Raw genomic sequence first — 114,674 nt, 5'->3', positions numbered from 1 at the left:
TGACCGCGCTGCCGGGCACCCCGGCGATCCAGAACGCCATCCCCAGCCCCTTCTTCGGCACCGACGCCTTCGCAGCGCCCATCCTCGGCCTGATCGGCGGATCGATCATGCTGGTCCTCGGCAGCTGGTGGCTGAGCGCCCAGGCCCGCAAGCTGATCGCCTCCGGCGAAGGCTACGGCGTCCACAAGGACGACCCGGCGGAACAGTCCGACGCCCCGGCCATCGGCTTCTGGCTGGCCCTGGCGCCGATCCTGCTGGTGATCGTCCTGAACTACCTGATGGCCAAGCAGGTGCTGCCGAACCTCGACACCAGCTACCTGGCCAAGCCGGAATTCGGCGGCCTGCAGGACGCCAAGTCGGTGATCGGCATCTGGTCCATCATCGTCGCCCTCGGCGCCGCCGTGCTGCTGCTCGTCGGCCTGCACTGGAAGCGCTGGACCGACCTCAGGCAGAGCCTCAACGACGGCACCTTCGGTTCCATGCTGCCGATCCTCAACACCGCCTCCGAAGTGGGCTACGGCACCGTGATCGCGTCCCTGGCCGGCTTCGTGGTGATCCGCGACCTGGTGCTGAGCGTGCCGGGCAACCCGCTGGTGTCGGAGGCGGTGGCGGTGAACATCCTCGCCGGCATCACCGGCTCGGCCTCGGGGGGCATGTCCATCGCCCTCAAGACCCTGGGCGCCCAGTACCTGGAAATGGCCAACGCCGCCGGCATCAGCCCCGAGCTGCTGCACCGGGTCGCCGCCATGGCCTCCGGCTGCATGGACACCCTGCCCCACAACGGCGCGGTGATCTCGCTCCTGGCCATCTGCAAGCTGACCCACCGCGACTCCTACAAATTCATCTTCATGAACACCGTGGTCTTCCCGCTGATGGCCCTGGCGGTGGTGATCACCCTGGGCAGCCTGTTCGGCAGTTTCTGACGGGTTCCCTACAGGTTTCGACAGCGCTCGAGGTATGACATGAGCAAAGTGATGAGCGCCGCCGCTGCGGTGGCGCGTATCCCCGACAACGCCAACCTGGCCACCGGCGGTTTCGTCGGCATCGGCTTCGCCGAGGAGATCGCCATCGCCCTGGAGCAGCGCTTCCAGGCCGAGCGGGCCCCGCGCGACCTGACCCTGGTCTACGCCGCCGGGCAAGGCGACGGCAAGGGCCGGGGCCTGAACCACCTGGCCCACGAAGGGCTGGTGCGGCGGGTGATCGGCGGCCATTGGGGACTGGTGCCCGGCCTGCAGAAGCTCGCGGTGGAAAACCGCATCGAGGCCTACAACCTGCCCCAGGGGGTGATCTCCCAGCTGTTCCGCGACATCGCCGCCGGCAAGCCGGGCCAGTTGTCCCGGGTGGGCCTGGGCACCTTCGTCGACCCGGCCCACGGCGGTGGCAAGCTCAACGCCCGCACCACCGAGGAGCTGGTCCGGCGCATGCCGCTGGATGGCGAGGACTACCTCTTCTACAAGGCCTTTCCCATCCATGTCGGGGTGATCCGCGCCACCAGCGCCGACGAGGACGGCAACCTTTCCATGGAGCGTGAGGCGCTGACCATCGAGAGCCTGGCCATCGCCATGGCCGCGCGCAATTCCGGTGGCCTGGTGATCGCCCAGGTGGAGCGGGTGGTGGCCCGTGGCTCGCTGAATCCCCGCGAGGTGAAGGTGCCCGGCATCCTCGTCGACTGCGTGGTGGTGGCCGCCCCGGAGAACCACCAGCAGACCTTCGCCACCGCCTACAACCCGGCCTTCGCCGCCGAGGTGAAGGTGCCGGAAGGCAGCCTGGCGCCGATGCCGCTGGACCTGCGCAAGCTCATCGCCCGTCGCGCCACCCTGGAGCTGAAACCGGGCGCGGTGGTGAACCTGGGCATCGGCATGCCCGAAGGGGTGGCGGCGGTGGCGGCCGAGGAAGGGGTGATCGATCTCCTGACCCTGACCGCCGAGCCCGGCGTGATCGGTGGCGTGCCCGCCTCCGGCCTGGACTTCGGCGCCGCCAGCAACCACGCCGCCCTGCTCGACCAGCCCTACCAGTTCGACTTCTACGACGGCGGCGGCCTGGACATCGCCTTCCTCGGACTCGCCCAGGCGGACGCCGAGGGCAACCTCAACGTGTCGAAGTTCGGCACGCGGCTGGCCGGCGCCGGCGGCTTCATCAACATCAGCCAGAACGCCAAGGCGGTGGTCTTCGTCGGCACCTTCAGCGCCGGCCCCCAGGACATCCGCATCGAGGACGGCGCGCTGCGCATCGTCCGGGACGGCGAGCTGCGCAAGTTCGTCGCGAAGGTCGAGCACCGCACCTTCGCCGGCCGCCTGGCCGCCGAAGCGGGCAAGCCGGTGCTCTACGTCACCGAACGCTGCGTGTTCCGCCTGACCCGGGACGGCCTGGAGCTGGTGGAGATCGCCCCCGGCGTCGACCTGGAGCGAGACATCCTCGCCCGCATGGACTTCCGCCCCATCGTCCACGCGCCACGCCTGATGGATGCGTGCCTGTTCCGCGAGGCCCGCCTGGGGCTGCGCGGGCTGATCCGCCCGAACTGAGTTCGCTTGCGTGAAAACGCGGGCCCGCCCCTGGGTCCGCGTCTTTTTACACCCCCCTCCGCCTTCGGCGTCGTGCGCCGGAGCGGGAATCGCTGTGCCCGTACAACAACAAGAAGAGGACTACACATGGATCGCAACACCCTTTGCCTCACCCTCTGCGGCGCCGCTTCCCTGGCCTTCGCCGGCCCCGCCAGCGCCGACTTCATCCAGGACTCCAAGGCCAGCCTGGAGCTGCGCAACTTCTACTTCAACCGCGACTTCCGCCAGGACGGCGCCCCCCAGAACAAGGCCGAGGAATGGGCCCAGGGATTTCTCCTGCGCTACGAATCCGGCTACACCGAGGGGACCGTCGGCGTGGGCGTGGACGCCCTCGGACTGCTGGGCGTGAAGCTGGATTCCAGCCCGGACCGCACCGGCACCGGCCTGCTGAAATCCGACCGCGAGCGGCCCAACCGCGCCCAGGACGAATACGGCGAACTGGGCCTGACCGCCAAGCTGCGGGCCTCGCAAAGCACCCTCAAGGTGGGCACCCTGATGCCCAAGCTGCCGGTGGCCCTGCACAACGACAGCCGCCTGCTGCCACAGACCTTCCGGGGCGCCTGGGCGAACTCGGCGGAGCTGGAGAACCTGACCCTGGACCTTGGCCGCTTCGACCGCATCAACCAGCGCAACTCCTCCGATAACGAGGAGATGACCGTGTTCAACGGCGGCAACCGCAACATCGTGCTGGGCCGGGCCAGGACCAGCGACCGCTTCGACTTCGCCGGCGCCACCTGGAAGTGGACCCCCAGCCTCAGCACCGCCTACCACTACGGCGCCCTGGATGGCCTCTACCAGCAGCACTACCTGACCCTGAACCACCTGCTGCCCATCGCCGAAGGCCAGTCGCTCAAGAGCGACGTCCGCTGGGCGCGCAGCACCGACGACGGCGGCAGCAACGTGGACAACGACGCCTTCGGTGCGATGTTCACCTACAGCCTGGGCGGCCACGCCTTCGGCCTGGGCTACCAGCGCATGAGCGGCGACACCGGCTTCGCCTACATCAGCGGCGCCGACGCCTACCTGGTGAACCTGGTGCAGATCAACGACTTCGGCAACGAGGACGAGCGCTCCTGGCAGGCGCGCTACGACTACAACTTCGCCGCCCTGGGCATTCCCGGCCTGACCTTCATGACCCGCTACCTGTCGGGCGACAACGTCGACCTGCGGGGCGCGGCCGGCGAAGGCAAGGAATGGGAGCGCAACACCGATATCGCCTACGTGGTGCAGAGCGGCCCGCTGAAAAACCTCGGCATCAAGTGGCGCAATGCGAGCACCCGCAGCAACTTCGGCAGCGACCTCGACGAGAACCGGCTGATCCTCAGCTACACCCTGCCCTTGTGGTAAGTGCGGCACGCCGCCTTGCAGATCGGGTGGGCCGCGCACCATCGGTCCACCTTTCGCGGCCCTGCCTGGCCACGCGTGGATGCAGAAAGCGGCATCCACCCTACTGCCGGGGGCTCGATCCTAGGGTGGACCACGCTTCATCGGTCCACCTTTCGCGGCCCCGCCTGGCCACGGCGTGGATGCAGAAAGCGGCATCCACCCTGCCGGGGGCTCGATCCTAGGGTGGACCACGCTTCATCGGTCCACCTTTCGCGACCCCGCCTGGCCACGGCGTGGATGCAGAAAGCGGCATCCACCCTTGCCGGGGTCTTGATCGTAGGGTGGACCACGCTTCACCGGTCCACCTTTCGCGGCCCCGCCTGGCCACGGCGTGGATGCAGAAAGCGGCATCCACCCTTGCCGGGGTCTTGATCGTAGGGTGGACCACGCTTCATCGGTCCACCTTTCGCGACCCCGCCTGGCCACGGCGTGGATGCAGAAAGCGGCATCCACCCTACCGCCGGGGGCTCGATCCTAGGGTGGACCACGCTTCATCGGTCCACCTTTCGCGGCCCTGCCTGGCCACGGCGTGGATGCAGAAAGCGGCATCCACCCTTGCCGGGGTCTTGATCGTAGGGTGGACCACGCTTCACCGGTCCACCTTTCGCGGCCCCGTCTGGCCACGCGTGGATGCGAACGGCGGCATCCACCCTACCGGGGGCTCGATCGTAGGGTGGACCACGCTTCATCGGTCCACCTTTCGCGGCCCCGCCTGGCCACGGCGTGGATGCAGAAAGCGGCATCCACCCTGCCGGGGTCTCGATCCTAGGGTGGACCACGCTTCATCGGTCCACCTTTCGCGACCCTGCCCTAGCGCGCGCCCAGCTTGTGCCGCGCGGCATAGAGGCAAACCATCTCCATCGCCAGGGTCGCGCCGGCCAGGGCGGTGACTTCGGCGTTGTCGTAGGGCGGCGCCACTTCCACCACGTCCATGCCCACCAGGTTGATGCCGCGCAGGCCCCGGAGGATTTCCAGCGCCTGGTGGCTGGAGAGTCCGCCGCACACCGGCGTGCCGGTGCCGGGGGCGAAGGCCGGGTCGAGGCAGTCGATGTCGAAGGTCAGGTACACCGGGTGGTCGCCCACCCGTGCGCGGATGCGTTCGGCGATCCGTTCCGGGCTGTGGCGGTGCACCTCGCGGGCGTCCAGCACCTGGAAGCCCATCACGTCGTCATTGGTGGTGCGCAGGCCGACCTGCACCGAGCGCGCCGGGTCCACCAGTCCCTCGCGGGCGGCGTGGTAGAACATGGTGCCGTGGTCGATGCGCTTCACCTCTTCATCCGGCCAGGTGTCGCTGTGGGCGTCGAAGTGGATCAGCGACAGCGGCCCATGCCTGTCCGCATGGGCCTTGAGCAGCGGGTAGCTGATGAAGTGGTCGCCCCCCAGGGTGAGCATGGCGGCGCCGGATTCGAGGATGCGCGCGGCGTGGGCCTGGATGAGTTCCGGGGTGTGCTGCGGCGTGCCGTGGTCGAAGGCGCAGTCGCCGTAGTCGATCACCGCCAGGTGGTCGAAGGGATCGAACTCCCAGGGGTAGTGGCGGGCCCAGGCCATCTGCACCGAGGCGGCGCGGATGGCGCGCGGCCCGAAGCGGCTGCCGGGGCGGTTGGTGGTGGCGGTGTCGAAGGGCACCCCGCTCACCACCAGGTCGACGCCGGCGAGGTCGCGGCTGTAGCGGCGGCGCATGAAGCTGGTGATGCCGCCGTAGGTGGATTCGGCCGCCGTGCCGTAGAGGCTGTCGCGGGTCATGGCCTGGTCATTGTCGAAAGCGTGGTCCATCTCGGGCTCCAATGGCTCCCCTCGCCCTCCGGGAGAGGGGCTGGGGGTGAGGGTGGTTGAGGTCAGTACTGCGTGCGGAAGCGGGTCCAGAGTCGGGTGCGGGTCCGTTGCTCCCTGAGGCTGAGGATCTGCTCGCCGAACAGGCGCCCGCGCACCTCGGCACTGGGGTAGATGTCCGGGTCGTTGGCGACGCCCGGGTCCAGCAGCGGCGTGGCGGCCTGGTTGGCGTTGGCGAAGAACTGGGTGTTGGTCAGCTCGGCGATGGACTCGGGCCGCAGCATGTAGTCGATGAAGGCGTGGGCGGCCTCGGGGTGCGGCGCATCCGCCGGGATCACCAGGGTGTCGAACCAGATCAGGGTGCCTTCGCGGGGAATGCGGTAGATCACCTCGAAGGGCATCTTCGCCTGGCGTGCCTGGTCGGCGGCGATGGCGGCATCGCCGTTGTAGGTCAGCGCCAGGCAGACCTCGCCCTTGGCCAGGTCGTTGATGTGCCTGCCGGCCCCCACGTAGCGGATATTGGGCTGCAACCGGCCGAGCAGGGCCTGGACGGCCTCGAGGTCGGCCTTGTCGGTGCTGTAGGGGTCCTTGCCGAGGTAGTGCAGGGCGACGCTGATGACCTCCTGGGGAGAGTCGATCACGGCGATACCGCAATCCTTGAGGCGGCTGGCGTACTCGGGCTTGAACAGGAGATCGAGGCTGTTCAGGGGGGCATCGGGAATGCGCCGGGTCACCGCCTCCCTGTTCATGCCCAGGCCCACGGTGCCCCAGGTGTAGGGCACGCCGTAGCGGTTGTCCGGGTCCACCGTGGCCAGCTTGGCCAGCAGCTCGGGGTCGAGGTTGGCGAAGTGCCGCAGCCGCTCGCGCTGCACCGGCTGCACGGCGCCCGCCTGGATGGCGCGGGCCAGCCCGCTGCTGGCCGGGGTGACGACGTCGTAGCCGCTGCCGCCGGTGAGCAGCTTGGCGTCGAGGGCCTCGCTGCTGTCGAAGATGTCGTATTTGACGAGGATGCCGGTTTCCTTCCGGAAGCCTTCCAGGGCCTGCTCGGGAATGTAGGCGGACCAGCTGTAGAGGTTCAGCGCCTTTTCCTCGGCCTGGACCGGCAGCGCAGCGGCGAGAAGGGCGGCGAGCAACAGGGGAATTCGCATGACGGGCTCCTGGAAGGGGTGGCGAATGGGGCCATGCTGCGCCGGCCTTTGCTTCCGATAAATATGAAGTGTTCTACTTTGGCATCTACTCCCATCAATGTTTGGTGCCACCATGCTGACCCAGCTCCAGGACCTCGACCTGCACCTGTTGCGCCTGTTCGTCACCGTGGTGGAAAGCGGCGGCTTCAGCGCCGCCCAGGGCGAGCTGGGCATCGGCCAGTCCACCATCAGCACGCAGATGGCCAAGCTGGAGACCCGCCTGGGCTTCCGCCTCTGCGAGCGGGGCAAGGCGGGCTTCCGCCTGACGCCCAAGGGCGAGCAGGTGCTGGCGGCCACCCGCAAGCTGTTCGGCGCCATCGAGACCTTCAAGGGCGAGGCCCGGGGCATGGCCGACCTGCTGCTGGGGGAGCTGCGAATCGGCCTGTCGGAAGCCCTGGACGACCAGGTGCTGGAGCGCCTGGGCCAGGCCATCGGGCGCTTCCGCCGGCGCAACCAGGCGGTGCATTTCGAGCTGATCAGCGCCATGCCGGCGGAGTTGGAGCGGCGCCTCTTGCAGGACCAGCTGCACCTGGCCATCGGCTACTTCTCCGGCACCCAGGCGGCGCTGGACTACCGGCCGCTGTTCAGCGAGCAGCAACGCCTGTTCTGCGGAGCGGGGCATCCGCTGTTCGAGCGTGCGGAGATCGGCCTCGACGACCTTGCCAGCGGCGACCTGGTGCAGCACCCCTATCGCTTCGAGGAGGCCCGGCAGCCCTTCCCCACCGGCCCCAGCAGCGCCCGCACCGAGCAGGTGGAATGCAGCCTGGCGTTCGTCCTTTCGGGGGCGCACATCGGCTACCTGCCGGAACACATCGCCGCGCCCTGGGTGGCGGCGGGCAAGCTACGCGCCTTGCTGCCGGACGCCACCGGCTACCGGGTGCAGTTCCACCTCACCCGGCACCGCGCCCGGCAGCCGGGGGAAGTGGAAGCGGCCTTCGCCGAGGACCTGTCGGCGGCCTTCGAGGCGGCGAGCCCGTCTTGAAGGTGCGCCGCGCGAGCGCCCGGTGCGCGCAGCGCACCCTACCTGGCATCGTCCCTCGTAGGGTGCGCCCTGCGCACCACGAACCCCGCGCGAGCGCCCGGTGCGCGCAGCGCACCCTACCTGGCGTCGTCCCTCGTAGGGTGCGCCCTGCGCACCATGAACCCCGCGCGAGCGCCCGGTGCGCGCAGCGCACCCTACCTGGCATCGTCCCTCGTAGGGTGCGCCCTGCGCACCATGAACCCCGCGCGAAGGCCCGGTGCGCGCAGCGCACCCTACCTGGCATCGCCCCTCGTGGGGTGCGCCCTGCGCACCACGAACCCCGCGCGAGCGCCCGGTGCGCGCAGCGCACCCTACCTGGCATCGTCCCTCGTAGGGTGCGCCCTGCGCACCACGAATCCCGCGCGAGCGCCCGGTGCGCGCAGCGCACCCTACCTGGCATCGCCCCTCGTGGGGTGCGCCCTGCGCACCACGAACCCCGCGCGAGGGCCCGGTGCGCGCAGCGCACCCTACCTGGCGTCGCCCCTCGTGGGGTGCGCCCTGCGCACCATGAACCCCGCGCGAAGGCCCGGTGCGCGCAGCGCACCCTACCTGGCATCGCCCCTCGTGGGGTGCGCCCTGCGCACCATGAACCCCGCGCGAGCGCCCGGTGCGCGCAGCGCACCCGACCTGGCATCGCCCCTCGTAGGGTGCGCCCTGCGCACCACGAATCCCGCGCGAAGGCCCGGTGCGCGCAGCGCACCCTACCTGGCATCGTCCCTCGTAGGGTGCGCCCTGCGCACCACGAATCCCGCGCGAGGGCCCGGTGCGCGCAGCGCACCCTACCTGGCATCGCCCCTCGTGGGGTGCGCCCTGCGCACCATGAACCCCGCGCGAAGGCAGGGAACCCGGGGCGGTAGCCTCACAGGTACCAGCGGTACTCCCGCGCGCTGACTTCGTTCATGAAGTCCAGGTACTCCTGGCGCTTGTTCTCGCAATAGACCATGACGAACTCGCTGCCCAGGCCCTGGTTGACCACCGGGTGGCTGCCCATGGCGGCGACGGCGGTGAGCATGTCCTTGGGGAAGTCGATGCCACTGGTGCGGTCGTCGTTGAGCGGGGCGATGGGCTCGCGGGCGGCGTCGAGGCCGTGTTCCATGCCGGTGAGGATGGCCGCCAGCACCAGGTAGGGGTTGGCGTCGGCGCCCGCCAGGCGGTGTTCGATGCGCAGGTTGCGGCCGTCGGACTCGGGGATGCGGATGCAGGCGTCGCGATCCTCGAAGCCCCAGCTGGCGCGGCTGGCGGCATTGACCATGGCGCCGTAGCGGCGGAAGGCGTTGTGGTTGGCGGCGAAGATGGGCATGCAGTGGGGCAGCAGTTCGAGGCAGCCGGCCACGGCATGGCGCAGCGGGCGCTGCTCTTCGGCGGCCAGCAGGTTGTTGCCGTCCTGGTCGTAGAGGCTGACGTGGACATGCATGCCGCTGCCGGGCGCCTCCAGGTAGGGCTTGCTCATGAAGCTGGCACGCAGGCCGTGCTTGAGGGCGACGCCCCGGGTGCTGCGGCAGAACAGGGCGGCCCAGTCTGCGGCCTGGAGGCCGTCGTCGCAGTGGCCGAAGTTGATCTCGAACTGGCCGGGGCCGAGTTCGGCGGTGATGACGTTGGCGGCGACGCCCTGTTCGTTGGCCGCGTCGACCATCTCGTGGAGCACGCTGGAGAAGCGCGAGAGGCGCTCGATGTGCATGTTCGGCTGGTCGTCCTCGTCCTCGCACAGCGGGTCGCGGGGGAAGCGCGGCAGGCCCGCGTCGAGCTTGCGGTCGAAGAGGTAGAACTCCAGCTCGAAGGCCACCACCGGGCGGATGCCGCGCCGCTCCAGGCGCTGCAGCACGCGGGCCAGCACCTCGCGGGGCTCGAACTCGATGGGCGCCTCGGTGCCGTCGGAGGTGATCAGCATCTGCCCCAGGGGCTCCTTCTCCCAGCGCACCGGTTTCAGGGTGCCCGGCACCAGGCGGCGCGGCGCGTCCGGGTCGCCGTCGGCGAAGCAGTAGTCGCCGATGGGGTAGAGGCCGCCCTGGGTGCCCAGCAGCACGCAGTTCTGCGGCAGCTTCAAGGGGCTGCCGGCGGCCACCTTCTCCAGCATGTCGATGGGGTAGCGCTTGCCGTAGAAGTGCCCGGGGATATCCAGGCAGATGAGGTCCACATAGCGGACTTCCGGGTACTGGGCGCGGAAGGCGCGGACTTCGCTGAGCAGATCGGGGTATCGCGTCGTTGTTGTCATCACTGCTGTCCTGAGGCGCTCGGGGTGCTCAGTTGAAGACCCAGAGGACTCGCGTGGGCTGGTCGGAAAGGTTGGCGTAGCGGAACTGGGCGTGGGGCGGCAGCTGGAAGCTGTCGTTGGCCCGCAGGGTGACGGGCGGGTCGGCGTCGCCGTACCAGATCGTCAGCTCGCCTTCGAGCACGAAGCCGCCCTGCTCGGAACTGTCGTCCAGATGCCCCTCGCCGCTGGTGGCGCCGGGCTCCAGGTGGCTCTCCAGCATGGAGAAGCCGCCGGACATGGTGGGCGAGGCCAGCACGTCGGTGATGCCGCCGGCGTAGTAGAGGGTGCGGCGCTCGCCGGGGCGGGTCACCCAGGGCGTCTGGCGCGGCTTGCCGGGGTTGTAGAAATAGGTGGTGGGCACCCCCAGCGCCTCGCTGATGGCGGTGAGGTCGGCCACCGTGGGGCGCGACAGCCCCCGCTCCACCTGGGAGAGGAAGCCCACCGAGCGGTCGATGCGGGTGGCCAGGTCGCCCAGGGTCACGTTCTTGTGCTTGCGCAGGTCGCGGATCAGGATCGCGAGGCCTTCGATCTCATCTTGCTTGTCCATGGAAGCTCCTTGAATCAAGGTCCCGGGGCCATCGGCCAGTCCGGGGCGGGCGTTCAGATCACGTCCCGCAGGCGGTAGTAGGCCTTGCCCGCCGCCTCCAGGGGTGCGGCCAGCAACGAGCCCCCCGGGAAGCGCGGGTTGCCGATGGCCTGGTAGAGGTCCAGCAGTTCGCTGTCGCCGAGGATGGCGTCGGCCACCGCCCGGGCGCCGGCCAGGGTCGGCAGCACGCCGTGGCCGGAGAAGCCCTGCAGCCAGTAGCGGTCGCCCTCGCGGCCGATGTCCGGGGTGCGCTTCATGCTGACGTCGATGTGGCCGCCCCAGCCGAACTCGATCTCCACGCCCTTGAGCTGCGGGAAGACGCGCTCAAGGTAAGGCCGGGTGGCGGCCGGCACGTCCTTCGGCAGGCCGCCCAGGTAGGTGCAGCCGCCGCCGAACAGCAGGCGGTGGTCCGGGGTCAGGCGGAAGTAGTCGGGGACGAACTGGTTGTCGATCACGCAGCTGTTCTTCGGCAGCAGCGAGCGGGCCAGTTCCGGCGCCAGGGGCGCGGTGGCCACCTGGTAGGAGCCCACCGGCAGCAGGCGGCTGGAGAGCTGGCGGTCGAGCCCGTCCACATAGGCGTTGCAGGCCAGCACCAGCACCTGCCCGCGCACTTCGCCCCGGGCGGTGCGGGCGACGAAGCCCGAGGGCGTCTGGCGGTATTCCAGCACCTGGCTCTGCTCGTAGAGGCGGCCACCCCGGGCCTCGATGGCGGCGGCCAGCCCCTGGGCCAGTTTCAGCGGGTTGAGGTGGGCGGCTTCGGGGTCGTAGAGCGCGGCCTGGTAGCGCGGGCTGTCGATCCATTCCGGCAGCTCCTCGCGGCCGATCAGGCGCATGCGGTCGTAGCCCCATTTGTGGATGGCGTCGTGCTGGGCTTCTTCCAGCAGCTTCACCCGGCGCGGCATGACCGCGGTCCAGAGGCTGCCCACGCGGTAGTCCACGTCGAAGCCATGGCGCCCCGGCAGTTCGCGCATCTCGTCGGCGGCCCAGCGCATGCTGTCCCAGAGCCGGCGCGTGCGCTCCAGGCCAAGGGCCTTTTCCAGCGGCGGCATGTCGCAGGACCAGCCCAGCAGGGCCTGCCCGCCATTGCGCCCGGAGGCGGCCCAGGCCACGCGGCTGGCTTCCAGCAGGATCACCCGCTTGCCCGCCTCGGCCAGGCGCAGTCCGGTGTGCAGGCCGCTGAAGCCGGCACCGATGATCAGGACATCGGCCTCCTCGCCGCCGGTCTGGATCGGGCGCAGGGGAATGCTGCCGGGGTAGGTGCGGGCGTAGTAGGTGCCGACATGCTGGGCGGACTGCTTGAACATGGGAGCCTCGTGAATTTTATGTGCGTGATTTTCATGAAAATCTACACATAAAAATTCACAAAGCCAAGCGCCTTGTTCGAAATAAACAACGAGAGAGTCAGAAAACCTTAATTAACGGGCCATCCAGCCCCTGAAGTGAGCAGAATCATGGACACCCAGCCGAGCGCCGCACCCAGTCCTCGCGCGCCAGGCATTCGGTCAGGTGGTCGAGGAAACAGGCGATGCGGGATGCCAGGGCGGTGTTGCGGTAGTAGACGGCGTGGATGGGCTGGCGCACCTCGACGGTGTGCTCCGCCAGCAACTGCACCAGGCTGCCGTTGGCCCGGTCGGCCTGGGTCATGAAGTCCGAGAGGCAGGTGATGCCGGCCCCGGCCAGGGCCAGTTGGCGCAGGGTTTCGCCGCTGGAGGCGCGCAGGCTCGGCTCGATCGCCAGGCTGTCGCCCTGGGCATGGCGCAGGGGCCAGGCGTTGAGGCTGTCCGGCTGGGTGAAGCCCAGCAGGCTGTGCCGGGCCAGGTCCTCCACGCTGTCCGGCACGCCGTGGGCGTCCAGGTAGGCGGGACTGGCCAGCACGCGGAGGTGGCTGCAGCCCAGGGAGCGGGCGTGCAGGCTGGAGTCGCGCAGGGTGCCGATGCGGATGGCCAGGTCGGTACGGTGCTCGATGAGGTCGATGATCTGTTCGCTGCTGTGCAGTTCCAGCTCGATCTCCGGGTAGCGCTCGCGGAAGCCGGCCACCAGGGGCACCAGCACATGCAGGATGAAGGGCGAGGCGGAGTTGACCCGCAGGCGCCCGGCGGGCTTCTGCCGGCGCAGGGCCATCTGCTCTTCCGCTTCCTCCACCTGGGCGAGGATGCGCCGGGCCTGGACGAGAAAGGCCTCGCCCTCCTCGGTCAGTTCCAGGCGCCGGGTGGTGCGACGCAGCAGGGTGACGTCGAGCTTGTCTTCCAGCCGGCTGAGGGCGCGGCTGACGCCCGACGCGGTCTGCGCCAGCTGGTCGGCGGCGGCGGTGATGGAGCCGGTATCGACCACTGTGGTGAAGGCCAGCAGTTCGTCCAGGGTGGTTTTCATGGGCGGGTCCGCAATCGGGTTCCCGCGTTTGATAACCGGTTTGCCCCCCGCCGTCGAGTGACGCCGGGGATGGATGCATCTACCCTGCACCCTGTTCCGCCAGGGAGAACCGCCCCATGTCCATTCAACGTACCCTGCCGCGCCTCGTCGGCATCACCGCCCTGTTCCTGCTGGCCGCCTGCGTCCAGCAACAGCATCAGCCGCCCGCCGCCCCGAGCCAGCCCCAGACGCAGGCCCCCGCCGCTACACCGCAGGATCCACAGGCCGCCGAGTTCGAGCGGGTTCGCCAGCTGGCCCAGCGCGGCGACCTCGACGCCCAGTACCAGCTCGGCAGCCTCTACTTCGTCGGCAAGCCGCAGAAGGACCTCAAGCAGGCCGAGTACTGGTGGAAACAGGCCGCCGACAAGGGCCATGCCCAGTCGGCCTTCAGCCTCGCCTTCCTCTACACCGGCCGCACCGACCCGACCTTCGCCAACCAGCCGGCCATGCAGCGGTACCTCAGCCAGGCCTCCGCCGCCGGCAACGCCATGGCCCAGCATGTGCTGGGCAGCATGTACGCCCAGGGTGCCGAAGGCTTCAAGCGCGATCCCTACCAGGCCCGCGCGTTGTTCCAGAGCGCCTGCGACCGGCAGTACCAGCCCAGTTGCGAGGCCTTGAAGAAGCTGCAGGTGAACTGAGGCCCGCCCGCTTCCGCACAGGAATCAGCTGTTGGCGCAGGCGCTGGATTGCTTCAGGTAGGTCACGGACTTCCGCTCGCCCTGGGCGTCGACGTAGGTCATCTTCGCCTGCACGGTCTCGCAGGTCAGGGGGTTGGGTTCGTCGATGGAAATCACGCGGGCGACGTCCAGCGGCATGCCGTACTGGTAGGGAACGGCTTCCGCGGATTTGGCGGCGAATGCGCTACCGCTGGCCAGCAGGGCGAGCAACAGGGCGGACGAGGTGGCGATTGCACGGTTCATGAGGGTGTCTCCTGGGTTCATCAGGGGCCTTGGCGCCGCTCATGCAGCGGCTTTCGGCCCGTGTGTCCATGAGACCCCAGTGGCCCCCGGCGAAAAAGAAGGCTTCCCTCAAAGCGCTTTTCCGTGACACGCAACAATCGGGCGCCGGCCCTTCGGCCAGGTCCTCTCGCCACTCCCGGTCCTAGGGTGTGATCTGGTAGCCCCGCTGCTGCATGCAGTTCATGTAGGCGGACGACGAGGTGCTGCTGGCCTGCTGGTTGGTGCGACGGTCCTGGCGTCGCTCCTGGCGCTGGCGCGAGCCGCCCACCACGGCACCGGCCACGGCGGCATCCTTGGCCTTCTCCTGGCGGTATTCCTGCTGCAGGTCGTCGTCGATGCGGTCGAAATCATTGCTGCGGGACTGGGCGACCGCCGCCCCCGCCACAGCGCCCGTGGCCGCGCCCCGCACGCGGCCGCCACCGGTACTGGAACTGCTGCTGGAGGAGGTGCCGCCGGCCTGGGACTGGCAGGCGGCGATGTCCTGCTGGATCTGTTCCTGGGTCTGGCCCTGCAGGGGGACCAGGGTTTCCGCGACAAGGGGCGGGCAGGCCAGCGCGGTGGCCAGGGCGATCAGGGGGGGAAACAGGGCGTTCATGGCGGCGCGACTCCCGAGGCAGGACGGCGACGGCCGGCATGACGCCGGCCGTTTCTCCTTCAGTCTGGTTCGCCGCCGCTGCGGTGAGGGGCGCGCCGACGGGCGGGGATCACTCGTAGAACAGGGTGAGGACGGCGGGAACCTGCATCGGGCCGGGGGTGATCTTCTCCGCCACCTGGTAGTAGCGCGCCGTGAAGGGCATGCTCAGGTCCCCGGTGACCGGTCCGGAGCGCCCGAACGTCAAGCGTTTCCACTGGGGCACCCGTTCGCCATTCCCATCGAGCAGTTCCACGCCGACGCCGGTGGCCATACCCTTGGCTGGATTGTTCCACAGCGCCGGGGAGTTGCTGCCACCAAAGCCGTAGATCTCGTAGGAAATCCGCATATTCGGATCGCACACCAGGTCGAAACTGAATTCCTGGGGCTTGGCGGTGGAGCCGATGCCGCTGAAGTCATGGAGATAGACATACCCCATGGGCACCGGTTTGCGGTACTCCTTCACGACGCAGCCCCGCCTCTGGTAGTTCAGGGCCGTGGCCGGAAATTCCAGGCGGTTGCTCAGCATGTTCTGGTAGTACACCTCGACCGCGGGGAGCCTGAAGGTGCCGGAGCCGATGTTCCCGATCTTGATCAGCTGGATCCACCACAACTGGGCCGGGGTGTAGTCCGTGGCGGCTATCGGCTTCTCCTCCCGAGGATTCCTCATGAGGGTCCCGCCATCGATGCTGTCGGGCAGGTTATCCCGGCTGTTGTGCCAGGCGACCTTGATCCCCACCCCCGGGACATTGGTTTCATAGACGCCTTTCAGGCCGGACGGGAAGGCGCCGCCCGTGGCGGCAAAGCCATACCTTAAGGTGGGAGTACCGGACCCCGTGCAACTGACGCTGGCGTCGCCGCCGTACTGCCAGCCCTTGGTGTCGTAGAGGATGGTTCCATTCGGCGCATCACGCGGGACGGTGAGGGTTGCCGGAAGCGGGAAGGTGGTGGTGCGGCTGGTGCCGCTGCACTCGACCCCCCAGGCATCGCTGAGTGTGAATGGCGCCAGGCAGGCACCGAGCAGCAGGGACAGCGGGGTGTTGCGCTTGAGGTTGTTCATGGGAATCTCCGGGAGCGGGCAAAGGCACCTAATGTAAGGCGCCGGCCCCGCGTGGCCCGGGCTTCACAACGGATATCCCTGTCGGAAACCCCGCAAAGCGCTGTGGGCAAAAGCGGAGTGCCCCAGCCAACCCCAAAGGCCCGGAAATTTCCCTGCCGCCACCCGGGCGGCCTTCAGCCCGGCGCGGGCATCAGGTAGCCTTGTCCGGTCACTTCCCGGCCGCCCGCCCATGTCCGAACTTTCCGCCGCCTTCCTCGACGAGATCGACCGCCAGTTGATCGCCGCCCTGCAGATCAACGCCCGCGAAAGCGTGGCCACCCTGGCCCGGCGCCTGGGCATCGCACGCACCACGGTGACCTCGCGCCTGGCGCGGCTGGAGAAGGCCCAGGTGATCACCGGCTACGGCGTGCGCCTCGGTCAGCGCGTGGCCGATGGCGGCCTGCAGGCCTACGTGGGCATCACGGTGAAGCCCCGCAGCGGCCGTGAGGTGCTGCGGCGGCTGACGGACATGGCGGAGGTGCAGGTGCTCTGCACGGTCAGCGGCGAGTTCGACTACGTGGCCTGGCTGCGCGCGGATTCCCCCGAGCGCCTCGACGAACTGCTGGACCTGATCGGCGGCGTGGACGGGGTGGAGAAGACCACCACCTCCATCATCCTCAGCTGCAAGATCGATCGCGGACAGCCCCTGGCGCCCGCCTGAGGCGACGGGGCACGGGTGTCTTCCCGCTTGCCCAGGTGCTGGCCTTTCCCCGGATTTCATCCGGGCTACCCGCTGCACATGGCTCCCTCTCCCTCCGGGAGAGGGCAGGGGTGAGGGAAACCGCTCGTTACGCGCATCCATTCGCACAGGACACTGGTCGACTCGATCAGGCCCCGGCCAATGGGCTGACTACCCTCTGGGATGGACTTCTCCAGCACCGTCTGGTCATTACGCATGATTCTCTCGTCACTTTGCATGAATGATCATCCAAACGACGACACTTTTGATCTTATGGACGAAATCCAGGCTCCCTAGAATGGCCCCATAGCCCTTCGGGCCCTCCCTCACACGCCATCAAGGTCCAGCATGAACAACAACAATCGCCACCCCGCCGACGGCAAGAAACCCATCACCATCTTCGGCCCGGACTTTCCCTTTGGCTTCGATGACTGGCTCCAGCACCCCGCCGGCCTGGGCAGCATTCCCGCCGAGCACCACGGCGCCGAAGTGGCCATAGTCGGAGCGGGCATCGCCGGCCTGGTGGCGGCCTACGAGCTGATGAAGATGGGCCTGAAGCCGGTGGTCTACGAGGCCTCAAAAATGGGGGGTCGCCTGCGCTCGCAGACCTTCGAAGGCACCGACGGCATCATCGCCGAGCTGGGCGGCATGCGCTTCCCGGCCTCCTCCACGGCCTTCTACCACTACGTGGACATGCTGGGCCTGGAAACCAGGCCCTTCCCCAACCCGCTGACCCCGGCCTCGGGCAGCACGGTGATCGACATCGAGGGCAAGACCTATTACGCGGAGAAGCTGGAAGACCTGCCGGCGCTGTTCCAGGAGGTGGCCGATGCCTGGGCCGACGCCCTGGAGGACGGCGCGCACTTCGGCGATATCCAGCAGGCCATCCGCGACCGCGACGTGAAGCGCCTGAAGGAGCTGTGGAACACCCTGGTACCGCTGTGGGACGACCGCACCTTCTACGACTTCGTCGCCAGCTCCAAGGCCTTCGCCAAGCTGTCCTTCCACCACCGCGAGGTGTTCGGCCAGGTGGGCTTCGGCACAGGTGGCTGGGACTCGGACTTCCCCAACTCCATGCTGGAGATCTTCCGCGTGGTGATGACCGCCTGCGACGACAACCAGCACCTGATCGTCGGCGGTGTGCAGCAGGTGCCCATGGGCATCTGGCGCCACGCGCCGGATAAGTGCGTGCACTGGCCGGCGGGCACCAGCCTGGCCTCGCTGCACAACGGCGCCGCGCGTCCCGGGGTGAAACGCATCGTCCGTGCCGCCGACGGTCGCCTGGCCGTCACCGACACCTGGGGGGACACCCGCCACTACGCGGCGGTGCTCGCCACCTGCCAGACCTGGCTGCTGACCACCCAGATCGAGTGCGAGGAATCCCTCTTCTCGCAGAAGATGTGGATGGCCCTGGACCGCACCCGCTACATGCAGTCGTCGAAGACCTTCGTGATGGTCGACCGGCCCTTCTGGAAGGACAAGCACCCGCAGACCGGCCGCGACACCCTGAGCATGACCCTGACCGACCGCCTCACCCGCGGCACCTACCTGTTCGACAACGGCGACGACAAGCCGGGGGTGATCTGCCTGTCCTACTCCTGGATGAGCGATGCGCTGAAGATGCTGCCGCACCCGGTGGAGAAGCGCGTGAAGCTGGCGCTGGACGCGCTGAAGAAGATCTACCCGGATGTGGACATCGCCGGCCACATCATCGGCGACCCGATCACCGTCTCCTGGGAGGCCGACCCGCACTTCCTCGGCGCCTTCAAGGGGGCGCTGCCGGGCCACTACCGCTACAACCAGCGCATGTACGCCCACTTCATGCAGGAGGAGATGCCGGCCGAGCAGCGCGGCATCTTCATCGCCGGTGACGACGTGTCCTGGACCCCGGCCTGGGTGGAAGGCGCGGTGCAGACCTCGCTCAACGCGGTATGGGGCATCATGAAGCACTTCGGCGGCAGCACCCCGGCGGACAACCCCGGCCCGGGCGACCTGTTCGCCGAACTCGGCCCCATCGCCCTGCCGGATTGAAACAGGAGAGCCCCATGCGCATCGCCCTCTACCAATGCCCGCCACTGCCGCTGGACCCCGAGGCCAACCTCGAACGCCTGCGCCAGCGGGCGGCCGAGGCGGCGCGGCGCGGCGCCCGGCTGCTGGTGACGCCGGAGATGTTCCTCAGCGGCTACAGCATCGGCCTCGAGGCCGTGCGCGCCCTGGCCCAGCCCCATGACGGGGACTGGGCCGGACGCATCGCCGCCATCGCCCGCGAGCAGGGAATCGCCCTGCTCTACGGCTACCCGGAGCGGGACGCGGGCGGCGCGCTGTTCAACTCGGTGCAGTTGATCGACGCCGGTGGCCAGCGTCTTGGCAACTACCGCAAGACCCACCTGTTCGGCGAGCTGGACCGGGGCATGTTCAGCGCCGGCGACGACCACTTCCCGCTGGTGGAGCTGGAGGGCTGGAAGCTGGGGATGTTGATCTGCTACGACGTCGAGTTTCCGGAGAACGTCCGCCGCCTGGCCCTGGCGGGCGCCGATGCGGTACTGGTGCCCACCGCCAACATGGAGCCCTTCGACTTCGTCTGCGATGTTCTGGTCCGCGCCCGCGCCTTCGAGAACCAGTGCTACCTGGCCTACGCCAACTACTGCGGTGCCGAGGGGGAGATCCGCTACTGCGGCCTGTCCAGCGTCAGCGCGCCGGATGGCAGCCTCGCCGCCGTCTGTGGCCGCGAGGAAACCCTGGCCTTCGCCGACCTCCGGCGGGACCTGCTGGAGCGCTCCCGGGCGAGCATCACCTACCTCGACGACCGGCGTTCGGAGCTATACGGCCCGCTGGCCTGAAGGGCGGATCGGGCCGAATGCAGGTGCGCGCGGCGCACCCTACGAGGGTCGGGGTACGCCCCGTGTTCGGTGCCGGGCGCTGAAAAAGAAAAACCCCGCCGAAGCGAGGTTTTGCAGACTAGTCCCGACATCCTTGATCTGACCGCCGTCCTGGCGGGAATCCGGTGTGTCCCTGTTCTTCAGTGCGCTTCCTGCGCGTCGTCCCATGGTGTGCAGATTAGTCCCAGCCACAAGGCGCCGAAAGGAGCCATAAGCACCAGCTTATGTAAGCCATTGCTTACACAATTTGGCAATTAGTCTGAAGGACGTCATCGCGCCCACAGGCCTGGCGGGCGACCGGCTGACAAAAAGCAAGGCCCCGCAGAGCGGGGCCTTGCAAACACTACGCACTGCTTAGAACTGCTCGGCGTCCAGCAGGAACAGCGACTCGCTGCCGGCCTTGACCGAGGCGGTCAGGGAGTGGATGCGCGGCAGCAGGCGGGCGAAGTAGAAGCGCGCGGTGCCCAGCTTGCTGGCGTAGAACGCGTCCTGGTCTTCCTTGCCGAGTGCGGCCCGGGCCATCAGCGCCCACATGTAGGCGTAGGCGGTGTAGCCGAAGACGTGGAGGTATTCCACGGAGGCGGCGCCGATCTCGTTGGGGTTGGTCTTGGCGCGATCCAGCAGCCAGGCGGTGAGGTCGTCCAGGTTGGCGATGGCGGCCTTCAGCGGTTCGGTGAACTCGGCCAGCTCGGCGGAGGCGCCGTTGGCGAAGGCCTTCATTTCGTCGGCGAAGTGCTTGTAGAAGGCGCCGCCGCTGCCCACTACCTTGCGGCCGGCGAGGTCCAGGGCCTGGATGCCGTTGGTGCCTTCGTAGATCTGGGTGATGCGGCAGTCGCGCACCAGCTGCTCCTGGCCCCATTCGCGGATGAAGCCGTGGCCGCCGAACACCTGCTGGCCATGGACGGTGGTTTCCAGGCCGAGGTCGGTGAGGAAGGCCTTGGCGACGGGGGTGAGCAGGGCGACCATTTCTTCCGCGCGCTTGCGGATGGCACCGTCCTCGCTGAACTTGGCGGTGTCCAGTTGCAGGGCGACGTAGCTGGAGAAGGCGCGACCACCTTCGTTGAAGGCCTTCATGGTCAGCAGCATGCGGCGCACGTCCGGGTGGACGATGATCGGGTCGGCGGCCTTGTCCTTGGCGACCGGGCCGGTGGGCGCGCGGCTCTGGATGCGCTCGCGGGCGTACTCGACGGCGCTCTGGTAGGAACGCTCACCGGTGGCCAGGCCCTGGATGCCGACGCCCAGGCGCTCGTAGTTCATCATGGTGAACATGGCGGCCAGGCCCTTGTTGGGCGCGTCGACGATCCAGCCGGTGGCGCCGTCGAAGTTCATCACGCAGGTCGCGGAGGCCTTGATGCCCATCTTGTGCTCGATGGAGCCGCAGGACAGGCTGTTCTTCTCGCCCAGGGAGCCGTCGTCGTTCACCAGTACCTTGGGCACCAGGAACAGGGAGATGCCCTTGGGACCGGCCGGTGCGTCCGGCAGCTTGGCCAGTACGAGGTGGATGATGTTCTCGCTCAGGTCGTGCTCGCCACCGGTGATGAAGATCTTGGTGCCGGTGATCTTGAAGCTGCCGTCGGCCTGGGGCTCGGCCTTGGTGCGGATGATGCCGAGGTCGGTACCGGCATGGGGCTCGGTCAGGCACATGGAGCCCGCCCAGGTGCCGGCATACATGTTCGGCAGGTACTTCTGCTTCAGCTCTTCGCTGGCATGGGCTTTGATGGAGAGGCAGGCGCCGGCGGTCAGCATCGGATAGAGGCCGAAGGACAGGTTGGCGGAGTTCACCATCTCCTCCACCTGGGCGGAGATCACCTTGGGCATGCCCATGCCGCCGAAGACGGGGTCCCCGCCGACGCCGACCCAGCCACCTTCGGCGTAGGTCCGGTAGGCCTCGGGGAAGCCGGCCGGGGTGCTCACCGCGCCGTCGTTCCACTGGCAGCCCTCTTCGTCGCCGGAGCGGTTCAGCGGGGCGATGACGCCAGCGGTGACCTTGCCGGCCTCTTCCAGGATGGCGGCGGCGGTATCGGTGTCGACGACCTCGGCCAGGGCCGGCATTTCCGCCCAGAGCTTGGCAACCTCGAAGACTTCGTTGAGGACGAAGCGCATATCGCGCAGGGGCGCTTTGTAGTCAGCCATGTGCAAACCTCGCAATCACACTCGGGCGGCCAGGACGGCCGGTTTCACGGGATAGCTCCGGAGTGTACATGAACAACTTTTTAGAGACATAGTGTCATTATGTGACCAATGATTCACACGAAGTCACGCAAATGAAACGGCCCGCGCAAGGCGGGCCGCTGCAACACGCGGGCTGGGATCAGAGATGGAAGTGCTCGGCCGGCAGCGCCATCAGGCAATCGCTGCCCGCCTCCACGGCGGCCCGGTGCGCTTCGGTGCGCGGCAGCAGGCGCTTGAAGTAGAAGTCGCAGGTGGCCAGCTTGGTCTGGTAGTAGGCGCTGTCGCCCTCCCCGGCCTGCACGCGGGCATCGGCCACCAGGGCCATGCGCAGCCAGAGCCAGCCGAGGGTGATGTAGCCGGAATACATGAGGTAATCCAGGGCTGCGGCACCCACCTCGTCTGGGTTCTTCATGGCGGCCAGGCCGACCTTCTGGGTCAACTCCCCCCATTGCTGGTTGAGGCGCTCCAGTTGGGCCACCTGGGCGGCCAGGCGCGGGTGCCCGGCGTGGGCCTGGCAGAACTGGTGCACCAGGCGGGTGAAGCCACGCAGCAGCTTGCCCTGGCTGCCGAGCACCTTGCGTCCCAGCAGGTCGAGGGCCTGGATTCCGTTGGTGCCCTCGTAGATGGGGGCGATGCGGCAATCCCGCACCAGTTGCTCCATGCCCCATTCGCGGATGTAGCCGTGGCCACCGAAGACCTGCATGCCGAGGTTGGTGGCTTCGAGGCCGGTCTCGGTCATGAAGGCCTTGCAGATGGGGGTGAGGAAGGCCAGCAGGTTCTCGGCCTGCTCACGGGCTTCGGCGCTTTCAGCGGCATGGGCGATATCCAGTTGCTGGGCGGTGAAGTAGGCCAGGGCGCGATTGCCCTCGTTGAAGGCCTTCATGGTCAGCAGCATGCGGCGCACGTCGGGATGGACGATGATCGGGTCGGCCGCCTTGTCCGGCGCCTTGGGGCCGGTGAGGGCGCGCATCTGCAGGCGGTCGTTGGCGTAGCGCACCGCGCCCTGGTAGCTGGCTTCGCCCAGGCAGAGCCCCTGCATGCCGGTGCCCAGGCGGGCGTGGTTCATCATGGTGAACATGCAGTTCAGGCCCTTGTTGGCTTCGCCGATGAGGAAGCCGGTGGCGCCGTCGAAGTTCATCACGCAGGTGGCGGAGGCCTTGATGCCCATCTTGTGTTCGATGGAGCCGCAGGAGACGGCGTTGCGCTCGCCGATGCCGTCACCCTGCGGCAGGAACTTGGGCACGATGAACAGGGAGATGCCCTTGGTGCCGGCGGGGGCGTCGGGCAGCTTGGCCAGCACGAGGTGAACGATGTTCTCGCTCATGTCGTGCTCGCCGGCGGAGATGAAGATCTTGGTGCCGGAGATGGCGTAGCTGCCATCGGCCCGGGGCACGGCGCGGGTCTTGATGATGCCGAGGTCGGTGCCGCAGTGGGGTTCGGTCAGGCACATGGTGCCGGTCCAGCGGCCCTCGGTGAGGCGGGTGAGGTAGGTCCGCTTCTGCTCCTCGCTGCCGTGGGCGTGGAGGGCGGACATTGCGCCATGGGTCAGGCCCGGGTACATGGCCCAGGACTGGTTGGCCGAGGCGACCATCTCGCTGACGATCAGCCCGAGGGAGAGCGGCAGGCCCTGGCCACCGTAGGCGGGGTCGGCGGACAGGCCGTTCCAGCCACCTTCGACGTACTGGGCGAAGGCTTCCTTGAAGCCCTTGGGCGTGGTGACCACGCCGTCGTGCCACTGGCACTCCTCCTCGTCGCCGGAACGGTTCAGCGGCGACAGCACCTGTTCGCAGAACTTGGCGCCTTCCTCGAGGATGGCGGCGACCATGTCCGGGCTGGCGTCGCTGGCCCCGAGGGCGGCATAGCTGGCCGGGTAGTCGAAGACTTCGTCGGTGAGGAAGCGGATGTCGCGCAGCGGGGCCTTGTACTCGGGCATGGCAGGATCTCCTTCGTTACGGTCCTGCCGACCCTAGGTCATGGCCGCGCGCCCCACAATGACGCTGACCCGGCTGAATGCAGCGTCATAACCGCCGGGCTCAGCCGGCGACGTCCCTGATCCGCACCGCGCCCCTGCGATTCTCCCCGTGACGGAAAACCCGGTTGCGGCCGGCGCTCTTGGCGCTGTAGAGGGCCTGGTCGGCGGCCTTGATCACCTCGTCCGGCGTGCGCTGCAGGGCGTCGCGTTCGGCGGCGCCGATGCTGATGGTCACCGACACGGCCTGGCCGGCGGAGGCGCCACGGCGGGCCCGGCCGGCATCGTCGTTCCTGGGGCGGTTGTCCGGGTCGCGCAGGCGTATCTGGTAGGCCTCGATGGCCTGGCGCACAGCCTCCAGGTGGGGCAGGCACTCTTCCATGGTCTTGCCGGAGAAGAGGATGGTGAACTCCTCGCCACCATAGCGGTAGGCCTTGCCTCCGCCCCCGACCTTGCGCAGCCGGCTGGCCACCAGGCGCAGGACCTGGTCGCCGACATCGTGGCCGTACGTATCGTTGAACTTCTTGAAGTGGTCCACATCGGTCATGGCCAGCACATAGTTGCGGCCGAGGCGGCGCAGTCGCTCGTTGAGGGCGCGTCGACCGGGCAGGCCGGTGAGTTCGTCGCGGAAGGCCATCTGGTAGGCCTCGTGGGCCACGGACGCGGTGAGGGCGAGCATCACCATGCTGCTCATGACATGCAGCGCATGGGGCAGGATGAAGACCTTCGGCAGCATCCAGGCCAGGCCGCACAGCCCGAGGAGCTGCGCCCCATGCTGGGGGCGCGGATGGCGCAGGTAAGTCACCAGCAGGGCGACCAGCGCCAGCAGGAAGGCCAGGTACGCCAGCTGGACCAGGTTCATCCAGTCACCGTGCAGCAGGGGCCAGTAGACGGAGCCGACGGCGCCCAGCATGCCGTCGGGGAAGCGGCTCCCCAGGGCCAGGACCACGCCGAGCACCGCCACCAGCACGGCGCACCGCGCGACCAGGTCCCGGGCCAGGTGGGTTCGCTCTTCCCAGCAGCCGTGGAGGCCATACAGCAGGGGCAGCAGCAGGCTGCTGAGGTGGAACACCAGGCCGGCATCCTCCCGCACGACACCCTGTACCTGGAAGTGGTCCACCTGGGTGTCCAGCAGGTAGTAGGCCAGGTAGACCACCAGCAGCAACGCCACCTGGCGGACCCGTCCGTAGACGGAACAGAAGGCGCCCCCCAGCAGCAGGAGCAGGGTGGGCAGCACGTTGAACAGGGAGGTGAAGAACTCGTTCAGCACCGACAGCGAGCCGACGACCGCGCCACTGGCCACCAGCAGCGCCGGGGGCAGGAAATGGCTGGGGCGATAGGACGCTCGGGGCCGCAAGGGTCTGTTCCTGGAAGTGGAAAAGTGGGGAAATACCGAGATGGCGACATGATGGCACAGCCTCTCATCGCAATCACCGGGGCGCGCTGCCAACTTCCGCACGATCCGATGTGCTGCGCCAAACGAAAAAGCCCGCCGAGATGGCGGGCTCTTCCTTCAGCGGGGACCTCAGTAACCCAGGGCGAAGTCTTCTTCGGCCAGGTCCATCAGGTTGCCGGCACCGGACAGCATGGTTTCCACATGGGTGCGGGTACGCGGCAGGATGCGCTTGAAGTAGAAACGCGCGGTCTGCAGCTTGGCCTTGTAGAAGGCCGCATCGCCTTCGCCAGCGGCCAGTTTCTCGGCGGCCAGGCGCGCCATGTCGGCCCAGAAGTAGGCCAGGCAGGCGTAGCCGGAGTACATCAGGTAGTCCACCGAAGCGGCACCGACTTCCTCGCGGTCCTTCATGGCGGCCATGCCGACCTTCATGGTGATCTCGCCCCACTCCTTGTTCAGCTTGGCCAGCGGCTCGACGAGTTCCTTCACGGATTCGTTGGCCTCGTTGGCCTGGCAGAACTTGTGGACGATCTTGGTGAAGCCCTTCAGCGCCTCGCCCTGGGTCATCAGGACCTTGCGGCCCAGCAGGTCGAGGGCCTGAACGCCGGTGGTGCCCTCGTACATCATGGAGATGCGGCAGTCACGCAGGTTCTGCTCCATGCCCCACTCGCTGATGAAGCCGTGGCCACCGTAGATCTGCATGCCGTGGGAGGCGGCTTCGAAGCCGACTTCGGTCATGAAGGCCTTGGCGATGGGGGTCAGGAAGGCCAGCAGGGAGTCGGCGGCTTTCTTCTCCTCCTCGTCCTGGCTGTACTTGACGATGTCCACCTGCTTGGCGGTGAAGTACACCATGGCGCGGTTGCCTTCGGCGAAGGCCTTCATGGTCAGCAGCATGCGACGCACGTCCGGGTGGACGATGATCGGGTCAGCGGCCTTTTCCGGCGCCTTCGGGCCGGTCAGGGAACGCATCTGCAGACGCTCGCGGGCGTACTTGATGCCACCCTGGAAACCGATCTCGGCGTGGGCCAGGCCTTGCAGCGCGGTACCCAGACGGGCGGTGTTCATGAAGGTGAACATGCAGTTCAGGCCCTTGTTCGGCGCGCCGATCAGGAAGCCGGTGGCGCCGTCGAAGTTCATCACGCAGGTGGCGTTGCCGTGGATGCCCATCTTGTGCTCGATGGAACCGCAGGACACGGCGTTGCGCTCACCGATGCCGCCTTCGGCGGTCGGCATGAACTTCGGCACGATGAACAGGGAGATGCCCTTGGTGCCGGCGGGGGCGTCGGGCAGGCGGGCCAGCACGATGTGGACGATGTTGTCGGCCATGTCGTGTTCGCCAGCGGAAATGAAGATCTTGGTGCCGGACACCTTGTAGGTACCGTCGGCCTGGGGCTCGGCCTTGGTGCGCAGCATGCCCAGGTCGGTGCCGCAGTGCGGCTCGGTCAGGCACATGGTGCCGGTCCACTCACCGGAGACCAGCTTGGTCAGGTAGGTGTGCTTCTGCTCGTCGGTGCCGTGCTGCTCGATGGTGTTCATCGCGCCGTGGGACAGGCCGGGGTACATGCCCCAGGCCCAGTTGGCCTCGCCGACCATTTCGCTGATGGCCAGGCCCAGGGACTCCGGCAGGCCCTGGCCGCCGTGGTCGACGCTGTGGGCCAGGCTCGGCCAGCCGCCTTCGACGAACTGCTTGTAGGCTTCCTTGAAGCCGGTGGGGGTCTTCACGCCCTCGGCGGACCAGGTGCAGCCCTCGGTGTCACCCACGCGGTTCAGCGGTGCGATCACCTGCTCGCAGAACTTGGCGCCTTCCTCGAGGATGGCGTCGACCATGTCCGGGGTGGCGTCCTGGCAGCCAGGCAGGCTCTGATAGTGCGCTTCGTAGCCCAGCAGTTCGTCACGTACGAAACGGATATCACGCAAGGGGGCCTTGTAATCAGGCATAGCGGTAAACCTCTGCGGTAGGTTCCTGGTTAAGCGGACCGGAGCGTCGGTCGCTTGCGGCATCTGGATGGGTGATTGCCGAGGGCAATCAAACAGGCGTTTGAAACATACGTTTACGCCAATACCCTGTCAAGCGCGTTGTCCGACCGGTCGGTCACGTCCCTGGCGAGCGGAAATGCACCCTGCCTTTAAACAGTAAAGATCAAGAACGAGCGCTGGCATCCGCGCGCAAAAGGGGGAGCCGGAATGCAGAAGGGCCTGCAATGCAGGCCCCTCGGGGAGTCGGGAGAGCGATCAGGCGAAGGTGTCGATCAGGCTGCCGATCATCTGGTCGGTGGCCTTGGCCACCATGCTGCCGGCTTCGGCCTGGACCTTGCCGGCCTCCAGTGCGAGCAGGACGCTGGTGAGGTCGGCGGGCGGCTGCGCCTCCGCACCGGCGACAGTGTTACCGGCTATTTCACTGGCGGCCTTCTCGATGATGCGCTGGCCGGACTGGATGGCGCCGAGACCGGCGCTGAAGCCGCTTCCCTGGATTTCCATGGTGGATACCGAAGCTGAAGGGTGATGCGGAGCATTGAAGCAGCGGAAGTGGCCCTGTGCAATCACTCCCCGACGAGGGCGGCGAGATCGAGATGGTCGGCCACCGCCTCCGGCGTCGCCTCGGCCAGTCGCGGCACGCGGCCCAGACAGGGCGCCGGCAGGCGTTCGGCCAGGGTCGCGAGGTTCTCTTCCAGGCGCGATGTGGCGGGGTCCACCACATTCGCCACCCAGCCGGCGAGCACCAGGCCATCCCGCAGGATGGCTTCCACGGTGAGCAGGGCATGGTTGATGCAGCCCAGGCGAACCCCCACCACCAGAACGACCGGCAGGCCGAGGGCGATCGGCAGGTCCGACAGGGTTTCCGCTCCGGCCAGCGGCACGCGCCAGCCACCGGCCCCTTCCACCAGGGTGAAATCCGCCCCCTTGGCCAGCACCTGGCGCACCGGCGCGGCCAGCGCAGCCACGCTGAGGTCCACACCCGCCTCACGCGCCGCCAGGTGCGGTGCGATGGCCGGGGCGAACGCCAGGGGATTCACCTCCTCGTAGCGGAACGGCAACGAGCACTCCTCGAGCAAGGCCAGGGCATCGCTGTTGCGCAGGCCATCCGGGGTCTGGTCGCAGCCGGACGCCACCGGCTTGGCCGCCGCCGTGGAGAGCCCCTGCCGACGCGCGGCCCGGAGCAGGCCCGCAGCGATGGTGGTCTTGCCGATCTCGGTGTCGGTGCCGGTGACGAAATAGGCCCGGGCCATCTCAGACTTCCTTCTTCAGTACGCCGTAGACCACCTGGTAGGTGGCCGGCAGGCCCTGGGGCTGACGGAAACGCTCGTAGGCCTCCACCAGGGCGAGTATCCGTGCCCGGCCGGTCAGGCCGCCCGGGCGTCCCGGATTGAGGTTGTGGGCCCCCAGGGCCTTGAGTTCATGGGTCAGGGTGCGCAGATCGGGGTAGTACAGCACCTCAGGCCGGGTGGCCAGTTCCAGGGTCGCGAGTCCGCTGTCGGCGCACAGGCGCTGGTAATCCTCCAGGCGGCGGAAGCGATTGACGTGGACGAAGCCATCCACCGCCTGCCAGCTGTCGCGGAGTTCCTGCAGGGTGCCGACGCAGAGGCTGCTGAAGGCGAACACGCCGCCCGGTTTCAGCACCCGGCGAGCTTCGGCGAGCACCGCGGCGAAGTCGGCGCACCACTGCACCGCCAGGCTGGAGAAGATCAGCGAACGGGCGTCGCACACCAGGGGCAGGCGCTCGGCGTCACCCGCGACGAAGCGGCTGGCCCCTCCCAGGGGGCGGGCGTGGCGCAGCATGCCTTCGGCGATGTCCAGGGCCAGCCCGTCGCTGTCGGGGAAACGCTCAGCCAGGGCACGGGAGAAATAGCCGGTGCCGGAGCCCAGGTCGAGCCAGTCCTCCGGTGCGAAGTCGCCCGGCAGGTGGCGCAGCAGCGCGTTGCCCACCGCCCGTTGCAGGGCCGCGACGCTGTCGTAGCTGTCCGCTGCGCGGGAAAAGGACGCCGCCACCTGGCGCTTGTCCGGCAACGAGCCGGTATCCGACACCACCTCAGACATCCTCGCCCTCGCGCATGAAATCAAGGATGACGTCGGCCACGGCCTCGGGGCACTCCAGGGGCAGGCCATGACTGGCCTCGGGGAACAGGCTCGTCTCAAGGTCGGGCAGCCACTCCAGCAGGGCCTCCGCAGTGCCGGCGGGCACCAGCGCATCGCGGCCGGCGAACAGGTAGAGCTGCGGGCCGGCGAAGCCTTCAACCGCCGCGCGGATATCCAGCACATCCAGCAGTCGCAGCCCGGCATCCAGCACACGTGGCTCGGTGGCCAACTGGGTGACCTGCAGCTGCCGCGCCAGGGTGCGGGCATCCCGCGCGCCCTGGGCGACCAGCAGGCTGAAGCGTTTGAGGGTCAAGGCGGGATCCAGCCGGCAGGCTTCATGGAACGCCGTGAAGACCTCCTGGCTCATGGCCTGGGGCCAATCGTCCCGCTGCCGGAAACTCAGGTTGCTGCAGAGCCCGATCAGCCCCCGGCAGGCATCGCCACGACGGGCCGCCAACTGGGCCGCCAGCATGCCGCCCAGGGACCAGCCGGCCAGCCAGCTGTCCCGGGGCAGCCGCGCGTCCAGCTCGTCCAGCCAGGCACCGGACTGCTCCAGCGCCGGCAGGGGTTCGATCTCCACCATCAGGTGCGGCGCACGCTCCAGCAGGGCGTCGCGCAGGGGCTCCAGGGCACCGGGGCCGATGGCCCAGCCCGGCAGCAGGATGAGGCGCTCACGCATCGGGGACTTCCTCCTTGGCCAGGGTCGCCCAGCCGTCGGCCAGGGCATTCAGCAAGGATTCAAGCTGCTCTTCGCTATGGGCGGCGGACAAGGTGACGCGCAGTCGTGCGCTGCCGGCCGGCACGGTGGGCGGACGAATGGCGCCGACCAGCAGGCCGCGCTCGCGCAACAGCGCCGAAAGCTTCAAAGCGCGGGCGCTGTCTCCCACCAGGATCGGCTGGATCGGCGTGGGGCTGTCCATCAGGGTCAGGCCGATCTCGGCGGCGCCCTGGCGGAATCGCTGGATCAGCTTCTCCAGGTGTTCCCGGCGCCAGCGCTCGCGCTGCAGCAGTTCCAGACTCTTCAGGGTGGCGCAGGCCACGGCCGGCGGCTGGCTAGTGGTGTAGATGTAGGGACGGGCGAACTGGATCAGGGTCTCGATCAGCTCCTCGCTGCCGGCGACGAAGGCACCGGCGGTGCCGAAGCCCTTGCCCAGGGTGCCCACCAGAACCGGCACATCCTCCAGGCCCAGGCCGAAATGCTCGACGATTCCGCCACCGTTGGTCCCCAGGGGCCCGAAGCCGTGGGCGTCATCCACCATCACCCAGGCACCCCGGGCGCGAGCGGCGGCGCAGAGGGCGGGCAGGTCGGCGAGGTCGCCGTCCATGCTGAAGACGCCGTCGGTGACCACCAGGGTATCGCCCTCGGCCCTCTCCAGGCGGCTGGCGAGGCTGTCGGCATCGTTGTGCAGGTAGCGGGAAAAACGCGCGCCGGAGAGCAGGCCGGCGTCCAGCAGGGAGGCATGGTTGAGCCGGTCTTCCAGGACCGTGTCGCCCTTGCCCACCAGGGCGGTCACGGCGCCCAGGTTGGCCATGTAGCCGGTGGAGAACAGCAAGGCACGGGGACGCCCGGTGAATTCGGCCAGGGCCAGTTCCAGGTCGTGGTGCGGGCCGCTGTGGCCGATTACCAGGTGCGAGGCACCGCCCCCCGCGCCCCAGCGTTCGACGCCCCGGATGAAGGCGGCCTTCACCTCGGGGTGATTGGCCAGGCCCAGGTAGTCATTGGAGCAGAAGGCCAGCATGGGCCGGCCGTCCACCCTGACCTCGGGTCCTTGGGGGCTTTCCAGCAGCGGTCGCTGGCGATAGAGGTTCTCCTCCTGGCGAGCGGCCAGGCGGGAGGCGAGATCGAAGGGCATGGGCGGACCGGTCTTTCGTAGGAGCCAGGGTGCTGGCGAACCTGCAGGAGCCGCCGACGCTTCGCGAGCGCGCTCGCTCCTGCAGGGGGCGTTGACGTGGCGTCAGGCGGACGCGGCGTCGTAGAACAGCTGCGAATCCCGCTGCTCTACCAGGGCCTGCTCGATGGCGGCCTGGTGCACCTCGTCGGCGTGCTCCTCGCGCTCTTCCGGCTTGATGCCGAGCCGGGCGAACAGCTGCATGTCCTTTTCCGCCTGCGGGTTGGCGGTGGTCAGCAGCTTCTCGCCGTAGAAGATGGAGTTGGCGCCCGCCATGAAGGCCAGGGCCTGCATCTGCTCGTTCATCTGCTCGCGGCCGGCGGACAGGCGCACATGGGATTTCGGCATCATGATGCGGGCGACGGCCAGGGTGCGGATGAAGTCGAAAGGATCGACGTCCTTCTCCTCGGCCAGCGGCGTGCCCTTGACCTTCACCAGCATGTTGATCGGCACCGACTCCGGGTGCTCCGGCAGGTTGGCCAGCTGGATCAGCAGGCCGGCGCGGTCGTCCACCGACTCGCCCATGCCGAGGATGCCGCCCGAGCAGATCTTCATCCCCGCCTCACGCACGTAGGCCAGGGTCTGCAGGCGCTCGGAGTAGGTCCGGGTGGTGATGATGTTGCCGTAGAACTCCGGCGAGGTATCCAGGTTGTGGTTGTAGTAGTCCAGGCCCGCCTCGGCGAGCGCCTGGGTCTGCTCCTGGTCCAGTCGACCGAGGGTCATGCAGGTCTCAAGGCCAAGCTTCTTCACACCCTTCACCATCTCCAGCACATAGGGCATGTCCTTGGCGGACGGGTGTTTCCAGGCGGCGCCCATGCAGAAGCGGGTGGAACCGATGGCCTTGGCCTCGGCGGCCGCCTCCAGCACCTTCTGCACCTCCATGAGCTTTTCCTTGTCCAGGCCGGTGTTGTAATGGCCGGACTGCGGGCAGTACTTGCAATCCTCCGGGCAGGCGCCGGTCTTGATCGACAGCAGGGTGGAAACCTGGACCCGGTTCGGGTCGAAATGGGCGCGGTGGACGGTCTGGGCCTGGAACAGCAGGTCGTTGAACGGCTGTTCGAACAGCGCCTTCACTTCAGCGAGGGACCAGTCGTGGCGGGTTGCGATGGAAGCGGTTGCGCTCATGGAGGTTTCCTTTGACGCTTGCGGGGCGCCTTTTGTTGGGGACACCCGGGGAAATACACCGGGGAATCAGGCTTAGGGCATCATATGTGGGGCTGAGACGCTGTCAACCTGGAAATCGACACAGGTCGACATCTGGTTAATTTATACACAAAAACACCCAACTGAACCTGATTCAAGGCCAAGGCTCAAAGCACAGAGCCCCGCCACCAGAAGGAGTACACCAACGCCATGGGCACCGAAGGAGTTTTCGAGTGGCTCGGCCGCATGATCGGCACCGCCATCCGTTTCGTCGTCGACCTGCTGTCCGGACTGCTCGGCGGCATCAGCCAGGCCATCGACGACTTTCTGAACGGACTGGCACGGGCCATCGGCATGGATGTCTCGATCTTCAGCCTGATTCTCCTGATCATCGGCCTGCTGCTGCTTTACAGCGGCATCCGCGCGTTCCTGCGCAAATCCATCATTGGCGGACTGGTGCTGACCTTTTTCGGCCTGGTGGTGATGAGTTGGCTGATCACCTGAAGGCCGCGCACCGCGTCCCACGGAGGGGACCATGCACACCCTGCTCGCCAGGCTCCGGCCGGCCTGGCTTCGTCACACCCCCGACTGCCTGCTCTGCGGCGCGCCGGGCTCCGAACTGCCCATCTGCACCGGCTGCGAGGCCGACCTGCCCTGGCTCACCGGCCAGTGCAGCCTCTGCGCCCTCCCCTTGCCCAGCCTCGGGCTGCCCTGCGGCGCCTGCCTGAAGCGGCCACCGTCCTTCGATCGGGTCGTGGCGCCCTGGCGCTACGACTTCCCGGTGGACAGCCTGATCACCCGATTCAAGCACCAGGGCCGCTGGCCCCTGGGCCGCCTGCTGGGCGAACTGCTGGCCCGGCACCTTGCCCATGGGTTCGACGACGGCCTGCCCCGCCCCGATGCCCTGTTGCCGGTGCCCCTGGCCGCGCCACGCCTGCGCCAGCGCGGTTTCAACCAGGCCGGGATGCTGGCGGGCTGGCTGGCGCGGGAACTGGATATCCCCGTGGAACCGGATGGCCTGAAGCGCCACCGCGACGGCCCGCCCCAGCAGGGCCTGGACGCCGTCACCCGGCGCCGAAACCTGAGGGATGCCTTCAGCCTGGATACCCGCGCCCGGGTCCACGGCCGCCACCTGGCCCTGGTGGACGACGTGCTGACGACCGGCACCACGGCCCAGGTCCTCGCCCGCCTGTTGAAAGGTGCCGGCGCGACGCGGGTGGACATCTACTGCCTGGCCCGCACGCCCCGGCCCGGCGATGGCTGAACGCTTGACGGGACGACCGCCCGATAGCAGCCTGCGGGCCACAGCCCCAGCCGACATTCGCCCATGAGCCTGACCAGCGCCCTCACCCAGCAACTCTCCCGTCGCCCGCAACGCCTGGCGCTGCTGGAGCAGATCGCCGTGCAAGGCTCCATCACCCGCGCCGCCAAGGCCGCCGGCCTGAGCTACAAGGCCGCCTGGGACGCCATCGACGAGCTGAACAACCTGGCCGAGCGTCCGCTGGTGGAGCGCACCGTGGGCGGCAAGGGTGGTGGCGGGGCCCGACTGTCGGCCGAAGGGGAGAGGATCCTGGCCCTCTACAAGCGTCTGGAAAGCCTCCAGGCGCGCCTGCTGGAATGCGCTGAAAGCGAGCATGACCTGGAGCTGCTGGGGCGCCTGATGCTGCGCACCAGCGCCCGCAACCAGCTGAGCGGCCGCGTGCTGGACATCGTCGCCCAGGGCCGCAACGACCTGGTGAACGTGGAACTCAGCGGCGGCGGCCGGATTCAGGCGCAGATCACCCACGACAGCACCGAGAAGCTGGAACTGGTGCCGGGCCAGGCGGTGGTGGCCCTGATCAAGGCCGGCTGGCTGCGCCTGCAGTCGATCAGCGCAACGCCGGACGAGCAGGTCAACCAGTTGCAGGGCCGCGTCGAGGAAATCCTCGAGGCCGAGGACGGTCCTTGCGAGGTGCGCATCGGCCTGCCCAGCGGCCAGACCCTCTGCGCCCTGGTCGAGGGGGAGCGCCTGGCCCGGCTCGACCTGAAGGTCGGCGAGCCGGTCCGCGCCCAGTTCGCCCCCGGCCAGGTCCTGCTGGGCACCGCGCTCTGACTATCACTCGGCGATTCCGCAAGGCGGCGAAGGCCGGTCATTCCGGCGCGCGCCGAATCGCTGCCGGGGATAGACTGGCCGCCTGACTGCCGGAGCACTTCATGTCCCACCCATTCGATGACCTCACTCCCGACCTCGTGCTGGATGCCGTGGAAAGCCTCGGCTACCTCAGCGACGCCCGCATCCTGGCGCTGAACAGCTACGAGAACCGCGTCTACCAGGTGGGCATCGAGGACAGCGAGCCGCTGATCGCCAAGTTCTACCGCCCCCAGCGCTGGAGCGACGCGGCCATCCGCGAGGAACACGCGTTCAGCGCCGAGCTGGCGGACTGCGAAGTGCCGGTGGTGGCGCCGCTGGTGCGCGGGGGCGAAAGCCTCTTCGAGCACGCCGGCTTCCGCTTCGCGCTCTTCCCCCGTCGCGGTGGCCGCGCCCCGGAACCGGGCAACCTCGACCAGTTGTATCGCCTCGGCCAACTGCTGGGTCGCCTGCACGCCGTGGGCGCCACCCGTCCCTTCCAGCACCGCGAGACGCTGGCGGTGGACAACTTCGGCCACCAGTCGCTCGCCACCCTGCTGGACGGCGGTTTCATTCCCCGCAGCCTGCTGCCGGCCTACGAGTCCGTGGCCCGGGACCTGCTGAAGCGCCTGGACCGCCTCTTCGCCGAGGTGCGCTACCAGCCCATCCGCCTCCATGGCGATTGCCACCCCGGCAACCTGCTGTGCCGTGACGAGGTGTTCCATGTGGTGGACCTGGACGACTGCCGCATGGGGCCCGCCGTGCAGGACCTGTGGATGATGCTGGCCGGCGAGCGCCAGGAGCGGCTGGGCCAGCTCTCGGAAATGATGGATGGCTACCAGGAGTTCCACGACTTCGACCCCCGCGAGCTGCCCCTGATCGAGGGGCTGCGGGCCCTGCGCCTGATGCACCACAGCGCCTGGATCGCCCGTCGCTGGGACGACCCGGCCTTCCCCATGCACTTCTCCTGGTTCGGCAGCGAGCGCTACTGGGGCGATCAGATCCTGACCCTGAGGGAGCAGTTGGCCGCCCTGGACGAAGCGCCGCTGCAGCTGTTCTGAGCGCGGTGAAACCCAGGACGACAGGCGTAACGCAGGCTTTACGCCTTTCGCATCCTCGGGCCTGCGGAAAAAACCTGAGCGCACAGACAAGCCCCGACAGCGCCCACTAGAATGTCGTCCACTCGTTAGCTGCCTAAGCAAGGACATTCCATGGCCACCGCCGACCCGCGCCGCGGGTACATCCTGGGGCTTTCCGCCTACATCATCTGGGGCCTGTTCCCGCTCTACTTCAAGGCCATCCAGAGCGTCCCCGCACTGGAGATCATCGTCCATCGCGCGCTCTGGTCCGCCCTCTTCGGCGCGGCGCTGCTGCTGGTGTGGAAACACCCGGGCTGGTTCCGCGAGCTGCGGGAAAACCCCAGGCGCTTCGGCGTGCTCGCCGCCAGCGGCCTGCTCATCGCCGGCAATTGGCTGGTCTATGTCTGGGCGGTGAACAACGGGCGGATGCTGGAAGCCAGCCTGGGCTACTACATCAACCCACTGGTCAACGTGCTGCTGGGGATGCTGATCCTCGGAGAACGCCTGCGACGCCTGCAGTGGGTGGCCGTGCTACTGGCGACCATCGGCGTGGCCCAGCAGATCTGGCAGGTGGGTGCGCTGCCCTGGGTCTCCCTGACCCTGGCGCTGACCTTCGGCTTCTACGGCCTGATCCGCAAACAGGCGCCGGTCGCGGCGCTGCCCGGCCTGGTGGTGGAAACCTGGCTGCTGCTGCCGCTCGCCATCGGCTGGCTGCTGCTGCATCCGGCCGCCGCCTCCACCCAGGCGGGATTCTGGTCGAGCCCGGAGGCCCTGTGGCTCGCCGCCGCCGGCCCCATCACCCTGGTGCCGCTGGTGTGTTTCAACGCCGCCGCGCGCCACCTGCCCTACACCACCCTGGGTTTCCTCCAGTACCTGGCGCCGACCCTGGTGATGCTGCAGGCCATCTTCCTCTTCGGCGAGCACTTCGACCCGAGCAAGCTGCTGGCCTTCTCCTTCATCTGGGCGGGTCTTGCGGTCTACAGCGTGGATATCTGGCTCCACCTGCGCCGCGCCGCCTGATCCGGCAAAACGGGACGGGGCCGCCAGGGCCCCGTGCCTGATCACTTCTCCTGGTGCAGATCCAGCTCCACCATCAGGTCGTCGGCAAGGGTTTCCAACTTGGCCTGCAAGGTGTCGAGCGACAAGGTCAGCGGTACCGCCAGCACCGCGTCGGCATGGAACAGAGGCTCACTGCTCATCGGCGCCGGCTTCACCTCGGTGACCAGGCTTTCCAGGTTCACGCCCAGCTCCGCCAGCAGGCGGGTGATATCGCGGACGATGCCCGGCCGGTCGTTGCCCACCAGCTCCAGGCGAATCGGCTTCCAGGTGCAGGCCGGATCGATCCCGCTCTGGGCCAGCATCACCCGGATACCCTGGGCGCTGAGCCCTTGCAGGCCTTCCACCAGTTCGTCATAGCCCTCGGCCGGCACCGCCACCCGCAGGATCCCGGCGAACTGCCCGGCCATGCGTGACATGCGGCTCTCCAGCCAGTTGCCGCCATGGGCGGCGATGCATTGCGCGATACGCTCCACCAGCCCGGGCTGGTCCGCCGCGATGACCGTCAATACCAGATGATCCACGCTCGACTCCTTCTATGGGTTGTCCACCCCGCCCTTCAGGCGAGGCTCAGCCAGTAGGTATGGAAAAGCTCGTCCCGCTTGTAGCCCAGCCGTTCGTAAAGCGCCTGGCCGGCCAGGTTGGTCTTCGCGGTTTCCAACTGGATGCCGCAGGCCCCGGTGCGTTCGGCAAGGGCACGTGCGGCGTTCATCAGCTCCTCGCCCACGCCCTGGCGCCGGGCGGCAGGCACCACATAAAGATCGCTCAACAACCAGGCCGGTGCCAGCGCCAGTGACGAGATAAAGGGATACAGCTGGGTGAAGCCCCGGGCCCTGCCCTCGGCGTCACGGGCGATGAACAGCCTGGAGTCACCGCGATCCAGCCGATCCTGGAGGAAACCCCGGATTTCCTGCAGCGGCCGTGGCACCTCGTAGAAATCGAGATAGCCGGCGAAGAGCCGGGTCAGGTCATCAAGGTCCTGGAGCGTGGCGGCATGGACAGGCATGGTGGGCTCCTGCTGGATACTCGGGTAGGAGAACGGGCTCGTGGCCACCCGAAAGCTTATGCGACGGCCTGTCGCAGTTCATTCGAAAAACAAATCGTGTACATTTTTCAGATTTAACTGGAACAAAGCGCCAGTTTTTTGAGAACATTCTGTCTGCCGTCGTGACCGTAAACCAGCTTTTAGTCGCATATCGACGCGACCCCACTGATTTTCACGACGGCTTCATGTAGTATGCCGCGCTTCGGACTACAAGAAGGGAAAGCCCCGGTCCGAGCGGATATTGAGCAGAGTGAGGCAAGCAATGACTGAGCGCGTTCAAGTCGGTGGCCTTCAGGTCGCCAGAGTCCTGTTCGACTTCGTGAACAACGAAGCCATCCCCGGAACCGGCATTGCGGCCGAGACGTTCTGGGCCGGTGTGGAAGCCGTCATCAACGACCTGGCTCCGAAGAACAAAGCCCTGCTCGCCAAACGCGACGAACTGCAGGCCAAGATCGATGCCTGGCACCAGGCCCGCGCCGGCCAGGCCCATGACGCCGTAGCCTACAAGGCCTTCCTCCAGGAAATCGGCTACCTGCTGCCGGAACCGGCCGACTTCCAGGCCACCACCCAGAACGTCGACGAAGAAATCGCCACCATGGCCGGCCCGCAGCTGGTGGTGCCGGTGATGAACGCGCGCTTCGCCCTGAACGCCGCCAACGCCCGCTGGGGCTCGCTGTACGACGCCCTGTATGGCACCGACGCCATCAGCGAGGAAGGCGGCGCCGAGAAGGGCAAGGGCTACAACAAGGTCCGCGGCGACAAGGTCATCGCCTTCGCCCGCGCCTTCCTTGACGAGGCCGCGCCCCTGGAAGGCGCCTCCCACGTCGACGCCACCGCCTACGCCGTGAAGAACGGCCAACTCGCCGTGACCCTGAAGAATGGCAGCGAGGCCGGCCTGAAGAACGCCGCCCAGTTCATCGCCTTCCAGGGCGACGCCGCCAAGCCCCAGGCCGTGCTGCTGAAGCACAACGGCCTGCACTTCGAGATCCAGATCGACCCCACCAGCCCCATCGGCCAGACCGACGCCGCCGGCGTGAAGGACGTGCTGATGGAGTCCGCCCTGACCACCATCATGGACTGCGAAGACTCCGTGGCCGCCGTGGACGCCGACGACAAGGTCGTGGTCTACCGCAACTGGCTGGGCCTGATGAAGGGCGACCTGTCGGAAGAAGTGAGCAAGGGTGGCCAGACCTTCACCCGCACCATGAACCCCGACCGCGTCTACACCAGGGCCGACGGTTCCGAACTGACCCTGCACGGCCGCAGCCTGCTGTTCGTGCGCAACGTCGGCCACCTGATGACCAACCCGGCCATCCTCGACGCCGCCGGCAACGAAGTGCCGGAAGGCATTCAGGACGCCCTGTTCACCGGCCTGATCGCCCTGCACAACCTCAAGGGCAACACCAGCCGCAAGAACACCCGTACCGGCTCCATGTACGTCGTCAAGCCGAAGATGCACGGCCCGGAGGAAGTCGCCTTCGCCACCGAGATCTTCAGCCGCGTCGAAGACGTCCTCGGCATGCCGCGCAATACCATGAAGGTCGGCATCATGGACGAGGAACGCCGCACCACCGTCAACCTCAAGGCCTGCATCAAGGCCGCCGCCGAGCGCGTGGTGTTCATCAACACCGGCTTCCTCGACCGCACCGGTGACGAGATCCACACCTCCATGGAAGCCGGCGCCATGGTGCGCAAGGGCGCCATGAAGAGCGAGAAGTGGATCGGCGCCTACGAGAACAACAACGTCGACGTCGGCCTGGCCACCGGCCTCCAGGGCAAGGCGCAGATCGGCAAGGGCATGTGGGCCATGCCCGACCTGATGGCCGCCATGCTGGAACAGAAGATCGGCCACCCCATGGCCGGCGCCAACACCGCCTGGGTCCCCTCGCCCACCGCCGCCACCCTGCACGCGCTGCACTACCACAAGGTGGACGTGTTCGCCCGCCAGGCCGAGCTGGCCAAGCGCACCCCGGCATCCGTGGACGACATCCTGACCCTTCCGCTGGCGCCCAGCACCGACTGGAGCGCCGAGGAAATCCAGAACGAACTGGACAACAACGCCCAGGGCATCCTCGGCTACGTGGTCCGCTGGATCGACCAGGGTGTCGGTTGCTCCAAGGTACCGGACATCAACGACGTGGGCCTGATGGAAGACCGCGCCACCCTGCGCATCTCCAGCCAGCTGCTGGCCAACTGGCTGCGCCACGGCGTGGTCACCCGCGAGCAGATCGTCGAGAGCCTGGAGCGCATGGCCGCCGTAGTGGACCGCCAGAACGCCAGCGACCCGCTGTACCGCCCGATGGCGCCGAACTTCGCCGACAACGTGGCCTTCCAGGCCGCGCTGGAACTGGTGATCGAAGGCACCCGGCAGCCCAACGGCTACACGGAGCCGGTCCTGCATCGCCGTCGGCGCGAGTTCAAGGCCAAGAACGGCCTCTGATTCCCGCCCACTGAAAACCGCCCCTCGGGGCGGTTTTTCTTTGCCTGGGAAAAGTGACGCCTGGGAAGCGGGTAACGCCTGCATACATAAATTGTGTACAAACACCCCAACCGGCAGACTTCTGGCCGCCACCCAACCTGACTTTCAAGTCAATGAAATACAAGGGGAAATCTACTAAAAGCACTGAATCCCCCGTGGATAGCGGGTCCAGAGCGCACCAACTCAGTGCATCAAGACCATCCATCCCTTCAGCGGAGGACACCGCAGTCACTGGCATGGAAATCGCCTGCATACAAAAAACACAAAAACAGTGCACAGATGACTGCGGAGACCCTAGCCATGGCGCTCACCCCGATCACCGGCGTTACCCCACTCGATCCCCCCACCGATGCGGCGACCAACGTCGCACCGGCCAGCCTCAGTCCTCGCCTCTACAGCACCGACCTGGCCCCGACGCGCCAGGCCGGCCGGCGCTGGGGCCGCTACAGCCTGTTCGCCCTGTGGACCAACGATGTCCACAACATCGCCAACTACTCCTTCGCCATCGGGCTCTTCGCCCTGGGCATGAGCGGCGCGCAGATCCTCTCGGCCCTGGCCCTCGGCGCCCTGCTCATCTACGGCCTGATGAACCTGTCCGGCTACATGGGGCAGAAGACCGGCCTGCCTTTCCCGGTGATGTGCCGAATCGCCTTCGGCATCCACGGTGCGCAATTGCCCGCCCTGGTGCGCGCGGTGATCGCCATCGCCTGGTTCGGTATCCAGACCTACCTGGCCTCGGTGGTGCTGCGGGTCCTGCTGACCGCCGTGTTCCCGGGGCTGGCCGCCTACGACCAGGACTCGCTGCTGGGACTCTCCAGCCTGGGCTGGATCACCTTCCTCGCCATCTGGTGCGTACAACTGCTGATCTTCGCCTATGGCATGGAGATGGTGCGGCGCTACGAGTCCTTCGCCGGACCGGTGATCCTGGTTACCGTCGCCGCGCTCGCCGCCTGGATGTACTGGCGGGCGGGGCTCGACATCGCCTGGTCCACCGGCAGCCAGGCCAGCGCCTCGGAGATGTGGCTCAAGGTCTTCAGCGGCGCCGCGCTGTGGGTCAGCCTCTACGGCACCATGATCCTCAACTTCTGCGACTTCGCGAGGAACTGCCCGGACAAGCGGACCATCAGCCAGGGCAACTTCTGGGGCCTGCCGGTGAACATGCTGCTGTTCGGACTCATCGCGGTGGTCCTCGCCGGCGCCCAGTTCAGTATCGATGGCCGCCTGATCCAGAGCCCCACCGACATCGTCGCCGCGCTTCCCGAAACCGGCTTCCTGGTCCTCGGCTGCCTGGCCTTCCTGATCGTCACCGTGGCGGTGAACATCATGGCCAACTTCGTCGCCCCGGCCTACGTGCTGACCAACCTGGCGCCCCGGACGCTCAACTTCCGCAGCGCCGGCCTGCTCAGCGCCACCATCGCCGTGGTGATCCTGCCCTGGCACCTGTACAACAGCCCCGGCGTGATCCTCTACTTCCTCGGCGGCCTCGGCGCCCTGCTCGGCCCGCTGTACGGCATCATCATCGTCGACTACTACCTGGTGCGCCGTGCCCGGCTGAACCTGCCGGAGCTCTACTCGGAAAGCCGGGAAGCCGCCTACCACTATCGCGGCGGCGTGAACCTCCGGGCCCTGGCCGCCTTCATCCCGGCGGCGGCGATCGCCGCCCTGCTCGCCCTGCTGCCGGCCTTCGAGAGCCTGTCGCCGTTCTCCTGGTTCTTCGGCGCCGGACTGGCCGGGCTGATCCACTTCGCCCTGGCCGACCGCCAGGCGAACTACCTTGAGGTCTCCGGCGAGACCATCGCCGTGGACAGCACAGGGCACTGAAGCCTTGGGACGCGGACAGCGCGCCCCATGAAAAAACCGCCGGTGGCGGCGGTTTTTTTCAGGCGCTTTTCAGCGTGACGACTTTCGCTTTGGCTTTCGGCTTTTCTGGCCTGGGCCGCACCCTGGCGGGCGGCGCCTTGGGCGCGGGGGGCGTGCCCAGTTCGTTACGCGCCAGGTTGACGAGCCGGCTGGTGTCCACGGGCTTCAGCAGGAAGTCCACCACCCTCATGTGCATCGCCTCGATGGCGTCCTGCACGTCGGCGTCACCCGAAATGATGATGACCGGCAGGCTGGGTTGCGCGGACTGGCGCACCTGGCGAACCAGTTCCAGGCCGCTGCCGCATTGCATATGGAGTTCGGTGATCAGCAGGCCGATGGTGGGACGTGTGACCAGCAGGGCAAGGGCCTGTTCGCCGCTTTCGGCCGTGATGCAGGGAATGCCCTGGGCGACCAGTTCATCGGCCAGCGCATCGCGCGCGACTTCATCGTCGTCCACCAGCAGAACGCTGGGCGGCGCGGAAGGTACGCGCATGATCTCTTCGAGCGCGCGCAACTCGTCTTCGCTGAGCAAATCACCGTAGCTCATGGGGTCGTCCTCACAAGGGGCCTCCCTGGCAGGCCCAACTCCCCGTGTTGATAAGCTTTAGCACGGGGTCCGATGCTCGGATACGCAGAATCGTGGCAAGTTCCTACACGGCTGCAGGCTTCCGCCGAACGGTCGTGGGAAGTGACCGAATATCGGATTTCGCCCCTTAGACTTACGTCCAATTTTGGGCGCGTGCCGTCGCGCGCAGCATGATCCTCCTCCAACAAGAACCAGCAGGCAGGTCCATGAACAAGGCAGACGCCTTCGCCCAGGCCGGCAAGCAGGCGGTGATGCAGAACGTCCACGGCACCATGGGGTTCCTGCAGAAATATCCGCCCTTCAACCAGATGGAAAGCGCCCACCTCGCCTTCCTCGTCGAGCACTGCCTGCTGCGCTTCTATGCGGCGGGCGAGTCCATCATCAAGCCCCAGGACGGCCCGGTAGAGCACTTCTACATCGTCAAGCAGGGCCGGGTGGTGGGCGAGCGTCCCCACTCCGCCCGGCGCGGCACCGAAACCACCTTCGAGATCGCCAGCGGCGAGTGCTTTCCCCTGGCGGCCCTGCTGGGAGAGCGGGCCACCCGCACCGAACACCTGGCCGGCGAGGACAGCTTCTGCCTGCTGCTGGGCAAGGCCGCCTTCGTCAAGCTGTTCGCCCTCTCCAACCCCTTCCGCGACTTCGCCCTACGCGGCGTCAGCAGCCTGCTGGACCAGGTCAACCAGCAGGTGCAGCTGCGGGCGGTGGAAACCCTGGGCGCCCAGTACTCCCTGGACAGCCGCCTGGAAGAGCTGGCGGTACGCCAGCCCATCGCCTGCCCGCCGCACCTGCCCCTGCGCGACGCCGTGCGGCTGATGCATGAACAGCAGGTGGGCAGCATCGTCATCGTCGATCCCGGCCACCGGCCCCTGGGCATCTTCACCCTCCGGGACCTGCGCCGGGTGATCGCCGACGCCAGTGCCGACCTGGCCCAGCCCATCGCCGACCTGATGACCCAGGCGCCCTTCCACCTGCCCCCCGGCGCCAGCGCCTTCGACGCCGCCCTGGCCATGACCGAACGGCATATCGCCCACGTCTGCGTGGTAGAAGGCGAACGCCTGGTGGGCGTGGTGTCCGAGCGCGACCTGTTCTCCCTGCAGCGCGTGGACCTGGTGCATCTCGCCCGCACCATCCGCCATGCCGGCCGGGTGGAAACCCTCGCGGCCCTGCGGAGCGAGATCCAGCGCCTGGTGGACAACATGCTGGCCCATGGCGCCAGCTCCACCCAGATCACCCGCATCATCACCCTGCTCAACGACCACACGGTCTGCCGGGTGATCGAACTGACCCTGGAAGCACTGGGCGACCCGGGCGTGCCCTTCACCTGGCTCTGCTTCGGCAGCGAGGGCCGCTGCGAACAGACCCTGCACACCGACCAGGACAACGGCATCCTCTTCGAGGCCCGCGACGCCGTGGAAGCCGCCGCCCTGCGCGGCCGCCTGCTGCCGCTGGCCGAGCGCATCAACCAGGGCCTGGCGCAGTGCGGCTTCGAACTCTGCAAGGGCGGCATCATGGCCGGCAATCCCGAGCTCTGCCTGTCCCGCGCGGAGTGGAGCCGGCGCTTTGCCGGGTTCGTCCGCGAAGCCTCGCCGGAAAACCTGCTGGGCTCCTCCATCTACTTCGACCTGCGAGCCGTCTGGGGCCCCGTCGAAGGGTGCGAGGCGCTGCAGCGCGAACTCCTGGCCCTGGTGGCGGACAACAGCCTGTTCCAGCGCATGATGGCCGAGAACGCCCTGCGCCAGCGCCCGCCGGTGGGACGTTTCCGCGACTTCGTGGTGGCCCGCAAGGGCGCCGAGAAGGACACCCTGGACCTCAAGGTGCAGGGCCTGACCCCCTTCGTCGACGGCGCCCGGCTGCTGGCGCTCGCCCACGGCATCAGCGCCTGCAATACCCTGGAGCGGCTGCGCCAGCTGATGGAGCAGGGCGTGGTGGATGTCCAGGACGGTGCCGCCTATGAAGAGGCCTACCACTTCATCCAGCTGATCCGCATGCAGCAGCACCAGCACCAGGCGCGTCAGGGCCTGCCCTACTCCAACCGCCTGGACCCCGACACCCTCAACCACCTGGACCGGCGCATCCTGCGGGAATCCTTCCGCCAGGCCCAGCGCCTGCAATCCAGCCTGGCGCTACGCTACCAGCTATGAACACCTTTCCCTGGTTCACCCGCCGCAAGTCCCTGCCGCCTGACCTCGCCGCCCGGCGGGACAGGCTGCCCGCACCACAGGCGCTGGATGCGCGCCCCCTGCGGGAACAGCGCTTCGTGGTGCTGGACCTGGAGACCAGCGGCCTGAACATGAGCCGCGACCTGGTCCTGTCCATCGGCGCGGTGACCCTCGAAGACGGCGCCATCGACCTGGGCAACCAGTTCGAATGCACCCTGCAGCGGGACACCGGCAAGCTCAGCGCCAGCGTGCTGATCCACGGTATCGCCCCCAGCGAACTGGCGGCCGGCGTGGAGCCCGCAGAAGCGCTGATGAGCTTCATGGAGTTCCTCGGCGACAGCCCGTTGCTGGCCTTCCACGCGACCTTCGACCAGCGCATGCTCGGCCGCGCACTGAAGCAGGACCTGGACCACCGTCTGCGCCATGTCTTCCTCGATGTGGCCGAGCTGGCCCCCATGCTCTGCCCGGAAGCGGGCATCCGCAACGGCGGCCTGGATGACTGGGTCGAGCACTTCGGCCTGCAGGTGCAACAGCGGCACAACGCCGCCGCCGATGCCCTGGTGACCGCCGAGATCGCCCTGATCCTCTTCAGCCGCGCCCGCCGCCAGGGACTGCACACCCCGGCCGACCTGGCCTCGGCCCTGGCCCGCTGGCAACGCCGACAGCACGCACCGGCCCTCTGACGCGCAACGCACGCGAGCCCTCGGCCATCGGGGCAGGTCAGCTGATGAACGGCGCTGCCTGCCCCTCCTGCCCGCCGGCAATGCGATGCGGTATAACTTCGCCATCCGCCGTTGCAGACGCCGAGGAGCCGCCATGAGCGAAAGCCCGATCCTGTTCCACTCCCCCACCTCGCCCTACGTCCGCAAGGTGATGGTGTTGTTGCACGAGACCGACCAACTGGCCTCGGTGACCCTCCACGGCGTCACCCTGACCCCCGTGAACCCCAGCGCCGAGGTGAACCAGCACAATCCCGCCGGCAAGATCCCCGCCCTGCGCCTCGACGATGGCAGCGTGCTCCACGACAGCCGGGTGATCCTCGACTACTTCGACCACCAGCACGGCGGCGAGCCGCTGATTCCGCGCGACGGCGCCACCCGCTGGCGGCGCCTGACCCTGGCCTCCCTGGCCGATGCGGTGCTGGATGCCGCCATCCTGGTGCGCTACGAAACCTTCCTCAGGCCCGAAGACAAGCGCTGGGACGATTGGGTGCTGGGGCAATGCAGCAAGATCGATCGGGCCCTGGAAAGCTTCGAAGCGGCGGCCGATGAACTGGACGAGCGCTTCGACGTGGCCGCCATCAGCGCGGTCTGCGCCCTGGGCTACCTGGATTTCCGCATGCCCGGCCTGAACTGGCGCCGCGACTGCCCGAAGCTGGCCGCCTGGTACGCCAGCGCCAGCCAGCGCCCCTCGGTCAGGGCCACCGCTCCGACCGCCTGACGCGCGGCGTCCCCGGCGTCCTCCCGTCTCGCCGGGGCCGGGGAAACAGCCGGGCGATCTTCGCCGCCAGTTCGCGTCCTTGCGCCTGGTCGTCCCGCAGGCCCACCCATTTCATGGTGCGGCCTCCATCGGCGGGTAGCAGGGCGGATGGACGCCTGAACGCTTCGGCGCCTTCATGAGCACACCGCCTCACTGGCCGGCGAGGACGGCGTGCGGCCGACGCCGTACCAGTCCAGCTTGCGGGTCAGCACCATCACGCAGGCCAGCAGGCCGAACACCAGCAGGGACCCCATCAGCAGGGCGTAGTCCTCGGCGCTGAGCAGGCCGTAGAGCATCCCGTAGAGCGCCGCCAGGCCGGCCGTGAAGCCTGCGCCACGCACCCAGCTGCGCAGCACGTGGCTGACGTAGAAGCCCACCAGGGCGACGCAGGCGCCGGCCGACAAGGCATAGGCCAGGGCGAACTCCAGGTGTTCGGACAGCGACAGCAGCAGCAGGTAGAAGAACGCCAGCGCGAGGCCCACCAGGCCGTACTGCACCGGATGCACCGCCAGCCGCTTGAGCACTTCCATCAGGAAGAAGCCGGCGAAGGTGAGCGCCAGGAACAGCAGGGCGTACTTGATGGCGCGGTCAGTCTTCAGGTACTGGTCCACCGGGTCGACGAAGCTCACCCCGAACGCGCGGGACTGGAAGCCGTGGCACTCCCCCTCGCCGACGCAGCTGTCCAGCGCCTCCTGCAGGTTGGTGGCGAAGAAGCTGGTCTGCCAACTGGCGGAGAAGCCCTTGCCGTCGATGCTGCGCTCGCCCGGCAGGAAATCGCCGATGAAGCTCGGGTGCGGCCAGGACGAGGTCAGCGCCACCCGCGAGTCGCGCCCGACCGGCACGACGGTCAGGCTGGAGGTGCCCTGGAGCTTGAGGTCGAAGCCGATGTCCAGGCGCTGCGGCACCGCCGCCTGCAGGCTCGCCAGGGGCACATGCACGCCCCCCTCCAGCAGGCGGTCGCCGCTGCCGGGCTGGAAGTCCAGGGTGCGGCCATTGACCCGCAGTTTCAGGGCGTTGCCGATGCCACGGATATCGCTGATGCCGACGGCCAGGAAGGGCGACTCGAAGCGATAGTCCGCCAGGTCCTGATCGATGCCGTAGTGGGCCGGCACCAGGATCTGCCCGCTCACCTGGCTGTCGCTCTTGAACAGTCGCGCCTTGTAGATGCCCCGGGCGCGCAATTCGGTGTCCACATGCCCGGTCAGCTCGAAGCGCTCCGGCAGGAAATAGAGACGGCCCCTCACCTCGCGCTCCTCCAGGTGGCGCTGGCCGGTCTGCTCGTAGGTCTTCCATTCGCGCAGGGTTCGCGTGTAAGGCACCACCAGCAGCGGCCCGGTGATGCGCTGGGCGTGGCTGGAGCTCTGGGCGATGTTGGCCAGCACGCTGTCGCGGGCCGCCTGGCGCTCGCCGATGAGGCCACCGATCAGCGCCAGGGGGATCATCAGCAACAGGATCAGCAGGGCGATGGTGCCCAGCTTGAAGCCGAGGGTTCGGGTCATGGGGACTCTCCTTGTGTGGGATGGGGAGAGTCTGGGCGGCGCCCGTGGTGGGTCCGAGGGGGAAATGTGGAGATTGTGTGGGGAAGGGATGGCGGGCACTGTTTTCTCGCCCGAAACCGTACCTGCAGCTGTCGGGTGGGTTCAGCCCACCCGACGGGGAGCGGCGATCAGGCGCCGCGGATGTACTGCTCCAGGTGCTGGATCAGGCTTTCCTGCTCGGCGGTGATGTCCCGCACCAGGTCGCGGATGGACAGCAGCCCCACCAGCTTGCCGTCCTGCAGCACCGGCAGGTGACGCAGGTTCTTCTCGGTCATCAGCTGCATGCAGTACTGGTTGCTGTCCCGCGGGGTCACCACGAAGAGGTTGGAGGTCATGATCTCTTCGATGGTGGTGCCGTAGGCCGAGCGCTCCAGCGCGGCCACGCGGCGCACGAAGTCTCGCTCGGTGACGATGCCCACCAGCTCGCCGCCCTGCATCACCACCAGGGCGCCGATGTCCTTGTCGGCCATCATCAGGGCGGCCTCCAGGACGGTGGTGGTGGGCTCGACGCTGAACAGCTGGGTATGGGATTTGGCTCTGAGAATCTCGGCGACGGTTTTCATCCGGCAACTCCTGAAGGGCCTCTGGTTTCTTGTAGTCGAAGCGTGGCACTCGGCCTCGGTGCCAAATCAAGAATCAAGCCAGATCCTGATGACAGCGTCGCGACGCTCGCCGCACTTCAGGCAGGCCCCTGCTCAACTTATAGCCGATGGCCGCCGCCGTCGGCGTCGCCAGGCGGCGGCCGCCTGTCAATCCGCGACGGAGGGGAGTCGCAGGCAGGCTTCCACCCCGTCCTCACGGTTCAGTACCCGCAGTTCACCGCCATGCAGGGCGGCCACTTCCTGCACGAAGTTGAGGCCGAGGCCGGTGCTCTTGCGCCCCGTTGCGGGGCGCGGCAGGGAATAGAAGCGTTCGGTGAGGCGAGGCAGGGCGAACGCCGGAATGGGTTCGCCCTGGTTGAACAGCGCCAGCTCCAGCCAGGCGCCGTCGTGCCGCGCCTCCAGCCGCAAGCGACCGCCGGTCGGTGTGAAGTCCAGGGCGTTGTCCAGCAGGTTGGCCAGGGCCTGGCTGAGCAGGAATCGCTCCCCCAGCGCGCACAGTTCCGGTGCGATCCGGTTTTCCACCCGCAGGCCGGCGGCCTCGATCCGCACCGCCTGGGCCGCCAGCTGCGTTTCGGCCAGCGCCCGCAGCGGCACCGGCACCCGCTCCTCCAGTCCCTGGCGCTGCTCCACCTGGGCCAGGTTCAACAACCGCTCCACCAGTTGCTGCAGGCGCGCGCCTTCATTGCCGATGTTGGCCACGAAACGCCGTCGCTGTTCCACCGGCATCTCCCCTTCGAGCAGCTCGGCCGCTCCACGAATGGCGGCCAGGGGGCTTTTCAGCTCATGGGTCAGCGTATGCACGTAGCGTTCGACATAGGCCTTTCCTTCCAGTTGGGTGCGCATGCGCTCCAGGGCCGAGGCCAGGTCCCGCAGCTCGCCGCCGCTCATGGCGGGCAGCTCGGCGCGTCGGCCCTCGCTCACCGCCTGGGCGTAGTCACGCAGGCGCAGCAGGGAACGACTGAGCCACCAGGACAGCAACCCGCCCACCAGCAGCCCGAGACCGATCAGGCCGGCGCCCAGCCAGGCCAGGCGCCGCTGCGAGCGCTCGATATAGGGTTGGAGCGAGGCGTTGGGCTTGGCCACCGACACCACGCCGATGATCCGCTGGCCATCACGGATAGGCGCCGCGACGTACATCACCGAGGAGTCCGGGTCCTCGGGGTCCTCGCGGGTGGAACGGGCGCCGTACTCGCCGCGCAGGGTGAGGTAGACGTCGTTCCAGCGGGAATAGTCCTGGCCCAGGGCGACGCCGCTGGAGTCCAGCAGCACGATGCCCCTGGCGTCGGTGACGTAGATGCGGTGGTTGACCTGCATCTTGCGCAGGCCCCAGATGTCCGCGCCCGGCTGGCGCTCGCCATAGGCCTCCAGCAGCTCGGGCAGGCGGCTGTCGGCCAGGGTGCCGTCGCGTACCGGGTCACGGAGGATCTCCGCCAGCAGGTTCGCGGTGTCCACCAGGGTTTCCTCGGTGGACTGGCGAACACCGGGCCGGATCTCGTCCATCACCGTGCCGAGCACGAACCAGCCCGCCAGGCCGACGAAGAGGAAGTAGGCCAGGAAGATGCGAACGCCCAGCGGCATCAGGCGCGTTCCGGCGAGTAGCTGTAGCCCAGCCCGCGATGGGTCTGGATGGCTTCGGCGGCGGGCGCCACCTGGCGGAGCTTGGCCCGCAGGCTCTTGATGTGGCTGTCGATGTTGCGCTCGTAGCCCACATCGCTGGCCAGCCCCAGGGCGTCCAGCAGTTGCTCGCGACTGAATACCCGCTCCGGCTGGGCCAGCAATGCCTGGAGCAGGCGGAACTCATGCCGGGTCAGGACCAGCGCCTGGCCGTGGTAGTGAATGCGCACCCGCTCGAGGTCCACCCGGAAGGGGCCCGTGGCGGCGGCTACCGGTACCTGTCGCTCGCGGGGGGCGGTGCGCTTGAGGATGGCCCGCACCCGCGCCGCCACCTCCCGGGGACTGAAGGGCTTGACCACGTAGTCGTCGGCACCGATCTCCAGCCCCACCACCCGGTCGATCTCGGCGTTGCGCGCAGTGAGGAAGAGCACCGGCACCTCGGAAAAGCGCCGCAGCGCCTTGCACAGCTCGAAACCGCTGGTATCCGGCAGCCCCACGTCGAGGATCACCAGGTCCACCGGCTCGCGTCGCAACAGGTCCAGGGCCGCGCCGCCCAGGCTCAGCCAGGTGGTGGCATTGCCGTCGGCCTCCAGGGCGTAGACCAGGGTATCGGCGATGGCCGCTTCGTCTTCGACGATCAGGATATGGGGCATGGGCATCCCTGCCGGGTGGTCAGGTGCCGGCGATCAGCACTGGGGCTTGCCGGCGGTGAACTTGTGGCCCGCGTAGATGGCCGCCTTGAACTCCTTCAGGGCCTTGGCGCCGATCAGCAGCGGGTAGTTGAAGCTGGAGCGGTCGGTGAGGTTCACCTCCACCGTGCGCCGGGTTCCGCCCAGGCACATTTCCAGGTCGACCACCGGCCGCCTGGATATCTCCGCCGAGGGGGCCTCGTCTTCGTCGGCCAGTTCGTCCGCACGGTTCTTGATCTTGCTGATACGCGCCAGGCGATGCTCGTAGAGGGTGTCGTCGGCATCCTTGGTGGCCAGGCGGAAACGTACCCATTCCTCGCCGTCACGCTTGAACAGTTCGATGTCCCTGGCGGACAGGGAGGCGGTCAGCGCGCCGGTGTCCATCTTCGCCTTCAGGGTCTGGCCGATCTCCGGCAGCTTCACGTACTCGTAACGACCGTAGAGGGCCGGTTCCTGGTTGGCGAGGGCCGGCAGCGCGACCAGGGCTAGCAGGGCGATCAGGGCTTTCAACGGGCATCTCCTGGTTGAGGGGTTCGGTTCTGGGACTGGCGGGGCGGCCAATGGTTCGGCTCAGTCGATCAGGGAGCCCCACGCCTCCGGCGAGCGCGCGGAGAAGAATACCCTTGCCCGGGGCATGAGCAAGACGTTGGGGGTCAGGCATGCCGCCAGGTTCGCCGGAGCGGGCGCCGGCGGGGCGTCAGCATAGTGCAACGCCGCGTGGCGCACACTGGCCCCCACGCCCGCCTGACCGCTCGTCGCCCGGACGGTGACTGCGTATCATGGCCCGCACCCCAGCGAACAAGGAGCCGAGGACCCATGCGGGCACTCTTGACCGGAAGCGCCACCACCCTGCTGCTGCTGCTCAACACCCTGACCCTGATCGGCCCGATGCTGGTCATCGCCCTGCTCAAGCTCGTGCTGCCGGGCCAGTCCCTGAAGGACACCTGCTCCCGCGGCGTGATGTGGATCGCCGAAGCCTGGGCGGAGAACTGCAAGCGCGTCTTCGCCCTGCTCACCCCGACCCACTGGGATATCCGTGGCGGCGAGGGCCTGCGCCAGGACACCTCCTACCTGGTCATCAGCAACCACCAGTCCTGGGTGGACATCCCGGCCCTGGTGCAGGCGTTCAACCGCAAGGCGCCCTACTTCAAGTTCTTCCTGAAAAAGGAACTGATCTGGGTGCCCTTCCTCGGCCTCGCCTTCTGGGCCCTGGACTACCCCTTCATGAAACGCTACAGCAAGGCCTTCCTCGAGAAGCATCCGGAGATGAAGGGCAAGGACCTGGCGATCACCCGGGCCGCCTGCGAGAAGTTCAAGCGCCTGCCGGTCACCGTGGTCAACTACCTGGAAGGCACGCGCTTCACACCCGCCAAGCACGCCGCCCAGCAGTCCCCCTACCGTTTCCTGCTGAAGCCCAAGGCGGGCGGCGTCGCCTTCGTCCTCGCCTCGCTGGGCGAGCAACTGGATGCCGTCCTCGACGTCACCCTGGTCTACCCCGGCCAGGCCGTGCCCGGCTTCTGGGCGCTGCTGTCAGGCCAGGTGCCATGGGTGACCGTGGATATCCGCACGCGCGAACTGGACCCGGCCCTGTGGCAGGGCGACTACGAGAACGACGGCGTGTTCCGCCAGTACGTCCAGGGCTGGGTGAGCGACCTCTGGCGGGAGAAGGACGCGCGCATCGCCGAACTGCGCGCGGAACTGGGGCAGGATCGCTGAGCCTCAGGTGGACAAGCCGTTCACCGGCACCGCCTGGCCCGCCGGAATCGCCGGGCTGGACGGCACCGGTGGCGTGGTCCACTTCCACAGGTTGCCGAGGTTCTGCAGGAGCGACTCGGCCAGGCCCTGCTGCCCGAGGAAGGACAGGATCAGCGGGGCGAACCGGGCGATCAGGCCGTTATCCATGCCCAGTGAACCGAACGCCTGGCTGACGTCCGTCATGCTGTTCATCGGCTGTCCCGCCAGCACGCCGGCGGCCCCTCCCGGCCCTTCCGCGCCGCCGGCCTGCTGACCCAGCAGGCCGCCGATGCTGCTGAGCAGTCCCTGGGTGTTGGGGTCGGTCAGTACGCCGACACCGGGCACCGCCTGGTCCAGTTGGGCGAACTGCTCCGCCGGCAGGTTGTTGCGGGCCAGCCCGAACAGCGCCGCCGCACCGCCCAGGGCCTGCTCCGGGGTGATCTGCAACTCGCCGCCCAGTTGCTGCAGGAGCGCCGCCGACTCCGCAGCGGTCACGCCAGGCGTCTGGGCGGTCGCCCCCTCTCCGCCCGTGGCGGCGGCCGCTGCGACCACATCGCCCAGGGAAACAGCGAATACGGGGCTGGCGGCCAGGCTGAGCAGGACGGCCAGGGTCAGGCTTCGGGGACTGTGCATGGATCGACGACCTCAAAATAATCCGCACCGGAACGGGACGTAGCGGCGCTGAGCGGAAACTCGTCCATCTGACTGCGCCAGACAGGACGGCGTTCCCGACAGTCCGTCGGTTGGCGGTGGGTTTTATCGGCGCAATCAAAAAAGGGGCCCCGAAGGGCCCCTGAGGGACAGACGCCGCGGCTGTCACATCACGGCGTCGGGGGTTGGGGAACGCCTCAGGCGGCGCTGAAGGTCTTGTGCGGGTCGATGACGAATTTCTTCGGCACGCCGGCATCGAACTCGCCGTAGCCACGGGGCGCGTCGTCCAGGCTGATGACCTGTACGCCCACCACTTCGGCGATGTTGATGCGGTCCCACATGATCGCCTGCATCAGCGCGCGGTTGTACTTCATCACCGGGGTCTGGCCGGTGTGGAAGCTGTGGGATTTCGCCCAGCCGAGGCCGAAGCGGATGCTCAGGCTGCCAATCTTCGCGGCGGCGTCCACGGCGCCCGGGTCTTCGGTGACGTAGAGGCCGGGGATACCGATCTTGCCGGCGACGCGGGTGATCTGCATCAGCGAGTTGAGCACGGTGGCCGGGGCCTCGTGCTTGGCGCCTTCATGGCCATGACCACGGGCCTCGAAGCCCACGCAGTCGATGGCGCAATCCACTTCCGGCTCGCCCAGCAGCGCGGCGACCTGCTCGTGCAGCGGGGTGTCCAGGGACAGGTCGGCGATCTCGAAGCCCTGGGCCTTGGCGTGGGCCAGTCGGGCGGGGTTGAGGTCACCGACTATGACCACGGCGGCGCCCAGCAGGCGCGCCGAGGCGGCGGCGGCGAGGCCGACGGGACCGGCACCGGCGACGTACACGGTGCTGCCCGGGCCGACGCCGGCGGTCACGGCGCCGTGGTAGCCGGTGGGCAGGATGTCGGAAAGGCAGGTCAGGTCACGGATCTTCTCCATGGCCTTGTCGCGGTTCGGCAGCTTCAGCAGGTTGAAGTCGGCGTAGGGAACGAGCACGTACTCGGCCTGGCCGCCGGTCCAGTCGCCCATGTCGACATAGCCGTAGGCGCCGCCGGCACGGGCCGGGTTGACGGTGAGGCAGACGCCGGTGTGCTGTTCCTTGCAGGAACGGCAGCGGCCGCAGGCCACGTTGAAGGGTACGGAAACCAGGTCGCCGATCTGCAGGTTCTCCACGTCACGGCCTTTCTCGATCACCTCGCCGGTGATCTCGTGGCCGAGCACCAGGCCGACCTGGGCGGTGGTACGGCCGCGCACCATGTGCTGGTCCGAGCCGCAGATGTTGGTGGACACCACCTTCAGGATCACCCCGTGCTCGATCTTCTTGCCGCGGGGATCCTGCATCTTCGGGTAGTCGATCTTCTGCACTTCGACCTTGCCCGCACCGAGATAAACGACACCACGATTACCAGACATGCGTAATTCTCCTTTGTTGTTGTGAATACAAAGGCGCGACCGGCGGCCGCGCGGCCTTGTACTGGAGCTTGCATCTGTTGCCGGAACCCGCCGGTGAATCCTGGCAGAGCGGGTTCTGTGAAATGGCTCGATCCGTCCCGGATTTCATTCGGGCAACGGAGCCGGATAGCCCGGATGCAATCCGGGGAAACAGGTGATCGGCAGGAAGAAGGAGCCCCTCTCCCCAACCCTCTCCCGCACGCGGGAGAGGGCGAAAATGCATCAGGCGTTGAGCACCACCGTGCGGTTGGCGTTGAGGAAAACCCGGCGCTCGATGTGGTAACCCACGGCCTTGGCCAGGGTCAGGCATTCGATGTCGCGGCCCTTGGCGATCAGGTCCTCGGGGTAGTGAGCGTGGTCCACCGGCTCGACGCCCTGGGCGATGATCGGTCCCTCGTCCAGGTCGTTGTTGATGTAGTGGGCGGTGGCCCCCACCAGCTTGACGCCCTTCTGGTAGGCCTGGTGGTAGGGTTTGGCGCCCTTGAAGCCGGGCAGCAGCGAGTGGTGGATGTTGATGGCCCAGCCGTCGAGCTTCCTGCACAACTCGGGGGACAGCACCTGCATGTAGCGGGCGAGGACCACGAGTTCGGCGCCGGTCTCCTCGATCACCTGCAGCACGCGGCGCTCCTGGGCCGGCTTGTCGTTGGGGTCGAGGGGGAAATGGTGATACGGAATCCCGTGCCAGCGGGCCAGGGGCTCCAGGTCCGGGTGGTTGGACACCACCGCCACCACGTCCATGGCCAGTTGGCCGATGCGCTGGCGGTAAAGCAGGTCGTTCAGGCAGTGGTCGGCCTTGGAGACCATGATCACCACCTTGGCACGGTAGCCCGGCGGCGTCAGTTCCAGCTGCATGTCGAACGGCGCCAGGCGCTCGTCGAGGCCGGCGCGGAAGGCCTGCTCGTCGAAGCCGTCGGGCTGGCGGAACTCGACGCGGATGAAGAAGCGCGAGGCCAGCCGGTCATCGAACGAATGGTGCTCGGTGACGTAGCAGCGCTGCTCGAACAGGAAGCGCGTCACCGCATCCACGGTACCGAGCACGCTCGGGCAGTGGGCGGTGAGGATCCAGGTATCGGGTGTGCGGCTCATATGCGGACTCCCTTGTTTTGTCTCCCCTCTCCCGCCTGCGGCAGAGGGGCCGGGGGAGCGAGCAAGTCCGAATGACGCAGGACATCCCGCTCCCCAACCCCTCTCCCAGAGGACGAGGGGCTATTCTTTCAGGCCTTCACCGCCAGCCCGTACTCGGCGCTGGCGTCCTGCAGCCAGAGCCAGAGGTAGTCGGAGAAGCTGCGGCGGATCACCAGCTCCCAGGTGTCCTCGCCCGTGTGGCGGATCACCGCGCCGGCCTTGGCGAAGGTGGTGCCTACCGCCTTGCCCACCGGGAAGTTGCTGGGGTGCACGTCGTACACCGTGGACTTCATCAGCACGTCCCGGGCATGGGGGCCGGACAGTTCGAGCAGGGTCTGGCCACCGCTGACGTTGACCACGGAGATGTGCTGGCCCTCCAGGGCCGCGCGCAGGCGCTGCTCCACCTCGTACTCGGTGCCGCCCGGCACCACCAGCAGCCACTCGTCCGGGCCGAGCCACTGCAGGGAGCTGTCACCGTTCGCCACCAGGGTCAGGGCCACCGGCAGCTCCAGGCCCAGGGCCTTGTGCACGCCGCCGGCGAAGGCGGGGTCACTGGCGTCGCCACGGATCACCAGGTGACCGAGGAGTTTCTTTTCCCGCAGGATCACGCCCGCGTTGCTCTTGCCCTTGCGCGCCAGCTCGTCAAGACCGGCGTGGTACAGCGGCGATTCGGCACGGGCTTTGTCGGGGCGCTGCTTGTAGACGTTCACATTAGACATTCTGGCGGTCCCCTTTCGGGTCATAGAACACGGAGCTGCAGATTTCGGCTTCGATCACGCTGCCATCGGCCAGCGGCGCGAAGACACGCTCGCCCATGCGCTTGAGGCCGCCCTTGACCACGGCCATGGCGAAGGAGTGGCCGAGGCTGGGGCTCATGTAGCTGGAGGTGACGTGGCCGACCATCTTCATCGGGATGGACTGCTTCGGATCGAACACCAGCTGCGCGCCTTCCGGCAGCACCTGGTTCGGGTCGAGGGGCTTGAGGCCCACCAGCTGCTTGCGGTCTTCCCGCAGGCAGTCCTCGCGGTTCATGCCACGCCAGCCGATCCAGGAGAAGGGCTTGTTGCGGCCGACGCACCAGCCCATGTTCAGGTCGTCCGGGGTCACCGAACCATCGGTGTCCTGGCCGACGATGATGAAGCCCTTCTCGGCGCGCAGCACGTGCATGGTCTCGGTGCCGTAGGGGGTCAGGTTGTACTTCTTGCCCGCCTCGACGATCTGCTCCCACACGCCCAGGGCGTAATCGGCCTGCACGTTCACCTCGTAGGACAGCTCGCCGGTGAAGGAGATGCGGAACACCCGCGCCGGCACGCCGCCCACCAGGCCTTCCTTCCAGGTCATGAAGGGGAAGGCGTCCTTGTCCAGGTCGATGTCGGTGACCTCGCTCAGCAGCTTGCGGCTGTTGGGGCCGGACAGGGTCATGGTGGCCCAGTGGTCGGTGACCGAGGTGAAGTACACCTTCAGCTCCGGCCATTCGGTCTGGTGGTAGATCTCCAGCCATTCCATCACCCGGGCGGCACCGCCGGTGGTGGTGGTCATGATGAAGTGGTTTTCGCCGACGCAGGCGGTCACGCCGTCGTCGAAGACCATGCCGTCTTCCTTGCACATCAGGCCGTAGCGGGCCTTGCCCACGTCCAGCTTGGTCCAGGCGTTGGTGTAGACACGGTTGAGGAATTCCCGCGCGTCCGGGCCCTGGATGTCGATCTTGCCCAGGGTGGAGGCGTCGAGGATGCCCACGCTGTCACGCACGGCCTTGCACTCGCGGGCCACGGCGGCATGCAGGTCCTCGCCACGCTTGGGGAAGTACCAGGGACGCTTCCACTGGCCGACGTCCTCGAACTCGGCGCCCTGCTTCAGGTGCCAGCTGTGCATGGCGGTGTAGCGTTTCGGGTCGAACAGGTTGCCGCAATGACGACCGGCGACGGCGCCGAAGGTCACCGGCGTGTAGTTCGGACGGAACATGGTGGTGCCCATTTCCGCGATGCTGATGCCCATCGACCGGGCGGCGATGGCCAGGCCGTTGATGTTGCCCAGCTTGCCCTGATCGGTGCCGAAGCCCAGCGCGGTGTAGCGCTTGACGTGCTCGACCGACTCGAAGCCTTCGCGGGTGGCCAGCTCGATACCGGCGGCGGTGACGTCGTTCTGCAGGTCGACGAACTGCTTCGGCGCACGGGCGGTGGACTTGTCGTGGGGCACCTGGAACAGGGCCAGGGTGGCCTCTTCCTTGCGCTTCTCGGTCTTCGGCACCGTGCCTTCGATGGCCTTGAAGCCGGCCTCGGCGGCCGCCTTGGCGCCGGCCTCGAAGCCGTCGGCAAGCACGTCGCCCAGGGCGAACACACCGTTCACGGCACCGGCGCAGTGGCGCTGCTGGAAGCCGCCTTCGCTCGGGACGAAGGCCAGGATGTCTTCACGCCAGACGGGCTTGCCGCCCAGGTGGGAAGCCAGGTGGACCACCGGGCTGTAGCCGCCGGAGCTGACGATCAGGTCGCAATCCACCACCTCGCCCGGGCTGGTGACGCGGTGGCCCTTCACATCGATGGCGCAGATGCGGGCGCCGCTGACACGCTTGCTGCCCCGGGCTTCCACCACGGCGCTGCCGGTGAGGATACGCACGCCACGGGCGCGGGCCTCTTCCACCCAGGTGCCGCGGGGGTTGCTGCGGGCGTCGGCGACGGCCACCACCTGCTGGCCGGCGTCCAGCCAGTCCAGCACCACGCGGTAGGCGTAGTCGTTGTTGGTGGACAGCACCAGCTGGCGGCCGGGGGCCACGCCGTAGCGGTTGACGTAGGTGGAGACGGCGCCGGCCAGCATGTTGCCGGGGACGTCGTTGTTGGCGTAGACCAGCGGACGCTCGTGGGCGCCGGCGGCCAGCACCACGCGCTTGGCGCGGACGCGGTGGACGCGATGGCGGGCCTGGCCACGGGGGGCCACTTCGCCCAGGTGGTCGGTCAGGCGCTGGTGGATGGTGAGGAAGTTGTGGTCGTGGTAGCCGTTCACCGTGGCGCGCGGCAGCAGGGTCACTTCCGGCAGGGTCTCCAGCTCGGCGATGACCTTGGCGACCCACTCGGATGCCGGCTTGCCGTCCAGGGTTTCACGGGTGTCCAGCAGGCTACCGCCGAACTCTTCCTGCTCGTCGGCGAGGATCACGCGGGCGCCACTGCGGCCGGCGGCCAGCGCGGCGGCCAGGCCTGCGGGGCCGGAGCCGACCACCAGCACGTCGCAGTACTGGTTCATGTGGTCGTAGATGTCCGGGTCGACCTCGAGCGGCGAACGTCCCAGGCCGGCGGCCTTGCGGATGTACTTCTCGTAGGTCAGCCACAGGTTCTGCGGGTACATGAAGGTCTTGTAGTAGAACCCGGGCGGCATCATGCCGCCGCCGACCTTGCCGAGAATGCCCATGACGTCGTTGTTCACGCTCGGCCAACCATTGGTGCTGGTGGCCACCAGACCGGCGTAGAGGGCCTGCTGGGTGGCACGGATGTTCGGCACCTGGGCGTTTTCAGCGGCGCCCAGCTGGAGGATGGCGTTGGGCTCTTCGGCGCCGGCGGCGACGATGCCGCGCGGACGGGAGTACTTGAAGCTGCGGCCGACGATGTCCACGCCGTTGGCCAGCAGGGCGGCGGCCAGGCTGTCGCCGTTGTAGCCCTGGTAGTTCTGGCCGTTGAAGGTGAAGGTCAGCGGTTGGCTGCGATCGATGCGGCCACCCTTGGGAAGGCGATTGACCTGGCTCATGCCGTTACTCCTGCGGACGCGGTTTTCTTCTCGCCGGTGGTGGATTCGGTGACGCTGGGCTTCTCACCGATCTTGTAGGTTTCGAGGATCTCGTAGCTGATGGTGTGGCGCGTCACGTTGAAGTACTTGCGGCAGCCGGCAGCGTGGACCCACAGCTCGTGGTGGATGCCACGGGGGTTGTCGCGGAAGAAGATGTAGTCGCCCCACTCCTCGTCGGTGCAGGCGTTGGGATCCAGCGGGCGCGGGATGTGAGCCTGGCCCTTGGCGTGGAATTCCTCTTCGGAGCGGAGCTCCCCGCAATAGGGACAAAAGATGTGCAGCATGGCGGGTCTCCTTAGTGAGCCACGGCGGCGGCGCCGTGCTCGTCGATCAGTGCGCCGGTGTGGAAGCGGTCGATGGAGAAGGGCTTGGCCAGGGGATGCATCTCGCCACGGGCCAGGCTGGCGGCGAAGACATGACCCGAGCCGGGAGTGGCCTTGAAGCCGCCGGTGCCCCAGCCGCAGTTGAAGAAGAGGTTCTTCACCGGGGTCTTGGAGATGATCGGGCAGGCGTCCGGGGTGGTGTCCACGATGCCGCCCCACTGGCGGTTCATGCGCACCCGGGAAAGGATCGGGAACATCTCCACGATGGCCTGCAGGGTGTGCTCGATGGTGCCGTAGGAGCCGCGCTGGCCGTAGCCGTTGTAGCCGTCGATGCCGGCACCGATGACCAGGTCGCCCTTGTCGGACTGGCTGATGTAGCCATGCACGGCGTTGGACATGATCACGCTGTGGATGATCGGCTTGATCGGCTCGGACACCAGGGCCTGCAGCGGGTGGGATTCCAGCGGCAGGCGGAAGCCGGCCTGCTTGGCCATGTGGCCGGAGTTGCCGGCGGTGACCACGCCGACGCGCTTGGCGCCGATGAAGCCGCGATTCGTCTCGACACCGATGACCGCACCGTCCTGCTTGCGGAAGCCGAGCACTTCGGTGTTCTGCAGCAGGTCGACGCCCAGGGCGTCGGCGGCGCGGGCATAGCCCCAGGCCACGGCATCGTGGCGGGCGACGCCGCCGCGACGCTGCACGGTAGAGCCCATGATCGGGTAACGGGTGTTCTTGCTGCAGTCCAGGTAGGGAATCTCCTCCGCCACCTGCTTGGCGTCCAGCAGTTCGCCATCCACGCCGTTCAGGCGGTTGGCGTTCACGCGGCGCGCCGAGTCACGCATGTCCTGCAGGGTGTGGCACAGGTTGTACACGCCACGCTGGGAGAACATCACGTTGTAGTTCAGGTCATGGGACAGCCCTTCCCAGAGCTTCATGGCGTGCTCGTACAGCTGAGCCGCCTCGTCCCAGAGGTAGTTGGAGCGGACGATGGTGGTGTTGCGCGCGGTGTTGCCGCCGCCCAGCCAGCCCTTCTCCACCACCGCGACGTTCTTCACGCCGAACTCCTTGGCGAGGTAGTAGGCGGTGGCCAGGCCGTGGCCGCCGCCGCCGACGATGATCACGTCGTAGACCGGCTTCGGCGTTGGGTTGCGCCACATGCGTTGCCAGTTTTCGTGGTGGCTCAGGGAGTGCTTGAACAGGCCGAAGCCGGAATAACGTTGCATGTTCGGACTCCTGGATCAGCGGTAGACAGGGAAGTCGGCGCAAAGACCGGCGACCTGCTTGGCCACCTGGGCTTCGACGTCGGCATCGCCCAGGTGGTCGAGGATGTCGCAGATCCAGCCGGCGAGTTCGGTGGACTGGGACTCCTTGAAGCCACGGCTGGTGATGGCCGGGGTACCGATGCGCACGCCCGAGGTCACGAAGGGCGACTGCGGATCGTTGGGCACGGCGTTCTTGTTCACGGTGATGCCGGCGCGGCCGAGGGCGGCGTCGGCGTCCTTGCCGGTCAGGCCCTGCTTGATCAGGCTGACCAGGAACAGGTGGTTGTCGGTACCGCCGGAGACCACGTCATAGCCGCGATCGATGAACACCTTGGCCATGGCCTGGGCGTTCTTGATGACCTGGGCCTGGTATTCCTTGAAGCCGGGTTCCAGCGCTTCCTTGAAGCACACCGCCTTGGCGGCGATCACGTGCATCAGCGGGCCGCCCTGGGCGCCGGGGAATACGGCGGAGTTCAGCTTCTTCTCGATCTCGTCGTTCTTGCGCGCCAGGATCAGGCCACCGCGCGGGCCGCGCAGGGTCTTGTGGGTGGTGGTGGTGACCACGTCGGCGTAGGGCAGCGGGTTCGGGTACAGGCCGGCGGCCACCAGGCCGGCGACGTGGGCCATGTCGACGAACAGCAGGGCGCCCACCTTGTCGGCGATGGCGCGGAAGCGCGGGAAGTCGAGGGTCTTGGAGTAGGCGGAGAAGCCGGCGACGATCATATTCGGCTTGTGTTCGAGGGCCAGGCGCTCCACTTCGTCGTAGTCGATCAGGCCGGTGGCGGTGTCCAGGCCGTACTGCACGGCGTTGTACAGTTTGCCGGAAGACGACACCTTGGCGCCGTGGGTCAGGTGACCGCCGTGGGCCAGGCTCATGCCGAGGATGGTGTCGCCGGCGTTCAGCAGGGCGAGGTAGACGGCGCTGTTGGCCTGGGAGCCGGAGTGGGGCTGGACGTTGGCGTAGTCGGCGCCGAACAGCTGCTTGGCGCGGTCGATGGCCAACTGCTCCACCTTGTCGACGAACTCGCAGCCACCGTAGTAGCGCTTGCCCGGGTAGCCTTCGGCGTACTTGTTGGTCAGGCCGCTGCCCTGGGCCTCCATCACGCGCTTGCTGGTGTAGTTCTCGGAGGCGATCAGCTCGATGTGGTCTTCCTGACGGCGCTCCTCTTCCTGCATCGCACTGAACAGTTCGTCGTCGTAACCCTGGATCTGGTCTTGCTTGCTGAACATCGATGATCTCCCGCGACAGCCTGGTGTCGTCACTATTGTTTGGGAGGCTTTCGCCAGCCGGTGGGACCGGTCGGTTCCTGCCTGTTGCGGCCGATTGTGCGAAATAGCCCGACACCCCGTTTGCCTGTTTGCGACGTCAAAATGCCCAAACTGACCTGTCGGAAAAAGAAAAACGCGCCACCGGACCACCGCCCTCTCCGCCGCCGGATCGGACGCCGCGAAAACGCCCCGGAGAATAGGCACCGATAGCCCCGGAACGCCGCTGATAGTGGGCTGCAATGGGTGTAAGCTTGGGTTCGGCACCGGACGCCACCGGCACGCCGACGACAATAAGAAGACAGAGCTGCATTTCGACTTCTGCCTTATCCGCCTATACCCAAAAACGACAGTCGATGCAGTGGAGGAATAACCTAATGGCTGTTGCGACACCTGCGGCGCCGTCCGTCTCCCCCACCCCGGCCCCCTCCCGGGTCGCGGGGATCAAGACCTACGGCTTCCTGCTGATTCCCAACTTCACCACCATCGGCTTCGCCTCGGCGATCGAGACCCTGCGCATGGCCAACCTGGCCGCCAAGCGCACGCTGTTCAGGACCCTGCTGATCGCCGCCGACCACGGCCCGGTACAGGCCAGCAACGGCATGCGGGTGGTGCCGGATCACGACATCGAGGACGCCCCGCCCCTGGACGCCCTTTTCGTGGTGGGCTCCAACCCCATTCCCGCGCGTTACGACCGCCGCCTGCTGAACTGGGTGCGCCGGTTGTCCCAGCAGCACGTCGCCCTCGGCGGCATCTGCACCGGCAGCCACCTGCTGGCCAGCGCCGAACTGCTCAAGGGCTACCGCTGCACCGTTCACTGGGAAGACATCGAGCAACTGAAGGAGCGTTTTCCCGGCATCGTCATCTCCAACCAGTTGTTCGAGCTGGACCGTGACCGCTACACCTGCTCGGGTGGCACCGCGTCCCTGGACATGACCCTGCAACTGATCGCCCGCGAACCCGGTGGCGTGGAGATCGCCACCCAGGCCGCCGAACTGCTGCTCTGCGACCGCATGCGCGGCGCCCGCGAACAGCAGCGCATCCCGCTGCGCCAGCGGCTCGGCCATGCCCAGCCCAAGCTGAGCCAGATCGTCGCCATCATGGAAGCCAACCTGGAAGAGCCCCTGGAGCTGGAGGAGCTGGCCCAGCTCAACGAGGTGTCGGTGCGCCAGCTGGAACGGCTGTTCCACAAGTACCTGGACCGGACCCCCAGCCAGTACTACCTGGAGCTGCGGCTGAATCGCGCCCGCGACCTGCTGCTGCGCAGCGAGTCCCAGGTGCGGGACATCGCCCTGGCCTGCGGCTTCGCCTCGCCGGCGCATTTCTCCAAGTGCTACAGCCGCTTCTTCGGCCACTCGCCACGGGGCGAGCGCAAGCAGAGTCCGTTGCACGATTAGACCGGCGGCCCTGGCCATCGCCGGGGCGCCGCAAACAAAAACGCCGCCCTCCTCTCGGGGGCGGCGTTCCTGTCATTGCCGTCGTGTTTCAGGCGTCCCGCTCAAGCCCGCTGTCCAGCGCCGCCACCGGCTTCTTTGCCAGCAGCCAGTAGGCCAGGCCGGATACCAGGATCGCCGGGAAGCTCGCGGTGATCTGCTCCGCCACGTCCTTGAAGACATGGGCCAGTACGAAGTAGACGAGGAAACCCAGTACCAGGGCCGCGATGCCGGCCGGGTTCCATCCGTTGGCGCCGTAGTAGGCCCCCGCGGACTCGGCGAACAGGTCACGGTCGCTGATGCGCGCGCCCCGGATGCAGAAGTAGTCCACCAGGATGATGGTCCAGAGGGGGATGAACAGCCCGCCGATCACGCCCAGGAAGGTCTCGAAGTAGTGCAGGAAGGAATCGAAGCCCATGGGCACGAAGCACAAGCCCAGTTGCAGCACCACGATGATCGCCAGGGCCTTCTTCGGCGTCAGGCCCTTGAAGGCGCCCAGCAGCCCCATCCCCGAACCGTAGAGCACGGTCACGTTGGTGCTGACGGTGGCGAAGATCAGCACCAGGAAGGACACCAGGCCAAGGCCCAGGGTGGCCAGGGTGGAACTCGGGTCGGAGTTGTTCGGGTCGATGTTGCCGGTCTGCAGCGCCACGCCGATGGTGCCGATGGCGCCGATCAGCATGAACCAGCCCTGGCCCACGTTCAGCCCCAGCCAACTGCCGAGGGTGGCCGCCTTGCCGGTCCGGGAGAAGCGGGAGAAGTCCGCGACCTGGGCCCAGGTCCAGGAGAAGCCGAAGGCCAGGTCGATGTAGAAGGCCACCGAGTGGGCGGGATTCTCCACCCGGAAGGCCATCAGGTCGGACAGGTTCCACTGCGACAGCACGATGTAGCTGACCCAGCCCCCCAGCACCAGCAGCAGCACGCCGGCGACACGCTCCAGGTAGCGGATCGCCTCATGCCCCAGGAAGGTGATGATGCCCTGGGCCACGGCGGTGAGCAGGATGCCCAGCACCATGGGCCAGGTGGACCCCGGCTGGCCGAATACCGGCCAGCCGAAGGCCGCGCCGAACACATGGCTGAGGGAGATGGCGGCGATGAAGCTGTTCACGCTGGGCCAGCCGATCAGCACCAGGAACTGGGCGACGCCGGTGAGGCGTGAGCCCTTGGTGCCGAGGGACGGGCGCGCCACCACGGCGGTGCTGGCGCCGTAGCGGTAGCCGATGTAGGCCACCGCCGCCCAGGGAATCATCATCAGCGGCAGCCAGAGCAGGCTGTACTGCAGGACGAAGACCATGCCCAGGGAGGCGGCCATGCCGCCGAAGAACCAGGAGCCGGTGTTGATGCCCGAACCGAACCAGGTCCAGACCGTGTCGGCGAAGCCGTAGCTGCGCTCTTCCGGCTTGATCTGGCTGAGCCCGTATTCTTTGTGCGCGTCTGAATTCGACATAGCTGAAACTTCCTCGCAGGCGCCAGGGCGCCGCTCTTGTAGGTATTGAAGTCGCTTGTTCGGTGTTCGCTTCGACGCAATGCCGTGTCAGGACGACGGAAACTCCGTGCCGATGGCCTCGGCGATGCCCTGGACGCAGACCTCGAGGATCAGCTCGCCCTTCTCCCGGCTGGCCGTCTTCGCCGACGACAGGGTCCCCGGTGCCGGCGTGCGCGCCGGGTCCACCGGGAACACGTCATAGGGCGGGAAGGTCGCGGGCGGGTGATCGACGACGCGGTCCAGGTCCACCAGGTCCGGGTAGAGGGCGAGCATCAGGGAGGTCTCGAAGACGCCGCCATGCTCGATGTCCCAACCGAGGAAACCTTCCGGATAGAGCTGCTGGATCACCGCCGGGTCCTTGACGAAGTCCCAGTAGGACAGCACCACCACCTTGAAGTCGTGGATGCCGGCGTAGCGCAGCTCCCGCAGCGCCAGGTCGATACCCTCGACGATGAACATGGAGTTCTCGTAGTGGCCGTTCATCAGCACCAGCCGACGCACGCCATGGCGCGCCAGCTCGCGGATGATGTCCTGCACCGTACCGGTGAGGGTGGCGCCGTCCAGGCTCGTGGTTCCGGGGAAGTGGTTGCCGCCGCCGGACTTCTGCTGGGACTTGTAGCCGTACTGCAGCCCCGGCAGCACCAGCGCGCCGATGCGCTCGGCGACCCGCTGGCAGACCGCCGTGGGCAAGAGGACATCCACGTTCATGCACATGTGGTGGCCGTGCTGCTCCAGGGCGCCGACCGGCAGCATCAGCACAGCGTCGCCGGAGGCGACACGGGCCTCGTACTCCTTCCAGGTCAGCTCTCCCACGAAAACGCTCTTGCTCATCGACGGTTCTCCAGAATCCAGGCACCAGGCGGTCTTCCGCTTGTGGCATTGCATCAGAAGTTGAACAGTGAAACTTGTACGGATCCGACCCGAAGTTGGCAGGATCACAGGGCCGGTCAGTCGTCCGCCAAGGCTCGGTTCGCGGTCTCGCGCACCGCCAGCATGGCCAGCAGCGCCACCACCGCGGCCGCCACCAGCATCCAGGCCGGCGCCAGCTTGTCGCCGGTCTCGGCGATCAGCCAGGTGGCGAGGAAAGGCGCGGTACCGCCGAACAGGGCATTGGCGGTGTTGAAGCTGAAGGCGAAGCCGCTGTAGCGCACCCGGGTGGGGAAGATCTCGGCGAGGAAGCACGGCAGGGTGCCGTCGTTCATCGCCAGCATCAGGCCGAAGGCGATCTGGATCAGCAGGATCATGGCGAATCCCTGGCCGTCCAGCAGGCCGAACAGCGGCACCGTCGCGCCGACGAACAGCAGCGAGGCGAGCACCAGCATGGTCTTGCGGCCGAAGCGGTCCGACAGCTTGCCCATCAGGAAGATGAAGCCGATGTAGGTGGCGAGCGACACCGTGGACGCCAGGAAGGAGTCCGTCTCCGTCATCCCCATCTCGGCGGAGAGGTAGGTGGGCATGTAGCTGAGGATCAGGTAGAAGGCCACCGCGTTGAGGCAGGTGACGCCGATGGCCACCAGTACGCGCGCGCGCTGCGCACCCATCAGCTCGCGGATCGGCACACTGTGGTCGCCGGCCTTGCGCTCAAGGGCCTGCTCCATCTCGCGGAACTTCGGCGTGTCCTGCAGGTGCAGGCGGATGTAGCGACCGATCAGTCCCAGCGGCGCCGCCAGCAGGAAGGGAATGCGCCAGCCCCATTCGTGCAGCTGCTCGCTGTCCAGTTGCGAGTAGAGCAATGCGGCGAAGAGCGAGCCGAACAGCAGGCCCGCCGCGGTGCTGGCCGGCACCAGGCTGGTGTAGAAGCCGCGCTTGTCGTCCGGCGCGTACTCCGCCAGGAAGGCGGCGGCGCCCGCGTACTCGCCGGATGCCGAGAAGCCCTGCACCAGCCTGATCAGCAGCAGCAACAGCGGCGCCAGCATGCCCACCTGGGCATAGGTGGGCAGCAGCGCGATGCAGAAGGTGGCGCCCGACATGATGAGGATGGACAGGGACAGGGCGTTGCGCCGGCCGTAGCGGTCGCCGATATGGCCCCAGACGATGCCGCCGATGGGGCGGATGATGAAGGAGATGGCGAAGACCGCGAAGGTGGCCAGCAGGCCGGTGGTCTTGTCGGTGGCGGGGAAGAAGACAACGGCGATGACCGCTGCCAGATAGCCGTAGGCGGCATAGTCGAACCATTCGACGAAGTTGCCCATGAAGCTGGCGGTGGCCGCACGGCGGAGGGTGCTGCGTTCGCTGGCGGCCGTCTGGCTGCCGGCCTGGCCATAGGCCAGGGTCTGGTTGGACAGGCTCATTGGGCACCTCCTTCAGAGAGGGGTTGCACCGGTATGCCTGGAGTATGGACGGGAGCGCCCCGACCGTCGTTGAAACACACACTGTCGGCCGCTCCCCGAAGGAGCGTCCCTGAAACAAACCTGACCATCGCCTGTACCTCTGTTGTTATGTCGTGATGTTCGGCAGCGGGTAGTCAAAGCTCGGCGCGTGCGCGGGGTCTGGCCCCGTGAATGCCGCGCGTCGGTTCTTGTTGTGGGGTGAAGCGGGCCACGGCCCGCGCAGGTGGTCGGCGCTGCGCGGGCGTGGGTTCGGTCATTTGCGGATGATGTTTTTCTCCGGTCCGTAGGGGAACTTGGTGATGTTCTCGGCGCCGTTCTCGTTGACGATGAGAATGTCGTGCTCGCGGTAGCCACCGGCGCCCGGCAGGCCTTCCGGCAGCATGATCATCGGCTCCATGGACACCACCATGCCCGGCTCCAGCACGGTGTCGATGTCCTCGCGCAGCTCCAGGCCCGCCTCGCGGCCGTAGTAGTGGCTCAGGGTGCCGAAGGAGTGGCCGTAGCCGAAGGTGCGGTATTGCAGCAGGTCGTGCTTGAGGAAGATTTCGTTCAGCTCGCGGGCGATGTCGCTGCAGCGCGCGCCGGGCTTGATCAGCCTGAGGCCGGCCTCGTGTACCTCGACGTTGACCTGCCACAGGCGCAGGTGGTCGTCGGAGCAGTGGTCGAGGAACAGGGTGCGCTCGAGGGCGGTGTAGTAGCCGGCGATCATCGGGAAGCAGTTCAGGCTGAGGATGTCGCCCTTGTTCACCTTGCGGGTGGTCACCGGGTTGTGGGCGCCGTCGGTGTTGATGCCGGACTGGAACCAGGTCCAGGTGTCCATCAGCTCCACGTCCTCGAAGGTGTCGGCGATGGCGCGGACCATGGCCTGGGTGGCGTGCAGGGCCACCTCGTACTCCGGCACCTGGTCACGCAGGGCCTCCACCACCGCCGCCCCGCCGATGTCGGCGATGCGCGCGCCGTGGCGGATCATCACGTGCTCCTCGGCGGACTTGATCATGCGCATGCGCATGCAGGCGGCGGCCACGTCCACCAGCTCGGCCTCGGGGTAGCGGGCAGCCAGCTTGTCGCGGTTCTGCAGGTTCAGGTGGTCGGCCTCGATGCCGATGCGGCGGGCCTTGGGCAGGGCCTGCTGGATGGCGACGAAGTAGTTGTCGCGCTGCCAGTCGGTGTAGACGATGTTGTCGGTGCCGACGGTGCGGCGCCAGGGCTGGCCGCCGTCGATGTTGGCGCTGATGCTGATGACGTCGTCCTGGGTCACCACCAGGGCGTAGGGACGACCGAAGGAGCAGTAGAGGAAGTCCGAGTAGTAGTTGATGTTGTGGTAGGAGGTGAAGACCGCAGCATCGATGTTCTCGGCCGCCAGATGGGCGCGGAGCCTGGCCTGGCGGTTGGCGTATTCCTGTGCGGAGAAGGTGGAGCGGACCTTGTCGCCGTTACGGATGCGGAGCGTCTTGGGCATTTGCATGGCGGTAACCCTTGTTGTTTTCACGGATTCGGCGCACCGGACTGGTGGGCCGTTGGATCGCATTGCAACAGAAGGCCCAGGCGATTTTTTGTACGTATCCGACCCCAAGTTGGTCAGATCCGCAGGGGGGCAGCTCGCGCAGATCGGTGTGCTTTCGTGGGGGCGAATTCATTCGCGAAGGGCAGCGAAGCTGCCCCCAGAGATCCCCGCCACCAACTGGCCCGGGCTACCGACTGAGGCACGAAGCCCGACACGGCGGCGTTCGCCAGGGCGTTGGGCCGCGCTTCGCCTGGCGCCAACCTACGGCTCAGATGGCGGATGGGTTATCCGTGAAGAACCAAAAAAAACGGGCCCGGTCCGTGCTGCCAGGCACGGGCGGGCCCGAAGTGGTGCCAAGGGAATTCAGTGCATGGCGGCCTGGCAGCGTTGCGGCTTGTCGAGCCGCTCGTTGCTGGGCGCAATGCCGAAGTGCTCTCGGTAGCACTTGGAGAAGTTCTGCGCCGAGAGGAAGCCGCAGCCCAGGGCCACCTGCACCACCGGCAGGGGCGTCTGGCGCAGCAGCTGGCGCGCCCTGAGCAGGCGCAGCTTGAGGTAGTAGCGCGACGGCGAGCAGCGCAGGTACTTCTGGAACAGCCGCTCCAGCTGCCGGCGCGACAGTTCGACGAAGCTGGCCAGGTCATCCAGGTCGATGGGCTCCTCCAGGTTGGCCTCCATCAGGGCGATGACCTCCTGCAACCGGGGATGGGCGCTGGCCAGGGCGTCCCTGAGGGTCAGGCGCGGGGGCGCGGGATCGCTGCGCAGCTGGCCGAATGTCAGGGTCTCGCTGATGGCCCCGAGGAGGGCCGGGCCCTGATTGCGGCCGATGAGCTGGAGCATGAGTTCGAGGGCCGCGCTGCCGCCGACGGCGGTGTAGCGGTCCCGGTCGAGCACATAGGGCTGCGGGCTCAGGGCGATCCCGGGGAAGCGTTCCCGCAGGTCGACCCGGCAACTCCAGGCCGGGCTGCACTCATAGCCCTGGAGCAGGCCGGCCTCGGCCAGCGGCCAGCTGGCCGAGCCCAGCGCCCCCAGGTGGACACCGCTCTCCGCCAGCGACCGCAGCCGCGCGAGTAACGCCGGATCGCTCAGGGTACCGGGACCGTCGCCACCGCAGAGGATCAGCACGTCCGGCACCGCCCCGTCGTCCAGCCGCCCTTCCGGCGAGACCTGCATCTGATTGGCGGCGCGCACCGGGGTGCCATCGAGGGTCAGGGTGCGCCAGCGATAGAGGCCCCGTCCGGACAACTGGTTGGCCAGGCGAAGGGGCTCCAGGGCGCCGGCCAGGGCGATCAGGCTGAAGTCCTCCAGCAGCAGGAAGCCGATGGACTCGAGGGCCGGGCGGGTGGGCGGCAGGGGCGTGTAGGCGGTCATGAGCGTGCCTCGGCGGGGATCGTGGGAGCGCGTTGTGCAGGATTTTCCCGATCCGCCCGGGCAAAAATCTGTCCGAATCCGACCCATAGATGCACCGGGACACCGCCCTTCCCCACAGAAAACGGGGATCAAGCTGTGGATAAGCTGTAGAGCCCCACGCCAACCCCAGGCGCGGCGCCACCTGCCGCGTAGCGGTCACTTCCTGAGCACTTTCAGCCACTTGCCACGGCGCTATCCCCGAATTCTGTGCAGGGGCCTGTGGATAAGGTGTGGGTTCCGGCCTGCGCATGGCCAGGCGGCGAGGCTTTCGCCTGACCGAACAATAAATAGCCAAATTAAACATTCAATTAAATTTTGTAACCCCTCTCGGAGAGCGTTTCCACCGGCTGCTATAAATCAGCCGCTCAAATCATGACCAGTTCCCGGAACACGACTCGCTGCCATGACACGCCCCCCTGCCGACCCACGACGCCTGCGCCTGCCCGGCGGCCGCACCCTCGCCTACCAATGCTACGGCGCCGCCGATGGCAGGCCGCTCTACTACTTCCATGGATTTCCCGGCAGCCGCCTCCAGGCCGCGTTGCATGACGAAGAAGCCAGGGCCGCCGGCGTGCTGCTGGTGGCGGCGGAGCGGCCAGGTTTCGGCCATTCCGACTTCCAGCCCGGACGCACCCTGCTCGGCTGGGCCGAGGACATGGGTTTTCTGGCCGACACCCTGGGCCATGGCCGTTTCGGGGTGCTCGGCGTGTCCTGCGGCGGTCCCTACGCCCTGGCCTGCGCCTACCGACTTGGCGAGCGCCTGGACTACGTGGGCTTGCTGGCGGGCATGGGGCCGATGGATATCCCAGCCCTGCGCCAGACCCAGTTGCCGGCGCTGAAGCTGATGTTCGGCCTGGCGCGCCGTCATCCCTGCCTGGCCAGCCCGATGCTGGCCCTGGACCGGCTGCTGTTCAGGGCCTCTCCGCTGCGGGCCGTGAAGGCCCTGGGCAAGCTGCTGGCGGAACCGGACCGGCAACTGCTGGCCAGCGACCCAGCCTTGGCGGAGGGCTTCTCGCGCTTCCTCGCGGAAGCCTATCGACAGGGAATCCGGGGCGCCTGCAGCGAAGCGGCGCTGATCGCCTCGCCGAGGGGCTTCGAGCCCGAGACCATTCGCGTGCCGGTCCATCTCTACCAGAGCGGACAGGACCGCCACGTCCCCGAAGCCATGGCGCTCCACCTGCAGTCACGCCTGCCCCGCTCCCACCTTCGCCGGTATCCCGAGGAGGGGCACCTGTCCATCGTCATCCGCCAGTTCCGTCAGGTACTGGCGGACTTTCAGAGCAGCAACCGAGAGGCCAACTGAGATGACCGATACCCTGACCTACCGTGGCGCCGTCTACCCCTGGCACTGCGATCACATGGGCCACATGAACGTGATGTGGTACGTGGGCAAGTTCGACGAGGCCACCTGGCAACTGTTCAGCCTGCTGGGCCTGGCGCCGTCACGCCTGCGGGCCGACGACGCCGGCATGGCGGCGGTGGAACAGCAGATCGAGTACCGCCGTGAACTGCATGCGGGCGATGTGGTGTCCATTCACTCCCGGGTGCTGGAGATCAGGGACAAGTCCATCCGTTTCCACCACGAGATGCGCAACGACGAGACCGGCGAGATCGCCGCGGTCACCACCCTGGTGGGCGTACACCTGGACACCCGCGCCCGCCGCGCACGGGCCTTTCCCGCCGATGTCCGCGAACGGGCCCTGGCCTGGCAGGGAAACTGAGCCGCCTTACCCCCAGGATCCGTGGATCGACCTGTGGACAAGCTGTGCAGGCCGGTCCCCAGCCCCCGCCACTCCTGGGCCGGAGCCGGTCGATCAGATTCCGATCAGCCGTTGAGCTGGCTCAGGCATGCCTGGGAGACCTTCACCAGGCGCTGGTGCGTCGCCTCGGGCAGGGGCGTTTTCTGCACCTTGAGCGCATCGAGTTCGGCGGCGCTGAACTCGGCAGCCACCTTGTCGGCGGCGCAGCCGCAGTAACGCTGCAGCTTGTCGGCGGGGACGCTGGCCTGGGCACTGGTCTTGCACTCCTGGACGAAGTGGTCGCGGTCGCCGGGCGACCAGTCGGCGGCGACGGCGGGCAGACTGGCCAGCAGCGGCAGGCAGAGAACGAGCAGGCTGGGATGACGCATGGGAGTTCCTCCTTGCGGATGGGATCACGCACTTCTGTTCTGAGGGGCGGGAGCACCAACGAGTTCCCTTCTTTCGCCCAGGTGCCCTGGACGGAAAAGGATGTCGCCTCGAGCGAATCCCGCGCGTCCAAGCTGGCGTAAAGTGAGCCCCCATACGCCTGTGCCTGCAGGCGAACGGACAGAAGGACCAGGACATGACCGACCAGACCCAGCAATTCGCCAGCGACAACTACTCCGGCATCTGCCCGGAGGCCTGGCACGCCATGGCCGAGGCCAATCGCGGCCATGAACGCGCCTATGGCGACGACCAGTGGACGGCCCGCGCCGCCGACCATTTCCGCCAATTGTTCGAAACCGATTGCGAAGTCTTCTTCGCCTTCAATGGCACCGCCGCCAACTCCCTGGCCCTGGCCTCCCTGTGCCAGAGCTACCACAGCGTGATCTGTTCCGAGACCGCCCACGTCGAGACCGACGAGTGCGGCGCGCCGGAATTCTTCTCCAACGGCTCCAAGCTGCTGCTGGCCAAGACGGTCGACGGCAAGCTGACCCCCGAGGCCATTCGCGAGATCGCCCTCAAGCGCCAGGACATCCACTACCCGAAACCCCGGGTGGTGACCCTGACCCAGGCCACCGAGGTCGGTACCGTCTACCGTCCCGATGAAGTCCGCGCCATCAGCCGGGTGTGCAAGGAACTGGGCCTGAACCTGCACATGGACGGCGCGCGCTTCTCCAACGCCTGTGCCTTCCTCGGCTGCACACCGGCGGAGCTGACCTGGAAGGCCGGCGTGGATGTGCTCTGCTTCGGCGGCACCAAGAACGGCATGGCGGTGGGCGAAGCCATCCTGTTCTTCAAGCGCGAGCTGGCGGAAGACTTCGACTACCGCTGCAAGCAGGCCGGCCAACTGGCCTCGAAGATGCGCTTCCTCGCCGCCCCCTGGGTGGGCCTGCTGCAGGACGGCGCCTGGTTGAACTACGGCCGCCACGCCAACGCCTGCGCCCAATTGCTGGCGGAGCTGGTGGCCGACGTGCCCGGCGTGAGCCTGATGTTCCCGGTGGAGGCCAACGGGGTCTTCCTGCAGATGTCGGAGCCTGCGCTGGAGTACCTGCGCAACCGGGGCTGGCGGTTCTACACCTTCATCGGTGCCGGCGGCGCCCGCTTCATGTGCTCCTGGGACACCGAGCTGGACCGGGTGCGGGAACTGGCGGCGGATATCCGCGCGGCGATGGCGGCCTGATTCGCCTGTCACTCGAGTTCACCCTCCTCGGCCCCTCGACGAGAGGCCTGGGAGGGCATCCACACCCTGCTCTTGGGCTTCCCGCCCGCCTTACCCCCGTTTTCCGTGGACCAACCTGTGGACAAACTGTAGAGCCACCGCTGCAGGCCGCGCCGCTCCTGGCCTTTCGAGACATGGATATTTTCTGATCTATTTCAATGACTTGCCATTTCTTCCACACAGATTCTGTGCAGCACGGCGTAGACAAACTGTGGAAAACCCTCTGCATCCCTTGTCCTGCCTGGGCTACAGCAGTCTGGTCGATTACTGACCAGAAAAAAGCCGCGAGCTGAGCGGATACCCCATGAAATGTGGATAAGTCTGTGAGCAACCTGTTCATCCCTATGTATGAACTGAGCCCGCGTCGCTCCTGGCCTCCACTGCGCATCAGGGCTGATGGAAAGCCGCTGGCGGTGAATTGCCCACAAATGCCGTGCACATCCCTGTGGAAAAACCGTTGAAAAGCCGCCAGAGGCCAATGGCGATGGCCTGTAGAGGGCATCGATCAATTGCTGACCCGCCCACGCCAATGCGGTTCTTTCCCGCTTTTATTCGTCCTCCTCTGTGGAAAATCGCTTCCTTACCCACAAAGCCGGTGGAGGCTTCTGTGGACAAGCTGTAGAGAGCGCGCGCCACGCCAGCACTGGCGCGGGCTGCCGTGATCCGCTCATTTTTCGAGCAGGATCAGGGAGTTGTGGAGAGTGTCCGGCCTTCGGAGCAGCCCGGAGGGCGCTGCCTATACTGGAAACACCCCAGCATGCGGAGGTACTCATGGCGAACTACTCGGTGGAATCCATTCGAACGGTCGCCCTGGTCGGCCATGGCGACAGCGGCAAGACCAGCCTGGCCGAAGCCCTGCTGCATGCCAGCGGCACCCTTGCCAACCCGGGCAGCCTGGAGCGCGGCGACACGGTGTGCGACTTCGATCCGCTGGAGCGCGAGTACCGCCACTCCCTGGCATCGGCCCTCGCCCATTGCAGCCATGCCGGCGCCGAGATCAACCTGATCGACACCCCCGGCTACCCGGATTTCATCGGCCAGTCCATCGCGGCGCTGGCTGCGGTGGAAACCGCGCTGGTGGTGGTCAACGCGCAGAACGGCATCGAGCTCACCACGCGCCGCATGATGGCCCTGGCCGCCGAACGCGGGCTCTGCCGCCTGCTGGTGGTGAACAAGATCGACGCCGAACGGGTTGACCTGCCAGGCCTGCTGGCCAGCCTGCGGGACGCCTTCGGCAAGGAAGTGCTGCCACTGAACCTGCCGGCGGAGAACGGCAGCCGGGTGGTGGACTGTTTCTTCAACCCCGATGGCGAGGCGGACTTTTCCTCGGTGGCCGACGCCCACCAGGCCCTGGTGGACCAGGTGGTGGAAGTCGACGAGGAACTGATGGCGCGCTACCTGGAACAGGGCGAGATCGCGCCGGAGGCGCTGCACGAACCCTTTGAGCGGGCCCTGCGGGAAGGCCATCTGATTCCGCTCTGCTTCACCTCGGCGCGCACCGGCGCCGGCGTCACCGAACTGCTGGACATCCTCGCCCGCCTCGCCCCCAACCCCACTGAAGGCAACCCGCCGCTGCTCCTCAAGGGCGAAGGCGCGGACGCCAGGGCCTTCCGTGCCCGCCCCGATCCCGAGGCCCATGTGCTGGCCCATGTGTTCAAGGTGGTGATCGACCCCTTCGTGGGCAAGCTGGGCATTTTCCGCGTGCACCAGGGCACCCTGGTGCGGGACATGCAGCTGTTCGTCGGTGAGGGCCGCAAGCCGTTCAAGCTCGGTCACCTGCTGCGGCTACAGGGCAAGCGTCACGAGGAGGTGACCCGGCTGGTGCCCGGCGACTTCGGCGCCCTGACCAAGGTGGATGAGGTGGAGTTCGGCTCGGTGCTCCACGACTCCCACGATGAGGACCAGATCCACCTGAAGCCCCTGGACTTCCCCGAGCCCATGCAGGGCCTGGCCATCGAGGCCCGGCGCCGGGGCGACGAGCAGCGCATCGCCGAGGTGCTGGCGCGGCTCCAGGCCGAAGACCCCTGCGTGAGGCTGGACTACCAGGCCTCGACCCAGGAGACGGTGCTGCGGGGCATGGGCGAACTGCACCTGCGCTACCTGCTGGACCGCATCAGCGGCACCTACAAGCTGGAGGTGGAGACCCGCCCGCCCCGGGTGCCCTACCGGGAAGCCCCGATGCGCGGGGCGGAGGGCCACAGCCGGCACAAGAAGCAGACCGGCGGCGCCGGGCAGTTCGGCGAGGTGTTCCTGCGCCTGGAGCCCCTGCCCCGGGGCAGCGGCTTCCAGTTCGCGGACGAGGTGAAGGGCGGCGTGATCCCGTCCCAGTTCATTCCCTCGGTGGAAAAGGGCGTGCGCTCGGTGCTGGCCTGCGGCCCCTTGGCCGGGCTGCCGGTGGAAGACGTGAAGATCACCGTGCATGACGGCAAGCACCATCCGGTGGATTCCAAGGACATCGCCTTCCAGGCCGCCGGACGCAAGGCCATGCTGGACGCCCTGCGCGCTGCGGGAGAAGCGGTGCTGGAGCCCATCGTCGACATCGAGGTCACGACGCCCGAGGCGAACCTGGGGGATATCACCACGGACCTGATCGGACGTCGCGGCCAGGTGACCGGCACCGAATCCCTGTCCCAGGGGCTGGCGCTGATCCACGGCCAGGTGCCGCTGGCGGAGCTGGATGGCTACGCCGGCCGCCTCAAGGCCATCACCGCCGGCCAGGGTGCGTTCAGCATGGTGCTGAGCCACTACCATCCGGCTCCCCAGGATGTGCAGCAGAAGCTGGCCGGGGCCTACAAGGCGGTGCAGGAAGAGGATTGAGACGCGGGCACGCCTGCGCAAGGGTGCCGTTGCCCGATGGGCAAGGCACCGGTGCTCACGCCTTGCGGCCTCAGGCCAATCCCTCCGCCTTCAGCGCCGCCTGGACCGCCGGACGTGCCGCCACGCGCGCCTGGAAGGCCTTGAGATCCGGGCAGTCGGAGATATCCATGCCCACGAACCCCGCCCAGTTCGCCACGGTGAAGAGGTAGGCATCCGCCGCGGTGAAGTCGTCGCCCGTCAGATAGGGGCGGCCGCCCAGCTGCGCCGATATCCACTGCAGACGCCGATGGGCCATGCCGGCGTAGGTCGCCTTCGCCGCGTCATCCAGCGCGGAGTTGAACAGCGCGCCGAGGCTCTTGTGCACCTCGCTGCTGATGAAGGCCTGCCACTCCATGACCCGGTAACGCGGCAGCGAGCCGGCGGCCGGCATCAGGTCGGTGCGGCCGGCCTGGTCGCAGAGGTACTGGCAGATCACCGGTCCCTCGGTCAGCACCTGGCCATCGTCCAGCTCCAGCAGGGGCACATAGCCCTTGGGGTTGCTGCGGTAGTAGTCATCACCGGTCGAGGTCTTGTGGGCGCCGAGGTCGACGCGCTCCAGCTCGAAGGGATTGCCGATCTCCCGCAGCACGATGTGCACGGCGAGGGAGCAGGCTCCGGGGGAATAGAAGAGTTTCATCGCAAAGGCTCCTCAGGCAGACCAGGGGATGCCGGCGGGACGCCGGCGGAAGCGGGCCAGGAAGCAAGCATAGCGGCAGTTGCCGCCATTGCCCCCTGGACCGGCCGGTGGACCCGCCGCTCAGGAGGAGCCCGGGGCCGGGCCGCCGAGGATGGATGCGTTGTTCAGCGATATCAGCGACTTGCACACAACTGCTGTGCAAGGCCCTGCCCACAAGCTGTGGATAGATGGCGCCAGCCCGCGCGGGCCGAGGGCTGACGGGGATCGATCAGAAAACCATCAGTAGTCGATGGCCACGTCACCCTTGGGAATGCTGCAGCAGGACAGGATGTAGCCTTCGGCAACGTCTTCGTCGGTGATGCCGCCGTTGTGCTCCATCTCCACCTCGCCGGCGGTCTTCAGCACCTTGCAGGTGCCGCAGATGCCCATGCCGCAGGCCTTGGGGATGTGCAGGCCAAGCTTGGCCGCGGCGGAGTGCACGGTCTCGCCGGGGGCGACGCGGATGCTCTTGCCGGTGCCGGTGAACTCCACCAGGTTCATGTCGGCCAAAGGCACTTCGGCGGCTTCCGCCGCTTCGGCGGCATGTTCCTTCACTTCCTCGCGGATTTCCGGCGGAGTGGGGCCGAAGGCTTCCTCGTGGTAGCGCTTCATGTCGAAGCCGGCGGCTTCCAGCATGCGCTTGATGGCGGCCATGTAGGGGGTGGGACCGCAGCAGAAGATCTCCCGCTCCATGAAGTCGGGCGCGATCAGGTCCAGCATCGGCCGGTTCAGGTAACCGCGATAACCGGACCAGGTCTCGCCGATGTCGTACTTCTCGCAGATCAGGTGCAGCTTGAAGTTGGCGATGCGAGAGGCCATGTGGCGCAGCTCGCGGTGGTAGATGATGTCCTTCGGCGCGCGCGCGCTATGGACGAAGACCATGTCCACCGCGCCGTTGGTGTCGAAGAACCAGCGCGCCATGGACATCACCGGGGTGATGCCGACGCCGCCGGAGAGGAACAGCACCTTGTCCGCCGGGAAGTCGATGGCGTTGAACAGCCCCACCGGGCCGTGCACCGGGAGCACGTCGCCTTCCTTCAGGTTGTCGTGCAGCCAGTTGGAGACCTTGCCCCCCGGCACGCGCTTGATGGTCAGCGAGAAGCTGTAGGGCACCGAGGGCGAGCTGGAGATGGTGTAGGAACGCATGATGGGCTGGCCATCGATCTCCAGTTCGAGGGTCACGAACTGCCCCGGCTTGAAGAAGAACACCATCGGCTGGTCAGCCATGAAACAGAAGGTGCGCACGTCCCAGGTTTCCTGGATCGCCTTGACGCAGCGGACCATGTGGCGGCCGTTGGTCCAGGTCTGGGTCGTGACGGGATTGAGGAAATTGTTGGTCATGGACGTCGCTCCACCTTGGCCGGATATCGGCCTATTGGGGCGGATTGTGAATAACGCAAAAACCGCCCATTTACCTGTCTGCGACATTCACATGCTTATCGCGACCTGCCAGCAATCACCGGGCCTCCCGCGTCGGAAACGGATGTTCCCATGTCGCCCGTGGATAAGGTCGTACCTGCCCGCGCCAGCACACTCAATCCCAGCCGAAAGTTGAGGCTTTCCGAAAAAACCACCCTCGCCCCCGCAGCAGGGCAGCCAATCGGCAGGCGAGAAAAGAGGGCAGGTCACGCCGCCTTGCGTGACAACCGAACCAGCCACTTATTGCGGCGGTCGCCAACGCGACCAGCCATTGAGGAGTTACCGATGGACGTCACTTCCACCCTGAGCCTGGGCGATCCGCTTGAACCCGCACGCAAGGCCACGGCCGACATGCTCAAGGCACGCGACCACAGCTTCTCGCTGCCGCAGCCGTTCTACAACGACGAGCGCCTGTTCCAGATCGACATGCAGGAGATCTTCCTCAAGGAATGGCTGATCGCCGGCATGACCTGCGAGATCCCGGCCAAGGGCAACTACCTGACCCTGCAGGTAGGTGACAACCCGATCATCGTGATCCGTGGTGCCGAGGGCCAGATCCACGCCTTCCACAACGTCTGCCGCCACCGTGGCTCGCGCCTGTGCGTCAGCGACAAGGGCAAGGTCGCCAAGCTGGTCTGCCCCTACCACCAGTGGACCTACGAACTCGATGGCCGCCTGCTGTTCGCCGGCACCGAGATGGGCGCCGACTTCGACATGAAGCAGTACGGCCTGAAGCCCGTGCACGTGAAGAGCGCCGGCGGCTACATCTTCGTCAACCTGTCGGAAAATCCCCCTGCCATCGACGACTTCCTCTCCACCCTGGCCCATTACATGGAGCCCTACGACATGGAGAACACCAAGGTGGCCGTGCAGACCACCCTGAGGGAAGCCGCCAACTGGAAGCTGGTGATCGAGAACAACCGCGAGTGCTACCACTGCAATGGCTCCCACCCGGAGCTGCTGAACACCCTGCTGGAGTGGGACGATGTGACCGACCCGCGCGCCAGCCAGGCCTTCAAGGACCAGGTGGCCGCCTGCACCAAGGCCTGGGACGAGGAGAAGATCCCCTACGCCCACGCCAGCTTCGGCCTGCGCAACCGCATCGTGCGCATGCCGCTGCTCGAAGGCACCGTGTCCATGACCATGGACGGCAAGCAGGGCTGCAAGAAACTCATGGGTCGCATCAAGAACCCCGACCTGGGCTCCATGCGCATCCTCCACCTGCCCCACTCCTGGAACCACTGCATGGGCGACCACATGATCGTCTTCACCGTGTGGCCCATCAGCGCCCAGGAAACCGTGGTCACCACCAAGTGGCTGGTGCACAAGGACGCGGTGGAAGGCGTCGACTACGACGTCGCCCGCCTGCGCGAGGTCTGGGACGCCACCAACGACCAGGACCGTCGCCTGGCGGAAGAGAACCAGCGCGGCATCAATTCCACCGCCTACCAGCCCGGCCCCTACTCCAAGACCTACGAGTTCGGCGTGATCAATTTCCTCGACTGGTACAGCGAGCGGATGCTCAACAACCTCGGCGACACCCCGGCCACCAAGCTGCGCCAGGTCAACGAATAACCCTTGAACGAGGCATCGGAAGGCGGCGACGTCCGCCTTCCGATGCCGGGGGAATCGCCATGTCCGTATGCCTCGGCTTCGCCATCCTCCTCACGCTCTACGGACTGGCCGCGAGCCTGCTCAAGGCCTGGTCCGATCGCACACACTGAGGTCCCCTCAAGGACCACCCTCGCCCCCGTCGGGATGTCGGCCCTGACGGGGGCTTTTTTTGGGTTCTTCGCAGATTATCGGGGAAGGGACTTGCTCAAGCCGGATTGTCGAACCGGCGTCAGGTTTTGTGGGGGATCGGCTCATTTCCGCGCAGGCTGCGAGTTGCTGTTTCGCCCTCCCGGGCGAGTCCCTTGTGCGCCCAGCATGGGCGCCATCCTAGAGGTGAAAGTCCTCTCTTGAGCTGGCCACAGCGAATGAAGTGAAGCGCAACTGCATGAAGGCGACTGAGTGTGGGGAGGAAGCGTGGAGCGTAAACCGCGAGCCGAGGTACACGAACTGCATCTGAGGCGTTACCGGACAGGGCGAGCAGCCAAGGTACTGCGAAGCTCTTGTGGCCAAAGCCCGGTGACGTAAATGCAGCGGTTGTGCGGTGAAGGATGGCGTTCTTACCTGGGGAGATCTCGCCTTATGCCTGAAAGGGCAACGACGTAAGTTGGAGCGAGAAGTCAGCAGAGGCCGTAGTAGTTGCGCTGCAGCGAAGGGCCGAACGAGAAGGAGTGAGGTTCACCATGGCGATACAGCAGGCCTTGCATCAGATGCCCGGGAAACCGGGGCGGGACGGAGCTGCAACGGGTGAAGCCCGACGCGGGGCGTCCAGCGATGAAGCCGGCTGTCCGCGCCATGACCAGAACCACACGGGGTCAGGGCTTCTGCAAGAAGTCCTGACAAGAGAGAACCTGCAACTGGCGCTCAAGCGCGTTCGGGCTAATAAAGGTGTTGCGGGCGTCGACGGTCTTGGGATCGATGAGACGGTCGAGCATCTGAAAACGGCCTGGCCCGCGATACGGGCACAGTTGCTGGCCGGGACGTATCGGCCAAGTCCGGTGCGTAGAGTCCTGATCCCCAAGCCGGAGGGTGGCGAGCGCAAGCTGGGCATCCCGACGGTGACGGACAGGCTGATCCAGCAGGCGCTGCTACAGATTCTGCAGCCGTTGCTGGACCCAGGGTTCAGTGATCATAGCTACGGCTTTCGTCCCGGTCGCAGCGCTCACCAAGCGGTACTGGCAGCGCAGCGATACATTCACTCGGGGCGGAACATCCTGGTGGACGTCGATCTGGAGCAGTTTTTCGATCGCGTCGACCATGACCTGTTGATCGCTCGACTGAGCAGAAAGGTGACCGACCGAGGCGTTCTGCGTCTGGTCCGGGCCTACCTGAACAGCGGGACGTTGATCGACGGCGTGGTGGTGGCCAGTGAACGAGGGACACCGCAAGGCGGCCCCCTTTCACCACTGCTGGCCAATGTATTGCTGGATGAGGTGGACAAAGAGTTGGAGCGACGAGGCCATTGCTTCGTCAGGTACGCGGACGACGCGAATGTTTACGTACGCAGCCTCAAGGCCGGTCAGCGGGTAATGGCAGTGCTCCGTCGCCTTTATGATCGACTCAGGCTGCAAGTGAACGAACGCAAGAGCGCGATTGCCAGTGCGTTTGGCCGCAAGTTCCTGGGCTACAGCTTTTGGCTGTCGGCTCAAGGCGAGATCAAACGCGGGGTGGCCAGCCAAGCACTGCAGCGGTTCAAAAGCCGCATCCGACAGCTGACGTCTCGAAACGGAGGCCGAAGTGTGTCGCAAGTGGTGGAAAGCCTGAGGCCTTACCTACTGGGTTGGAAAGCGTACTTCGGTCTATCGCAAACCCCTCGTCGTTGGCGGGGTTTTGATGAGTGGATACGCCGACGACTCAGGGCCATCCAGCTCAAACAATGGAAAACCGGACGGAGAACGTACCGTGAACTGCGCAAACTTGGAGCATGGCCTGATCTGGCAGCGGCGATAGCCGGCAACAGCCACAGGTTCTGGCACAACAGTGTCGGTCTGATCCATGGAGTGCTCACGGTGGCGTGGTTCGACCGGTTGGGTCTACCTCGACTCTGCTGACCTCAACTTCTCGAACCGCCCGGTGCGGACCCGCATGCCGGGTGGTGTGGCAGGGGCGCGGCCCGATGGCCGCCCCCTATGCCGATTCTCAATCGCCGAAAGGAACCAAAGGGCTTGCCCCTGCATCCAGGTTTGGCTGCGCCAAACTTCCCTCGCTGCATCGTCGCTCCGGGGGCACGGCGCGAGGGGCCATCCATGGCCCCACACGCCTCTCGCGGCATCCATGCCGCTCGTCCTCCTGCACGACGACTCCGCTCGGCCTCCTGACGGGGCACTTCGCGCGGCGTCATCGTCTTCGCCTGGTTTCAGATCGGTTTGGGCAGCAGGATGACTTGTCCCCTGCCGGCGCGAGTCACCCCTCTCCTCTTCTGGGAGAGGGGCGGGGGAGAGGGCGGTATCCGCAGACTGGGAGTGGGTCAGGGCGCCACGCAAAATCGCCAATCCAGTGTGAACAGGATTTCCCCGATAATCCGCGATGAGCCTTTTTTTGTTCTTCGCGTTTTCCCGGCGACGCTGGCCAGACGCCGAGGGCGGAGGCTTCCGAGTTCGAACGAATCGGAGGATCGGGGCAGGCTGGGGGGCTGGGAATGCCCGGTTGGAACGCAACGAAATCCAACCGGCTGAGGACGGTAAATCCCGCGATTGTCCAGGCGTTCTCAGGGGAGTTACCAGCCAGGAAATTTCCGATGAGCCCTTAAACCAGACGGGTGTCACGCCCTGTGAAATCTGGGACGCAATATTGAGAACTGGCGCAGTGCCACTAGAGGCGTCCTACAAAAAAACCGGACGGCAAAAACCTGGATTGTAGGAGCCATCTGATTTTTACTCAGTTCAAGCCTGAAAGGAGACCTGAGTATGAAACGTCCACTGCAAATCTCGCTTCTCGTCCTCGTCTGCGCCACGGGCCTGGCCCAGGCGGAGGTCCGCAATCCCTTCCAGGGTCGAGTCAGCTTCACCGGAATGATCGTCAGCGGGCTCTGCGCCACGCCCAGACAAACCTGGCAGGCCCATATCGGGCGCCTCAATGGCATCAGCCCCGCCGGACAGGCGGCAGCGCCCGGGCGCGATGATTGCGCCGGCATCACCCAGACCTCCTCGGTCAGTCTCACAGCCGTGAGCAGCCGACGGGGCGAGGCCGGCATCATCACCGTCACCTACAACTGAACCCATGGAACGCAGAAGGCAGGATTGGACGAGGCCCGGGTACACCGCCAAAGGACACCCGGGGATCGCACTAGAAACAGCGCGATCCCCGTCGATCAGGACCGATCGAGCGAAGGTAAGAGCCCGGCAGCCCTGGCGAGCGAGGTCAGCCGCAAGCCAGGCCTGCTGCAAGACTCACTCGACCAGGGCGATCTCGCTTCGTCCGTTCAAGCTGACGCAGCGCACCTCGACCTGCTGGATACCTGAATCGCTCGGATCCACCTCGGGCAACTGGTATTCGAGGCGGCAAGTCTTGTCCGCCCCCTCGCCCCAGCGCACCCGCAACACCCCCTTGGGCTCAATACCCCGAAGGAAGGCACGCCCGGCCTGACCTACCAGGGCCAGGCTGCGGCCCTCGCCGTCGAGGACCTCGGAGCCCAATGGCGGGTTCTGGCCATCCTCGCGGAGGATATGCAGCAGCACCGGCGCGCCGACGATGGTGGGATAGCTCAGCATCACCACCGCACCATGGCGGGGCGCGACGGACTGCTCGGTGATCTGCAACTCGACGTTGCGCAGGGTACCGACGGGATCGAGTACCACATGGTTGCGCCGGTAGGGAGTCAGGTTGCCGACCACCGCATAGCCGTTGGGTCCGACTCGGGCGCCTGTATCGCTGCTGACGTAGGCACCCTCGGCCCCCTTGGCCTCCACGATCGCCAGGGTGTCGCCCTGACTCTGGCTGAGGTTGATCCCACCTGGGTGCGCCACCAGGCTGCCGCTGATGCCGAGGTTTTGCTGTCGGTAGCCGGTGCCCTGGCTGTAGCCGGCGCTGAGCTCCGCGGCTGCCGCACGGTAATGGGCGCTGGCGCCACCGCTGCTGGAACGCTCGCCCCGGTCGCGGTTCACGGAGCCATAGAGGCTGTAGCTCGCCTGCGCGCGCTCGCCCAGGGAACCGCTGAGGCTGGCCTGGCCGTTGCTGCGGCCACTGGAATGGTTGACCGAGGTGGACAGGTACGGCGCGCGCACGCCACGTCCGAGGGGCACGCTGAAGCTCAACAGGTACTGGTTCTCGTAGCCCGCGCCCATTCGGGTGCGCGCTGCCGATACGCCGATGCTCCCCCAGTTGAAACCGTTGGAGTAGCCGGCCTGGTAGGTCAGGTCGCTGCTCTGGCCGGTGTTCCAGTAGTTCTGCGCCGATCCGCTCAGGTAGAGGTTGCCGTAACGCTCCCCCAGGGGCTGGCTCAGGTTGGCTTGCAGGCGGCTGCGCTGGCGGTAGAGCGTACTGCCGGGGTCGCCGATGAACTGGGCGTAGTCACCGAACTCCAGGTAGCCCTCGCTGGAATACCGATAGGCCGCAACGGACAGGCTGGTCCGGGTGGCATCCACCAGCTTGCTGTAGGTGACCCTGTAGCTTTGGCCACGTTTTGGCACCCGGGCGCCCTGCGACTCGGGCAGTTCGGACACCCGCGACTGGGTGGCATCGAAGGCCAGCGCGCCCAGGTCGGTACTGAGGGCAACCCCCACCTGGGCGGCGATGTACTTCTCGGCGATGATGCTGCCCAGGTAACCACTGACCTGGTTGGAAATCCCCCGTTGGTAGGTGCCCATCGCGAACCGGGGAGCGGACGCCAGGCCACGGGCGCGGTACTCGCCGGCGGTGAGGTTGAATCGCGAGTTCCCCGGGCGCAGCAGGTGCGCCACCGAGGCGTAGGGGACGATGAAGGATCGCTGGCGGCCGTCGGCTTCGCTCACCGTGACCTCGAGATCGCCCGAGTAGCCCGAGTCATAGAGGTCATCGATCAGGAAGGGGCCCGGCGCGACCGAGGTCTCGTAGAGCACGGACTGCCCCTGGCGCACGGTGACCCTGGCGTTGGTTTCCGCCACGCCCCGGATCACCGGCGCGAAACCTCGCTGGGAGTCGGGCAGCATGCGATCGTCGGAGCCGACCTGCACCCCTCTGAAGGGCACGCTGTCGAACAGATCGCCCGGCGTGTAGTAATCGCCGAGGGTCAGCTGCGAGCGCAGCGCGGTGAGGTCACGCTGGGCATAAGTGCTGGCGTTGCTGTAGTGGCTGCGCGTGGGTCCCCCGTCCTGGCTGGAGCGGTTGTAGTTGCCATTGGAGCGCAGCCGCCAGTTCCCCAGGTTGATGCCATTGTTCAACCCGAGGTTGAGCTGGGTGGAGTCCACGCCACTGTTCTCATTGCGATAGCCGCTGGCGTTGTAGCCGATGAAGGCGGCGGTGACGCCGGCGTCCCAGTCCCTGGGGTCGACCTGGCCACGGGCCTGCCGCCGCAGGTAAGCCTGGGGAATGCTCAGCCTGGCGCTCAACTCGGAAAGGTCGATGGCCACCTGGGCCTCCGGCACCAGGCGATCGAGCTCGATGCACGCCTGCTCCGCGATCATCCGCCGAGCGCCCTGGGGATCGGGCAGCTGGGACAGCTCGATGCCCAGGGCACCCACCTGTTCCGGTCGGAAGCAGTATCGCTGGGCTGCGGCCTCCCCTTCCCCGTCCTCCTCCACCCGCAACTCATGCCGCCCCATCCAGCGCTCGTTGACGTACAGGTCCAGTCGATAGGTGCCGGGAGGCAGCGCATCGGGCCTGGAGAATCGTGAGAGGTCGACGGATTCGTCGTCGCTCCCACCGAAGAATCCGGGGTTGAAGACGGCGTAGCGGGCGGGGTTGATCGCCTCATCAGCGTCCACCACACGCCAATCGCCGGCAGCCACCACGGCGGCGATGGCCGAAGCCAGCAGCTTGAACCTCCTGCCATGGGGTGGATCGGACACGCACACGGTGCGCTCCGGAACCCTGTCAGTCTGCAGCATCTTTTTCATACCTGAGTGACGGGGCGCGAGCGCCGGTGCGTTCCGTGCCGGCCGCTCAAGGCGCCAGCTTGGCCTCGCTGCGAATGGGCGCCCCGTAGTCGTTGATCCAGTGCGTCACCACCTTCCCGGACGCATTCGTTCCCACCTGGGTCGGCAAGGGAAGATCGAGCGTCCCGAATGGCGGGAGCATTCCATCGCCTGCCTCGTACCGCTGGCCGCCGGACTCAAGCGCCACATCGCTGAAGGACACATGGAAGGCACTGGCGTTCGTGGCCCGAAGCACGCGCCCCGAGTCCCCCTCCGACAAGCGCCAGCTCACCTGCTCGATGGCGTCCGCAGCGCTGCCCGGCAGTCCGACGGGGCGATAGAACAGCTTCACGCGGGTGCGAATGGCGAACTGCATGAAGTTGCCACCCTCTCCCTGGGGCTGCGGCGGCACATCCAGCACGTTGAGCCAGAACACGGACTCCCGGTCCGCCGGCAGGGCCTCTCCGGTGAAGGTCAGGCGCAGGCTCTGCCCCTTGCCCGGGTCCAGGCGGAAGATCGGGGGCATCAGCAGGAAGGGCGCGTCGGCCTGCTCCGGTCGGGTAGCCGGGTCGCCCCGGTCCACCCAGGCCTGCACCAGTGATGGCTGGGTACCTTCGTTGCTGGCGCGAACGCTGATTTCCGGCTGCTTGGCCGCGTAGACGAAACGGGTCCCGTTCACCACGATGCTGGCTTCTGCCTGGGGCAGGCCAAAGGCGATCAACAGGACGGCGAGAAGCCGACTGATCGAAGGGTTCGAGAACATCGGGAAATTCCTGGGGGAGAATCCCCGCCCGGATTGGCCCGGGCGGGGCCGCAATCACTGGTAGTTCATGCTGTATTCGACGTAGGTGTTGACGTTGCCCTGGGTGGCGCCCGTTGCCGGGGCCTGGTAGGCGGCGTAGTAGGACAGGGTCGCGGTGGACTTCCCGCCGGTACCGGTGGTGCTCACCCATTCGTCGTTGTTGCTGTTGGTGCGCAGGTCGATTCGCTCCATGTCGGCGTTGAAGATCCGCACCTGCACGTTGGAACTCCCCACGTTCTTCAGGTCACCGGTGGCGGGATCGATCTGCGGGCTGTTGCGCTCGAACTGCGCCTTCACCTGGGTGGCGCTGCAGCCGGTGAATTCGAGGGTGAATCGGGTATGGCCGGCAGTCCCGCCGTCCTTGAGTGCACTGAGGGAGATGGGGTCCAGGTCGACCACCTTGTCCCCCGAGCCCTGCCCGATGGTGCAGGTCTTGTCGCTGACGTAACCGTTGAAGGTAATGAGGCCATCCGCCGCGACGGCCGCCCCGCCGAAGCCAAGTCCCAGAAGGGCAGTGCAGGCGGAAACGATCTTCTTCATTCTTCTCTCCTTGAGGGCGCCTGGTTCGCCACGCCACTGAAATGGATGACTTGGGAAAGTCGGAACCAGAGTCGAGTGAATTCCAATACCAGTCGGGGCGGGCCGAAGACCCGTTCCGTGATGGCGGCGCCATGATATCGACGCGTTCAAGGCAAGGCTGGAGGCCGCTCTGGACAAGCGGCGTAGGAACTTTCTCTTAGACTTGAAGCTGCTGTCGCCGCTTAAAAAACACCATTCGTGTTATGCGGAGACAAGAGGAAGGGCAGCCCAGGGCGGCGGAGGCTCTTCAGCCTCGTTGCCGGGGACAGAGATCGTTGCGCCGGGCGAACTCGATGAGGTCCAGCAGGGAGCCGAGGTTGAGCTTCTGCTGGATGCGGGTCTTGTAGGTGCTGATGGTCTTGTTGCTGAGCAGCATGCGGTCGGCGATCTCCTTGTTGCTCAGCCCCGAGGCGAGGTGCTGCAGCACCATGAGTTCCTGGTTGGACAGGCGCCCCACCAGTTCCGATTCGCCCTGGCCCGGCACCTGGCCGCCGGCCAGGGCTTCGGCGGGGAAGAAGGTGAAGCCGGCGGAGATGGCGTTGATGGCGGTGACCAGGTTCTGCAGGTCTTCTTCCTTGCTGACGAATCCCCGGGCGCCCGCCTGCATGCAGCGTTGGCAGTAGCCTTCCGCAGGCTGCGAGGTCAGCACCAGCACATGGCTTTCCAGGTCCAGGGCGCGGATGCGGGAAATCACGTTGAGGCCATCCAGGCGAGGGATGCCGATGTCGAGGATGACGATATCCGGCTCGTGCTGGCGGACCAGCTGCAGGGCGTCGACGCCATTGTCGGCCTCCCCCAGCACCTGGATGCCATTGCGCTCCAGCAGCATGCGGACGGCCATGCGGATGACCGGATGATCGTCGACTATCAGGGCACTTCTCATTGGGACCTCTTCCCTCGCTGAACCCGCACGTCCAGTGTGGGGTGCGCGAATGTGACGGAGAACATCCGCCGATGAAATTTCCTACAAACCTTAAGGAAGGGTCGCCTAGCTGAGGCCAGTACCCCGGCGTAACGTGGCCGGCACTGCATATCCACCCCGAGCCCCCATGAAGAATTTAAGCATTCTGGTTCTGGAAGACGAACCCTTCCAGCGCCTGGTCGCCGTCACCGCCCTGCGCGAGCTGGGGCTGGGACAGATCCATGAAGCCGCCGAGGGCGCCGAGGCCCTGGATGTGCTGGCGACCTGCGGCGGGGTCGACATCGTGCTCTGCGACCTGCGGATGGCGGGCATGGACGGCCTGGCCTTCCTGCACCACGCCAGCCAGGGCGGCCTGGCTCGCTCGGTGATCCTCAGCAGTGGTGTCGATCCGGAACTGCGCCAGGCGACCCGGGCCCTGGTGGGCTGCCTGGGGCTGGAGTTCCTCGGCGACCTGGGCAAGCCCTTCGACATGCAGCGCGCCCGGCGGATGATCGAACGCCATGCACACCGGCAACCGGACGCCCCGTCCACGCCGCGGCAGCCGCCGACGCTGGAGGACATCCTGCGGGGGCTGGAGCAGGACGAGTTCGAGGCCTGGTTCCAGCCCAAGGTCCATCTGCGCAGCGGCGCGCTGGCGGGCGCGGAAGTCCTTGCCCGCTGGCGCCACCCCGAACGGGGCGTCCTGCTCCCCGGCCAGTTCCTGCCGCTCATGGAGTCCAGTGGGCTGATCGACCGGTTGTTCTGGCAAATCTTCAGGCAGGGGCTGGATCTGCAGCGCGAGCTGTCGGGCAGGGGGAGGCGGGTCAACCTCGCCTTCAACCTGGCACCCCGGCAACTGGAGGACCGGGAAATCGCCACCCGGGTCGGGCAGGCCCTGGAACAGACCGGCCTGCCGGGGGAAGGGCTGACCTTCGAGCTCACCGAGACGGGACTCCTGGAGGCGCCAGCGGCCAGCCTCGAGAGCCTGGTGCGCCTGCGGCTGATGGGGTGCGGCCTGGCCATGGACGACTTCGGCGCCGGCTACTCATCCCTCGATCGCCTCTGCGAACTGCCCTTCAGCCAGGTAAAGCTGGACAGCGCCTTCGTTCGCAAGCTGACGACCCAGCCCCGCACCGGCGCCATCATCAGCGGTGCGGTGGCCCTGGCCGAAGCGATGGACCTCAGCCTGGTGGTGGAAGGCGTGGAAACCACCGAGCAACGTGAGCGCCTGCTGGCCATGGGCTGCGATCTGGCCCAGGGCTTTCTCTTCGCCCGCCCGCTCGATCGGGAGGGCTTCCGCAACCTGCTGGCGACCGAGCGCCCGTCTCAGTGACCAGCGCCCTCCAGACGCGCCGTCAGGGCGGCATCCAGTTCCAGCATCGCCTGGCGTAAACCCTCTGCGGCACCCCGCATTTCGGACAACAGCGGCTCCGGCACCTTGCAGGCCCTCTCCAGGCGCATGCAGGCCTCGATCAGCGGTGCCGCCCTGATCACCCGGCCCGCCCCCTTGAGGCGATGGGCCAATTCCGACAGGGCGGCCGCGTCCCCCTGATCGACCAGGGCCTCCAGGGGCTCGAGATCCCGCCTGTTGGTTTCCAGCAGTTCGGCCAGCAGGTTGCGGATCAGTCCGGGGTCGCCACCGGTCAGGGGTGCCAGGGGCGTCAGGTCGAACAACGTCAGGGCGCCCTCCGCTCCGGGGGGAGGCGCGTCCGCCACCTCGGCGAGCGGCGCGCCGCCGCCCGACCCGCGCAGCCGGTCCTCCAGTACATCGAGGCCGATGGGCTTGACCAGGCAGTCGTCCATGCCGGCCAGGATGCCCCGATCCATTTCCTCCTGCTGGGCGTCGGCGGTGAGCCCGAGGATCAGGCTCGGTTCGCGCCCGGCCGTCCGCTCCACCTCGCGGATCGCACGGGCCAGGTCGGCACCGCTCATCCCGGGCATGTGGCAGTCGGTGATCACCGCGTCGAACGGGTCCTCCCGCCAGATGGACAGGGCATCGGCGCCCTGCTCCGCCTCAACCACCTCGTGCCCCAGGAAGCCCAGTTGCTGGCCGAGGATCTGCCGGTTGAGCGGGTGATCATCCACCACCAGCACCCGCAGGCGCCGCCGCTCGCCAGTTGGTGGCGGAGCGGTGCCGACCGCCTCGGGCACCGGGTCGAGCCGATGCAGGCGCAGTTCCACCAGCACCCGCGTGCCCTGGCCGGGCGTGCTGGACAGGCTCAGCCGGCCGCCCATCATTTCGCACAGCGAGCGGCTGATGACCAGGCCAAGACCCGCGCCCTCGCCTTGCTGGAAGCGCCTTTCAACCTGGGCGAAGGGTCGGAACAGGCGCTGCTGGTCCTCCGCCGAGATGCCGATGCCGGTGTCCTCCACACGGAGCAGGACCCTGAGCAGCCCCGGCTCCGGCTCGTCTCCCGCGATGCTCAGGCGAACGCTGCCCGCATCGGTGAACTTGATGGCGTTGCTCACCAGGTTGGACAGGATCTGCTTGAAACGCAGGCCGTCCACCAGGACATCGCCCTGGATGCCGGAGTCGATATCCAGCTCCAGGCTCAGGCGTTTCTGTCGCGCCAACCCGTCGAACACCCGCGCCACCGACTCCACCAGCTCCCGCAGGTTGGCGCGGCGTGGCGCCAGGCTCAGGCGACCGGATTCGATACGGGCGATATCGAGGATGTCGCCGATCAACTCCAGCAGACTGCGGGCGGAACCGTAGGCCACCTCGATGCTGGCGCGGTCGATGGGCTGGTCGGCGGCGCGCTTGAGGGCCAGCTCGAGGATGCCGATCACCGCGTTCATGGGGGTGCGGATTTCGTGGCTCATGGTGGCGAGGAAGGTGGTCTTGGCGCGGCTGGCGGCGTCCGCCAGGTTCTTCGCCTCCTCCAGCTCCTGCACCAGGCGGCGGTGCTCGGTGATGTCCAGCCAGCCGCAGATCACCCCCTTCACCTGGCCCTCGGAGTCCTGGAAGGGCTGGATCCAGTGATCGATCCAGAGGGTCCGTCCATCGAGGCGGATGACGTGGACACCCTGGATCATCCGCCCCTCGGCCATGGCCTGGAGGTAGAGGCGATGGAACTCGGGGGCCGCCTCGAAGCTTCCCGCCGGCAGCTCCGGGGCCGTGCGGCCACGAACCCGCTCCAGGGGCTGGCCGACGCTCTCCAGGTAGCTGCGGTTGCAGGACAGCAGGCGGCCTTCGACATCTCGCACATAGAGCGGCGGCGGCATGCTGTCGGTCAGGGTTTCGATGAAGCGCAGCTCGTCATTCAACTGCCGCTCGGCGGCCTGCCGGCGACGCACCTCCCGGCGCAGGCGCAGGACCCAGGCCAGCGCCAGCAACAGCAGCAGGGCGGCGACCAGGAGGATGCGCTGGATCAGGGTGCCGTAGTCCCGCCAGGTCTGCGGGCTCATGGCCGGCGTGCCGCGCCAGCGGTCGTAGAGGCCATTGAGCTCGTCGGGGCCGAGGCTGGCCAGGGTCCGGTCGAGGATGCCGTGCAGCTCGGTGTCCGCACGGGTCACGGCAAAGTTGGCGGTGGCGGGTTCTATCGGCGCCAGGGCCGCCACCGCCAGGCGATGGCGGAACAGGCGCACGCTGTAGTACTGCGCCACCGACATCGAAACCAGGGCGTAGTCCGCCTTGCCGGCGTCCACCAGATTGAGGGCATCGAGGGACGAGCCCGCCTCCTCCAGCGCCATGCCAGGGTAGGCGAGGCTCATCTCGTCCCGGGCGACGTGGCCCCGACCAAGGGCCAGCACCCCCGTGGCGCCGTCTTCCGGGGGCGCCGCCCGGCCATTGGCGTCGGCACGGCCCACCAGCACGAAGGGACTGCTGGAAATGGGGCGGGTGAAGCGCAACTGCTCTTCCCGGGGCTTGCTCGGTGTAAGGATGGCCAGTTCCGCATCGCCGGCGTTCAGGGCGTCGATCTGGCGGGCGAATCCGCCGGCACGGGAAATGGCCTCGAAGCGCAGCCCGGTACGCAAGGACACCTGTTCCAGCAGATCCGACACCATGCCGCGCAATTGCCCCTGGTCATCGAAGAAGGCGATGGGCGCCATGTCGTCGTCGATCACCAGACGCACGAGCGGATGACGCGTGACCCAGCGCGCCTCTTCCGGAGACAGCTGCAGCGGCTCGGGCGGCGGGGTCACGCTGCTGCCCACCCAGCGACGGGACAAAGCGTCCAGGCGCGTCCGGCCCAGGGTGCGGAGCGCCGCATCCAGACCATGGAGCAAGGGACGGTCGGCCTGGCGGACGATGAAGGAGATGCCCGGATCGGGGCCCTCGACGAAACGCTCGAAGCGCGCCAGCCCGTAGAAACCCCGGTTCAGCTGGTAGTAGACCGGGAGCAGGTCGCCCAACAGCAGGTCCGCCTGGCCGAAGGACACCGCGGCCAGGCCGGCGTCCACCGACTCGGCCATCCGGAGTCGCGCCCCCGGGTAGCGCTGGGCCAATGCGTCACTGTGGGCCGGCACCAGGGAGACGGTCAGGCCGTCGAGGTTCGCCGGCAGCGACCGCTGGTCGCCAGCCCGGCGAAACAGCGCCAGGCGATCCGTGGCGAAAGGCCGGCTGCGCGCCAGGCCCTCCCCCCACGCCCGTTCGCCATCACCGACGAACAGGTCGATCTCGCCCGCGTCGAGCGCCCGCCGCAGAGCGGACGGGTCGGCATAGGGGCGCAAACGGACCTGCATCCCGAGCAACTGCCCCACGAGGGCGATGGTGTCCGCGGCGATCCCCTGGTAGCCACCGTCGCGCTCGATGATCTCCAGCGGCGCCCGTCCTTCCGCCTGCACACCCAGCACCAGCTCGCGCTTGAGGCGCAGCCAGTGCCAGTCGGACTCGCTGATCTCCAGTTCCTGCTGATCGGCCACCTGCTGGCTGGCGAGGGTCAATACCGGCGACACCCTGTCGGCGCGAACCGGACTCAACGGGAACAGGGACAGAACCAGGAGCAGGACTCCGGGCAGGGTACGGGCAAGGGAGATTCGCAACGAAAGGATCGCCTGTGATGGATGCTGGGTGTTCAGAACATTAGTTGAAGGCGCAGGCCCTTGTTGAGTCTCGGGTTTTTCCCATCCAGGACCTACACATCCTGTAGGAAACGTCCTAAACGGCCAATCAGAAGAAACGCCCCGAATATACTGCCAGCGCTGCTCGCAGCCCCTTCGACCCGAAACTTTCGGACGAATGAGAACGCAGGTTTCAACACTCGAAGGACGCCAGCATGACGCAGTGGGAATCGCTCGATAGAAGACTTTTCGATTCCGAGCAGCATCCCAACGACAACCGAATCGATCCGGCAGCCTCCGAAAGAGGGGCGCACCCGCCGGATGGAAACGGACAACCCTGACCGACAACCCGAAGCTCCCAACGGAATATTTCAAAGGGCTTGCGTGCCCCTCCGTACTCATTGGGAACCCTCGTCAAGGAGAACCTCTGGATGAGTAAGGTATTGCTGATCGATAACCAGTCGATGACCCGTTTCGCGACTCGCGTATTGCTTGAAAGAGAAGACTACGAAGTCGCCGGCGAGACCGATAGCGGCGTCGAGGGACTGAGCCTGGCCCGCTCGCTGCGGCCCGACCTGGTCATCCTCGATATCGCCATCCCGAAACTCGATGGACTGGAAGTCCTCGGTCGACTGAGCGCCATGGACTCGAACCTCAAGCTGCTGGTGCTGACCTCACTGCCCGCTTCGCTCTACGCCAACCGCTGCCTGCAGGCGGGCGCCACCGGCTACCTGTCCAAGCAGGAGCCTGCGGTGAGCCTGATCTCCGCCGTGCGCTCGGTGCTCTCCGGCTACAGCCTGTTCCCCAGCACCGTGTACCTGCCAGTCAGTAACCAGCCGGGCGAGCGAAACGACAACCAGTTGCTGGACAGCCTGTCGGACCGGGAGCTGGCCGTGCTGCAGAACCTGGCCAGCGGCAAGAACAACAAGGAGATCGCCGAGCAGCTGTTCATCAGCCACAAGACGGTAAGCACCTACAAATCCCGCCTGATGGACAAACTGAAGACCCGCAACCAGGTGGACCTGATCGACTTCGCCCGGCGCTACGCGCTGCCCACCACCTGATCCACCCCGCGCGGCAGGCGCAGGGTTCGGGAGAACCATGCCTGGAGACGGAGGACGAGCAGGTCCACCTCGGGGACCTGCCCGAGCCCCCGCAAGCAGCCATGCACCAGGCCCTCGCCGGCATGGAACTCCAGGGGTATGCCGTCTGCCCGCAGCCGTCGCGCGTAGTGGATGCCATCGTCGCGCAGCGGATCGAACTCGGCCACCGCGACGAAGGCATCCGGCAGCCCCCGGAGATCGGCAGCCGCCAGGGGGGACGCCAGCGGGGAGCGACGCGTCGACGGAGTCGGAAGGTAGGCGGCGATGCAGGCCGCCAGGTCCTCCCCGCTGAGCAAGGGGGCATCCGCCAGGTTCCGGTGCGAGGACAGCGGCTCGGCGCTGAGCGCGGGATAGACCAGGGCCTGGGCGCAAGGCAGCGGACCGCCCGAGTCGCGTAATGCCAGGCAGAGCGCGGCGGCCAGGTTGCCACCGGCGCTGTCCCCCATCACCGCCATGCGATCGCCGTCCAGCGCCAGCTCCATCGTCTTCGAGCCCAGCGCACGCCACGCCTCCAGACAATCCTCCAGGGGCGCGGGGAAGGGATGCTCCGGTGCCAGCCGGTAATCCACCGCCACCAGGGCCAGGGGCAGCCGCGCGGCCAGGTGGTCGCAGAGAAAGGCATGGGACTCGAGCCCACCGAGCATCCAGCCGCCACCGTGAATGAACAGCACCACCGGCCAGCCCGCCGCCGGCGCCGTCCCCCTGGGCCTGTACAGGCGGACCGGCACCGAGCCCAGGCGGAGATCCCGCCACTCGACCCCGGGCGCCCGGGGTGGCGTGAAGGCGTGGCAGAGCGCATCGTAGGCCGCCCGCTGCGCAGCGATATCCGCCCCCGCAGCCGCGAAGGACTGGCAACGGACGACGAATTCGGCCATGGCCGGCGACAAGGGATAGCGGGCGGACATGGCGCGCCACCTCAACGCCGGGGTAGCGCCATTACCCGCCCGACATGAACCGGCCGCGGAAGCCCGTCATGCTCGGAAACGACGCCACGGACGCGCTCGGCCACCGCCTCGGCGAAGGGGGCCGAGCGCCCCGCTTCGCTGTCGATGTTCATCAGCATCTGCTCGCTGGCGGCCAGGGCTTCGGCCTGGCCGGGGTAATGCAGGCTGTGATGGATGTGCAGGCGCTTGGCATCCGCCCCCAGCAACTGGGTGCGCACTTCCACCTCGGCCCCCAGCTTCACCTCCGCCAGGTAGTTCAGGTGGCACTCCAGGGTATAGAGGGTGTGGCCGGTCTGTGCGCGACCCGCCTCGTCGAGGCCGATCACCTCCATCAGTGCATCCGTCCCGTAGCTGAAGATCAGCAGGTAGAACGCATCGCGCAGGTGGCCGTTGTAGTCGACCCACTCGGCCGGAATGGTGGTGCGATAGGTGGTCAGGGCGCTGCTCATGCGAGGCTCCATTCGGAAAACTGTGATAAGGACGATCGTCGATCCCGCCGCATCAGTCCGCGAAAGCGAACCCGTGGCGGGCCTTGGTCGACTTGATGGCCCCGAGCACCGCCAGCAGGCAATCGTCGCGGTAGCGCTCCAGCTCGGCAATGCTGCGCTCGCCCTGCTGATCGGCGGTGCCCTCCACCACCCGGTCGATCAGGCTTTCGGTCAGCTCAGGCGCCGGCAGGTAGGTCCAGGGCAGTTTCAGCGCCGGGCCGAACTGGGCCATGAAGTGGCGCATCCCCGCATTGCCGCCCGCCAGGGTGTAGGTGAGGAAGCTGCCCATGAAAGACCAGCGCAACCCCGCGCCGAAGCGGATGGCGTCGTCGATCTCGCCGGTGCTGGCCACGCCGTCGTTGACCAGGTGCAGCGCCTCCCGCCAGAGCGCTTCCAGCAGGCGGTCGGCGATGAAACCGGGCACCTCCTTGCGCACATGCAGCGGGCGCATGCCCAGCGCGGTGTAGACCTCGATGGCCGCCTGCACCGCCTCGGACGCGGTCTTTTCACCACCCACCACTTCCACCAGCGGCAGCAGGTACACCGGGTTGAAGGGATGCCCCACCACGCAGCGTTCCGGATGCACCGCGTCGGCGTAGAACTCGCTGGGCAGCAGCCCCGAGGTGCTGGAGCCGATGATCACGTCGGGACGCGCCGCCGCGCTGATCTTCGCGTGCAGGTCGAGCTTGAGGTCGAGGCGCTCCGGCGCGCTTTCCTGGATGAAGTCGGCGTCGCGCACGCATTCCTCGATGGTCTCGACGAAGCGCAGCCGATCCTGGGAGGCGCCGGGGGCGAGCCCCTGCTTCTCCAGGGCTGGCCAGGCATTGGCGATGCGCGCACGCAAGGCCGCCTCGGCGCCGGGGGCCGGGTCCCAGGCGATGACGTCGAGGCCGTGGGCCAGGGCGCGGGCGACCCAGCCGCTGCCGATGACGCCGCTGCCGAGGGCGGCGAAGGTCTTGATCCGGGTGACGAAGGACATGCTGGACTCCTGGTTCTGTAGCCCGGATGCAATCCGGGAAATGGCATCGAATTCGCTCCCGGAGTTCATCCGGGCTACCTCTCTACGGTCGTATGGCCGGGTTCAACCACGGCGCTTGAGCTTCATCTTCTCGCGGCCCTCGGCGGGGGTGAGGGCGCGACCGCCGAGGCGCTCGATGATCTCGATGGCGCGTTCCACCAATTGGCCGTTGCTGGCATGCACGCCCCGGTCGAGCCAGATGTTGTCCTCCAGGCCGACCCGCACGTTGCCACCCAGCAGCATCGCCTGGGCCACCATGGGCATCTGCATGCGGCCGATGCCGAAGCCCGCCCAGGTGACGCCGGGCGGCAGGTTGTCGGCCATGGCCTTCATGGTGGTGGTATCCGCCGGAGCGCCCCACGGAATCCCCAGGCAGATCTGGATCAGCGGGTCCTCCAGCAGGCCTTCCTTGAGCATCTGCTTGGCGAACCAGAGATGACCGGTGTCGAAGATCTCCAGTTCGGCCTTCACGCCCAGCTCGGTGATGCGCCTGGCGCCTGCCCGCAGCTGGGCCGGGGTGGAGACGTAGATGAAGTCGCCATCGCCGAAGTTCAGGGTGCCGCAGTCCAGGGTGCAGATTTCCGGCAACAGCGCCTCCACATGGGCCAGGCGTTCCAGCGGCCCCACCAGGTCGGTGCCGGTGCCGAATTCCAGGGGCTGCTCGCCCTTGCCGATCTCCAGATCCCCGCCCATGCCGGCGGTGAGGTTGATGATGATGTCGGTGTCGCTCTCGCGGATGCGCTCCACCAGCTCGCGGTACAGCGCCACGTCGCGGCTGGGCTTGCCCGTCCTGGGGTCGCGCACATGGCAGTGGGCGACGGTGGCGCCCGCCTTGGCGGCTTCGATGGCGGCGGCGGCGATCTCCTTGGGGGTGACGGGAATGGCGGGGTGCTTGCCGACGGTATCGCCGGCGCCGGTGACGGCACAGGTGACTATGACTTCATGGTTCACGGTGGATTCATCCTAAGGCGAGGCGATCGGAAACCCTGCGCGGGCGAACCCGCGCAGGGGAGGTTGCGATGATTCACTTCAGCGAGGCGAGGGCGCTGTCGATGCCGCTCCTGCCATCGAAGGTGGTCACCCCGGCGAGCCAGCCCTTGACCACGTCGGGGTTGGCCTTGAGCCATTCGCGGGCGACCTTGGCCGCAGGCTGGCGCTCCATGATCGGCTGCATCAGCTGGGCCTCCTGCTCACTGGTGAAGCGCAGGTTGGCCAGCAGACGGTCGGCGTTGGGGCAGCGCTGGGCGAAGTCGGTGGCGGTGACATTGGTGACGGTGGCGGCACCGTCGTCCGGGCCGAACAGATCCTGGCTGCCGGTCAGGTAGGTGATGGGCATCTGGATATTCATCGGATGGGGTTTCCAGCCCCAGAAGATGATGGGTTTCTGGTTCCGCACCGCGCGGGAGACGGCGGAGAGCATGCCGGCCTCGCTGGACTCCACCAGCTTGAAGTCGCCGAGGCCGAAGCGGTTCTCGTCGATCATCTTCTGGATATTGGTATTGGCCGCCGTTCCCGGCTCGATACCGTAGATCTTGCCGTCCAGCTGGTCCTTGAATCGGGCGATGTCCTCGAAGGAGCGCAATCCCTGCTCCGCCGCGTAGCTGGGAACCGCGAGCATGGCCGTGGCATCGGCCAGCGAGGGGGTGGCAGCCACCTTGACCGAACCGCTCTGGACGAAAGGCCTGATGTTGTCGTCCATCAGCGGCCGCCAGTAGCCGAGGAAGGCATCGATCTGCTTCTTCTGGATGCCCGCGAAGACGATCTGCTGCGACGCCTGGGTCTGGGTGGTCTGGTAGCCGAGGCTGGCGAGCAGCTCGGAGGCGACCGCGGTGGTGGCGACCACATCGGTCCAGCCCACGGTGCCGAGACGGATCTTCTGGCAACTGGCGTCATCGGCGGCGAGCGCGGCGGAAGTGGACAAGGCGAGTAAACAGCATCCAGCGAATAGGTTGAGACGGTTCATTGATGCTCCCCTGCAGCCAAACGGTTCATGTACTTGTTGTGCAGGAGCCGGGGACGGCTCCTCCCGTGTTCGGGTTCCACGACACCCGATGGGACTCACGTTACGCAGTGCGGAAGGCGTCGATTCGAACCAGAGCGACACTTTGTTGAACTGGAGCGACCTCCTTGCTTGCGTGGGCGAACGGCAAGGCGTTTAGTGCCCTGAACCACCACGGATCGCCACCATGTCCCAGACCTTCAGCTTCCTCCTGTTGCCGGGCTTCTCCATGATCGGCCTGATGTCGGCGGTGGAACCCCTGCGGGTAGCCAACCGTTTCCGTGGCGGCTTGTACCACTGGCGGCTGCTGAGCCTGGACGGCGGCCCCGTGCAGGGCAGCAACGGCATGTCGCTGAATGTGGAGGGCGGCCTGGACGCACCGGCAACGGGCGAGTGCCTGCTGGTGGTGGCGGGATTCGAGCCGCTGGCCTGCTTCGGCCCACGCCTGTCCCACTGGCTCAACCGGGCTGACGCCGATGGCCTGCGCCTGGGCGGCATCGACACCGGCAGCTTCGTGCTGGCCGAGGCGGAGCTGTTCACGCGGCAAAGGCTGACCCTGCACTGGGAGGCCATCGAAGCCTTCCGCGAACGCTACCCGACCCTCAGCGTCACCCAGGAGCTCTTCGAGATCGACGGGCGCCGCATCACCAGCGCCGGCGGCACCGCCAGCCTCGACCTGATGCTGACCCTGATGGCCCGCCAGCACGGCGAGGCCCTGGCGCTGCAAGTGTCGGAACAGTTCGTGCTGGGACGCATCCGCACCCACCAGGACCATCAGCGGATGCAGATCGCCAGCCGCTTCAATGTCCACAACAGGAAGCTGGTGCAGGTCATCGGCGAGATGGAGCGCCACAGCGAAACACCCCTGACCACCCAGGCCCTGGCCGAGCGGGTGGGCGTGACGCCACGCCAGCTGGAGCGGCTGTTCCGCCTGCACCTCGATGAAACGCCGACCGGCTTCTACCTCGGCCTGCGCCTGGAGAAGGCCCGGCAACTGCTGCGCCAGACCGACATGGCGGTGCTGGAGATCGCCCTGGCCTGCGGCTTCGAGTCCTCCAGCTACTTCTCGCGCTGCTACCGCAGCCGCTTCGCTACGACCCCGAGCCGCGACCGGCACGAGCACCCCGATCAGGAGTCCGGCCAGGACGCCGGTTGATGGGCATCGCTGCGCTCAGCGCCATCCCAGGGTGCTGCTTGCGTGGCCAAAGGCAGCCGGGATGTGCGTGTAGGAGCGAATTCATTCGCGAAAGGGCGGCAACGCCGCCCCTTGCCGCGTTACACCGCCCTGCCCTGCTCCGCCAGGGCCGCCTGCACCAGGGGATGCAGGCATTCGCCGTGGTGCTCCACCTGCCAGGCCATCAGTTCGATGCGCATCGCCGGTGTCCAGAAGCTCTGCAGGTGTTGCTGCACGCCCTTGACCGCCTGCTCCCGGTCAGGCTCGGTGGCGAAGAACTGGGCGATCTGGTTGGCCATCTTGATCAGGTTGTCGGTGCTCATCGGCGTACCTCGGCTCTTTCGGTCCTGCGACGCTCCATGAGGAGTCGACGCTGCTCGTCACTGAACGCCTGATAGCGTTTCTGCCATTCGGAGGGCTGGAATACCTTGGTCACCTCCACTGCCGTGACCTTGTATTCCGGGCAGTTGGTGGCCCAGTCGGAGTTGTCGGTGGTGATGACGTTGGCGCCCGACTCGGGGAAGTGGAAGGTGGTGTAGACCACCCCGGGCGCCACCCGCTCGCTGACCTTCGCGCGCAGCACGGTCTGCCCGGCTCGGCTGCCCACGCCTACCCAGTCGCCGTCGTGGATACCCCGGCTCTCGGCGTCGGTGGGGTGGATTTCCAACCGGTCCTCCTCGTGCCAGGCGACGTTGTCGGTGCGACGGGTCTGGGCGCCGACGTTGTACTGGCTGAGGATGCGCCCGGTGGTCAGCAGCAGCGGGTAGCGGCTGTTCACCTTCTCCTCGGTGGGCACGTAGCCGGTCAGCATGAAGCGCCCCTTGCCGCGCACGAATTCCTCGATGTGCATGGTCGGGGTGCCGTCCGGCGCGGCCTCGTTGCAGGGCCACTGCAGGCTGCCGTGGCGATCCAGTTCGGCGTAGCTGACGCGGGTGAAGGTGGGCGTCAGACGGGCGATCTCGTCCATGATCTCGGACGGATGCTTGTAGTCCATCCTGTAGCCGAGGGCGTTGGCCAGCAGTTGGGTGGCTTCCCAGTCGGCCTTGCCGCCCAGGGGCTCCATCACCTTGCGCACGCGGGAGATGCGCCGCTCGGCGTTGGTGAAGGTGCCGTCCTTCTCCAGGAAGGAGCTGCCCGGCAGGAACACGTGGGCGAACTTGGCGGTTTCGTTGAGGAAGATGTCCTGCACCACCACGCACTCCATGGCCGACAGCGCGGCCGTCACATGCTGGGTGTTGGGATCGCTCTGGGCGATGTCCTCGCCCTGGCAGTAGAGCGCCTTGAAGGTACCGCCCAGGGCCGCCTCGAACATGTTGGGGATGCGCAGGCCCGGGTCCGGCTGCAGGGTCACGCCCCAGGCCTGCTCGAACTGGGCGCGCACGCTGTCGTTGGAGACATGGCGGTAGCCCGGCAGCTCATGGGGGAAGGAGCCCATGTCGCAGGAGCCCTGGACGTTGTTCTGGCCCCTCAGCGGGTTCACCCCGACGCCTTCGCGGCCGATGTTGCCGGTGACCATGGCAAGGTTGGCGATGCCCATCACCGCGGTGCTGCCCTGGCTGTGCTCGGTGACCCCGAGCCCGTAGTAGATGGCCGCGTTGCCGCCGGTGGCGTAGAGCCGGGCGGCGGCGCGGATGTCGTCAGGCGCCACCCCACAGATCGGCCCCAGGGCTTCCGGGGAGTTCTCCGGCTTGCCGACGAAGTCGCGCCAGCGGGCGAAGTCGGCCGACTCGCAGCGGGCGTCCACGAAGTCCTGATTCACCAGGCCCTCGGTGACTATCACGTGGGCCAGCGCGTTGAGCATGGCCACGTTGGTGCCGGGACGCAGCGCCAGGTGATGCTCGGCGCGGGCATGGGGCGAATCCACCAGGTCGATGCGGCGCGGGTCGATGACGATCAGCCGGGCGCCCTGGCGCAACCGGCGCTTGAGCTGGGAGCCGAACACCGGGTGGGCATCGGTGGGGTTGGCGCCGATCACCAGGATGACGTCGGCCTGCATCACCGAGTCGAAGCTCTGGGTCCCTGCGGACTCGCCCAGGGTCTGCTTGAGGCCGTAGCCGGTAGGCGAGTGGCAGACGCGGGCGCAGGTGTCGACGTTGTTGTTGCCGAAGCCGGCACGCACCAGCTTCTGCACCAGGTAGGTCTCCTCGTTGGTGCAGCGGCTGGAGGTGATGCCGCCGATGGAATCGCGCCCGTACTTGAGCTGGATGCGGCGGAATTCACTGGCCGCATAGGTCACCGCCTCGTCCCAGCTGACTTCCTGCCAGGGGTCGGTGATGTGCTTGCGGATCATCGGTTTGGTGATGCGGTCCGGGTGGGTGGCGTAGCCAAAGGCGAAACGGCCCTTGACGCAGGAGTGGCCGTGGTTGGCCTGGCCGTTCTTGTCCGGGACCATGCGCACCAACTCGTTGCCCTTCATCTCGGCGCGGAATGAGCAGCCCACACCGCAGTATGCGCAGGTGGTGATGACGCTGCGCTCCGGCTGACCCATCTCCACCACGCTTTTCTCCATCAGCGTGGCGGTGGGGCAGGCCTGCACGCAGGCGCCGCAGGAGACGCATTCGGAGTCGAGGAAGTTATCCCCACCGGCCGCCGCCACACGGGAGTCGAAGCCGCGCCCTTCGATGGTCAGGGCGAAGGTGCCCTGGGTTTCCTCGCAGGCCCGCACGCAGCGGTTGCAGACGATGCACTTGCTCGGGTCGTAGTCGAAGTAGGGGTTGGAGACGTCCTTCTCTTCATCCAGGTGGTTGGCGCCGTCGTAGCCGTAGCGCACTTCCCGCAGGCCCACCTGGCCGGCCACGGTCTGCAGTTCGCAGTTGCCGTTGGCGGAACAGGTCAGGCAGTCCAGCGGGTGGTCGGAGATGTACAGCTCCATGACGTTGCGGCGCAGGGTGGCGAGCTTGGGCGTCTGGGTATGGACCACCATGCCTTCGCTCACCGGCGTGGTGCAGGAGGCCGGGTAGCCGCGCATGCCGTCGATTTCCACCAGGCACATGCGGCAGGAGCCGAAGGCCTCCAGGCTGTCGGTGGCGCAGAGCTTGGGGATGGTGGTGCCGAGCAGCGCCGCTGCACGCATCACCGAGGTGCCGGCGGGAACGCTGATCTCGCGTCCGTCGATGCTCAGGCTGACCTGCACCTCGCTCTCGCGGGCGGGCGTGCCCAGGTCGATGTCGCTGGCGGGGTCGAAGAGGTTGATCATTGGTCGGCCTCCGAGGTCTCCAGACCGAAGTCGGCGGGGAAATGCTTGAGTGCGCTGGTCACCGGGTAGGCGGTCATGCCGCCCAGGGCGCAGAGCGAGCCATAGGTCAGGGTGTCGCAGAGGTCCTTGAGCAGGATCACCTGCTCGTCCCGCGCGGCGGCATCGGGCGCCGCCAGCAGGCGGTCCACCACTTCCACGCCCCGGGTCGAGCCGATCCGGCAGGGCGTGCACTTGCCGCAGGATTCCTCGGCACAGAACTGCAGGGCGAAGCGCGCCATCTGCGCCATGTCGAGGCTGTCGTCAGCCACCACCACACCGCCGTGGCCGAGCATCGCGCCCATGGCGGCGAAGGCCTCGTAGTCCAGCGGGGTGTCGAACTGCGACGGTGGCACCCAGGCGCCCAACGGCCCGCCCACCTGGGCGGCCTTGAGCGGCCGGCCACTGGCCGTTCCGCCGCCGTAGCCTTCCACCAGCTCCCGCAGGGTCAGGCCGAAGGCCCGCTCCACCAGGCCGCCGTGGCGCACGTTGCCGGCCAGCTGGAAGGGCATGGTGCCCAGGGAGCGGCCCATGCCGAAGTCGCGGTAGAACTGCGCGCCACGGGCGAGGATCGTCGGCACCGAGGTCAGGGTGAGCACGTTGTGCACCAGGGTCGGCTGGCCGAACAGGCCCTGCAGCGCCGGCAGCGGTGGCTTGGCGCGGACCACGCCGCGCTTGCCTTCGAGGGAGTCCAGCAGCGCGGTTTCCTCGCCGCAGATGTAGGCGCCGGCGCCCACGCGCACCTCCAGGTCGAAGGCGCGGCCACTACCGGCCACATCGCCGCCGAGGTAACCGGCTTCGCGCGCGATCTCCAGCGCCGCGCGCAGGGTCTGCACAGCCTGCGGGTACTCCGAGCGCACGTAGATGTAGCCCAGGGTCGCGCCAACGGCGAGGCCGGCGATGGTCATGCCCTCGATCAGCAGGAAGGGGTCGCCTTCCATCTGCATGCGGTCGGCGAAGGTGCCGGAGTCGCCTTCGTCGGCGTTGCACACCACGTATTTCTGTTCAGCGACGGCCCCGCGCACGGTGCGCCACTTGATACCGGCCGGGAAGGCCGCACCGCCCCGGCCACGCAGACCGGAGTCCAGCACGGCGGCGACGATCTCATCACCGCTCAGGGCAATGGCGCGCGCCAGGCCTTCGTAGCCGCCATGGGCCCGATAGTCCTCAAGGGAAAGCGGCCGGGTGATGCCGGCGCGGGCGAAGAGCAGGCGTTGCTGGCTCTTCAGGTAGGGAATCTCTTCCACCGCCCCCAGTGCCAGGGGGTGGACGCCCTCTCCGGCCAGGGCATCCAGCAGGGACGGCACGTCCTCCGGCGTCACGGGGCCGAAGCCGAGCCGGCCGTCGGGGCCGTCCAGTTCCAGCAGCGGTTCCAGCCAGTAGAGCCCACGGGAACTGGTGCGCATGACCTCGACGTCGAGACGCCGACGACCGGCTTCGGCCACCAGCGCCTCGGCCACCGCATCGGCGCCCACGGCGCGGGCCACTGAATCACAGGGGATGCACAGCCTCAGCATGACCCGTCCTCCAGGCAACCCTCCAGCAACGCCTGCAGGCGCTCCGGGGTGACGCGCGCATGCACGCGACCATCCAGTTCGAGGGCCGGCGAGCAGGCGCAGGCCCCAAGGCAATAGACGGGCCGCAGGCTGATCCGTCCATCGGCGCTGGTGCCATGGTCGTCCAGTTGCAGGTGATCCCGCAGCTGCGCGGCCAGGGACTCCGCGCCCAGGCTCTGGCAGGACTCCGCGCGGCACAGGCGCAGGGTATGGCGCGCCGGCGGCGTGGTGCGGAAGTCGTGGTAGAAGCTGATCACCCCGCGCACCTCGGCCAGGCTGAGGTTGAGGGCATGGGCGATTTCAGGGACGGCGACATCGGGGATGTACCCGGCGCCGTCCTGGATGGCGTGGAGGATCGGCAGGAGGGCGCCGGGGGCGTCCTTCTCGCGTTCCAGCACGCGCTGGACAAGCGGCAGGTGAAGCGACTCATCAGGCATACAGCGTTCCTCTGCTTCGCAGGCCGGACACTGGCGGTCCGGCCCTGGAGGTCTTGGCGGCGGTCCCGCCACGTCACGGCGCGTGGCCCGGGGATGTCGCCCTGGCGCCCCGGCCGGGCGTCTGCGCGCGGGTCCGGGGCATTAGGGGAGCTTGCCATCGTCGTCATTCGGAAATTTCATCCCAGCGACCCTTCGCATCCTGAAACCGACCTTGGGTGATGGGGCTTCCCCTTCCTTCTTTATAGGCGGTCGAAGCAGGAAACTGGTAAGGGACGGACCTGTGGATCTCCTTCCGAACCGGACTTGCCCATCCGCGACCGGCTTGACGCTTTCGGCAATACCCCGGTCGCTTTTGCGCGATGCCGCCGAATCCCCCGGGGATATGCTCCCCTCAAAGCGCCGGCAGACGATTCGGCGCGTGGATAACAGGGGACAGCCTGATGAGCCCAGCCGAACTGCACGCCGACAGCATCGTCATCGACGGTCTGATCATCGCCAAATGGAACCGCGAACTCTTCGAGGACATGCGCAAGGGGGGCCTGACCGCCGCCAACTGCACCGTGTCCGTTTGGGAAGGTTTCCAGGCCACGGTGAACAACATCACCGCCAGCAACAAGCTGATCCGCGAGAACAGCGACCTGGTGATCCCGGTGCGCACCACCGCCGACATCCGCAAGGCCAAGGAGCAGGGCAAGACCGGCATCCTCTACGGATTCCAGAACGCCCACGCGTTCGAGGACCAGATCGGCTACGTGGAGGTGTTCAAGCAGCTCGGCGTGGGCATCGTGCAGATGTGCTACAACACCCAGAACCTGGTCGGCACCGGCTGCTACGAGCGTGACGGCGGCCTCTCCGGCTTCGGTCGCGAGATCGTCGCCGAGATGAACCGCGTCGGCATCATGTGCGACCTGTCCCACGTCGGCTCCAAGACGTCCGAAGAAGTCATCCTCGAATCCAAGAAGCCGGTCTGCTACTCCCACTGCCTGCCGTCCGGCCTGAAGGAACACCCGCGCAACAAGTCCGACGAAGAGCTGAAGTTCATCGCCGACCACGGCGGCTTCGTCGGCGTGACCATGTTCGCGCCCTTCCTGGCCAAGGGCATCGACTCCACCATCGACGACTACGCCGAAGCCATCGAATACGTGATGAACATCGTCGGCGAGGACGCCATCGGCATCGGCACCGACTTCACCCAGGGCCACGGCAAGGACTTCTTCGAGTGGCTGACCCACGACAAGGGTTACGCCCGCCGCCTGACCAACTTCGGCAAGATCGTGAACCCCCTGGGCATCCGCACCGTGGGCGAGTTCCCCAACCTGACCGAGACCCTGCTGAAACGCGGCATGCCCGAGCGCACCGTGCGCAAGGTCATGGGCGAGAACTGGGTAAGGGTCCTGAAGGACGTCTGGGGCGAGTGATCGCTCCGCTCCCCTCTCCCTCTGGGAGAGGGGCCTGGGGGTGAGGGCCATGGCCCCGAGCCCCGTATCAACCCTCACCCCAACCCTCTCCCGAAGGGAGAGGGGGTCAATTCGGCCCGCAGCCGGGCCCAACCGAATTCGGAGTTATCCACATGGCCAAACACGCCCCTGAACTGCCCATCGAAGTCGACAGCGAGACCGGAGTCTGGACCACCGACGCCCTGCCGATGCTCTACGTGCCCCGTCACTTCTTCGTCAACAACCACATGGGCATCGAAGCCGAACTGGGCCCGGAGCGCTACGCCGAGATCCTCTACAAGGCCGGCTACAAGTCCGCCTGGCACTGGTGCGAGAAGGAAGCAGAATGCCACGGCCTGGAAGGCGTCGCGGTGTTCGAGCACTACATGAAGCGCCTGTCCCAGCGCGGCTGGGGCCTGTTCCAGATCCAGGACATCGACCTCGACAAGGGCACCGCCAGCGTCAAGCTCAAGCACTCCGCCTTCGTCTACGTCTACGGCAAGGTTGGCCGCAAGGTGGACTACATGTTCACCGGCTGGTTCGCCGGCGCCATGGACCAGATCCTCCAGGCCCGTGGCAGCAGCATTCGTACCGTCGCCGAGCAGGTCTACAGCGGCTCGGAAGAAGGCCACGACGATGGCCTGTTCACCGTCAAACCCTTGTAAGTCGGAGCACGCACCATGGCTTTCGAAGCAATGTTCCAGCCGATCCAGATCGGCAAGCTGACCATCCGCAACCGCGTGCTCTCCACCGCCCACGCAGAGGTGATCGCCACCGACGGCGGCATGACCACCGAGCGCTACGTGAAGTACTACGAGGAGAAGGCCAAGGGCGGCATCGGCCTGGCGATCTGCGGTGGCTCGTCCGTCGTTTCCAGCGACAGCCCCCAGGAGTGGTGGAGCTCGGTGAACCTGTCCACCGACCGCATCATCCCGCACTTCCAGAACCTGGCCGACGCCATGCACAAGCATGGCGCCAAGATCATGATCCAGATTACCCACATGGGCCGTCGCTCCCGCTGGGACGGTTTCAACTGGCCGACCCTGATGTCGCCGTCGGGCATCCGCGAGCCCGTGCACCGCGCCACCTGCAAGACCATCGAGGTGGAAGAGATCTGGCGCGTCATCGGTGACTTCGCCCAGGCCGCGCGCCGGGCCAAGGCCGGCGGCCTCGACGGCGTCGAGCTGTCCGCCGTGCACCAGCACATGATCGACCAGTTCTGGAGCCCGCGCGTCAACAAGCGTACCGACGAATGGGGCGGCACCTTCGAGGGCCGCATGAAGTTCGGCCTGGAGGTGCTCAAGGCGGTGCGCGCCGAGGTGGGCCCGGACTTCTGCGTCGGCCTGCGCATCTCCGGCGACGAGTTCCACCCGGACGGCCTGTCCCACGAGGACATGAAGCAGATCGCCAAGTACTACAGCGACACCGGGATGCTGGACTTCATCGGCGTGGTCGGCTCCGGCGCCGACACCCACAACACCCTGGCCAACGTGATCCCCAACATGAGCTTCCCGCCGGAGCCCTTCCTGCACCTGGCGGCCGGCATCAAGGAAGTGGTCAACGTCCCGGTGCTGCACGCGCAGAACATCAAGGACCCGAACCAGGCCACCCGCATCCTCGAAGGCGGCTACGTGGACATGGTGGGCATGACCCGCGCCCACATCGCCGACCCGCACCTGATCGCCAAGATCAAGATGGGCCAGGTGGACCAGATCAAGCAGTGCGTCGGCGCCAACTACTGCATCGACCGCCAGTACCAGGGCCTGGACGTGCTGTGCATCCAGAACGCCGCCACCACCCGCGAGTACATGGGCCTGCCCCACATCATCGAGAAGACCACCGGCGTGAAACGCAAGGTGGTGGTGGTGGGCGGCGGCCCGGCCGGCATGGAAGCGGCTCGCGTCGCGGCCGAGCGCGGTCACGACGTCACCCTGTTCGAGAAGAAGGACCAGCTCGGCGGCCAGATCACCCTCGCCGCCAAGGCACCGCAACGCGACCAGATCGCCGGCATCACCCGCTGGTACCAGCTGGAGCTGGCACGCCTGAAGGTCGACCTGCGGCTGGGCACCGCCGCCGACCCGGACACCATCCTCGACCTCAAGCCCGATGTCGTGGTGCTGGCCAACGGCGGCCATCCCTTCATCGAGCAGAACGAGCACTGGGGCGCCGCCGAAGGTCTGGTGGTCAGCGCCTGGGACATTCTCGAAGGCAAGGTCGAGCCCGGCAAGAACGTGCTGGTATACGACACCATCTGCGAGTTCGGCGGCATGTCGGCGGCGGATTACCTGTCGGAGAAGGGTGCCCAGGTGGAGATCGTCACCGATGACATCAAGCCCGGCGTCGCCATGGGCGGCACCACCTTCCCCACCTACTACCGCAGCCTGTACCCGAAGGAAGTGATCATGACCGGCGACCTGGTGCTGGAAAAGGTCTACCGCGAGGGCGACAAGGTGGTGGCGGTGCTGGAGAACGAGTACACCGGCGCCCGCGAGGAGCGCGTAGTGGACCAGATCGTCATCGAGAACGGCGTACGCCCGGACGAAAGCCTGTACTACGCCCTGAAGGACGGCTCGCGCAACAAGGGCCAGATCGATGTCGACGCCCTGTTCGCCATCAAGCCGCAGCCCTGCCTGAGCCAGCCCGGTGACGGCTACCTGCTGTTCCGCATCGGCGATTGCGGCGCCCCGCGTAACGTCCACGCGGCGATCTACGACGCCCTGCGCCTGTGCAAGGATTTCTAAGCCAACACACGGACGGCCCCCTCTCCCGCTTGCGGGAGAGGGCGGGGGGAGAGGGTAATCCGGCGGCTCCTGCGCTCCCGGTTTTCCCCTCTCCCTGACCCTCTCCCCACAGGGGAGAGGGAACTGGTTCGGAGTTACCCATTCGGTCCCTGCAAGGAGACCAGCAATGCTGAATACCCTTCTTCCCCTCCTGCTCTTCGCCGCCCTCGGCCTCGCCGTGCTGGGCGCCGCGAAGCGCTTCTTCATGTGGCGCCGGGGTCGTCCGTCGAAGGTCGACTGGATCGGCGGCCTCCTGAAGATGCCGCGCCGCTACCTGGTGGACCTGCACCACGTGGTCGAGCGCGACAAGTACATGTCCAAGACCCACGTGGCCACCGCCGGCGGTTTCGTCCTCGCCGCGCTGCTGGCCATCCTGGTGCACGGCTTCGGGCTGCACAGCCGGATCCTCGGATTCGCCCTGCTGGCGGCGACGACGCTGATGTTCGTCGGCGCCCTGTTCGTCGCCAAGCGCCGGCGCAACCCGCCGTCCCGCCTGTCGAAAGGCCCCTGGATGCGCCTGCCGAAGAGCCTGCTGATGTTCTCCGCGAGCTTCTTCATCGCCACCCTGCCGGTGGCGGGCATCCTGCCGGAAGGCTTCGGCGGCTGGTTCCTCGCCGGCCTGCTGGCCATTGGCGTGGCCTGGGGCGTGTCCGAGCTGTTCTTCGGCATGACCTGGGGCGGCCCGATGAAGCACGCCTTCGCCGGCGCCCTGCACCTGGCCTGGCACCGCCGCGCCGAACGCTTTGGCGGCGGCCGTTCCACCGGCCTCAAGGCCCTGGACCTGAGCGATACCAGCGCGCCCCTGGGCGTGGAAAAACCCACCGACTTCACCTGGAACCAGCTGCTCGGCTTCGACGCCTGCGTGCAGTGCGGCAAGTGCGAGGCCATGTGCCCGGCCTTCGCCGCCGGCCAGCCCCTGAACCCGAAGAAGCTGATCCAGGACATGGTCATCGGCCTGGCCGGTGGCAATGACGCCTCCTTCGCCGGCAGCCCCTACCCCGGCAAGCCGCTGGGCGAACACAGCGGCGGGCCGCACCAGCCCATCGTCTCCCTGGAGGGCAAGGCGCTGGTGGATGCCGAAACCCTGTGGTCCTGCACCACCTGCCGCGCCTGCGTCGAGGAGTGCCCGATGATGATCGAGCACGTCGACGCCATCGTCGACATGCGCCGCCATCTCACCCTGGAGAAGGGCGCCACGCCGAACAAGGGCGCGGAAGTGCTGGAAAACCTCATCGCCACCGACAACCCCGGCGGCTTCGCCCCCGGCGGTCGCCTGAACTGGGCGGCGGACCTGAACCTGCCGCTGATGAGCGACAAGCAGCAGGTGGATGTGCTGTTCTGGGTCGGCGACGGGGCCTTCGACATGCGCAACCAGCGCACCCTGCGCGCCTTCGTGAAGGTGCTCAGGGCCGCCAACGTCGACTTCGCCGTCCTCGGCCTGGAAGAACGCGACAGCGGCGACGTGGCCCGTCGCCTGGGTGACGAAGCCACCTTCCAGACCCTCGCCAAGCGCAACATCGCCACCCTGGCCAAGTACCGCTTCAAGCGCATCGTCAGCTGCGATCCCCACAGCTTCCACGTGCTGAAGAACGAGTACGGCGCCCTGGGCGGCCAGTACCAGGTCCTGCACCACAGCACCTTCATCGACGAGCTGGTGCGCGCCGGCGCGCTGAACCTCGGCCAGAGCAAGGCCGCCAGCGTGACCTACCACGACCCCTGCTACCTCGGTCGCTACAACGGCGAGTACGAAGCGCCCCGCGCCGTGCTCAAGGCCATCGGCATCGAAGTGAAGGAAATGGAACGCTCCGGCTTCCGCTCCCGTTGCTGCGGCGGCGGTGGCGGCGCCCCCATCACCGACATCCCCGGCAAGCAGCGGATTCCCGACATGCGCATGGTGGACATCAAGGAAACCGGCGCCGAGCTGGTGGCCGTGGGCTGCCCGCAGTGCACCGCGATGCTCGAAGGCGTGGTGGCCCCGCGCCCGGAGATCAAGGACATCGCCGAGCTGGTGGCCGAGGTACTGATCGAGGCGCCGGTTGACGCAAAAAAGCCGTCGGTGGCTAAAGCCGCCGTGGAGGTCGCGTGATGAATGAATTGTTCGCCTCCCTTCTCCCCCAGGGAGAGGGAGCTGTCCGTGCAGCCCAGGAGTCCATCGCATGAGCGACATCATCCGCCGCGACCCGCGAGCCGAGTGGATCGCCCGCAACCGCCTGCATCCGCTGCATGCCGCCATGCAGACCCAGGGACAGGCGAGCTGGATGGGCCCCAACGGCCTGGTCCGCAAGAACCCCCATGTGACCGCCGCCGGGTTCATCGGCCCCAGCGGCATCAAGCGCATCGACCGCAGCGGCACCCAACAGGGCGCCGCCGGCAAGCGCAGCGCCGCCACCGAGGTGGTGCAGCTGCCGCTGCACCTGATCGAGCAGCCGGCGTTCTACATCTGCGTCGTCCCCGACATGGTCGGCGGCCGCCTGTCGGCCCATGACAAGGACCTGCTCGGCCTGGCCAACAAGCTGGCCGGCAGCGAAGGCGCCGTGGTCGCCGTGGTGTTTGGCGAGGACAAGGAAAGCGCCTTCGACACCGCCGGCGTGGACCGCCTGCTGCGCATCGGCGGCGGCGCCTTCGACGGCTACGCCCCGGAGACCCGCGTGCTCGCCCTGAGCGCCGTGGAGGCCCAGCTGGCACCGCGCCACTGGCTGCTCCCCGACAGCCGCACCGGCGGTGGCGAACTGGGCCGTCGGCTGGCGGCGAAGCTGGGCGAGCGCCCGGCCACCCGTGTCTGGCAGATCGCCAACGAGCAGGCCACCGGTCGTGCCGGTGCGGGCCGCGAAGACCTGGTGCGCAAGGTGCCCCGGCTGATCCTGGCCGCCGCCGAATGCGCCGAGCCGGTCAGCGAGACCCGTCACGAAGCCCGCGCACTGGACCTGAGCACCAAGATCGCCCACAGCCTGCCGCGCATCGAGGACCTCGGCCCGGTGGCCGTGGACCCGGCGCAGATTCCCATGGCCGAAGCGGAGTTCATCCTCTCCGGCGGCAACGGCGTCAAGGACTGGAACCTGTTCCACCAGGCCGCCGTCGCCCTGGGGGCCACCGAAGGCGCCTCCCGCGTGGCGGTGGACGATGGCTTCATGCCGCGCAACCGTCAGGTGGGCGCTACCGGTACCTGGGTCACCGCCCGGGTCTACCTGGCGGTGGGCATCTCCGGCGCCATCCAGCACCTGCAAGGCATCGGCGCCTGCGACAAGGTGGTGGCGATCAACATGGATCCGGGTTGCGACATGATCAAACGCGCCGATCTCTCGGTGATCGGCGACTCCGGCGCGGTACTCGCCGCGCTGATCGAACTGGCCAGCCAATACCGTCAGGGAGGGGCACGCGATGCCGCATGACGCACTGAAGATCGTCAGCCTGGTCTCCATCGGCGCGCACCCCACGTCCGGGCGCGCCCGTCGCGCCGACCAGGATGCCCGCGCCGTGGAACTGGGCCTGCGCCTGGCCGGACCGCGCCTGCGCGTGGTCCACGCCGGCGACCCCCATGAAGAAGCCCTGCGGAGCTACCTCGGCATGGGCCTGGATGAGCTGATCGTCCTGGAACAGGGCCCCCGTGACGACGCCCTGCACGCCCTCGGGGATTTCCTCCAGGAAAGTGGCGCCCAGCTGGTGCTGACCGGCAGCCAGGCGGAGACCGGCGAAGGCTCCGGCATGCTGCCCTACCTGCTGGCCGAACGCCTGGGCTGGCCCCTGGTGGTGGGCCTGGCGGAAGTGGAGAAGGTGGACAACGGCGTGGCCCAGGTGCTGCAAGCCCTGCCCCGTGGCCAGCGTCGTCGCCTGAAGGTGCGCCTGCCCTTCCTCGCCAGCGTCGACAATGCGGCACCCACCGCTCGGCAGAGCGCATTCGGCCCTGCGCGCCGTGGTCGCATCGAAGCCGAGGACGTGGAGCTGGTCGAAGATGTATTGTTCAACGAGGCCCAGCTGCAGCCGGCCCGCCCCCGCCCGAAGCGCCTCAAGGTGATCAAGGCGAAGACCGGCGCCGAACGGATGAAGGCGGCCACCGCCAAGGCGTCCGGAGGTGGCGGCCAGGTGCTCAAGGATGTCTCGCCCCAGGCGGGCGCCGAAGCGATCTTCAAACTGCTGCTGGAAGAGGGTGTGCTGCGCTGAGGCGCGGCATCCATTGGGAGGAAAGCGCAATGATGCATGCCGATCTGATCGACCAGGAAGACTTTCGTGAGCGTCTGGTGGCGCTTGGGATCAGCGTCCCGCCCGGCGTGACCGCCGAGCAGGCCTGCGAGCAGGCCGTGACCGGCCTGAGCCCCGAGCGGGCGGTCGCCCTGCGCCGCCTGGTGGAAGAACTGCTGGGCGGCAGCGCCACCCTGCTGCCGAACGTACGCGAAGCCATCTCCCGCACCCTGCTGCCGGCCCTGGTGCCACGCTGACGGTTCTCGAGCGGACATGAAAAAGGCGCCATTGGCGCCTTTTTCATTCCAGCATCGGATGCTTTCGCAGGGTGCGCTGCGCGCAGCGCGATGCGCACCACCGTTTCCCGTCAGACCACTCGCACGCTGGCGAAGGTGGACTCGCCCTGGGCACGGGTCAGGGCCACGCCCGCCGTGGACGGCGCATTGCGCACCAGTTCGTCCGGCACCGGCATCAGCGCCACCACATTGGCGTTCTGGCCGGCACGCTCGTCGCGCGGCGGAATGCCGAAGTACTCGCGGTAGCACTTGGAGAAGTGCGGCGTGGAGACGAAGCCGCACACCGAGGCCACCTCGATGATGGACATGGCGGTCTGCTTCAGCAGTTGGCGGGCGCGGATCAGGCGCAGCTTCAGGTAGTAGCGCGAGGGCGAGCAGTGCAGGTACTTCTGGAACAGGCGCTCCAGCTGGCGACGCGACACATCGACGTAGCAGGCCAGTTCGTCGAGGTCGATGGGCTCCTCCAGGTTGGCCTCCATCAGCGCGACGATTTCCTGCAGCTTCGGCTGGTTGGTGCCGAGCATGTGCTTGAGGGGCACGCGCTGGTGGTCCTGCTCGTTGCGGATACGTTCGTAGATGAACATCTCGGAGATGGCGGCGGCCAGCTCGCGGCCGTGCTCACGGGCGATCAGGTGCAACATCATGTCCATGGGCGC

The 114,674-nt window shown here is 67.2% G+C and carries 94 protein-coding genes and 1 pseudogene (2 of these 95 only partly in view); 37 read left to right on the top strand and 58 right to left on the bottom strand.

Going from position 1 to position 114,674, the window contains the following annotated elements; genetic code table 11:
• The 3 genes from KF707C_RS02295 to KF707C_RS02285 all read left to right on the top strand — a co-directional run.
• A protein-coding gene (locus KF707C_RS02295) for a GntP family permease (protein WP_003450263.1) crosses the window boundary here: on the top strand, positions 1-923 show its 3' portion. The gene continues 463 nt to the left of window position 1, outside the view; 923 of the gene's 1,386 nt are visible here — the last part of the coding sequence; the start codon falls outside the window, past its left edge; the stop codon is at positions 921-923.
• Between the two features lie 39 nt (positions 924-962).
• Positions 963-2,522 carry an acetyl-CoA--acetoacetyl-CoA transferase subunit alpha gene (locus tag KF707C_RS02290; protein WP_003450265.1) on the top strand — a complete coding sequence of 520 codons (1,560 nt, stop codon included), beginning with the start codon at positions 963-965 and terminating at the stop codon, positions 2,520-2,522.
• Positions 2,523-2,648: 126 nt separating this feature from the next.
• Positions 2,649-3,908 carry an OprD family porin gene (locus KF707C_RS02285; protein ID WP_003450270.1) on the top strand — a complete coding sequence of 420 codons (1,260 nt, stop codon included), beginning with the start codon at positions 2,649-2,651 and terminating at the stop codon, positions 3,906-3,908.
• A gap of 849 nt (positions 3,909-4,757) precedes the next feature.
• Here KF707C_RS02285 and speB read toward each other — a convergent pair.
• Together speB and KF707C_RS02275 are read right to left on the bottom strand one after the other, a co-directional pair.
• The gene (gene speB, locus KF707C_RS02280) at positions 4,758-5,720 is read right to left on the bottom strand and encodes an agmatinase (protein ID WP_003452067.1); all 963 of its coding nucleotides are present in this window, start codon (positions 5,718-5,720) and stop codon (positions 4,758-4,760) included.
• Positions 5,721-5,782: 62 nt separating this feature from the next.
• Positions 5,783-6,865 (bottom strand): polyamine ABC transporter substrate-binding protein, encoded by a 1,083-nt coding sequence (locus KF707C_RS02275; protein ID WP_003452065.1) that lies wholly within the window; start codon positions 6,863-6,865, stop codon positions 5,783-5,785.
• 112 nt (positions 6,866-6,977) lie between these two features.
• Between KF707C_RS02275 and KF707C_RS02270 the strand changes: the two genes are divergently transcribed.
• Positions 6,978-7,886, top strand: a complete 909-nt coding sequence (locus tag KF707C_RS02270; RefSeq protein ID WP_003452064.1) for a LysR family transcriptional regulator — start codon at positions 6,978-6,980, stop codon at positions 7,884-7,886.
• A gap of 898 nt (positions 7,887-8,784) precedes the next feature.
• Here KF707C_RS02270 and KF707C_RS02265 read toward each other — a convergent pair.
• The 4 genes from KF707C_RS02265 to KF707C_RS02250 form a co-directional block, all read right to left on the bottom strand.
• Positions 8,785-10,137 (bottom strand): glutamine synthetase family protein, encoded by a 1,353-nt coding sequence (locus KF707C_RS02265; protein ID WP_003453899.1) that lies wholly within the window; start codon positions 10,135-10,137, stop codon positions 8,785-8,787.
• Positions 10,138-10,165: 28 nt separating this feature from the next.
• Positions 10,166-10,723, bottom strand: a complete 558-nt coding sequence (locus KF707C_RS02260; protein WP_003453897.1) for a helix-turn-helix domain-containing protein — start codon at positions 10,721-10,723, stop codon at positions 10,166-10,168.
• Between the two features lie 53 nt (positions 10,724-10,776).
• Complete coding sequence (locus KF707C_RS02255; RefSeq protein ID WP_003453895.1) at positions 10,777-12,066, bottom strand: NAD(P)/FAD-dependent oxidoreductase; 1,290 nt, start codon at positions 12,064-12,066, stop codon at positions 10,777-10,779.
• A 145-nt stretch (positions 12,067-12,211) separates the two neighbouring features.
• Positions 12,212-13,132 carry a LysR substrate-binding domain-containing protein gene (locus KF707C_RS02250; protein WP_003453890.1) on the bottom strand — a complete coding sequence of 307 codons (921 nt, stop codon included), beginning with the start codon at positions 13,130-13,132 and terminating at the stop codon, positions 12,212-12,214.
• Positions 13,133-13,248: 116 nt separating this feature from the next.
• On the opposite strand from KF707C_RS02250, the gene KF707C_RS02245 reads away from it, so the two are divergent.
• Complete coding sequence (locus KF707C_RS02245) at positions 13,249-13,809, top strand: tetratricopeptide repeat protein (RefSeq protein ID WP_003453889.1); 561 nt, start codon at positions 13,249-13,251, stop codon at positions 13,807-13,809.
• A gap of 24 nt (positions 13,810-13,833) precedes the next feature.
• Here the strand turns inward: KF707C_RS02245 and KF707C_RS02240 are convergent, their stop codons facing one another.
• The 3 genes from KF707C_RS02240 to KF707C_RS02230 all read right to left on the bottom strand — a co-directional run bounded on the left by KF707C_RS02240 (position 13,834) and on the right by KF707C_RS02230 (position 15,821).
• Positions 13,834-14,091 (bottom strand): DUF2790 domain-containing protein, encoded by a 258-nt coding sequence (locus KF707C_RS02240; protein WP_003453888.1) that lies wholly within the window; start codon positions 14,089-14,091, stop codon positions 13,834-13,836.
• A gap of 181 nt (positions 14,092-14,272) precedes the next feature.
• Positions 14,273-14,725 carry a YMGG-like glycine zipper-containing protein gene (locus tag KF707C_RS02235; protein ID WP_003453887.1) on the bottom strand — a complete coding sequence of 151 codons (453 nt, stop codon included), beginning with the start codon at positions 14,723-14,725 and terminating at the stop codon, positions 14,273-14,275.
• 109 nt (positions 14,726-14,834) lie between these two features.
• Positions 14,835-15,821 (bottom strand): fimbrial protein, encoded by a 987-nt coding sequence (locus KF707C_RS02230; protein WP_003453886.1) that lies wholly within the window; start codon positions 15,819-15,821, stop codon positions 14,835-14,837.
• A gap of 229 nt (positions 15,822-16,050) precedes the next feature.
• Here KF707C_RS02230 and KF707C_RS02225 point away from each other — a divergent pair, with 229 nt between their 5' ends.
• The 3 genes from KF707C_RS02225 (at position 16,051) to KF707C_RS02210 (ending at position 19,379) form a co-directional block, all read left to right on the top strand.
• Positions 16,051-16,521, top strand: coding sequence for an Lrp/AsnC family transcriptional regulator (locus KF707C_RS02225; protein ID WP_003453875.1), 471 nt, complete (start codon positions 16,051-16,053; stop codon positions 16,519-16,521).
• Between the two features lie 366 nt (positions 16,522-16,887).
• Entirely contained in the window at positions 16,888-18,570 is a 1,683-nt protein-coding gene (locus KF707C_RS02215) for a flavin monoamine oxidase family protein (RefSeq protein ID WP_003453873.1), read from the top strand.
• A 14-nt stretch (positions 18,571-18,584) separates the two neighbouring features.
• Positions 18,585-19,379 carry a carbon-nitrogen hydrolase family protein gene (locus KF707C_RS02210; protein ID WP_003453871.1) on the top strand — a complete coding sequence of 265 codons (795 nt, stop codon included), beginning with the start codon at positions 18,585-18,587 and terminating at the stop codon, positions 19,377-19,379.
• A gap of 393 nt (positions 19,380-19,772) precedes the next feature.
• On the opposite strand, the gene KF707C_RS02205 is transcribed toward KF707C_RS02210, so the two are convergent.
• The 10 genes from KF707C_RS02205 to bioB form a co-directional block, all read right to left on the bottom strand.
• On the bottom strand, positions 19,773-21,551 hold the full coding sequence (locus KF707C_RS02205) for an acyl-CoA dehydrogenase C-terminal domain-containing protein (RefSeq protein ID WP_003453868.1): 1,779 nt from the start codon (positions 21,549-21,551) through the stop codon (positions 19,773-19,775).
• A gap of 178 nt (positions 21,552-21,729) precedes the next feature.
• Positions 21,730-23,523 carry an acyl-CoA dehydrogenase C-terminal domain-containing protein gene (locus KF707C_RS02200; RefSeq protein WP_003453866.1) on the bottom strand — a complete coding sequence of 598 codons (1,794 nt, stop codon included), beginning with the start codon at positions 23,521-23,523 and terminating at the stop codon, positions 21,730-21,732.
• A 100-nt stretch (positions 23,524-23,623) separates the two neighbouring features.
• Positions 23,624-24,916: a GGDEF domain-containing protein gene (locus tag KF707C_RS02195; protein WP_003453863.1), complete on the bottom strand. Its 1,293-nt coding sequence runs from the start codon at positions 24,914-24,916 to the stop codon at positions 23,624-23,626.
• Between the two features lie 168 nt (positions 24,917-25,084).
• Complete coding sequence (locus tag KF707C_RS02190; protein WP_003453860.1) at positions 25,085-26,890, bottom strand: phenylacyl-CoA dehydrogenase; 1,806 nt, start codon at positions 26,888-26,890, stop codon at positions 25,085-25,087.
• A 294-nt stretch (positions 26,891-27,184) separates the two neighbouring features.
• Positions 27,185-27,430, bottom strand: a complete 246-nt coding sequence (locus tag KF707C_RS02185) for a hypothetical protein (RefSeq protein WP_003453858.1) — start codon at positions 27,428-27,430, stop codon at positions 27,185-27,187.
• A 62-nt stretch (positions 27,431-27,492) separates the two neighbouring features.
• Positions 27,493-28,179: a dethiobiotin synthase gene (bioD, locus tag KF707C_RS02180; protein WP_003453855.1), complete on the bottom strand. Its 687-nt coding sequence runs from the start codon at positions 28,177-28,179 to the stop codon at positions 27,493-27,495.
• 1 nt (position 28,180) lies between these two features.
• On the bottom strand, positions 28,181-28,987 hold the full coding sequence (bioC, locus tag KF707C_RS02175; protein WP_036993345.1) for a malonyl-ACP O-methyltransferase BioC: 807 nt from the start codon (positions 28,985-28,987) through the stop codon (positions 28,181-28,183).
• The gene (locus KF707C_RS02170) at positions 28,980-29,705 is read right to left on the bottom strand and encodes an alpha/beta fold hydrolase (protein WP_003453846.1); all 726 of its coding nucleotides are present in this window, start codon (positions 29,703-29,705) and stop codon (positions 28,980-28,982) included. Before KF707C_RS02170 ends, bioC begins: the two co-directional genes overlap by 8 nt.
• On the bottom strand, positions 29,698-30,879 hold the full coding sequence (bioF, locus tag KF707C_RS02165; protein WP_003453841.1) for an 8-amino-7-oxononanoate synthase: 1,182 nt from the start codon (positions 30,877-30,879) through the stop codon (positions 29,698-29,700). Before bioF ends, KF707C_RS02170 begins: the two co-directional genes overlap by 8 nt.
• Positions 30,880-30,981: 102 nt before the next feature.
• Positions 30,982-32,040 (bottom strand): biotin synthase BioB, encoded by a 1,059-nt coding sequence (gene bioB, locus KF707C_RS02160; RefSeq protein WP_003453840.1) that lies wholly within the window; start codon positions 32,038-32,040, stop codon positions 30,982-30,984.
• Between the two features lie 228 nt (positions 32,041-32,268).
• On the opposite strand from bioB, the gene KF707C_RS02155 reads away from it, so the two are divergent.
• The 5 genes from KF707C_RS02155 (at position 32,269) to rarD (ending at position 36,264) form a co-directional block, all read left to right on the top strand.
• Positions 32,269-32,562 carry a hypothetical protein gene (locus KF707C_RS02155; RefSeq protein WP_003453839.1) on the top strand — a complete coding sequence of 98 codons (294 nt, stop codon included), beginning with the start codon at positions 32,269-32,271 and terminating at the stop codon, positions 32,560-32,562.
• A 31-nt stretch (positions 32,563-32,593) separates the two neighbouring features.
• Positions 32,594-33,322 (top strand): ComF family protein, encoded by a 729-nt coding sequence (locus KF707C_RS02150; protein WP_003453838.1) that lies wholly within the window; start codon positions 32,594-32,596, stop codon positions 33,320-33,322.
• Positions 33,323-33,385: 63 nt separating this feature from the next.
• The gene (locus KF707C_RS02145; protein ID WP_003453836.1) at positions 33,386-34,150 is read left to right on the top strand and encodes a TOBE domain-containing protein; all 765 of its coding nucleotides are present in this window, start codon (positions 33,386-33,388) and stop codon (positions 34,148-34,150) included.
• A 101-nt stretch (positions 34,151-34,251) separates the two neighbouring features.
• Positions 34,252-35,226, top strand: a complete 975-nt coding sequence (locus tag KF707C_RS02140; protein ID WP_003453834.1) for a serine/threonine protein kinase — start codon at positions 34,252-34,254, stop codon at positions 35,224-35,226.
• Between the two features lie 150 nt (positions 35,227-35,376).
• Positions 35,377-36,264 (top strand): EamA family transporter RarD, encoded by an 888-nt coding sequence (gene rarD, locus KF707C_RS02135; protein ID WP_003453832.1) that lies wholly within the window; start codon positions 35,377-35,379, stop codon positions 36,262-36,264.
• Positions 36,265-36,305: 41 nt separating this feature from the next.
• Here the strand turns inward: rarD and KF707C_RS02130 are convergent, their stop codons facing one another.
• Positions 36,306-36,824: a glycine cleavage system protein R gene (locus tag KF707C_RS02130; RefSeq protein ID WP_003453831.1), complete on the bottom strand. Its 519-nt coding sequence runs from the start codon at positions 36,822-36,824 to the stop codon at positions 36,306-36,308.
• 35 nt (positions 36,825-36,859) lie between these two features.
• Positions 36,860-37,306: a GNAT family N-acetyltransferase gene (locus KF707C_RS02125; protein ID WP_003453829.1), complete on the bottom strand. Its 447-nt coding sequence runs from the start codon at positions 37,304-37,306 to the stop codon at positions 36,860-36,862.
• A 301-nt stretch (positions 37,307-37,607) separates the two neighbouring features.
• On the opposite strand from KF707C_RS02125, the gene KF707C_RS02120 reads away from it, so the two are divergent.
• Positions 37,608-39,785, top strand: coding sequence for a malate synthase G (locus KF707C_RS02120; protein WP_003453827.1), 2,178 nt, complete (start codon positions 37,608-37,610; stop codon positions 39,783-39,785).
• A 339-nt stretch (positions 39,786-40,124) separates the two neighbouring features.
• Complete coding sequence (locus KF707C_RS02115; protein ID WP_003453825.1) at positions 40,125-41,645, top strand: NCS1 family nucleobase:cation symporter-1; 1,521 nt, start codon at positions 40,125-40,127, stop codon at positions 41,643-41,645.
• A gap of 145 nt (positions 41,646-41,790) precedes the next feature.
• On the opposite strand, the pseudogene KF707C_RS02110 reads toward KF707C_RS02115, so the two are convergent.
• Positions 41,791-42,231 (bottom strand): annotated as a pseudogene (locus KF707C_RS02110) (response regulator); the annotation flags it as partial.
• Positions 42,232-42,476: 245 nt separating this feature from the next.
• Here KF707C_RS02110 and KF707C_RS02105 point away from each other — a divergent pair.
• From KF707C_RS02105 to KF707C_RS02095, 3 genes are all read left to right on the top strand, one after another.
• On the top strand, positions 42,477-44,411 hold the full coding sequence (locus tag KF707C_RS02105) for a putative nucleotidyltransferase substrate binding domain-containing protein (RefSeq protein ID WP_003453816.1): 1,935 nt from the start codon (positions 42,477-42,479) through the stop codon (positions 44,409-44,411).
• Positions 44,408-45,112 carry a 3'-5' exonuclease gene (locus KF707C_RS02100; RefSeq protein ID WP_003453815.1) on the top strand — a complete coding sequence of 235 codons (705 nt, stop codon included), beginning with the start codon at positions 44,408-44,410 and terminating at the stop codon, positions 45,110-45,112. Before KF707C_RS02105 ends, KF707C_RS02100 begins: the two co-directional genes overlap by 4 nt.
• A 133-nt stretch (positions 45,113-45,245) precedes the next feature.
• Positions 45,246-45,869, top strand: coding sequence for a glutathione S-transferase family protein (locus KF707C_RS02095; RefSeq protein WP_003453814.1), 624 nt, complete (start codon positions 45,246-45,248; stop codon positions 45,867-45,869).
• Between the two features lie 173 nt (positions 45,870-46,042).
• Here KF707C_RS02095 and creD read toward each other — a convergent pair whose 3' ends face one another.
• The 5 genes from creD to rloA2 form a co-directional block, all read right to left on the bottom strand.
• The gene (creD, locus tag KF707C_RS02090; RefSeq protein WP_003453813.1) at positions 46,043-47,407 is read right to left on the bottom strand and encodes a cell envelope integrity protein CreD; all 1,365 of its coding nucleotides are present in this window, start codon (positions 47,405-47,407) and stop codon (positions 46,043-46,045) included.
• 167 nt (positions 47,408-47,574) lie between these two features.
• Positions 47,575-48,009: a CBS domain-containing protein gene (locus tag KF707C_RS02085; protein WP_003453812.1), complete on the bottom strand. Its 435-nt coding sequence runs from the start codon at positions 48,007-48,009 to the stop codon at positions 47,575-47,577.
• Positions 48,010-48,195: 186 nt separating this feature from the next.
• Complete coding sequence (gene creC, locus KF707C_RS02080) at positions 48,196-49,626, bottom strand: two-component system sensor histidine kinase CreC (protein WP_003453811.1); 1,431 nt, start codon at positions 49,624-49,626, stop codon at positions 48,196-48,198.
• Positions 49,626-50,315, bottom strand: coding sequence for a two-component system response regulator CreB (creB, locus tag KF707C_RS02075; protein ID WP_003453810.1), 690 nt, complete (start codon positions 50,313-50,315; stop codon positions 49,626-49,628). The genes creC and creB overlap by 1 nt, the downstream gene beginning before the upstream one ends.
• A gap of 33 nt (positions 50,316-50,348) precedes the next feature.
• Positions 50,349-50,861, bottom strand: coding sequence for a retropepsin-like aspartic peptidase RloA2 (gene rloA2 / locus KF707C_RS02070; RefSeq protein WP_003453809.1), 513 nt, complete (start codon positions 50,859-50,861; stop codon positions 50,349-50,351).
• A gap of 306 nt (positions 50,862-51,167) precedes the next feature.
• Here rloA2 and KF707C_RS02065 point away from each other — a divergent pair, with 306 nt between their 5' ends.
• On the top strand, positions 51,168-52,067 hold the full coding sequence (locus KF707C_RS02065) for an acyltransferase (RefSeq protein ID WP_003453808.1): 900 nt from the start codon (positions 51,168-51,170) through the stop codon (positions 52,065-52,067).
• Positions 52,068-52,070: 3 nt separating this feature from the next.
• On the opposite strand, the gene KF707C_RS02060 is transcribed toward KF707C_RS02065, so the two are convergent.
• From KF707C_RS02060 to glyA, 8 genes are all read right to left on the bottom strand, one after another.
• Positions 52,071-52,718 (bottom strand): DUF2780 domain-containing protein, encoded by a 648-nt coding sequence (locus KF707C_RS02060; RefSeq protein WP_003453806.1) that lies wholly within the window; start codon positions 52,716-52,718, stop codon positions 52,071-52,073.
• Between the two features lie 215 nt (positions 52,719-52,933).
• Positions 52,934-54,133 carry a formaldehyde dehydrogenase, glutathione-independent gene (gene fdhA, locus KF707C_RS02055; protein WP_003453804.1) on the bottom strand — a complete coding sequence of 400 codons (1,200 nt, stop codon included), beginning with the start codon at positions 54,131-54,133 and terminating at the stop codon, positions 52,934-52,936.
• A 261-nt stretch (positions 54,134-54,394) separates the two neighbouring features.
• Positions 54,395-55,258: a formyltetrahydrofolate deformylase gene (gene purU, locus KF707C_RS02050; protein WP_003453800.1), complete on the bottom strand. Its 864-nt coding sequence runs from the start codon at positions 55,256-55,258 to the stop codon at positions 54,395-54,397.
• 128 nt (positions 55,259-55,386) lie between these two features.
• A complete protein-coding gene (locus KF707C_RS02045; RefSeq protein ID WP_036993344.1) occupies positions 55,387-56,016 on the bottom strand; it encodes a sarcosine oxidase subunit gamma in 630 nt (209 codons plus the stop codon).
• Positions 56,009-59,029, bottom strand: coding sequence for a sarcosine oxidase subunit alpha (locus KF707C_RS02040; protein ID WP_003453796.1), 3,021 nt, complete (start codon positions 59,027-59,029; stop codon positions 56,009-56,011). Before KF707C_RS02040 ends, KF707C_RS02045 begins: the two co-directional genes overlap by 8 nt.
• The gene (locus KF707C_RS02035) at positions 59,026-59,352 is read right to left on the bottom strand and encodes a sarcosine oxidase subunit delta (protein ID WP_003453794.1); all 327 of its coding nucleotides are present in this window, start codon (positions 59,350-59,352) and stop codon (positions 59,026-59,028) included. Before KF707C_RS02035 ends, KF707C_RS02040 begins: the two co-directional genes overlap by 4 nt.
• A gap of 11 nt (positions 59,353-59,363) precedes the next feature.
• A complete protein-coding gene (locus KF707C_RS02030) occupies positions 59,364-60,614 on the bottom strand; it encodes a sarcosine oxidase subunit beta (RefSeq protein ID WP_003453791.1) in 1,251 nt (416 codons plus the stop codon).
• Positions 60,615-60,629: 15 nt separating this feature from the next.
• Entirely contained in the window at positions 60,630-61,883 is a 1,254-nt protein-coding gene (gene glyA / locus KF707C_RS02025; protein WP_003453789.1) for a serine hydroxymethyltransferase, read from the bottom strand.
• A gap of 413 nt (positions 61,884-62,296) precedes the next feature.
• Here glyA and KF707C_RS02020 point away from each other — a divergent pair, with 413 nt between their 5' ends.
• A complete protein-coding gene (locus KF707C_RS02020) occupies positions 62,297-63,316 on the top strand; it encodes a GlxA family transcriptional regulator (RefSeq protein WP_003453788.1) in 1,020 nt (339 codons plus the stop codon).
• 88 nt (positions 63,317-63,404) lie between these two features.
• Here KF707C_RS02020 and KF707C_RS02015 read toward each other — a convergent pair whose 3' ends face one another.
• The 5 genes from KF707C_RS02015 to KF707C_RS01995 all read right to left on the bottom strand — a co-directional run bounded on the left by KF707C_RS02015 (position 63,405) and on the right by KF707C_RS01995 (position 70,040).
• The gene (locus KF707C_RS02015) at positions 63,405-64,799 is read right to left on the bottom strand and encodes a purine-cytosine permease family protein (protein ID WP_003453786.1); all 1,395 of its coding nucleotides are present in this window, start codon (positions 64,797-64,799) and stop codon (positions 63,405-63,407) included.
• A gap of 87 nt (positions 64,800-64,886) precedes the next feature.
• Complete coding sequence (locus KF707C_RS02010) at positions 64,887-65,669, bottom strand: creatininase (protein WP_003453784.1); 783 nt, start codon at positions 65,667-65,669, stop codon at positions 64,887-64,889.
• A gap of 116 nt (positions 65,670-65,785) precedes the next feature.
• Positions 65,786-67,129 carry an MFS transporter gene (locus KF707C_RS02005; protein ID WP_003453780.1) on the bottom strand — a complete coding sequence of 448 codons (1,344 nt, stop codon included), beginning with the start codon at positions 67,127-67,129 and terminating at the stop codon, positions 65,786-65,788.
• Between the two features lie 292 nt (positions 67,130-67,421).
• Positions 67,422-68,633, bottom strand: a complete 1,212-nt coding sequence (locus KF707C_RS02000) for a M24 family metallopeptidase (protein WP_003453777.1) — start codon at positions 68,631-68,633, stop codon at positions 67,422-67,424.
• A gap of 402 nt (positions 68,634-69,035) precedes the next feature.
• Positions 69,036-70,040, bottom strand: coding sequence for a GlxA family transcriptional regulator (locus tag KF707C_RS01995; RefSeq protein WP_003453773.1), 1,005 nt, complete (start codon positions 70,038-70,040; stop codon positions 69,036-69,038).
• 442 nt (positions 70,041-70,482) lie between these two features.
• Here KF707C_RS01995 and KF707C_RS01990 point away from each other — a divergent pair, with 442 nt between their 5' ends.
• Both KF707C_RS01990 and KF707C_RS01985 read left to right on the top strand, forming a co-directional pair.
• A complete protein-coding gene (locus KF707C_RS01990; RefSeq protein WP_003453772.1) occupies positions 70,483-71,382 on the top strand; it encodes an alpha/beta fold hydrolase in 900 nt (299 codons plus the stop codon).
• A gap of 1 nt (position 71,383) precedes the next feature.
• The gene (locus tag KF707C_RS01985; protein WP_003453769.1) at positions 71,384-71,800 is read left to right on the top strand and encodes an acyl-CoA thioesterase; all 417 of its coding nucleotides are present in this window, start codon (positions 71,384-71,386) and stop codon (positions 71,798-71,800) included.
• A gap of 104 nt (positions 71,801-71,904) precedes the next feature.
• Here KF707C_RS01985 and KF707C_RS01980 read toward each other — a convergent pair whose 3' ends face one another.
• A complete protein-coding gene (locus KF707C_RS01980) occupies positions 71,905-72,207 on the bottom strand; it encodes a hypothetical protein (RefSeq protein ID WP_003453766.1) in 303 nt (100 codons plus the stop codon).
• A 194-nt stretch (positions 72,208-72,401) separates the two neighbouring features.
• Between KF707C_RS01980 and KF707C_RS01975 the strand changes: the two genes are divergently transcribed.
• Both KF707C_RS01975 and fusA read left to right on the top strand, forming a co-directional pair.
• The gene (locus tag KF707C_RS01975) at positions 72,402-73,442 is read left to right on the top strand and encodes a threonine aldolase family protein (RefSeq protein ID WP_003453763.1); all 1,041 of its coding nucleotides are present in this window, start codon (positions 72,402-72,404) and stop codon (positions 73,440-73,442) included.
• An 810-nt stretch (positions 73,443-74,252) separates the two neighbouring features.
• Positions 74,253-76,298: an elongation factor G gene (fusA, locus tag KF707C_RS01970; protein ID WP_003453762.1), complete on the top strand. Its 2,046-nt coding sequence runs from the start codon at positions 74,253-74,255 to the stop codon at positions 76,296-76,298.
• Between the two features lie 70 nt (positions 76,299-76,368).
• Here the strand turns inward: fusA and gstA are convergent, their stop codons facing one another.
• Entirely contained in the window at positions 76,369-76,974 is a 606-nt protein-coding gene (gstA, locus tag KF707C_RS01965; RefSeq protein ID WP_003453761.1) for a glutathione transferase GstA, read from the bottom strand.
• Positions 76,975-77,253: 279 nt separating this feature from the next.
• Positions 77,254-78,354 (bottom strand): glycine-betaine demethylase subunit GbcB, encoded by a 1,101-nt coding sequence (gene gbcB, locus KF707C_RS01960; RefSeq protein ID WP_003453758.1) that lies wholly within the window; start codon positions 78,352-78,354, stop codon positions 77,254-77,256.
• Positions 78,355-78,717: 363 nt separating this feature from the next.
• Here gbcB and gbcA point away from each other — a divergent pair, with 363 nt between their 5' ends.
• The 3 genes from gbcA (at position 78,718) to KF707C_RS01935 (ending at position 83,258) form a co-directional block, all read left to right on the top strand.
• Positions 78,718-80,007, top strand: a complete 1,290-nt coding sequence (gbcA, locus tag KF707C_RS01950) for a glycine-betaine demethylase subunit GbcA (protein ID WP_003453757.1) — start codon at positions 78,718-78,720, stop codon at positions 80,005-80,007.
• Between the two features lie 719 nt (positions 80,008-80,726).
• The gene (ltrA, locus tag KF707C_RS01940) at positions 80,727-82,094 is read left to right on the top strand and encodes a group II intron reverse transcriptase/maturase (RefSeq protein ID WP_003453656.1); all 1,368 of its coding nucleotides are present in this window, start codon (positions 80,727-80,729) and stop codon (positions 82,092-82,094) included.
• A gap of 855 nt (positions 82,095-82,949) precedes the next feature.
• Positions 82,950-83,258, top strand: coding sequence for a hypothetical protein (locus KF707C_RS01935; protein WP_003455361.1), 309 nt, complete (start codon positions 82,950-82,952; stop codon positions 83,256-83,258).
• Positions 83,259-83,432: 174 nt separating this feature from the next.
• Here the strand turns inward: KF707C_RS01935 and KF707C_RS01930 are convergent, their stop codons facing one another.
• The 4 genes from KF707C_RS01930 to KF707C_RS01915 form a co-directional block, all read right to left on the bottom strand.
• Positions 83,433-86,066, bottom strand: coding sequence for a fimbria/pilus outer membrane usher protein (locus KF707C_RS01930; RefSeq protein WP_003455363.1), 2,634 nt, complete (start codon positions 86,064-86,066; stop codon positions 83,433-83,435).
• 55 nt (positions 86,067-86,121) lie between these two features.
• Positions 86,122-86,856, bottom strand: a complete 735-nt coding sequence (locus KF707C_RS01925) for a fimbrial biogenesis chaperone (RefSeq protein WP_003455365.1) — start codon at positions 86,854-86,856, stop codon at positions 86,122-86,124.
• 54 nt (positions 86,857-86,910) lie between these two features.
• Positions 86,911-87,435, bottom strand: coding sequence for a fimbrial protein (locus tag KF707C_RS01920; RefSeq protein ID WP_003455379.1), 525 nt, complete (start codon positions 87,433-87,435; stop codon positions 86,911-86,913).
• Positions 87,436-87,721: 286 nt separating this feature from the next.
• Positions 87,722-88,357, bottom strand: coding sequence for a response regulator transcription factor (locus tag KF707C_RS01915; RefSeq protein ID WP_003455380.1), 636 nt, complete (start codon positions 88,355-88,357; stop codon positions 87,722-87,724).
• Positions 88,358-88,523: 166 nt separating this feature from the next.
• Here KF707C_RS01915 and KF707C_RS01910 point away from each other — a divergent pair, with 166 nt between their 5' ends.
• Positions 88,524-89,708 (top strand): EAL domain-containing response regulator, encoded by a 1,185-nt coding sequence (locus tag KF707C_RS01910; protein WP_003455381.1) that lies wholly within the window; start codon positions 88,524-88,526, stop codon positions 89,706-89,708.
• On the opposite strand, the gene KF707C_RS01905 is transcribed toward KF707C_RS01910, so the two are convergent.
• Positions 89,702-93,361, bottom strand: coding sequence for an ATP-binding protein (locus tag KF707C_RS01905; protein ID WP_003455382.1), 3,660 nt, complete (start codon positions 93,359-93,361; stop codon positions 89,702-89,704). The two genes, KF707C_RS01910 and KF707C_RS01905, sit on opposite strands and share 7 nt — an antisense overlap.
• 449 nt (positions 93,362-93,810) lie before the next feature.
• Between KF707C_RS01905 and KF707C_RS01900 the strand changes: the two genes are divergently transcribed.
• A complete protein-coding gene (locus KF707C_RS01900) occupies positions 93,811-94,443 on the top strand; it encodes a response regulator transcription factor (RefSeq protein WP_003455383.1) in 633 nt (210 codons plus the stop codon).
• On the opposite strand, the gene KF707C_RS01895 is transcribed toward KF707C_RS01900, so the two are convergent.
• From KF707C_RS01895 to choX, 5 genes are all read right to left on the bottom strand, one after another.
• Positions 94,422-95,387: an alpha/beta hydrolase gene (locus tag KF707C_RS01895; protein ID WP_003455384.1), complete on the bottom strand. Its 966-nt coding sequence runs from the start codon at positions 95,385-95,387 to the stop codon at positions 94,422-94,424. The two genes, KF707C_RS01900 and KF707C_RS01895, sit on opposite strands and share 22 nt — an antisense overlap.
• A gap of 11 nt (positions 95,388-95,398) precedes the next feature.
• On the bottom strand, positions 95,399-95,875 hold the full coding sequence (locus KF707C_RS01890; RefSeq protein WP_003455385.1) for a thioesterase family protein: 477 nt from the start codon (positions 95,873-95,875) through the stop codon (positions 95,399-95,401).
• A 52-nt stretch (positions 95,876-95,927) separates the two neighbouring features.
• On the bottom strand, positions 95,928-96,893 hold the full coding sequence (locus KF707C_RS01885; RefSeq protein WP_003455386.1) for an L-carnitine dehydrogenase: 966 nt from the start codon (positions 96,891-96,893) through the stop codon (positions 95,928-95,930).
• 102 nt (positions 96,894-96,995) lie between these two features.
• On the bottom strand, positions 96,996-97,883 hold the full coding sequence (locus KF707C_RS01880; protein WP_003455389.1) for a BKACE family enzyme: 888 nt from the start codon (positions 97,881-97,883) through the stop codon (positions 96,996-96,998).
• Positions 97,884-97,956: 73 nt separating this feature from the next.
• Positions 97,957-98,895, bottom strand: coding sequence for a choline ABC transporter substrate-binding protein (choX, locus tag KF707C_RS01875; RefSeq protein ID WP_003455391.1), 939 nt, complete (start codon positions 98,893-98,895; stop codon positions 97,957-97,959).
• 223 nt (positions 98,896-99,118) lie between these two features.
• Between choX and KF707C_RS01870 the strand changes: the two genes are divergently transcribed.
• A complete protein-coding gene (locus KF707C_RS01870; RefSeq protein ID WP_003455393.1) occupies positions 99,119-100,087 on the top strand; it encodes a GlxA family transcriptional regulator in 969 nt (322 codons plus the stop codon).
• Between the two features lie 119 nt (positions 100,088-100,206).
• Here the strand turns inward: KF707C_RS01870 and KF707C_RS01865 are convergent, their stop codons facing one another.
• From KF707C_RS01865 to KF707C_RS01850, 4 genes are read right to left on the bottom strand one after another with little or no spacing between them, the layout of a single operon-like run.
• Positions 100,207-100,428 carry a formate dehydrogenase subunit delta gene (locus KF707C_RS01865; protein ID WP_003455395.1) on the bottom strand — a complete coding sequence of 74 codons (222 nt, stop codon included), beginning with the start codon at positions 100,426-100,428 and terminating at the stop codon, positions 100,207-100,209.
• Positions 100,425-103,301, bottom strand: a complete 2,877-nt coding sequence (gene fdhF, locus KF707C_RS01860) for a formate dehydrogenase subunit alpha (protein WP_003455396.1) — start codon at positions 103,299-103,301, stop codon at positions 100,425-100,427. Before fdhF ends, KF707C_RS01865 begins: the two co-directional genes overlap by 4 nt.
• The gene (locus KF707C_RS01855) at positions 103,298-104,854 is read right to left on the bottom strand and encodes a formate dehydrogenase beta subunit (protein ID WP_003455398.1); all 1,557 of its coding nucleotides are present in this window, start codon (positions 104,852-104,854) and stop codon (positions 103,298-103,300) included. The genes fdhF and KF707C_RS01855 overlap by 4 nt, the downstream gene beginning before the upstream one ends.
• Positions 104,848-105,330, bottom strand: coding sequence for a formate dehydrogenase subunit gamma (locus tag KF707C_RS01850; protein WP_003455399.1), 483 nt, complete (start codon positions 105,328-105,330; stop codon positions 104,848-104,850). Before KF707C_RS01850 ends, KF707C_RS01855 begins: the two co-directional genes overlap by 7 nt.
• A gap of 440 nt (positions 105,331-105,770) precedes the next feature.
• Between KF707C_RS01850 and KF707C_RS01845 the strand changes: the two genes are divergently transcribed.
• The 7 genes from KF707C_RS01845 to KF707C_RS01815 all read left to right on the top strand — a co-directional run bounded on the left by KF707C_RS01845 (position 105,771) and on the right by KF707C_RS01815 (position 113,979).
• Positions 105,771-106,748 (top strand): dipeptidase, encoded by a 978-nt coding sequence (locus KF707C_RS01845; protein WP_003455404.1) that lies wholly within the window; start codon positions 105,771-105,773, stop codon positions 106,746-106,748.
• A 152-nt stretch (positions 106,749-106,900) separates the two neighbouring features.
• Positions 106,901-107,431 (top strand): DUF5943 domain-containing protein, encoded by a 531-nt coding sequence (locus KF707C_RS01840; protein ID WP_003455406.1) that lies wholly within the window; start codon positions 106,901-106,903, stop codon positions 107,429-107,431.
• A 15-nt stretch (positions 107,432-107,446) separates the two neighbouring features.
• Positions 107,447-109,507 (top strand): dimethylglycine demethylation protein DgcA, encoded by a 2,061-nt coding sequence (dgcA, locus tag KF707C_RS01835; RefSeq protein ID WP_003455408.1) that lies wholly within the window; start codon positions 107,447-107,449, stop codon positions 109,505-109,507.
• 166 nt (positions 109,508-109,673) lie between these two features.
• Positions 109,674-111,632: a dimethylglycine demethylation protein DgcB gene (dgcB, locus tag KF707C_RS01830; RefSeq protein WP_003455410.1), complete on the top strand. Its 1,959-nt coding sequence runs from the start codon at positions 109,674-109,676 to the stop codon at positions 111,630-111,632.
• 70 nt (positions 111,633-111,702) lie between these two features.
• Positions 111,703-112,935, top strand: coding sequence for an electron transfer flavoprotein subunit alpha (gene etfA / locus KF707C_RS01825; protein WP_003455412.1), 1,233 nt, complete (start codon positions 111,703-111,705; stop codon positions 112,933-112,935).
• Positions 112,925-113,704: an electron transfer flavoprotein subunit beta gene (etfB, locus tag KF707C_RS01820; protein ID WP_003455414.1), complete on the top strand. Its 780-nt coding sequence runs from the start codon at positions 112,925-112,927 to the stop codon at positions 113,702-113,704. Before etfA ends, etfB begins: the two co-directional genes overlap by 11 nt.
• A gap of 29 nt (positions 113,705-113,733) precedes the next feature.
• Positions 113,734-113,979, top strand: coding sequence for a hypothetical protein (locus KF707C_RS01815; protein WP_003455416.1), 246 nt, complete (start codon positions 113,734-113,736; stop codon positions 113,977-113,979).
• A 110-nt stretch (positions 113,980-114,089) separates the two neighbouring features.
• Here the strand turns inward: KF707C_RS01815 and gbdR are convergent, their stop codons facing one another.
• Positions 114,090-114,674: the 3' portion of a choline metabolism transcriptional regulator GbdR gene (gene gbdR, locus KF707C_RS01810; RefSeq protein WP_003455418.1), read on the bottom strand. The gene runs 519 nt beyond the window's last position; only the last 585 of its 1,104 coding nucleotides appear in the window; its start codon lies beyond the right edge, outside the window — the gene reads right to left on this strand; it ends in the stop codon at positions 114,090-114,092.

It is taken from the genome of Pseudomonas furukawaii, assembly GCF_002355475.1.
In the GTDB taxonomy this organism is placed as follows: Bacteria; Pseudomonadota; Gammaproteobacteria; order Pseudomonadales; family Pseudomonadaceae; genus Metapseudomonas; species Metapseudomonas furukawaii.
Note: the sequence above shows the minus strand (reverse complement) of the source record. Positions and strands in the feature narration are given on the sequence as shown.

Coding starts and splice junctions, on each gene's coding strand:
- KF707C_RS02170 (WP_003453846.1), bottom strand. CDS start 29,705: ATGCGTGAGCGCCTCATCCTGCTGCCGGGCTGGGCCATCGGCCCCGGT.
- KF707C_RS01885 (WP_003455386.1), bottom strand. CDS start 96,893: ATGTCCTTCGTCACCCGGATCAAGACCTTCGCCGCCCTCGGCAGCGGC.
- KF707C_RS01920 (WP_003455379.1), bottom strand. CDS start 87,435: ATGAAGAAGATCGTTTCCGCCTGCACTGCCCTTCTGGGACTTGGCTTC.
- KF707C_RS01930 (WP_003455363.1), bottom strand. CDS start 86,066: ATGCTGCAGACTGACAGGGTTCCGGAGCGCACCGTGTGCGTGTCCGAT.
- KF707C_RS02285 (WP_003450270.1), top strand. CDS start 2,649: ATGGATCGCAACACCCTTTGCCTCACCCTCTGCGGCGCCGCTTCCCTG.
- KF707C_RS02000 (WP_003453777.1), bottom strand. CDS start 68,633: ATGCAAATGCCCAAGACGCTCCGCATCCGTAACGGCGACAAGGTCCGC.
- creC (WP_003453811.1), bottom strand. CDS start 49,626: ATGCCGCTGGGCGTTCGCATCTTCCTGGCCTACTTCCTCTTCGTCGGC.
- KF707C_RS02260 (WP_003453897.1), bottom strand. CDS start 10,723: ATGGACAAGCAAGATGAGATCGAAGGCCTCGCGATCCTGATCCGCGAC.
- fdhF (WP_003455396.1), bottom strand. CDS start 103,301: ATGATCAACCTCTTCGACCCCGCCAGCGACATCGACCTGGGCACGCCC.
- KF707C_RS02150 (WP_003453838.1), top strand. CDS start 32,594: ATGCACACCCTGCTCGCCAGGCTCCGGCCGGCCTGGCTTCGTCACACC.
- KF707C_RS01900 (WP_003455383.1), top strand. CDS start 93,811: ATGAGTAAGGTATTGCTGATCGATAACCAGTCGATGACCCGTTTCGCG.
- KF707C_RS02065 (WP_003453808.1), top strand. CDS start 51,168: ATGCGGGCACTCTTGACCGGAAGCGCCACCACCCTGCTGCTGCTGCTC.
- KF707C_RS02105 (WP_003453816.1), top strand. CDS start 42,477: ATGAACAAGGCAGACGCCTTCGCCCAGGCCGGCAAGCAGGCGGTGATG.
- KF707C_RS02010 (WP_003453784.1), bottom strand. CDS start 65,669: ATGAGCAAGAGCGTTTTCGTGGGAGAGCTGACCTGGAAGGAGTACGAG.
- KF707C_RS01845 (WP_003455404.1), top strand. CDS start 105,771: ATGAGCCCAGCCGAACTGCACGCCGACAGCATCGTCATCGACGGTCTG.
- KF707C_RS02120 (WP_003453827.1), top strand. CDS start 37,608: ATGACTGAGCGCGTTCAAGTCGGTGGCCTTCAGGTCGCCAGAGTCCTG.
- KF707C_RS01850 (WP_003455399.1), bottom strand. CDS start 105,330: ATGCCTGATGAGTCGCTTCACCTGCCGCTTGTCCAGCGCGTGCTGGAA.
- KF707C_RS01990 (WP_003453772.1), top strand. CDS start 70,483: ATGACACGCCCCCCTGCCGACCCACGACGCCTGCGCCTGCCCGGCGGC.
- ltrA (WP_003453656.1), top strand. CDS start 80,727: ATGGCGATACAGCAGGCCTTGCATCAGATGCCCGGGAAACCGGGGCGG.
- KF707C_RS02290 (WP_003450265.1), top strand. CDS start 963: ATGAGCAAAGTGATGAGCGCCGCCGCTGCGGTGGCGCGTATCCCCGAC.
- KF707C_RS01975 (WP_003453763.1), top strand. CDS start 72,402: ATGACCGACCAGACCCAGCAATTCGCCAGCGACAACTACTCCGGCATC.
- KF707C_RS01895 (WP_003455384.1), bottom strand. CDS start 95,387: ATGTCCGCCCGCTATCCCTTGTCGCCGGCCATGGCCGAATTCGTCGTC.
- bioD (WP_003453855.1), bottom strand. CDS start 28,179: ATGGCCCGGGCCTATTTCGTCACCGGCACCGACACCGAGATCGGCAAG.
- KF707C_RS01870 (WP_003455393.1), top strand. CDS start 99,119: ATGTCCCAGACCTTCAGCTTCCTCCTGTTGCCGGGCTTCTCCATGATC.
- KF707C_RS02140 (WP_003453834.1), top strand. CDS start 34,252: ATGTCCCACCCATTCGATGACCTCACTCCCGACCTCGTGCTGGATGCC.
- KF707C_RS02045 (WP_036993344.1), bottom strand. CDS start 56,016: ATGTCTAATGTGAACGTCTACAAGCAGCGCCCCGACAAAGCCCGTGCC.
- KF707C_RS02095 (WP_003453814.1), top strand. CDS start 45,246: ATGAGCGAAAGCCCGATCCTGTTCCACTCCCCCACCTCGCCCTACGTC.
- rarD (WP_003453832.1), top strand. CDS start 35,377: ATGGCCACCGCCGACCCGCGCCGCGGGTACATCCTGGGGCTTTCCGCC.
- KF707C_RS01815 (WP_003455416.1), top strand. CDS start 113,734: ATGATGCATGCCGATCTGATCGACCAGGAAGACTTTCGTGAGCGTCTG.
- KF707C_RS02205 (WP_003453868.1), bottom strand. CDS start 21,551: ATGGCTGACTACAAAGCGCCCCTGCGCGATATGCGCTTCGTCCTCAAC.
- KF707C_RS02125 (WP_003453829.1), bottom strand. CDS start 37,306: ATGCCTGTCCATGCCGCCACGCTCCAGGACCTTGATGACCTGACCCGG.
- creD (WP_003453813.1), bottom strand. CDS start 47,407: ATGACCCGAACCCTCGGCTTCAAGCTGGGCACCATCGCCCTGCTGATC.
- fdhA (WP_003453804.1), bottom strand. CDS start 54,133: ATGTCTGGTAATCGTGGTGTCGTTTATCTCGGTGCGGGCAAGGTCGAA.
- bioB (WP_003453840.1), bottom strand. CDS start 32,040: ATGAGCGCAACCGCTTCCATCGCAACCCGCCACGACTGGTCCCTCGCT.
- KF707C_RS01980 (WP_003453766.1), bottom strand. CDS start 72,207: ATGCGTCATCCCAGCCTGCTCGTTCTCTGCCTGCCGCTGCTGGCCAGT.
- dgcA (WP_003455408.1), top strand. CDS start 107,447: ATGGCTTTCGAAGCAATGTTCCAGCCGATCCAGATCGGCAAGCTGACC.
- etfB (WP_003455414.1), top strand. CDS start 112,925: ATGCCGCATGACGCACTGAAGATCGTCAGCCTGGTCTCCATCGGCGCG.
- KF707C_RS02115 (WP_003453825.1), top strand. CDS start 40,125: ATGGCGCTCACCCCGATCACCGGCGTTACCCCACTCGATCCCCCCACC.
- KF707C_RS01840 (WP_003455406.1), top strand. CDS start 106,901: ATGGCCAAACACGCCCCTGAACTGCCCATCGAAGTCGACAGCGAGACC.
- KF707C_RS02040 (WP_003453796.1), bottom strand. CDS start 59,029: ATGAGCCAGGTCAATCGCCTTCCCAAGGGTGGCCGCATCGATCGCAGC.
- creB (WP_003453810.1), bottom strand. CDS start 50,315: ATGCCCCATATCCTGATCGTCGAAGACGAAGCGGCCATCGCCGATACC.
- KF707C_RS02005 (WP_003453780.1), bottom strand. CDS start 67,129: ATGAGCCTGTCCAACCAGACCCTGGCCTATGGCCAGGCCGGCAGCCAG.
- KF707C_RS02225 (WP_003453875.1), top strand. CDS start 16,051: ATGTCCGAACTTTCCGCCGCCTTCCTCGACGAGATCGACCGCCAGTTG.
- KF707C_RS02270 (WP_003452064.1), top strand. CDS start 6,978: ATGCTGACCCAGCTCCAGGACCTCGACCTGCACCTGTTGCGCCTGTTC.
- KF707C_RS02035 (WP_003453794.1), bottom strand. CDS start 59,352: ATGCTGCACATCTTTTGTCCCTATTGCGGGGAGCTCCGCTCCGAAGAG.
- KF707C_RS02190 (WP_003453860.1), bottom strand. CDS start 26,890: ATGCCTGATTACAAGGCCCCCTTGCGTGATATCCGTTTCGTACGTGAC.
- KF707C_RS01910 (WP_003455381.1), top strand. CDS start 88,524: ATGAAGAATTTAAGCATTCTGGTTCTGGAAGACGAACCCTTCCAGCGC.
- KF707C_RS02015 (WP_003453786.1), bottom strand. CDS start 64,799: ATGTCGAATTCAGACGCGCACAAAGAATACGGGCTCAGCCAGATCAAG.
- KF707C_RS02020 (WP_003453788.1), top strand. CDS start 62,297: ATGGCTGTTGCGACACCTGCGGCGCCGTCCGTCTCCCCCACCCCGGCC.
- KF707C_RS02060 (WP_003453806.1), bottom strand. CDS start 52,718: ATGCACAGTCCCCGAAGCCTGACCCTGGCCGTCCTGCTCAGCCTGGCC.
- KF707C_RS02265 (WP_003453899.1), bottom strand. CDS start 10,137: ATGACAACAACGACGCGATACCCCGATCTGCTCAGCGAAGTCCGCGCC.
- KF707C_RS02255 (WP_003453895.1), bottom strand. CDS start 12,066: ATGTTCAAGCAGTCCGCCCAGCATGTCGGCACCTACTACGCCCGCACC.
- KF707C_RS02245 (WP_003453889.1), top strand. CDS start 13,249: ATGTCCATTCAACGTACCCTGCCGCGCCTCGTCGGCATCACCGCCCTG.
- fusA (WP_003453762.1), top strand. CDS start 74,253: ATGGCGAACTACTCGGTGGAATCCATTCGAACGGTCGCCCTGGTCGGC.
- KF707C_RS02100 (WP_003453815.1), top strand. CDS start 44,408: ATGAACACCTTTCCCTGGTTCACCCGCCGCAAGTCCCTGCCGCCTGAC.
- KF707C_RS02250 (WP_003453890.1), bottom strand. CDS start 13,132: ATGAAAACCACCCTGGACGAACTGCTGGCCTTCACCACAGTGGTCGAT.
- KF707C_RS01985 (WP_003453769.1), top strand. CDS start 71,384: ATGACCGATACCCTGACCTACCGTGGCGCCGTCTACCCCTGGCACTGC.
- KF707C_RS01890 (WP_003455385.1), bottom strand. CDS start 95,875: ATGAGCAGCGCCCTGACCACCTATCGCACCACCATTCCGGCCGAGTGG.
- bioF (WP_003453841.1), bottom strand. CDS start 30,879: ATGCCCTTCGATCTCGCCTCCCGCCTGGCCGCTCGCCAGGAGGAGAAC.
- bioC (WP_036993345.1), bottom strand. CDS start 28,987: ATGTCTGAGGTGGTGTCGGATACCGGCTCGTTGCCGGACAAGCGCCAG.
- KF707C_RS02155 (WP_003453839.1), top strand. CDS start 32,269: ATGGGCACCGAAGGAGTTTTCGAGTGGCTCGGCCGCATGATCGGCACC.
- purU (WP_003453800.1), bottom strand. CDS start 55,258: ATGAGCCGCACACCCGATACCTGGATCCTCACCGCCCACTGCCCGAGC.
- KF707C_RS02230 (WP_003453886.1), bottom strand. CDS start 15,821: ATGAACAACCTCAAGCGCAACACCCCGCTGTCCCTGCTGCTCGGTGCC.
- gbcB (WP_003453758.1), bottom strand. CDS start 78,354: ATGACCAACAATTTCCTCAATCCCGTCACGACCCAGACCTGGACCAAC.
- KF707C_RS02200 (WP_003453866.1), bottom strand. CDS start 23,523: ATGCCCGAGTACAAGGCCCCGCTGCGCGACATCCGCTTCCTCACCGAC.
- KF707C_RS02030 (WP_003453791.1), bottom strand. CDS start 60,614: ATGCAACGTTATTCCGGCTTCGGCCTGTTCAAGCACTCCCTGAGCCAC.
- dgcB (WP_003455410.1), top strand. CDS start 109,674: ATGCTGAATACCCTTCTTCCCCTCCTGCTCTTCGCCGCCCTCGGCCTC.
- gbcA (WP_003453757.1), top strand. CDS start 78,718: ATGGACGTCACTTCCACCCTGAGCCTGGGCGATCCGCTTGAACCCGCA.
- KF707C_RS02185 (WP_003453858.1), bottom strand. CDS start 27,430: ATGGAAATCCAGGGAAGCGGCTTCAGCGCCGGTCTCGGCGCCATCCAG.
- glyA (WP_003453789.1), bottom strand. CDS start 61,883: ATGTTCAGCAAGCAAGACCAGATCCAGGGTTACGACGACGAACTGTTC.
- KF707C_RS01925 (WP_003455365.1), bottom strand. CDS start 86,856: ATGTTCTCGAACCCTTCGATCAGTCGGCTTCTCGCCGTCCTGTTGATC.
- KF707C_RS01915 (WP_003455380.1), bottom strand. CDS start 88,357: ATGAGAAGTGCCCTGATAGTCGACGATCATCCGGTCATCCGCATGGCC.
- KF707C_RS02085 (WP_003453812.1), bottom strand. CDS start 48,009: ATGAAAACCGTCGCCGAGATTCTCAGAGCCAAATCCCATACCCAGCTG.
- KF707C_RS02215 (WP_003453873.1), top strand. CDS start 16,888: ATGAACAACAACAATCGCCACCCCGCCGACGGCAAGAAACCCATCACC.
- etfA (WP_003455412.1), top strand. CDS start 111,703: ATGAGCGACATCATCCGCCGCGACCCGCGAGCCGAGTGGATCGCCCGC.
- KF707C_RS02235 (WP_003453887.1), bottom strand. CDS start 14,725: ATGAACGCCCTGTTTCCCCCCCTGATCGCCCTGGCCACCGCGCTGGCC.
- choX (WP_003455391.1), bottom strand. CDS start 98,895: ATGAACCGTCTCAACCTATTCGCTGGATGCTGTTTACTCGCCTTGTCC.
- gstA (WP_003453761.1), bottom strand. CDS start 76,974: ATGAAACTCTTCTATTCCCCCGGAGCCTGCTCCCTCGCCGTGCACATC.
- KF707C_RS02210 (WP_003453871.1), top strand. CDS start 18,585: ATGCGCATCGCCCTCTACCAATGCCCGCCACTGCCGCTGGACCCCGAG.
- speB (WP_003452067.1), bottom strand. CDS start 5,720: ATGGACCACGCTTTCGACAATGACCAGGCCATGACCCGCGACAGCCTC.
- KF707C_RS02275 (WP_003452065.1), bottom strand. CDS start 6,865: ATGCGAATTCCCCTGTTGCTCGCCGCCCTTCTCGCCGCTGCGCTGCCG.
- KF707C_RS01935 (WP_003455361.1), top strand. CDS start 82,950: ATGAAACGTCCACTGCAAATCTCGCTTCTCGTCCTCGTCTGCGCCACG.
- KF707C_RS01855 (WP_003455398.1), bottom strand. CDS start 104,854: ATGCTGAGGCTGTGCATCCCCTGTGATTCAGTGGCCCGCGCCGTGGGC.
- KF707C_RS02145 (WP_003453836.1), top strand. CDS start 33,386: ATGAGCCTGACCAGCGCCCTCACCCAGCAACTCTCCCGTCGCCCGCAA.
- KF707C_RS02240 (WP_003453888.1), bottom strand. CDS start 14,091: ATGAACCGTGCAATCGCCACCTCGTCCGCCCTGTTGCTCGCCCTGCTG.
- KF707C_RS01865 (WP_003455395.1), bottom strand. CDS start 100,428: ATGAGCACCGACAACCTGATCAAGATGGCCAACCAGATCGCCCAGTTC.
- KF707C_RS01995 (WP_003453773.1), bottom strand. CDS start 70,040: ATGACCGCCTACACGCCCCTGCCGCCCACCCGCCCGGCCCTCGAGTCC.